Source organism: Shewanella nanhaiensis (genome assembly GCF_019457885.1).
GTDB lineage: Bacteria > Pseudomonadota > Gammaproteobacteria > Enterobacterales > Shewanellaceae > Shewanella > Shewanella nanhaiensis.
In genome coordinates this window covers 115,343-206,658 of record NZ_JAHZST010000009.1, presented here as the reverse complement: position 1 = coordinate 206,658, position 91,316 = coordinate 115,343, and the positions used below count along the sequence as shown (strand labels likewise).

At 43.0% G+C, this 91,316-nt stretch carries 79 protein-coding genes (1 of these 79 cut by a window edge); 42 read left to right on the top strand and 37 right to left on the bottom strand.

What is annotated here, in order from left to right; all coding sequences use genetic code 11:
* Positions 1-177: 177 nt before the first annotated feature.
* The 3 genes from K0625_RS14015 to bepA all read right to left on the bottom strand — a co-directional run bounded on the left by K0625_RS14015 (position 178) and on the right by bepA (position 2,572).
* Positions 178-549, bottom strand: coding sequence for a DUF2069 domain-containing protein (locus K0625_RS14015; RefSeq protein ID WP_220110257.1), 372 nt, complete (start codon positions 547-549; stop codon positions 178-180).
* A 13-nt stretch (positions 550-562) separates the two neighbouring features.
* Positions 563-913 (bottom strand): arsenate reductase (glutaredoxin), encoded by a 351-nt coding sequence (gene arsC / locus K0625_RS14010; RefSeq protein ID WP_012324795.1) that lies wholly within the window; start codon positions 911-913, stop codon positions 563-565.
* Between the two features lie 198 nt (positions 914-1,111).
* Positions 1,112-2,572, bottom strand: a complete 1,461-nt coding sequence (gene bepA / locus K0625_RS14005) for a beta-barrel assembly-enhancing protease (protein ID WP_220110256.1) — start codon at positions 2,570-2,572, stop codon at positions 1,112-1,114.
* Between the two features lie 240 nt (positions 2,573-2,812).
* Between bepA and K0625_RS14000 the strand changes: the two genes are divergently transcribed.
* On the top strand, positions 2,813-3,034 hold the full coding sequence (locus tag K0625_RS14000) for a sulfurtransferase TusA family protein (protein ID WP_012324797.1): 222 nt from the start codon (positions 2,813-2,815) through the stop codon (positions 3,032-3,034).
* 56 nt (positions 3,035-3,090) lie between these two features.
* Complete coding sequence (locus tag K0625_RS13995; protein ID WP_220110255.1) at positions 3,091-4,191, top strand: AI-2E family transporter; 1,101 nt, start codon at positions 3,091-3,093, stop codon at positions 4,189-4,191.
* A 76-nt stretch (positions 4,192-4,267) separates the two neighbouring features.
* On the opposite strand, the gene K0625_RS13990 is transcribed toward K0625_RS13995, so the two are convergent.
* Positions 4,268-5,161, bottom strand: coding sequence for a LysR family transcriptional regulator ArgP (locus K0625_RS13990; RefSeq protein WP_220110254.1), 894 nt, complete (start codon positions 5,159-5,161; stop codon positions 4,268-4,270).
* A gap of 138 nt (positions 5,162-5,299) precedes the next feature.
* Here K0625_RS13990 and K0625_RS13985 point away from each other — a divergent pair, with 138 nt between their 5' ends.
* Positions 5,300-5,911, top strand: a complete 612-nt coding sequence (locus tag K0625_RS13985) for a LysE/ArgO family amino acid transporter (RefSeq protein ID WP_012324800.1) — start codon at positions 5,300-5,302, stop codon at positions 5,909-5,911.
* 70 nt (positions 5,912-5,981) lie between these two features.
* Here K0625_RS13985 and bcp read toward each other — a convergent pair whose 3' ends face one another.
* Positions 5,982-6,455 carry a thioredoxin-dependent thiol peroxidase gene (gene bcp / locus K0625_RS13980; RefSeq protein ID WP_220110253.1) on the bottom strand — a complete coding sequence of 158 codons (474 nt, stop codon included), beginning with the start codon at positions 6,453-6,455 and terminating at the stop codon, positions 5,982-5,984.
* Between the two features lie 23 nt (positions 6,456-6,478).
* The gene (locus K0625_RS13975) at positions 6,479-7,018 is read right to left on the bottom strand and encodes a glycine cleavage system transcriptional repressor (RefSeq protein WP_012324802.1); all 540 of its coding nucleotides are present in this window, start codon (positions 7,016-7,018) and stop codon (positions 6,479-6,481) included.
* A 342-nt stretch (positions 7,019-7,360) separates the two neighbouring features.
* On the opposite strand from K0625_RS13975, the gene dapA reads away from it, so the two are divergent.
* The 4 genes from dapA to K0625_RS13955 all read left to right on the top strand — a co-directional run bounded on the left by dapA (position 7,361) and on the right by K0625_RS13955 (position 13,734).
* On the top strand, positions 7,361-8,245 hold the full coding sequence (dapA, locus tag K0625_RS13970) for a 4-hydroxy-tetrahydrodipicolinate synthase (protein WP_220110252.1): 885 nt from the start codon (positions 7,361-7,363) through the stop codon (positions 8,243-8,245).
* Positions 8,246-8,248: 3 nt separating this feature from the next.
* Complete coding sequence (gene bamC, locus K0625_RS13965; protein WP_220110251.1) at positions 8,249-9,364, top strand: NlpB/DapX family lipoprotein; 1,116 nt, start codon at positions 8,249-8,251, stop codon at positions 9,362-9,364.
* A gap of 195 nt (positions 9,365-9,559) precedes the next feature.
* Positions 9,560-10,645 carry an efflux RND transporter periplasmic adaptor subunit gene (locus K0625_RS13960; RefSeq protein WP_220110250.1) on the top strand — a complete coding sequence of 362 codons (1,086 nt, stop codon included), beginning with the start codon at positions 9,560-9,562 and terminating at the stop codon, positions 10,643-10,645.
* Positions 10,642-13,734 (top strand): efflux RND transporter permease subunit, encoded by a 3,093-nt coding sequence (locus K0625_RS13955; RefSeq protein WP_220110249.1) that lies wholly within the window; start codon positions 10,642-10,644, stop codon positions 13,732-13,734. The genes K0625_RS13960 and K0625_RS13955 overlap by 4 nt, the downstream gene beginning before the upstream one ends.
* A 107-nt stretch (positions 13,735-13,841) precedes the next feature.
* On the opposite strand, the gene K0625_RS13950 is transcribed toward K0625_RS13955, so the two are convergent.
* The 15 genes from K0625_RS13950 to K0625_RS13880 all read right to left on the bottom strand — a co-directional run bounded on the left by K0625_RS13950 (position 13,842) and on the right by K0625_RS13880 (position 26,556).
* Positions 13,842-13,997, bottom strand: coding sequence for a hypothetical protein (locus tag K0625_RS13950; protein WP_220110248.1), 156 nt, complete (start codon positions 13,995-13,997; stop codon positions 13,842-13,844).
* Between the two features lie 72 nt (positions 13,998-14,069).
* Positions 14,070-14,330, bottom strand: coding sequence for a DUF2897 family protein (locus tag K0625_RS13945; RefSeq protein ID WP_220110247.1), 261 nt, complete (start codon positions 14,328-14,330; stop codon positions 14,070-14,072).
* A 56-nt stretch (positions 14,331-14,386) separates the two neighbouring features.
* Complete coding sequence (gene kdsB / locus K0625_RS13940; protein WP_012324808.1) at positions 14,387-15,124, bottom strand: 8-amino-3,8-dideoxy-manno-octulosonate cytidylyltransferase KdsB; 738 nt, start codon at positions 15,122-15,124, stop codon at positions 14,387-14,389.
* Positions 15,125-15,204: 80 nt separating this feature from the next.
* A complete protein-coding gene (gene kdnB / locus K0625_RS13935) occupies positions 15,205-16,275 on the bottom strand; it encodes a 3-deoxy-alpha-D-manno-octulosonate 8-oxidase KdnB (protein ID WP_012324809.1) in 1,071 nt (356 codons plus the stop codon).
* Positions 16,276-16,359: 84 nt separating this feature from the next.
* On the bottom strand, positions 16,360-17,544 hold the full coding sequence (gene kdnA, locus K0625_RS13930) for an 8-amino-3,8-dideoxy-alpha-D-manno-octulosonate transaminase KdnA (protein ID WP_220110246.1): 1,185 nt from the start codon (positions 17,542-17,544) through the stop codon (positions 16,360-16,362).
* Positions 17,545-17,785: 241 nt separating this feature from the next.
* Positions 17,786-18,397, bottom strand: a complete 612-nt coding sequence (can, locus tag K0625_RS13925; protein ID WP_012324811.1) for a carbonate dehydratase — start codon at positions 18,395-18,397, stop codon at positions 17,786-17,788.
* Between the two features lie 161 nt (positions 18,398-18,558).
* Entirely contained in the window at positions 18,559-19,389 is an 831-nt protein-coding gene (locus K0625_RS13920; protein WP_220110269.1) for an alpha/beta fold hydrolase, read from the bottom strand.
* A gap of 29 nt (positions 19,390-19,418) precedes the next feature.
* Positions 19,419-20,111, bottom strand: a complete 693-nt coding sequence (locus K0625_RS13915) for a M15 family metallopeptidase (RefSeq protein ID WP_220110245.1) — start codon at positions 20,109-20,111, stop codon at positions 19,419-19,421.
* Positions 20,105-21,235, bottom strand: coding sequence for a succinyl-diaminopimelate desuccinylase (dapE, locus tag K0625_RS13910; RefSeq protein WP_220110244.1), 1,131 nt, complete (start codon positions 21,233-21,235; stop codon positions 20,105-20,107). Before dapE ends, K0625_RS13915 begins: the two co-directional genes overlap by 7 nt.
* Positions 21,232-21,576 (bottom strand): ArsC family reductase, encoded by a 345-nt coding sequence (locus K0625_RS13905; protein WP_220110243.1) that lies wholly within the window; start codon positions 21,574-21,576, stop codon positions 21,232-21,234. The genes dapE and K0625_RS13905 overlap by 4 nt, the downstream gene beginning before the upstream one ends.
* 193 nt (positions 21,577-21,769) lie before the next feature.
* Positions 21,770-22,279, bottom strand: a complete 510-nt coding sequence (gene crr / locus K0625_RS13900) for a PTS glucose transporter subunit IIA (protein ID WP_220110242.1) — start codon at positions 22,277-22,279, stop codon at positions 21,770-21,772.
* Positions 22,280-22,353: 74 nt separating this feature from the next.
* Positions 22,354-24,054 (bottom strand): phosphoenolpyruvate--protein phosphotransferase, encoded by a 1,701-nt coding sequence (gene ptsP, locus K0625_RS13895; RefSeq protein ID WP_220110241.1) that lies wholly within the window; start codon positions 24,052-24,054, stop codon positions 22,354-22,356.
* Positions 24,055-24,107: 53 nt separating this feature from the next.
* On the bottom strand, positions 24,108-24,365 hold the full coding sequence (locus tag K0625_RS13890) for an HPr family phosphocarrier protein (RefSeq protein WP_012324818.1): 258 nt from the start codon (positions 24,363-24,365) through the stop codon (positions 24,108-24,110).
* Positions 24,366-24,395: 30 nt separating this feature from the next.
* Entirely contained in the window at positions 24,396-24,782 is a 387-nt protein-coding gene (locus K0625_RS13885; RefSeq protein WP_064791468.1) for an ACT domain-containing protein, read from the bottom strand.
* A 136-nt stretch (positions 24,783-24,918) separates the two neighbouring features.
* Positions 24,919-26,556, bottom strand: coding sequence for a methyl-accepting chemotaxis protein (locus tag K0625_RS13880; RefSeq protein ID WP_220110240.1), 1,638 nt, complete (start codon positions 26,554-26,556; stop codon positions 24,919-24,921).
* Positions 26,557-26,901: 345 nt separating this feature from the next.
* On the opposite strand from K0625_RS13880, the gene K0625_RS13875 reads away from it, so the two are divergent.
* Together K0625_RS13875 and K0625_RS13870 are read left to right on the top strand one after the other, a co-directional pair.
* The gene (locus tag K0625_RS13875) at positions 26,902-27,606 is read left to right on the top strand and encodes a DUF3334 family protein (RefSeq protein WP_220110239.1); all 705 of its coding nucleotides are present in this window, start codon (positions 26,902-26,904) and stop codon (positions 27,604-27,606) included.
* A 133-nt stretch (positions 27,607-27,739) separates the two neighbouring features.
* A complete protein-coding gene (locus tag K0625_RS13870) occupies positions 27,740-28,762 on the top strand; it encodes a LacI family DNA-binding transcriptional regulator (protein WP_220110238.1) in 1,023 nt (340 codons plus the stop codon).
* Between the two features lie 20 nt (positions 28,763-28,782).
* On the opposite strand, the gene K0625_RS13865 is transcribed toward K0625_RS13870, so the two are convergent.
* Together K0625_RS13865 and fusA are read right to left on the bottom strand one after the other, a co-directional pair.
* Positions 28,783-29,400, bottom strand: coding sequence for a 3'-5' exonuclease (locus tag K0625_RS13865; RefSeq protein WP_220110237.1), 618 nt, complete (start codon positions 29,398-29,400; stop codon positions 28,783-28,785).
* 109 nt (positions 29,401-29,509) lie between these two features.
* Complete coding sequence (gene fusA / locus K0625_RS13860; RefSeq protein WP_220110236.1) at positions 29,510-31,594, bottom strand: elongation factor G; 2,085 nt, start codon at positions 31,592-31,594, stop codon at positions 29,510-29,512.
* Positions 31,595-31,959: 365 nt separating this feature from the next.
* Between fusA and K0625_RS13855 the strand changes: the two genes are divergently transcribed.
* Together K0625_RS13855 and K0625_RS13850 are read left to right on the top strand one after the other, a co-directional pair.
* Complete coding sequence (locus K0625_RS13855; protein WP_220110268.1) at positions 31,960-33,102, top strand: cupin domain-containing protein; 1,143 nt, start codon at positions 31,960-31,962, stop codon at positions 33,100-33,102.
* A gap of 98 nt (positions 33,103-33,200) precedes the next feature.
* Positions 33,201-33,569, top strand: coding sequence for a hypothetical protein (locus K0625_RS13850; RefSeq protein WP_012324826.1), 369 nt, complete (start codon positions 33,201-33,203; stop codon positions 33,567-33,569).
* 106 nt (positions 33,570-33,675) lie between these two features.
* Here the strand turns inward: K0625_RS13850 and K0625_RS13845 are convergent, their stop codons facing one another.
* Positions 33,676-36,207, bottom strand: coding sequence for a glycoside hydrolase family 15 protein (locus K0625_RS13845; protein ID WP_220110235.1), 2,532 nt, complete (start codon positions 36,205-36,207; stop codon positions 33,676-33,678).
* A gap of 78 nt (positions 36,208-36,285) precedes the next feature.
* On the bottom strand, positions 36,286-37,941 hold the full coding sequence (locus K0625_RS13840) for an MFS transporter (protein WP_220110234.1): 1,656 nt from the start codon (positions 37,939-37,941) through the stop codon (positions 36,286-36,288).
* Between the two features lie 318 nt (positions 37,942-38,259).
* Between K0625_RS13840 and K0625_RS13835 the strand changes: the two genes are divergently transcribed.
* Complete coding sequence (locus K0625_RS13835; RefSeq protein ID WP_232847095.1) at positions 38,260-38,598, top strand: hypothetical protein; 339 nt, start codon at positions 38,260-38,262, stop codon at positions 38,596-38,598.
* A gap of 11 nt (positions 38,599-38,609) precedes the next feature.
* Here K0625_RS13835 and K0625_RS13830 read toward each other — a convergent pair whose 3' ends face one another.
* Complete coding sequence (locus K0625_RS13830; protein ID WP_220110233.1) at positions 38,610-39,896, bottom strand: acetyl-CoA hydrolase/transferase family protein; 1,287 nt, start codon at positions 39,894-39,896, stop codon at positions 38,610-38,612.
* 256 nt (positions 39,897-40,152) lie between these two features.
* Between K0625_RS13830 and K0625_RS13825 the strand changes: the two genes are divergently transcribed.
* The 3 genes from K0625_RS13825 to K0625_RS13815 all read left to right on the top strand — a co-directional run bounded on the left by K0625_RS13825 (position 40,153) and on the right by K0625_RS13815 (position 42,986).
* Entirely contained in the window at positions 40,153-40,512 is a 360-nt protein-coding gene (locus K0625_RS13825; protein WP_220110232.1) for a RidA family protein, read from the top strand.
* Positions 40,513-40,668: 156 nt separating this feature from the next.
* A complete protein-coding gene (locus tag K0625_RS13820) occupies positions 40,669-41,475 on the top strand; it encodes a hypothetical protein (protein WP_232847094.1) in 807 nt (268 codons plus the stop codon).
* A 158-nt stretch (positions 41,476-41,633) separates the two neighbouring features.
* Positions 41,634-42,986, top strand: coding sequence for a DEAD/DEAH box helicase (locus K0625_RS13815; RefSeq protein WP_220110231.1), 1,353 nt, complete (start codon positions 41,634-41,636; stop codon positions 42,984-42,986).
* A gap of 91 nt (positions 42,987-43,077) precedes the next feature.
* Here K0625_RS13815 and K0625_RS13810 read toward each other — a convergent pair whose 3' ends face one another.
* The 4 genes from K0625_RS13810 to K0625_RS13795 all read right to left on the bottom strand — a co-directional run bounded on the left by K0625_RS13810 (position 43,078) and on the right by K0625_RS13795 (position 51,322).
* The gene (locus K0625_RS13810) at positions 43,078-45,048 is read right to left on the bottom strand and encodes an alpha-amylase family protein (RefSeq protein ID WP_220110230.1); all 1,971 of its coding nucleotides are present in this window, start codon (positions 45,046-45,048) and stop codon (positions 43,078-43,080) included.
* 13 nt (positions 45,049-45,061) lie between these two features.
* Positions 45,062-46,957 (bottom strand): glycoside hydrolase family 13 protein, encoded by a 1,896-nt coding sequence (locus K0625_RS13805; protein WP_220110229.1) that lies wholly within the window; start codon positions 46,955-46,957, stop codon positions 45,062-45,064.
* A 30-nt stretch (positions 46,958-46,987) separates the two neighbouring features.
* Positions 46,988-48,496, bottom strand: a complete 1,509-nt coding sequence (locus tag K0625_RS13800) for a tryptophan halogenase family protein (protein WP_220110228.1) — start codon at positions 48,494-48,496, stop codon at positions 46,988-46,990.
* 99 nt (positions 48,497-48,595) lie between these two features.
* Complete coding sequence (locus K0625_RS13795; protein WP_220110227.1) at positions 48,596-51,322, bottom strand: TonB-dependent receptor; 2,727 nt, start codon at positions 51,320-51,322, stop codon at positions 48,596-48,598.
* 485 nt (positions 51,323-51,807) lie between these two features.
* Here K0625_RS13795 and K0625_RS13790 point away from each other — a divergent pair, with 485 nt between their 5' ends.
* The 6 genes from K0625_RS13790 (at position 51,808) to K0625_RS13765 (ending at position 62,874) form a co-directional block, all read left to right on the top strand.
* Positions 51,808-53,457: an alpha-glucosidase gene (locus K0625_RS13790; RefSeq protein WP_220110226.1), complete on the top strand. Its 1,650-nt coding sequence runs from the start codon at positions 51,808-51,810 to the stop codon at positions 53,455-53,457.
* A 31-nt stretch (positions 53,458-53,488) separates the two neighbouring features.
* Entirely contained in the window at positions 53,489-54,766 is a 1,278-nt protein-coding gene (locus K0625_RS13785) for a sugar MFS transporter (protein ID WP_220110225.1), read from the top strand.
* Between the two features lie 161 nt (positions 54,767-54,927).
* A complete protein-coding gene (locus tag K0625_RS13780) occupies positions 54,928-56,142 on the top strand; it encodes an RsmB/NOP family class I SAM-dependent RNA methyltransferase (RefSeq protein WP_220110224.1) in 1,215 nt (404 codons plus the stop codon).
* 183 nt (positions 56,143-56,325) lie between these two features.
* Positions 56,326-58,554, top strand: coding sequence for a sensor domain-containing phosphodiesterase (locus K0625_RS13775; protein ID WP_220110223.1), 2,229 nt, complete (start codon positions 56,326-56,328; stop codon positions 58,552-58,554).
* Positions 58,555-58,645: 91 nt separating this feature from the next.
* Positions 58,646-59,389, top strand: a complete 744-nt coding sequence (locus K0625_RS13770; protein WP_220110222.1) for a cytochrome b/b6 domain-containing protein — start codon at positions 58,646-58,648, stop codon at positions 59,387-59,389.
* Between the two features lie 248 nt (positions 59,390-59,637).
* Positions 59,638-62,874: a DEAD/DEAH box helicase gene (locus K0625_RS13765; protein WP_438944505.1), complete on the top strand. Its 3,237-nt coding sequence runs from the start codon at positions 59,638-59,640 to the stop codon at positions 62,872-62,874.
* Between the two features lie 52 nt (positions 62,875-62,926).
* Here K0625_RS13765 and K0625_RS13760 read toward each other — a convergent pair whose 3' ends face one another.
* The 3 genes from K0625_RS13760 to K0625_RS13750 form a co-directional block, all read right to left on the bottom strand.
* On the bottom strand, positions 62,927-63,613 hold the full coding sequence (locus tag K0625_RS13760) for a flagellin (protein ID WP_220110220.1): 687 nt from the start codon (positions 63,611-63,613) through the stop codon (positions 62,927-62,929).
* A 146-nt stretch (positions 63,614-63,759) separates the two neighbouring features.
* Positions 63,760-64,179 carry a secondary thiamine-phosphate synthase enzyme YjbQ gene (locus K0625_RS13755; protein WP_220110219.1) on the bottom strand — a complete coding sequence of 140 codons (420 nt, stop codon included), beginning with the start codon at positions 64,177-64,179 and terminating at the stop codon, positions 63,760-63,762.
* On the bottom strand, positions 64,145-65,188 hold the full coding sequence (locus K0625_RS13750) for a GGDEF domain-containing protein (protein ID WP_220110218.1): 1,044 nt from the start codon (positions 65,186-65,188) through the stop codon (positions 64,145-64,147). The genes K0625_RS13755 and K0625_RS13750 overlap by 35 nt, the downstream gene beginning before the upstream one ends.
* A 326-nt stretch (positions 65,189-65,514) precedes the next feature.
* On the opposite strand from K0625_RS13750, the gene K0625_RS13745 reads away from it, so the two are divergent.
* The 3 genes from K0625_RS13745 to K0625_RS13735 all read left to right on the top strand — a co-directional run bounded on the left by K0625_RS13745 (position 65,515) and on the right by K0625_RS13735 (position 67,732).
* Entirely contained in the window at positions 65,515-66,030 is a 516-nt protein-coding gene (locus K0625_RS13745) for a TlpA disulfide reductase family protein (RefSeq protein ID WP_220110217.1), read from the top strand.
* Complete coding sequence (locus K0625_RS13740; protein ID WP_220110216.1) at positions 66,030-66,263, top strand: DUF4266 domain-containing protein; 234 nt, start codon at positions 66,030-66,032, stop codon at positions 66,261-66,263. The genes K0625_RS13745 and K0625_RS13740 overlap by 1 nt, the downstream gene beginning before the upstream one ends.
* Positions 66,264-66,337: 74 nt before the next feature.
* Positions 66,338-67,732 carry a DUF3570 domain-containing protein gene (locus tag K0625_RS13735; RefSeq protein ID WP_232847093.1) on the top strand — a complete coding sequence of 465 codons (1,395 nt, stop codon included), beginning with the start codon at positions 66,338-66,340 and terminating at the stop codon, positions 67,730-67,732.
* Positions 67,733-67,754: 22 nt separating this feature from the next.
* Here K0625_RS13735 and K0625_RS13730 read toward each other — a convergent pair whose 3' ends face one another.
* Positions 67,755-69,797, bottom strand: coding sequence for a sulfatase-like hydrolase/transferase (locus tag K0625_RS13730; protein ID WP_232847092.1), 2,043 nt, complete (start codon positions 69,795-69,797; stop codon positions 67,755-67,757).
* A gap of 613 nt (positions 69,798-70,410) precedes the next feature.
* Here K0625_RS13730 and K0625_RS13725 point away from each other — a divergent pair.
* The 16 genes from K0625_RS13725 (at position 70,411) to K0625_RS13650 (ending at position 85,686) form a co-directional block, all read left to right on the top strand.
* Positions 70,411-71,874 (top strand): L,D-transpeptidase family protein, encoded by a 1,464-nt coding sequence (locus K0625_RS13725; RefSeq protein WP_220110214.1) that lies wholly within the window; start codon positions 70,411-70,413, stop codon positions 71,872-71,874.
* Position 71,875: 1 nt separating this feature from the next.
* Entirely contained in the window at positions 71,876-72,328 is a 453-nt protein-coding gene (locus K0625_RS13720; protein WP_220110213.1) for a helix-turn-helix domain-containing protein, read from the top strand.
* Between the two features lie 541 nt (positions 72,329-72,869).
* Positions 72,870-73,067 (top strand): Flp family type IVb pilin, encoded by a 198-nt coding sequence (locus K0625_RS13715; RefSeq protein ID WP_220110212.1) that lies wholly within the window; start codon positions 72,870-72,872, stop codon positions 73,065-73,067.
* A gap of 51 nt (positions 73,068-73,118) precedes the next feature.
* Positions 73,119-73,694 (top strand): A24 family peptidase, encoded by a 576-nt coding sequence (locus tag K0625_RS13710; protein ID WP_220110211.1) that lies wholly within the window; start codon positions 73,119-73,121, stop codon positions 73,692-73,694.
* A 1-nt stretch (position 73,695) separates the two neighbouring features.
* Positions 73,696-75,009 (top strand): DUF8689 domain-containing protein, encoded by a 1,314-nt coding sequence (locus K0625_RS13705; RefSeq protein WP_220110210.1) that lies wholly within the window; start codon positions 73,696-73,698, stop codon positions 75,007-75,009.
* Positions 75,010-75,039: 30 nt separating this feature from the next.
* Positions 75,040-75,867, top strand: coding sequence for a Flp pilus assembly protein CpaB (gene cpaB, locus K0625_RS13700; protein ID WP_220110209.1), 828 nt, complete (start codon positions 75,040-75,042; stop codon positions 75,865-75,867).
* 48 nt (positions 75,868-75,915) lie between these two features.
* Positions 75,916-77,367 carry a type II and III secretion system protein family protein gene (locus K0625_RS13695; protein ID WP_220110208.1) on the top strand — a complete coding sequence of 484 codons (1,452 nt, stop codon included), beginning with the start codon at positions 75,916-75,918 and terminating at the stop codon, positions 77,365-77,367.
* 17 nt (positions 77,368-77,384) lie between these two features.
* Positions 77,385-77,669, top strand: coding sequence for a hypothetical protein (locus K0625_RS13690; RefSeq protein WP_220110207.1), 285 nt, complete (start codon positions 77,385-77,387; stop codon positions 77,667-77,669).
* A gap of 46 nt (positions 77,670-77,715) precedes the next feature.
* On the top strand, positions 77,716-79,011 hold the full coding sequence (locus K0625_RS13685; protein WP_220110206.1) for a TadE/TadG family type IV pilus assembly protein: 1,296 nt from the start codon (positions 77,716-77,718) through the stop codon (positions 79,009-79,011).
* A 9-nt stretch (positions 79,012-79,020) separates the two neighbouring features.
* A complete protein-coding gene (locus K0625_RS13680) occupies positions 79,021-79,521 on the top strand; it encodes a TadE family protein (protein WP_220110205.1) in 501 nt (166 codons plus the stop codon).
* Positions 79,518-79,976, top strand: a complete 459-nt coding sequence (locus K0625_RS13675) for a TadE/TadG family type IV pilus assembly protein (protein ID WP_220110204.1) — start codon at positions 79,518-79,520, stop codon at positions 79,974-79,976. The genes K0625_RS13680 and K0625_RS13675 overlap by 4 nt, the downstream gene beginning before the upstream one ends.
* A 66-nt stretch (positions 79,977-80,042) precedes the next feature.
* Complete coding sequence (locus K0625_RS13670) at positions 80,043-81,308, top strand: CpaE/TadZ family protein (protein ID WP_220110203.1); 1,266 nt, start codon at positions 80,043-80,045, stop codon at positions 81,306-81,308.
* 2 nt (positions 81,309-81,310) lie between these two features.
* Entirely contained in the window at positions 81,311-82,636 is a 1,326-nt protein-coding gene (locus K0625_RS13665) for a TadA family conjugal transfer-associated ATPase (protein WP_220110202.1), read from the top strand.
* 11 nt (positions 82,637-82,647) lie between these two features.
* Positions 82,648-83,625 (top strand): type II secretion system F family protein, encoded by a 978-nt coding sequence (locus K0625_RS13660; RefSeq protein WP_220110201.1) that lies wholly within the window; start codon positions 82,648-82,650, stop codon positions 83,623-83,625.
* Between the two features lie 2 nt (positions 83,626-83,627).
* Complete coding sequence (locus tag K0625_RS13655) at positions 83,628-84,596, top strand: type II secretion system F family protein (RefSeq protein ID WP_220110200.1); 969 nt, start codon at positions 83,628-83,630, stop codon at positions 84,594-84,596.
* Between the two features lie 73 nt (positions 84,597-84,669).
* Positions 84,670-85,686: a tetratricopeptide repeat protein gene (locus K0625_RS13650; RefSeq protein WP_220110199.1), complete on the top strand. Its 1,017-nt coding sequence runs from the start codon at positions 84,670-84,672 to the stop codon at positions 85,684-85,686.
* Positions 85,687-85,756: 70 nt separating this feature from the next.
* Here the strand turns inward: K0625_RS13650 and asnS are convergent, their stop codons facing one another.
* Positions 85,757-87,157 carry an asparagine--tRNA ligase gene (asnS, locus tag K0625_RS13645; protein ID WP_220110198.1) on the bottom strand — a complete coding sequence of 467 codons (1,401 nt, stop codon included), beginning with the start codon at positions 87,155-87,157 and terminating at the stop codon, positions 85,757-85,759.
* A gap of 264 nt (positions 87,158-87,421) precedes the next feature.
* Here asnS and K0625_RS13640 point away from each other — a divergent pair, with 264 nt between their 5' ends.
* Entirely contained in the window at positions 87,422-87,757 is a 336-nt protein-coding gene (locus K0625_RS13640; RefSeq protein WP_012324849.1) for a hypothetical protein, read from the top strand.
* 8 nt (positions 87,758-87,765) lie between these two features.
* On the opposite strand, the gene K0625_RS13635 is transcribed toward K0625_RS13640, so the two are convergent.
* Together K0625_RS13635 and pabB are read right to left on the bottom strand one after the other, a co-directional pair.
* Positions 87,766-88,335 carry a CoA pyrophosphatase gene (locus K0625_RS13635; protein ID WP_220110197.1) on the bottom strand — a complete coding sequence of 190 codons (570 nt, stop codon included), beginning with the start codon at positions 88,333-88,335 and terminating at the stop codon, positions 87,766-87,768.
* 35 nt (positions 88,336-88,370) lie between these two features.
* Complete coding sequence (gene pabB / locus K0625_RS13630) at positions 88,371-89,774, bottom strand: aminodeoxychorismate synthase component I (protein WP_220110196.1); 1,404 nt, start codon at positions 89,772-89,774, stop codon at positions 88,371-88,373.
* A gap of 271 nt (positions 89,775-90,045) precedes the next feature.
* Here pabB and K0625_RS13625 point away from each other — a divergent pair, with 271 nt between their 5' ends.
* Positions 90,046-91,316, top strand: partial view of a fumarate hydratase gene (locus K0625_RS13625; protein WP_220110195.1) — the 5' portion only. It continues 244 nt past the right edge of the window; 1,271 of the gene's 1,515 nt are visible here — the first part of the coding sequence; its start codon is at positions 90,046-90,048; its stop codon lies off the right edge, out of view.

The following is a 91,316-nucleotide window of genomic DNA, read 5'->3' as shown; positions in this document are numbered from 1 at the left end:
TCATGTTTTTTATCCTCTATGACTTCGCTAAAAGTTAGAGTTCAATTAACATGAGTAGATATTCAGGCAAAGCCTAATTGATGATAACCACCTACTGAAGTAGGTGGTTTAGGGCTGAAAATAAAAAGCGCCCAAGGGCGCTTTAAGTTTATCGCTTTAAACTCACGGTATAGCGCATTACTTTTTATTCTTCTTTAATCCTAAGCCTAATTCGCGGCCACGGAGTCTAGCGTAAAATGGAAACCCAATCAGTAAAGCGCCTAAAAGAAGTACTTCAACTAAAGCGAAAACAAAATACTCTTCAGTGACATAGAGCAAAGTTAGCCCATGAAGCATATAGAGGCAGATGATAAAACTACCCCATGCATAGGTATAGGGCTTTCCTTGAATAACGCCTTTAAGAGGAAGCAGGATAGGGATGACCCAAAGAAGAGCAAATGGGAGTGAATATTCCCCAGTCACACCTTTATTGACAAACCAGCCAGCTAAAAGAAGCACGAGCAGCAAGTAACCAGCCCGGCATAGCTTAAATAGCATATCAGTGCTCATGAAAGACCTTTACTTATAAGATAGAGAGTACATTTTCAGGAGGACGACCAATGGCTGCTTTGTTGTTAGCCAGTACAATAGGGCGCTCAAGTAACTTAGGTGTTTTGACGATTGCACGAATAAGCTGCTCTTCTGTGAGGTTTAACTCACCTAAACCTTGCTCTTTATACTCAGTCTCTTTGGTGCGCATGATCTCTCTAGCTGTTAGGTTCAACTTCTCGAGTAGCCCCTCTATTTCACTCTTAACTAATGGGCTTTTCAGGTATTCAACAACTTGAATGTCACACTTGTTCTCCTCAAGTAGCGCAAGGGTTTGACGGCTTTTTGAGCAGCGAGGATTGTGAATGATAGTAACTTGAGTCATCGTAATTAAGTCTTGTCTTTGAAATTTGACGATATCATACGTGAAAAGGTGAGCGAAGTCACAAGGATAGAGTGTAATTAATTAGCAAAAATATAGAATTATAAACTGTAAGCTATTCATTTCTATTGCTTAGATGAATAGTTTTCATCCCCTACTACACCTTAACTCTATCGCTGTAATGAAGTAGGGGATGCGCTGCTACTTTAGCTCATCTAATGCTTTTTCAGATTGCTTGAACTGTCTTATTCTTGCCTCGATACGGGCAAGTTGCAGCGGGTTGTCTTCAGTAAGGCGGTAAGCAAAGTTGAGTTGGTCAACCGCACCTTTGTAATCAGCGCCCAGAGCCATAGATTCTGCTTTCACAAAATGCTCCATCGCTTGGTTGCCTGTCTTTTTATATGCATCGCTGAGTAGGAAGAAGGGGAGCTGATTCTGTTTATCTAGAAATATCTGATCTTCTAATAATGGGATCGCTTTTTCTGCTTGATTGGACTCAATATAGGCATTGGCCAAGTTGATATTGATCACTTGAGATGTCGGCTTAAGGCGTTTTTGTGTCTCAAGCAGAGCGATTGCTTCGGAGTTTGCCTCCCTTTGCAGTAACAGATCTGTCTTAGTATCTAGATAGAAGAGGTTGTTTTTGTCCTCTTTTAGCAAATTATCGATAATGGTTTCTGACTCTTTAAAGCGTTCAGTCTTAAACAGAGCAAGTGCTTTACCGTACAGTGCGGCGTTTTTAAATGCATATGTCTTCTTCGCTAACTGAGTTTCAAAGAGTGACAGCGCCGCTTCATCACTGTAGCTAGAAAAGCGAACTTGTATTCTGGCTTTAGCAAGCTGGAAGTCGATATTATCGGGGACATATCGGTGAGGATATTGTGCGGCTCTGTTTCTTGCATCTGTGATTCGTGACTCGGGTAAAGGGTGAGTCAGCAACATCTGCGGCGGCTTTGAGGTAAAGCGGTAACGGGTGGCTAACTTTGCAAAAAAATCTGATGCGCCATTTGGGTCGAATCCAGCGTCAACCAAAATTTGCATGCCGATGCGGTCGGCTTCTTTTTCATGAAGACGGGTATAATTAATTTTTGCTTGAGTCGACAGCGCTTGTGTCGTTGCTAAGGCTGCCATTCCCGCTTGAGGCGCGGCGATGGTTAAGAGTATTGCCCCTAACATGCCGACCATGGTGGCGGTTGAACTCTTGTTTTGTGCTTCTAAAGAGCGAGCTAAATGGCGCTGAGTGACGTGAGTTATTTCGTGGCCGAGTACCGATGCAATCTGGCTTTCATTGTCGGCATTGAGAAATAAACCAGTATGGACACCAACGTGGCCACCGAAAAATGCAAAAGCATTGATCTCATCATTTCTTAGCAGGAAAAAGTAAAAAGGGGTTTTGACGCCAGTAGCATGGGCCACCAGTTTATTGCCCAACTCCGTAAGATATTGGCTCAGCACAGGATCATTTAACATGGGAGCCGATGAGCGGATCACCCGCATATAGGCATCACCAAAGACAGTCTCCTTCTCTAAGCTGAAGGTATTAACTGCTGCGGTGCCCAGATCTGGTAGATCGTTATTGGCAAAGCTGAGTGGGGCTGTAGCACAGAATATGAGTGACAATGCACCAGCTAAAAGCGATTTTGTCGATGTAAATTTACTCAAATTGATCCTTAATAAAGTACGTCACCATCAATAGACAATCTTATTCGCTTTTGGTTCGACGGCTAGGCTTTCGCTGTAGGTTATTGATTGTATACCCTAGTTCGAGATGCTAAAAGCCAAATTACAAAAAGATACTTTCACTTCATACCATTTTTTTAGACATCAAAATGGTGACAACATTGCGTGTGACCTTCTTGTCACTTAGGATAATAGTCAACGTTTGTTTATAGCAAGACTATTATGGATTTTATTGATTTAACGCCGTTTCGTTGCCCTTTGGCACTCGTGAAGGTCAAACTTGCGTTAAAAGCGTTACAAGAGGGTGAAGAGCTCTGTATCTCACTATCAGACACTGGTTCCAGACAAGATGTTCCCCGATTCTTAAAAAAAGTCGGCTATGACTTTTCAGAGCTTACAAATGATGAAGATATTTTAACACTTAAAATTCGACGCTTAGGTTAGTATTAATTCGATTTCATCAGACATTAAAAGAGAAAAAATAACTTCAGGAATAACGAATGTTAGCTTTATTGACAAATTGGTACAAAGAAAGATTTAGCGATCCGCAAGCTGTCACACTGGTTTTTATTTTATTGGGAATAGCACTGGCTATCTACTTCGCTGGTGGTTTATTAGCCCCGTTAATTGTTGCGCTTATATTGGCATTTTTATTGGAGTGGCCTGTTGCGCAGATGCTTAAGATTGGCATCAATCGAACCACTGCTGCCTCACTGGTTTTAGTGGTGTTTATAGGAGTGATGCTATTGATAACTCTTGGTTTGGTACCAAGTATTTGGAAGCAAGGGGTTGCGCTAATTACCGATCTACCCACCATGTTAGATAAGGGCCTGTTGACGGCTCAAACTTATGTTAATCAGTACCCACAATTTGTCAGTCCAGAACAGTTAGACAGCATGGTTGCTGAGTTAAAGAAGATGTTGGATACCCAACATCTACTCGATATCGGTAAACAGATATTAGGCTATTCCGCCTCACTGTTAGTCTTAATGGTGTATGCGATCCTTGTACCATTACTGGTTTTCTTCTTTTTGAAAGATAAAGATCAACTGATCAAGGGGAGTAAGCGTTTTATCCCCACTAACCGTGAGCTTGCACGTAAAGTATGGTTCGAGATGGATCAGCAGATCTTTAACTACATACGAGGCAAGGTAATTGAGATTGTGATCATTGGGGTTGTAAGCTATCTCTTTTTTGCAATCATGGATATGCGTTATGCAGCATTATTAGGCGTGCTAACTGGTTTCTCAGTTTTGATCCCTTATGTGGGAGCGACATTGGTGACCTTGCCCATCGCTTTAGTTGCTTTTTTTCAGTGGGGGATCAGTCCTGAATTTGGTTATCTAATGTTAGGTTACGGTATTATCCAAGCGCTCGATGGTAATCTTTTAGTGCCGCTACTGTTCTCTGATGCAGTAGATCTCCATCCTGTATTTATTATTGCTGCAGTGCTTATTTTTGGTGGATTATGGGGAGTGTGGGGGGTTTTCTTCGCCATCCCTTTAGCATCGCTAGTGAAAGCGGTGATCAATGCATGGCCGACACCAAACTCATTGAGTGATGAGGCGTCAGTTGATGAGCAGTCAGCAGAGAAAAGTTAGTCATTAACTGTTTTTAATCACTAATACCAATTGATATAGAATGGGGCGAAAGCCCCATTTTGCTATCTGTTTATCATTAACTATGACACAGTGATTGTTTGGCGGTTACGGCCAATGAACGATAGACGATGGTCGTTTGTTTGGCTTTAATATTCCAATGTTGCCAGTAGAGCGGCACACGTTTACGTTTGTCGGGGGTGATCTCGATTAATATGCCTTTCTCTATTAATGGCTCAGCTTGTAGATGACCCACTAAGCCATAGCCCATCCCCTGAATGATAGCCTCAAGAAAGCTCTCTGATGAGGGGATCTTATGTTCCCGCCAACTCCCTGTTTTCATCTTAAAATATTTTTTAAGGTATTTCTCATGGAGCTTGTCTTTGGTCGAGAAGACCACGGCTGGTGCCCTTTCTAGGGAGGTTGGAGTGACATTAATCGGAAAATATTGCTGGATAAATTCTGGAGTTGCGACGCATATGTACTCCATCTCTCCCAGATATTCGCTGCTGCATCCCGCAAGGGGCTCTTTGGTTGTGGTGACGCAGCCAACGGCTTCGCCATTTTTCAATAGGTTGTGAGTATAGGACTCATCATCGACAATCAGCTCTAAGAGCCATTGGTGACGTTTAAAAATCTCTGATAAGGCGGGAAGAAACCAGGTCGCTAAACTGTCTGCGTTAACGGCAATTTTGACTATGGTGGGGAGCTTAGGATCATCGGCATCCATCTCCACACTCAGTTCACTCTCAAGCAGTTGGACTTGAGAGTAATGTCGTAATAAGCGTTTTCCTGTCGGTGTAGCTTCTACGGGAGTACTGCGGATCACTAAGGCCTGACCGACACGCTCCTCTAATTGTTTAATTCTTTGTGATACAGCAGGTTGTGATATACACAGTATCTTAGATGCTCGCTCAAATCCCCCCTCGGAGATCACCACGGCAAGCGCGTGCAGATGCGCGTAATCGAGCATAAAACCATTCCTAATAAATAGATTGTCCAACTATAAGTATTACTTATACAGCATAAAAAACATTAGTTATATTTATTTTTTTGCGGAGGGTAAACTTAGTGTCAATTCATATTATTGTCGATGTAAAGGTTAAAGAAGATGCAAGCATTTATTCAAGGTGTGGGAATAGGGGGAAGCTTAATCATGGCTGTTGGCGCACAAAATGCGTTTGTGTTGAAGCAGGGGTTAAAACGCTCTCATTCACTGCCAATTGCTGGTTTATGCTCTTTAATCGACGCCTTGATGATCACGGCAGGTGTTGCTGGGTTAGGTCATTTGATTTTGGCTTTCCCACTTATTAAAGATATAGCCAGTATCGGTGGAGCCATATTTTTGTTGGTGTATGGAGCTAAAGCGCTGCAATCATCCTTTATCCCCCACAGCTTAGGTGATGAAACAAGCAAGGGGACTGACACATTGAAGGCGGCGGTATTAACCACCTTAGGGATCAGTCTACTCAACCCGCACCTCTATCTGGATACTGTGGTACTTCTGGGCAGTATCAGCGCACAGTTTGAGGGCAGCGATCGTCCTATGTTTGGTGCTGGGGCAGTACTGGCATCTTTCGTATGGTTCTTTAGCTTAAGTTTTGGAGCGAGGTATTTAAGCCCACTGTTTCAAAAGCCTAAAGCTTGGTGTTATCTGGACAGGTTTATCTGCGCGACCATGTGGACTATCGCTGGAGTGTTAATTTGGCCTTACCTGTTTTAGAGATAGAGTTTTGGAGATAAATATGCCCGCGATTGCGGGCATATTTTTTGGTTATAAACTGAGGTTTCTTTTATGAGTTCTCTTTGAGGTGGTTTAATACAACCTCATGATGATCTTTAGTCTTAAATTTATTAAATACATGGGCGACTTTACCATCTTGGCCGATGAGGAAGCTTAATCTGTGGATCCCATCGTAAATTTTACCCATAAATTTCTTCTCTCCCCAAACGCCAAATGCATCGGCGATGGCGTGATCTTCATCGCTGAGTAGGGAGAAGTTGAGTGATTGCTTATCTGAGAAGCGGGCGAGTTTGGCCACGGGATCTGGGCTAATGCCTAATACAGTAACCTTAAGCTCTGAGAGATCTTCACGGCTGTCTCTTAAGCCACAGGCTTGAACTGTACACCCTGGTGTAGAAGCTTTAGGGTAAAAATAGACCAGTACAGGTCCTTGAGCTAGGCAAGCTTCCAACGAGATTGATTCATCTTGCTGGTTTTTCAGTGTGAACATAGGGGCGAGTTCACCTGAGGTTAATGTTTTCATTTTCAGATCCTATCTAATTATTTTTATGCTGTTGTTAACTCACGCATACGCTCGATGGTGCAATCTAATGACATCTCTTGAGCGAGTTCATTTATGCTGATCTCCAATTTTTCTAACTCAACCTTTTCAGGCACATTGATGGTTAAAAACACCGCTTGAGTTGGATTGCCATTTTCATCCTCTTCGGCATGAGATCTTACTGCGGCAAGATCCAGTGAGCGTTCGGCAAGAAACTGAGTTATCTTTCTCATCGTGCCGCGTTGATCTTTACCGTTAAAGGTCACCTCAAGACGAGAGACATAATGTTGAGCCGTGTGCTTAGAGGTGCGTTTCATTACTGTCATTAGCTCAAGTTCAACACTCAAACCGGGCAGGGTAGACTCCATCTTAGTGATGGAGGCCCAAGAGCCTGAAAGCATCATGATTAAAGTGAACTCATTGCCAAATAAAGCCATTCGACTGTCGACAATATCGCAGTCACATTCACTTGCAAGTCTTGCAAATTTACTGACAATTCCTGGGCGGTCAGCTCCCATAGCAGTAACAACAAGATGGTTGGACATGAACTCTCCTTTTTAATCTAAACAATAAATCAAAACGTAAAAACACCCTGTACGTTTTTTCAGTGGCGTAATGCTACCACAAGTTACTTAATATGCGATCTTTGTCTTGTACCTATGTTATTGCAAAATGTTAGTTTCAATGTTGAGGCTGTTTAGCTTGTTACTGACGATATAAATCGCCTAAATAATGACGACTTGCCGATATTTGCTTGCTACAAATCTTATATCTGTAAGCGTGATAAATGAATAGTATTCATCAAGAAGAAGCCGAAACACTGAAATGCTTGTTTTTACTGCTTAGCATCAGTACCATAGCGAGTCCTGAATTCTGGGGAAAGTCACATGATAAACGGAAGCATCGTAGCCTTAATCACACCAATGAATAGTGATGGCTCAGTAGATTATAAAAGTCTTGAACAGTTAGTTGAATACCACGTTACTGAAGGTACAGATGCCATCGTAGCTGTAGGCACCACAGGTGAGTCTGCAACTCTGCCAATTCCAGAGCATATCGAAGTTGTGTCACAAACGGTTAAGTTCGCTGCGGGTCGATTACCTGTGATTGGTGGTAATGGCGGAAACGCTACCGCTGAAGCGATAGAGTTAACCAAAGCGCAATCTAAACTTGGTGTCGCAGCCATGTTAGGCGTTACCCCCTATTACAACAAACCGAGCCCTAAAGGGATCATCGCCCACTATAAAGCAGTGGCTGCGAGTACTGATGTCCCGCAAATTCTTTATAATGTTCCCGGACGTACCGCAGTGGATATGTTACCGGAAACCATTGCTGAACTCGTTGATGTACCAAATATTATAGGTGTCAAAGAGGCGACGGGTGACTTAAGCCGCGTGAAACGTTTGCGTGAGCTATGTGGTAATGATTTTCTGCTTTATAGTGGTGATGATGCCACGGCCAGAGAGTTTTTAACACTGGGTGGTGATGGTGTTATCTCAGTTGCCAATAATATCGTACCTAAGCAGTTTAAGGCGATGTGTGATGCAGCATCTTCTGGTAACTTAGAAGCCGCACTGGCTGCAGAAGACACCATTAAGGGACTATTTTCTGCACTATTTTGTGAAGCGAATCCGATCCCTGTTAAATGGGCCGCTCACCGTATGGGCTTGATAACTCACGGGGATATTCGTCTACCTTTAACGGAACTTTCTGATGAGTTCCATGGTCTGTTATTAGATGCAATGAAAAATGCCCGAATAGAGGTTAATTAATAGATGTTAAAGCAAGTGACTCCTTTAGTCTTGATCGCTGCAGTTACGGCTTGTAGCTCACCAGTGGATCGAAGACAAGCCAATGATGGCGACGAATACATTAATGCTGTTGTTGAACCTGCACTCATTATTCCTGATGGATTAAACACCCCCGTGTACAGTAAAGAGTATGAGATCCCCTCTATTGGCAACAAAAGTGATGTGAAATTAGTCGGTAAGATGTTGGATATTCGTCCTCCATTGCAAGTTTTACCTATGGCTGAAGGAACACATGTTGAAGAGGGCAGTGACAATATTAAGATTGTTGTCGAGTCTATTGATAATGATATTGATCTTAAAAAAGAGCTGTATGACGTTTTACAGTCTTATTTAGCGAGCCGCTCTATTGCTGTGCTAAGTGAAGATTACGATAATGGCCTGATAGAAACCGATTGGCTAGAAAGCAAAGAGGTGATCGATTCTAACCTGTGGGGGAGTGATGAAGTTTACTTGCTCCGTCAACGTTATCAATTTCATGTCGATGTTCGTCCCCATGGCCGCAGTGGTAATATCTCCATCGATCTAATTGATCATGAAGAGAGCTTTGATGGTGAGCAGCAAGATATTGTGCTAAGTGGCGAAGATAAGCGTCGCTACACGATAGATATGCTCAATAATGCGGTTGCTTATATGAGTGTTAAACGTGCTCAATCTATTAAAGCTAAGCGCATTAAAGAGAGTTTAGGTATTGATGTCGCTATAGTTAAAGGCTCTGAGCCAGATGTTGAAGTTGAAGAGTTTGCTCAATCATACTGGCTAGCTGATGCGCCGTTTAAACGAACGTGGGAACGTCTTCGTATTGTTTTACCTGAACTAGGCTTCGAAATTATTGATATGGATCGTGGTAAAGGCCTTTACTACGTCAATGTCAATGATGACTCTGGTTTCTGGAGCTCTCTGTGGAATGAGAAAGAGCTGCCTATTGATGAGGGATCTTATCGCTTAATTCTCAAAGAGAGTGGTGAGAATACTGAACTTTATCTGCACAGTGCAGATGATCAACCTTTAGATAATGCGGTTGTTGAAGCCGTGTATGAAGGTTTAGCAGAGTTGATGAAAGAGGACCGTAAGGTTCGATAATCTGTCATGAGTTCGATAATTAAAGGAGGCTTAGTGCCTCCTTTTTTTGTGCCTGAGATTTACCCTTAAATGTTAATTTTATGTGTAATTTGTAAGTAAGCGTAAAAGCCCTTGAAGCAATGTTTTTGCTAGGTAAACTGTATGACATAAAATATACGCCATTGATCTATAAACGATGTAATCGACGGAAAATTAATGAAAAAAATAATAATAACGTTAATCCTAATCTCCCTTGCCTTTCTGGCTTATCAAAAGCTATATCCAGCCAATGAAACCTTAGTGAAAAAGCCAAGACCCATCGCCAATGTGGTGGTTGCCAAGGCCGCAATTGAACCGATAAGGGATGAGGTTGAAGCGCTGGGTACCAGTAGAGCAAATGAATCAGTGACAGTGACGCCTAAGGTGACTGAGGTGGCGACTGAGATCTTTTTTGATGATGGTGATGTGGTTAAAAAGGGGCAACAGTTAGTCCAGCTTCAGGATAGAGAGCAGCTTGCACGTGTCACTGCTGCGAAAGTGCGTGTGAATGAACATATGCGCGAGCTAGATAGGATACGTTCTCTTGTGACCAACCAAACCATCGCTGAGTTAGAGCGAGACAGATTACAGACCTTAATTGATACCGCAAAAGCTGAGTTGGCTCAGGCAAGTTCAGCCCTAAATGACAGACGTATAGATGCACCTTTTGAGGGGCGCTTAGGTCTGCGCCAGATAAGTGTTGGTAGCTTACTTTCTCCAGGAACTGTGATCACAACATTGGATGATATCTCAGTGATTAAGCTAGATTTCTCTGTTCCTGAGCGTTTTTTACCTTCACTTGCAATCGGTAAAAATGTTGAAGCCACAGCCATGGCGTTTCCCGATGAACTGTTTAGCGGGAAAGTTATCTCTATCGATAGCCGTGTTAACCCAACCACACGAGCTGTGATTGTACGTGCAGAGCTTCCTAATCCTAAGCACAGACTACTGCCAGGTATGTTGATGAAGGTTAAATTGATTAAAGAGAGCAGAGATGCGCTCATTTTACCTGAGTCAGCCATTATTCCTATACAGGACAGACACTATGTTTATCTAGTCGATGGGGAAGACAAGGTTGTAAAGAGAGAGGTTCACCTTGGGCTACGTAAACGAGGCTGGGTGGAAATTCTTGATGGGATCGACTTAGGCGAACAGGTGGTGATCCGCGGGATATTGAAAGTAAGACCTGGCGATAAAGTGAAAGTCCAATTTAGCGAAAAATTTAGCTTTTTAGAAAATGCTAAGGCTGGGCCAACTGTATGATATTAACTGATCTATCGGTAAAGCGACCCGTATTTGCTTCGGTTATCAGCATACTGTTAATACTTTTTGGTCTGGTGGCATTTGAGAAACTGCCCTTGAGAGAGTACCCCAATATTGATCCGCCTGTGGTGTCGATTCAAACCAACTACCGAGGTGCGAGTGCTTCTGTGGTAGAAAGTCGGATCACTCAGCTGGTGGAGGATAGAATAAGTGGTGTAGAGGGGATCCGCCATATTAACTCCTCTAGCAGAGATGGCCGCTCTACAGTGACCTTAGAGTTTGACGTTGGCAGAGATATCGAAGCGGCGGCAAACGATGTGAGAGATAGGGTTTCTGGTTTGCTCAATAACTTACCTGAGGAGGCTGAGCCCCCAGAGGTACAAAAAGCCAATGGCGGCGATGAAGTGATCATGTGGCTAAATCTGGTATCCGATCAGATGACGACGTTGCAGTTGACCGATTACGCCAGACGATACCTGACCGATCGTCTGTCAGTGATCGACGGTGTGGCCAACATTCGTATCGGTGGCGGTAAGGTTTATGCCATGCGTGTCTGGATTGATAGACAAGCTTTGGCCGCTAGAAATTTAACCGTCGCAGATATTGAGAAGGTGCTGAGATCTGAAAATGTTGAGCTTCCAGCAGGCTCTGTCGAGTCCAAAGAGCGACACTTTACCGTGCGGGTTGAGCGTAGTTTTCGAAATCCTGATGATTTTGCCAACCTTGTACTCTCACAGGGGGAGGATGGTTACCTAATAAAGTTGGGTGATGTTGCTAAGGTGAGTGTTGGCGCTGAGGAGGAGAGGATCACCTTTAGAGGCAACCGTGAAGCCATGATAGGCTTAGGGATCACTAAGCAATCGACCGCCAATACCTTAGAGGTGGCAAGGGCTGCTAATGCTTTAGTCGATGTGATTAATCCTACCTTGCCTGCAGGTATGGAGATTAAACGCTCTTACGATAGCTCAGTGTTTATTGAAGCCTCGGTGAAGGAGGTGTACCAAACCCTGTTTATTGCGATGACTTTAGTGATCATCGTTATCTACCTTTTTCTCGGTAGTGTTCGTGCCATGTTGATCCCAGCCATCACAGTGCCTGTATCCTTGATGGCCACCTTTATTATTCTCTACCTCTTAGGTTATACGATTAACTTGCTGACCTTGTTAGCCATGATTTTAGCTATTGGTATGGTGGTGGATGATGCGATTGTGGTGCTGGAAAACATTCACAGGCGGATCGAGGAGGGAGACTCTCCACTAAAGGCGGCTTACCTCGGGGCCCGTGAAGTTGCCTTTGCCGTGGTGGCAACCACCTTAGTGTTAGTCGCTGTATTTATGCCGATTACTTTCCTTGAGGGAGATTTAGGAAAACTGTTTAAGGAGTTTGCGGTGGCCATGAGTGCTGCGGTGATCTTCTCGAGCATCGTAGCACTGACTCTGAGTCCAATGATGTGTTCAAAGCTTCTCAAACCAGCGGGAGAGGATCCTTGGTTGGTGAGGCAAGTCGATGCTGGAATGAACTTTGTGACCCAGCATTACAAGCGCATACTCACTAAAGCCATGGCTCATCCATACCTTATCGGCTCACTGGTGGTTGTTGCTTTGGCTTGCAGTGCGCTGCTAGTTAAAGAGGTACCGCAAGAGTTTGCACCAAAAGAGGATAGGGGCTCTATGTTCCTCATCGTCAATGGTCCACAGGGGGCTAGCTTTGAGTATATCGAGTCCTATATGGATGAGATTGAAACCCGCTTAATGCCTTTGGTGGAAGCGGGTGAGATCAAACGGCTATTAATTCGCGCACCAAGAGGGTTTGGTAGTGTGGCTAACTTCTCTAACGGTATGGCAATTATTGTACTGGAAGATTGGTCTGTGCGACGAAGTGCTAATGAGATCACCGGAGATATTCGCAGAAGATTAGGGGATCTTGCGGGGGTGAGAGCGTTTCCTGTCATGAGGCAGGCATTTGGTCGCGGCGTGGGTAAACCGGTACAGTTTGTACTTGGCGGGCCTAGCTATGAAGAGCTGGCCAAATGGCGTGATATTATTTTAGAAAAGGCAAAAGAAAACCCAAACCTAGTCGGACTCGATCATGATTATAAAGAGACGAAGCCGCAACTTAGAGTCATTATTGATAAAGACAGGGCGGCGGATCTTGGGGTGTCAATCTCGCATATCGGCCGAACGTTAGAGTCGATGTTGGGTTCAAGATTGGTGACCACGTTTATGCGTGATGGTGAAGAGTATGATGTGATTATTGAAGGAAACAGAGATAACCAAAATACAGCATCAGATCTGGAAAATATCTATGTTCGCTCCGATAGGAGTCAGGCGCTTATCCCGTTGACAAACTTAGTACATGTTGAGGAGTTTGCCGATGCGAGCCAGCTTAACCGGTACAACCGAATGCGTGCTATCACGTTAGAGGCGAATTTAGCTGATGGGTATAGTTTAGGGGAGGCACTGACTTACCTTAATGAGCTGACACAAACCTACCTTCCTGCTGAAGCGGTGATCAGCTATAAAGGACAATCTTTGGATTATCAGGAGTCGGGTAGTTCGATGTATTTTGTGTTTATACTCGCACTGGGCATCGTCTTCTTGGTGCTTGCTGCGCAGTTTGAAAGCTACGTGCATCCTATCGTTATCATGCTAACCGTGCCCTTGGCGACCTTAGGAGCGTTAGTTGGCCTCTGGTTGACGGGTCAAAGTCTGAATATCTACAGTCAGATAGGGATCATCATGCTGGTGGGCTTAGCGGCCAAAAATGGCATATTGATCGTGGAGTTTGCCAACCAGCTCAGAGATAAAGGGATTGAATTTGAACGTGCAATTATTCAAGCTTCATCTCAGCGCTTAAGACCGATTCTGATGACAGGGATCACAACCGCGGCTGGCGCAGTACCTTTGGTACTCGCTCAAGGCGCAGGTGCTGAGACGCGGTTTGTGATAGGGGTTGTTGTGCTATCAGGTATTGTGTTGGCGACCCTGTTTACCATCTTTATTATCCCAGTGGCTTACTCTATGTTTGCTAAGCATTCCGGTTCACCTGATGCAGTTGCACAGGCATTGGAGAGAGAGCTTAAGCAGTAGGAAGATGCTGAAATAAATAGCCCAAAAGAGATTCTTTTGGGCTATTTTATGACGAGAAATTATTGGTTATACCAATCGCTATAAAGATGTGATCGCTCAGCGAGAGTTTAGCGCTTCTGAGGCAAGGCAACGAGTGAGGAACATAGTTGTTCTACGTTTAAGCTCGTTAACGCCGCACCGGATGCGCTAAAACTCGCCTGTAAGGAGTATTTTTGGCTGCCTACTTCTGCGTTGAGCTCACAAGGGAATAACCATTCCGTCACTCATTCGCCTTGAATTAGCTTGCCAAAAAAACTCTGAGTAGATCACTTTCTTATACCGATTGGTATTACAGCCTACCAGAATCCATCTGAGTCCTTGTCATCATCCTTTTTTGAAGCTGTGTTTGACTGTTTTTTCTCTGGGTCTGTTTGCTTGTCTTGCTGGCTATCACTCGATTGTTTACCCTGAGCATCATCATGACTATTCGCACTTTTTTTATGGTCTTTACCAAACTGCGTCATCTTAAATTTTGCACTGTATTTGAGGACAGCAAGATTACTTGCGATTACCCCAACAACCAAAATAATGATGAGCCAAGTTTCTAAGTCTGTCATAGGCAGTCCTTAATTTTCAATAATCTCACCATACTTTAGGCCAACGTTCTTAAAGGTTAATCAACGGCTAAACGGGCTTCACAGATGCGGATATCTTCTGGTGTATCTACCTCCGGAGAGTCAAAAGCGCTGATAGCTACTTTTATCTTATGGCCATGCTCAAGGGCTCTGAGTTGCTCAAGCTTCTCTAGATCTTCTAGTCGGCCTAAAGGCAGTTTGGCAAAGGTAGAGATAAAGCTGCGCGTATAAGCATAGATACCTAAATGTTTATACACTGGGTAATCGTTAGTGTCACGGCCAAATGGAATGCGTGCACGTGAGAAATAGAGGGCATTAAAGTTATTATCAAACACCATCTTAACGTGTTTAGGATCGTCAAGTTCTGCTTTTTCTGTTATCTCAACCCCAAGGGTTGCCATGCTGAACTCACCAGGGTGACGCTCGAACAGTGTGATCACTTGTTCAATTGAGATTGGGTCGATCAATGGCTGATCACCCTGCAGGTTGACGATTAGATCGTCATCTTTCAAGCCTAATTGTGTGATGGCATCTTCAATTCTGTCGGTACCAGAAGCGGCTTGTGGATCTGTCATCACCACCTTTCCACCAAAGGCTTCAACAGCTTCTTTGATGCGATCATCATCGGTTGCAACATAAATTGCAGTTAAGCCCTTAGCCAAAGAAGCACGCTCATAGACGTGTTGTATCATTGGCTTACCGTTAATCGGCGCCAAAGGCTTGCCAGGAAAACGGCTTGAGCCATAGCGAGCTGGGATTAACAGAGTTACGTTCATTGGTTTATACCTATGCTTTACTAATCTAAAGTATTGATTAATAGATAAGGGCTCAAAGGAGCCCTTATCAAATTGTGTGACTAGATACGACGGAATAGCTTAGTTAGCATCTCGTCAGTCACTTTCTCTTCCCAACCTTCGCCGTAGACGTTATCCCAAAGTGGTCCCATGCTCTTAGTCACGGCAACCATCTTAGCGATAGTCTCATCTGGAAGATCTTTACAGATATTCTTCGGCAGTTTGATGTTGTGCTTATCCATCATTTGACGGAATTCGGCAACCCCTTCAGGGTAGAACTCTTCCAGTACGTCGAAAGCTAAACAGTTACCGATCCCGTGGTGGTAACCTAACACATAGCCTAAACCGTAAGAGACGGCGTGACATGCACCAACTTGGCTATAAGCGATACTCATCCCACCCATGTAAGATGCCATCATCAGCTTATCATCTTTCTCTGCGTGATCATCGATGAAGACTTCACGGCAAAGGTCCATCGACTTCTCTGCAAAGGCCTTGGCAAACTCATTTAAGTAGGTACCTTCGAGTGACTCAACGCAGTGGATATAACAATCCATACCTGTGTAGAACCACTGATCAGTTGGTACGCCAGCAATGAGCTCAGAATCCATGATGATCTGATCAAAAACAGTGTAATCAGAGTTAAGACCTAATTTACGCACTGGGCCACAAAGTACAGCTGTACGAGATGCTTCAGCACCAGTACCTGATACTGTTGGAATACCGATGTGATGAATGGCTGGGTTCTTAATCAGATCCCAACCTTGATACATAGCACTGCCACCTGGATTGGTTAGCATCAGCGATACAGCTTTAGCCAAGTCCAGTGTTGAACCGCCACCTAGACCAATAACACTGACGGGTTGCTTGCTATTAAATGCTTGTACTTGCTCTGTTAATGCATCAACTTGCTTAGTCGTTGGCTCATCATCGACGTTAACGTAAATCAGTAGATCATGGGCTTTGGCAGGCACACGCTCAGCAAGAGGTTTGCTTTGATGTACATCATCGACAAGAAATACCACAAAATCGTCGTCAGACTGACGCTCTTCTGCTAATACAGCATCAAGTTGAGCAAACGAACCGCGACCAAAGATCATTTTTGGAACGCATTTAAAATTTTTAAAACTCATTACAACACTCTCCGTTGAGATTTTTACTGTAAGAAGTGATGTCGCACGTTAAGAGTTTAAGGTGCGACATAAGTATCAGGTATATTAAGCGAAAGCACGCTTGATATTTTCAATACGCTGTGCGATCTCATCTTCTGTCCATGACAGCTTGATTAGCATAGAGATAGTACGGCTCATGATGGCATCAGATTTAGGCACTGAAACTTGAGTATAATCAGGACGATCTTCAATTAATGTGATCGGTAGGGCAGAGCATGACTTAAGTTCTTGAATATGCTTCCAGTTACTTAGGTAGTGCCAGTTGTTCACGTACCAGTAGAAGCAGCCATCTACGCCATTTTCTGCTAACTTTTTGTTGATCTCTATAGTGCGCTCTTCCGTTGGCATCATAAAGGTTAAGAAACCCGCTGAGTCGCCTTCAACATCCGGTAGTTCGCGGAAAGAGATATCGGCGATATCTGCAATGGCTGACTTGATGGTGTTCTTGTTTCTGCGTTGAATATCGATAATGGTATCGAGTTTACGTAGCTGAGCAAGGCCCATAGCCGAGTTCATTTCAGAGATACGGAAGTTTAAGCCCATGATAGGGTGGCCTTCTGCACCACGATCCTTGCCCACATGGTCGTGACCGTGGTCTGAGAACATGTGTGAATTTTTGTAGATGGTTTCGCTGTTGGTGATCACCGCGCCACCTTCACCACAGGTAATGGTTTTCACAGAATCAAATGAATAGCAGCCGACATCACCGATTGTGCCTAAGGCTTGACCTTTGTAAGTACCACCAATAGCCTGACAAGCATCTTCAAGTAGCACCAGATCATGTTTTTCACAGATGGCTTTAATCTCATCTAACTTGCCCATAGAACCACACATATGAACTAAGTTAACCGCTTTAGTGCGTGGTGTGATGGCAGCTTCAATACCCTCAGGAGACAAACATAGAGTTTCATCAATCTCGGCAAAAATAGGGACTGCGCCAGCCATAAATACGGCTTCAACAGATGCAACAAAGGTAAATGGCGGGACAATAACTTCATCACCAGCGCCAATGCCAGCAGCCGCAAGTGCCGTTTGAAGAGCCGCAGTACCGCTAGATAGCAGGTGAGCATGTTTTACGCCCATCTTTTCACAAAGTAGCTGCTCCATCTCACGTGTCTTCCAACGGTCATTGCGCATATGATCGAAGTTATAACGGAAAGTAAAACCGTTCTCCATTACATCTGCAACTTCTTGCTTCTCTTCAGGACCAAATAATTCAAAACCGGGCATGGAAATTTCCTTAGAATTCGCTGCGCTTAAAATGCGCTGAAATAGATCATAACTGAGGGATTATAACTGGGTTAGAAGGCAAACTGCGATGTTTATTAAGCAATATTTCGCTAAAAAAGAGAAAAAAAGCTGTATATAGGAGGATAGATATACATTAAAGCGATGGGGGAGGTGATTTTTGTTATGTGTAAGCCGTGCGCCTCAGTGTTATCTTTTGAGGCGCCCAGTGAAACTTGCCTTGTTACTTTTCTTTAAACTGTTCATTGTCGACAGTGACATCAAGATCCGATAATAATCCATTATCGATACCGTAGATCCAGCCATGTACCGAGACATTCTGGCCCCTAGCCCAAGCATCTTGAACGATATTGGTGCTACTGACATTACCAACTTGCTCAATCACGTTGAGTTCACAAAGTCTGTCGAACTTCTCTTCCCCTTCAAGTTTATCAAGCTCATCACTGTGTAGGCGGTGGATATCTCTTATATGACCTAACCAGTTGTCGATTAAGCCGAGACGCTCAGTGCCCATAGACGCTTTAACGCCACCGCAGCCATAGTGGCCCACTACCATGATATGTTTAACTTTAAGAACTTCTACGGCATATTGAAGCACAGATAAGCAGTTAAGATCTGTGTGGATGACCATGTTGGCAATATTACGGTGGACAAAAACTTCACCGGGCATCAGATCAATGATCTGATTTGAAGGCACACGGCTATCGGAGCAACCGATCCAGAGATACTCAGGGTTTTGTTGGGTGGCCAACTGCTCAAAAAAATGTGGTTTTTCCTGTACGATACGTTCAGCCCAACGGCGATTATTATCAAAGAGCGGTTTTAGTATTTTCATGGTTCTCAACAATATTTAGGGAATGTATCTCGTTCTTATGAACATGCATTCTAACAGCTAGCGTTTATTAATCTGGTCTATTCAGTCTTAATGACTATCTAATAGGTTCTTCTTTGCCGTTGCTTGATATAGTAACTAATAATATTCACTAATGATCAAGTCTAATTGTGCTGACTTAGGAAAGTACAGAGGTGTTGATTAACAAACTCTGCTTGTTCCAGAGTGGAGATATGGCCTGCTTGAGGGATATGTATAAACTCACTGCCCTTGATGGCATCATGCATCAAGTATCCTTCAAGTACGGGGCGAACGGTATCCTCGACACCTGTCATGATTAGGCAGGGGGCATTTAAAGATTCGATCTCCTCTAGCGTGTCTCGTCTGCCAAAGATGATTTTGCCTAAACGGCAGATGGTATCAATCTGCTCAGGTTTTATCTGTCTTAAGGACTCTTTAAAACCGTTAAAGAGCTCAGGGGTATTAACCTGCGCGTTACGAGCGAAAAACAGTGGTGCGATCTGCTCGACTAACACTTCGGGGACCGCTTGTGCTTCTTTAATGGCATCGAGCATAGTGTAATATTTGGCCCGTGCTACCTCTGGCTCAAAGCCGACGAAACACCCGAGCATTGCGAGTGACTTTACTCGCTCAGGTGCTTTTAGTGCAAGTTCCGCCCCCCACATGCCCCCAACGGATAAACCAAGGATAGAGAACTCTTGAATGTCGAGTTGATCCATCAGGTTTAACATATGGTCGGCGATATGTTGCAGTGAGCGACAGTTCTCAGGTAGAGAGTCTGAATCGCCGTGTCCCCAAAGATCAGGAACGATACAGCGATATTGTTGACTTAACGCTTCAATCTGAGGAGCCCACATCTGGGCATCCCAAAGGTAGCTGTGGCCAAGAAGTAGCACAGGGCCTGTACCAATATCAATATAACTTAAGGTTTTGTCGTCGATCGTTAATCTGTTTTTATAGGAGGTAAACTTCATATTGCCTACTGTCATCAATCTTATCTAAATTAAATATGGTTTGTTGCCGAAGGAGTTGGTGCCACTCTTTTTACATATTCATTAATAATATGGGGGAGTTTAGGGATTATGGCATCCTTTAGCTCAATATCGACATCGTTTAAAATGGCATTGATTCTATTGATATCAAAACCTTTGAGTAGCTCATTGGCTACGGGAAAGTAGCTTAAATGCCAAGGCTCTGGACTGACCCCGCTAAGGCCCGCTTGAAATGGAAAATAGAAGCCAAATTCATGACTGTGCTTTACCAGCCAATGGTGTAGAGGCGCACAAGGGCCTTTGTCTTCATACTCGCAGGAGACAAGCCGTAACTCACTGCTGGTGATAGCATTAGCGTCATAGAGATCAACATCTGTGCCCCAATGGTGTCTCGATGTGCCTGGTAGGGCAGACCATAGGAGTATCAAGTCTACTATCTCTTGTTGGCTTTTATTCGCAATCGAGACGGACTGAGAGTCAATATCGAGTAGCGTACGTTTCCCTTGGGCTTTTGCGTTCCAGATCTGCAGCTGCTTATTAAAATGTCTATGGCCCGAACAGACAGCAATATCGATGTCTTGGTGTTTTGCAGCTTCAGTCATGCTTGCCAAGGCTTGAGCCGTCTTTGACTCGAGTCTATGACCTTGATAGTCCACAAGGTGTTCACTATCAAGGCCGTAGAGGGCATCGGGAGAGATTAACAAAGTAGCTTTTCCAGGATCACTTCATAGCATTGGGTTAGCAGTTCAAGATCTGAAACCTTAACGCATTCGTTGACCTTATGTATGGTTGCGTTGACTGGACCTAGCTCAATCACATGGGCACCCGTTGGGGCAATAAAGCGTCCATCGGATGTGCCACCTGAGGTCTGTGGATCTGTATCAGAGCCTGTGACCTGTTTGATCGCTTCACGTGTTGCATCCAGTAGTGGGCCGTCGCCAGTTAAAAATGGCAGGCCGTTAAAGATCCAACTGATATCGTAATCTAATCCGTGGGCATCTAAGATATTAAGCACTCGCTGGATTAAGATCTCTGCGGTTACCTCTGTGGAGTAACGAAAATTAAACATCACCTCAAGGGCGCCGGGGATCACGTTCGATGCACCAGTACCGCCATTAATATTGGCAATTTGAAAACTGGTGGGTGGGAAAAACTCATTGCCATTATCCCATTTCATCCGTGCCAGTTCATCCAAAGCGGGCGCCGCTTTGTGGATTGGATTATCCGCAAGGTGAGGGTAGGCAACATGCCCTTGAATACCATTGATGGTTAGATTTCCAGTTAAGCTGCCTCGTCGACCATTCTTAACGATATCCCCCAACTTATGGGTCGAAGATGGCTCACCGACAAGAGACCAAGTTATCTTCTCATTGCGCGCTTCTAAGGTATCGATAACACGGGTAGTACCGTTAATGAATGGACCCTCTTCATCACTGGTGATGAGAAAAGCGATAGAGCCTTTATGATCGGGATGTTTCTCTACAAAACGCTCAGTTGCGACCACCATGGCGGCGAGTGAACCTTTCATGTCAGCAGCGCCGCGACCATGAAGGTAGCCATCGATGACCACAGGGTCAAAAGGGGGCGTGTGCCAACGATGAAGATCTCCGACCGGAACGACATCTGTGTGTCCAGCAAAACAAAAAAGTGGTCCCTCTTTGCCTCGGCGCGCCCACATATTGGTGGTATCTTCAAACACCATAGATTCTATCTCAAAGCCTTGGGCTGCTAATCTTTCAGCCATAAGCGTTTGGCACCCTTCATCGAGGGGGGTGACAGAGGGGCGAGAGATAAGATCCTGAGCTAAGGTTAAGACATCTTGGCTCATAGGTTGAACCACGCTTTATACTCAGCCTCTTTAAAGCCAACAAGGGCCTTACCATCAGTGGCTAAAACGGGTCTTTTAATCAGTGTTGGGTGCGTTAACATCAGCTCAATGGCTTTAGCTTGGTCAATGTCTGACTTCTCTTCGTCGCTAAGGTTTCTAAAGCTTGTGCTGCGTTTGTTAAATAGCGGTTCCCAACCTAAGGTTTCTACCCAAGATTCGAGTTGCTCCTTGGTGAGTCCATCGACACGAAAATCATGAAAAGGGATATTCAGACCATTAGCTTCTGTCCATTTTCGCGCCTTTTTGACTGTGTCACAATTTTTTATTCCGAAAAGAGTCAAGATGGTTTCTCCGTTGATGTTGTTATTGACTGCGACTTGTTATTCTGATTGGTATTTATCCAATTAGTCGATTTTTATGGGGCATTGTGTCATTGCCCTTGGTTTCTCTCAAGATAAGTTGGCGATTAAGGATGAATAATATTCAGGAGAGAGTCTGTAAGGGCTGACAGTTTATAAAATATGCTGGAGCGGGTTAAAGATCGACGGTAAAAATCACATCTTTGCCCGCCTCAACATGACCGTGAGACTTATTTAGCGATCTCACATCCTCCATGTTGGCCAGTACTACAGGAGTCAGCAGGCTCTCTGCATGCTCTTTAAGGTAGCTGAGATCAAACTCGAGAATAGGATCACCTTTTTTGACCACTTGACCCTCTTCGGCAAGTCGATTAAAACCATTGCCTCTAAGCTCTACTGTGCCGACACCAAAGTGAACAAAGAGCTCTAACCCTTGGTGAGATTCGATACTAAATGCATGGTTAGTTTCAAATATTTTTCCGATAGTGCCATCTATTGGAGCGAAAATCTGACTACCTTTCGGATTAATCGCGATGCCGTCTCCGACTATTTTTTCGGCAAATACGACATCAGGTACCTTTTCAATCGCTAAGATCTCACCTGACACTGGGGCATAAATTTCAATGCCACCAACGGGATTGGTTTGTCCTGACATTAAACGTCTTATTCGGCTTAAAAATCCCATTTATCATCCCCTAGTAAACATATATTTTTCATTTTTATGATGTCACTCTTGCGTAGCATACTGAATTATTTGACTTAGGAACAGTGTGATACGTAATGATTTAACGCTTCTATACGTTGTAATTTGAGTGCTTCTACCCCCCATCTTTGATAAGTCGATAGATCGTGTTTAGAAAGTGCTGCTTTAAGCTCAAGTAGTGAGTTAACGTTGACGCTTAGTTCAGCAATTCCCATCCCGATTAATATGGGGGCAACATTAGGGTTACTGGCTAACTCTCCACATACAGATACTGGGATATTGTGTTTTTTAGATTCATCTAAGGTCATTTTGATTAATGTTAAAATCGCAGGTGACAGAGAGGGAAAAAGCTTAGTTAAGCGTGGATTTGTTCTGTCGGCCGCCATTGCATATTGAGTGAGATCATTCGTGCCGATACTGACAAACTGTAATCTTGGGAGCATAGAGGCAAGGTTCATCACCGCTGCTGGGGTCTCAACCACGATGCCGTAGCTAAGCTCACCAAAACCGCGCTCTTCATTGTCTAGCTCTTGTTGACACTCGCTTATGAGGTTAAAGAGTTGATCTAACTCTTCAACCTGATTGATCATGGGAAACATTAACCTGATGCTGCCATGGTTTGCTGCACGTAGTACCGCCTTCAACTGTGTTTTTAGCAGGTGTGGGTGCTGCAGAAAGTAACGAGTGCCGCGTACGCCTAAGGCTGGGTTATCCTCACTGGGTAAAGATAAGCAGGGAAGTTCTTTATCGGCGCCGATATCTAAGGTTCTTATGGTCAGGGTTTTACCATTAAGTAACTGAACTGCATCGCAATAGAGGCCATACTGCACATCTTCAGTTGGCATAGTGCTGACATTCATTAACATAAACTCGGTACGAAATAGCCCGACACCATCGGCGCCAACTTCACTTAGATGAGTGAAATCACTCAAACTACCCACGTTCGCCATCAGTTGGATCTGTTGATTATCTAGGGTCTGGGCTGGCAGCTTTTTAAATTTTTGCAGTTTCTGCTTATGGGCTAGATCATCGGCTTTTAGTTTCTTTAACGCTTTAAGCTCGGACTCTATGGGACTTATATGTAACTGGCCAGATAGGGCATCGAGAGCCAGTGCTTGATTGTTCTGTATGACATTGTCAAACTCACAACTAAGGAGAGCTGGGATCCCTGCGCTTCGCGCTAGAATAGCCGTATGACTGGTGAGTCCACCTGTTTTGAGCACGATACCGACAATGTTTTCTAGGGGAAGGAGCGCAAATTCAGCTGGAGTCAGGTCATTGGCTAATAAAATAGTGGGTTTAGTTAAGTTTTCAAGATCATGACTGATAGAGCCATGAATCGCACTGATTAACCGGTTACTCAGGCAGTGAACATCTTGGGCGCGATTCGCTAGGTACGGATCCTCCATCGCTTTTAGTAAGTTAACTTGCTGAGCAAACACACGCTCAACAGCGACACAGGCTGCAAACTGTTGCGCTTCAATGGTGTTAAGAAGTTGCTTGATGAGCTCCTCATCTTCAAGGAACATGATATCGGCTTCGATTAAGAGGTAATGTTCACTATCTGGCTCAAGCTTACCTAAGCCAACATTAAGATGTTGTACTAGCTGGTGTATGGCATCTTTAAGTTTGGCTTGTTCGGAAGGTATCTCATCAATCGGAAGCAGACGATAGTCTAGATCATTATCATGCTGCTTAAGTATTCTGGCATGGCCAAAGGCTATTCCTGATGAAACCACTATCCCCGGAGTAGACATACTTGCTTCCTATCGGTTGAATACTTAAACAATGTAATAAAAATTAGATGGTATTAGCTTAACGTGATTAAGAGCTCTGATACTTTTTCCACGGCTTGCTCAGCTTGTGGACCTTCAGCAAACACTTTCACGGTTATACCATGGTACAGGCCTAAGGTTTGTAATTTAAACAGACTTTTGGCGCTGGCTTGTTTACCGTTACATTCAACTAAGACATCACAATCATAGGTCTTTGCTTCTTTTACCAGCAGCGCAGCAGGGCGAGTGTGAATGCCATGTTTCGCTGTGATAGTGACAGATTTTTCATACATAAAATAAACTCAATTGGGAGTATGGCGCAATCAATATTCGGTGATCTGAAATTGCTTCTTTTTCAGTGCACTGACAGCTTCATTAAGCTTGTCTTTTTTCACGAGAATATAATCAGTGTCGAAGGTTGAGATCGCAAAGATGCTGATACCTGCTCCAGCTAATGCGCCTGACACACTCGATAGGATACCAGTCATTGAGAATCCAAGGGGACCGACAACTTCTAAGCAGCGCCAGTTGCTCTCCTCTTCGAGACTTTCAAGCTTGAGCTCTGCTGGGACCACAACAGAGAGTTCATCTTTGGTCTTACCAACAAAAAACATCTCTTGAGTAAATACGGCAGGGGGGATCTTAGCATCAGGGCTAAAGCTGTGGATGCTATAAAGTTGAGAATGAACGGCAAGAGTCATTCTTGACATGGTTATAATTTACCTAATGTAGTTTTAAATTCATATTCCAGCATATTAACATAAATCCTATCACTAAAAAGGGAGCAATTAGCCCCCTTAGTTTATACCAAAACTCAGTGTAATGAATGAGTTTTCTCCATAATGGCTAAACTTTAAATTGAGCTAAAGTCTTGGCTGTGTCCTCACTTAGATCTTGTAAAGAGATAGCCGCAGACTTATTGCTCTCATTGGCCTTAACGCTGACCTCTGTTAGCTCTGTAATACTACAAACATTTCGATTTATCTCCTCTGTGACCAATGATTGCTCCTCAGTGGCACTGGCAAGTTGGGTGTTCATATCACTGATATGGGCAATTAAATCTAAAATGTCATCGAGTGAGTTACCCACCTCTTTTGTTTGGTTTTGAAGTTGTATAGATCTGCTCTGTGTATCTGAGTTACTGGTCATTACCGAGGCGACACCCGATTGGATATCTGAGATGATTTTTTGGATCTCATTAGTCGACTCCTGTGTTCGAGTGGCTAATGCACGGACCTCATCGGCAACCACGGCAAAACCGCGTCCATGGGTGCCAGCTCTTGCCGCTTCAATTGCAGCATTAAGTGCGAGCAGGTTAGTTTGCTCTGCAATACCGCGTATGACATCTAAAATACTGCCAATCTGATCAGATGATTGTCCAAGATTGTGGGTGATAGTTTCAGAATTTTTGAGTTCATCGACTAATTTTTCTGTATGGATTAACGTTTGATCCATCATCGATTTACTCTGTTGAGCCTGGGTTTGCACTCCATTGGCTGCATCGGCTGCTTGCTGAGTATTGTTTGCCATCTCATGAGTTGTAGACAGCATCTCATTGATGGCTGTTGCTACGCTGCTTGTCTCTTGATGCAAGTGATCTACGCAGGCATTTGATTCCTCAACAGCGGTGAGGAGTCGGTTGGCGTCTTGATTTAAACTGTTACCTAATGGTTTGAGGTGGCCGACCATAAGGTTAATTTTTTCCACAAAGAGGTTAAAAGCGATGGCCAGATCGACCACTTCATCTTTGCCTATTGTGGGTAAGCGTTTAGTGAGATCACCTTCACCTTTGGCAATATCTTCCATAGCTGCAATTGCTTCTTTCAGTGGAACGCTGATGGAGTGGTTAAGTATGAGGAAGAAAGCAAAGATGGGCGCCGATATCAGTACCATGATAACGAGGTAATTAAGTACAACCTCATAGGTTGCTTCATCAATATCGCTCATGTAGGAGCCAGTCACTAAGGTCCAGTCCCATGCTGGATAGTATCTTGCTTCTACTAATTTTTCCTCAATTGCTCTGGTCTGAGGGTTAACAATGGAAAACCTCTGTTTTGATACCGTCGCTGTTTTCGCTTCGCCAACCATGTCTGCAAGGGAGATCTGGCTGTTTTGAGAATGGATTTTATTAGCCTGTTGGCCAATGAGGTTAGGGGAGATGCCATGGGAGATGATACTGCTGTTTTCATCGATAAGGATAAAGTAACCATCTTCACCGAAGCCAATTTCATTAACGAGTTGAGCAGCTTCAGCCTTTGCATCTTTAAGTGTTATCTTTCCCTGTGATACCTGCTTTCGGTGAGCGTCAATAATACTCATAACTGTGACTAGCTGGGCGTCATTTTGAACCCATTTTTGCTTTATCAAATTATTACGTTGCTCATTGATGGAAAAGCTGGCGAAACAGAGCGTACCGATTGCAGCAAGAACAAGCATTAAGATCAATCGTTGAAGTATGGTGAAGCGACGTAATAAAGCTATCATAGGTCTCCCAGAAGATAAGGGTGAAAATGAGTCTAAATATACGCTGACAAGGAAGCTAATTGAATGATTTTACGCTGTTTTAGCAAGTCTATGAGTAAAAGCTAGATCTACCTCACTCTATGTAGAATTAATCGCAATATTTACTAAAGTTTTGTTCTATGTTGCTAGGTATTCAACTTGAGGTGTTAGCTTGTGATTATTTTGGTTGTTAATTTAATGTATTTTCAACACCTTACGTGATCTTTATGTTTTTTTGTTATAATAATGGTTGAAAATACTGCTTTCGCTTTGATTTATTTCACTATTACGCGCAGAATTAACTATTATCTCTTTTCGGTTTTGACCATGAATAAAACATCTAAAATAGTTAAGTCAGACGATATTTTATTGAAATTGTGCGGATCAGTGGCCAATGTCTTATCCCAAACCACCGACAGTCAGGTTTCCCATGCAGCCATGGTGCAGAGTATTACTCGCACCTGCTTGAAGCCGGATTTGGGCTGTTTTTCAATCTTTGATGGTGGTTTCTCTGGTTTAGTTGTGATCAACTTTTCAGCAGATGCTGCACTTGAGGTGTACCGCGGTTACATGACCCATATGGGCATGCCTGAAACTGAATTTGCGATCTCTCATACCTCAGATGAGGTTGGTGATGTGATGGGTGAGCTGATGAACCAAATTTTGGGGGACTTTATCAGTAAGGTCAGTAAGCAGCTGCAGACCTCAATTAATCAAAGCCAACCAAAAATGTTAACCATTAACAAGCAATTGACCATCTCTGTCGATACTAACCTTGATGATGCCGTCGCGCGTAGAGTGTCATTTCGAACGCAGAATAATCATATCTTCTACCTTGAATTTGCAATGGATAAAACTGAATTTATTCAACTTGATGAGTTTGATGAAGAGGGAGAGTTCGACCCTGATGATCTACTTGCTGAGCATAGTAATAAAGAGGAGAAAGAGCCTGTATCTCCTTGGGCTAAAGCGGCGAGTAAGGAGAGTGCGACGGATGAAGCCGACGATCTCCTCAATGAGCTTGGGATTTAATTTAGTTGGTAATATGATTAACGCTTAATGCTTGATTAACGACGCCTTGTGCGTCGTTTTTTTATGGGAAGAACTGGCATTAAGCATGAGTTATGGCATTATCTAATGATAACAATAATTACAGGGTGGCTGTATGGCATCTAAAGCTACATCGATAGATATCGCCTATCGTGCTGGGGTTTCTCAATCTACTGTTTCCAGAGCATTAAGAAATAGCCCTTTAGTCAATTTAGAGACACGACAGAAGATCCATGAGATAGCCAAAGAGCTCAACTACAAGGTGGATAAAAACGCCAGTAATTTGAGAACACAAAATAGCCTGACTCTTGCCCTGCTTTTATGTGAAGACCCAACCAATGATGATTCACTGATTAATCCTTTTTTTCTCTCCATGTTGGGATCGATCACCCGAGCAACAGCCCAGCAAGGTTATGATCTATTAGTTTCTTTTCAGCAGTTAAGTAGTGATTGGCATGGGGATTATGAGGACAGTAATAAGGCCGATGGCATCATTTTATTGGGTTATGGGGATTACCTTGATTACGAAAGTAAACTAGAGAAACTGCTCTTACAAAATACTCACTTTGTGATCTGGGGGGCTGAGCATAACAATAATGCTGTGTTATCTATCGGCTGTGACAATGTCCAAGGTGGCATGATAGCCACAGAGCACCTAATAGAGCAGGGGCGAAAAGAGTTTGCCTTTTTAGGTGGGGCATCGAGCCACTGTCCTGAGTTCCGTGATCGTTATTTAGGCCACAGTAAAGCGATTAAACAAGCAGGGTTACCTCACAGTAAGAAGCGGCAATTTAGTGCGATCAGCACCGAAGAGTCGGGCTTTGATGCGACCAAACAGCTGCTTGTTTCAGGGCAAAGCTTCGATGCTATCTTTGCAGCGAGTGACCTTATCGCTATCGGGGCGATTCGCGCCTTGAATGAGCGGGGTTTACGGGTGCCTGAGGATATTGCTGTTGTGGGCTATGATGATATTCCAGTGGCGAGTTTTGCCAATCCACCTCTGACAACCGTTAAGCAAAATACCCAACTAGCGGGTGAGATTTTGGTTGAGAGTTTGCTTAAGCTAATTAAGGGGGAGGAGGTTAGTGGGCAGTTGATCCCAACATCTCTGGTTATCAGAGGCTCCTCATCCATCTAATTGGCGGCAATCTTTAGATATTATTGTGTACTTAAAAAAGCATTCACACTTGATTTAGGTTTTCTTGCTATCTTTTGCATCAGCTTAAAGCTAGGAGTGGTCATAGAGTAGCGAGCTTGAATATCTTCAATCATTGTCAGCCAAAGTTTTGCCGTCATCTCTGAGTCGGCTAATGCGCGGTGAAATACACCATCGTTTTCAATCTGCCGAAATGCGACTAATCCACCGAGTTTATGATTTGGTGCTTCTTGATAGATGCGTCTAGCAATTAACATTGAGCAGGCAAATTCCCCCGTGTAGTGACGGTTTATTAAGCTGAGTTCAGCATCGAGAAAACGTTGATCGAATGATGCATTGTGGGCGACAAGATTACTGCCATGAATAAAATCAGCGAAACGATCCATCACGACTTCACATGGCGCAGCGGTGCTTAGCATCTGATTGGTTATCCCTGTGTAACTTTCAATAAAGCTGGAGATCCGAAATCCTGGATTCATTAACGCTTGAAACGTATCGACAACCACGCCATCTTCTAATTTTACAGCACCAATTTCAATGGCACGATCTCCTTGATTAGGGGAGAGACCCGTAGTTTCGAAATCGAGCACAATAACGGAGTTAGATGCTGGGTTTAGCATATTTTGACCTTAGTTCATTCACTATATGTTTGACAGAGTTGGGTGGATTTAAGACAAAAAAGCCCGCGAGGTAAGTCGCGGGCTTTTTAAGGAAACTTAAAAAGTAATATTACTTCTTAGCGTTTCTCTCTTTAACTTCAGCGATAACTTTCTCAGAAACACTGTTTGGACATGGTGAGTAGTGAGCAAATTCCATAGAGAATTGACCACGACCAGATGTCATAGTACGTAGTGAACCGATGTAACCGAACATTTCTGATAACGGTACGTCAGCTTTAATACGAACACCTGTAACACCAGCGTTCTGATCTTTGATCATACCGCGACGACGGTTAAGGTCACCAATTACGTCACCAACGTTGTCTTCTGGGCTGAATACGTCAACGTTCATGATTGGCTCAAGAAGTTGTGCACCGGCTTTTGGCATTGATTGACGGAAAGCACCTTTAGCAGCGATTTCGAACGCGATAGCTGACGAGTCAACTGCGTGGAAAGCACCATCCATAAGCTCAAGCTCAACGTCAAGTACTGGGAATCCAGCAACAGTACCTGTGTTCATCATGCTTGCGAAGCCTTTCTCAACTGCTGGCCAGAACTCCTTAGGAACGTTACCACCAACAACAGAAGATTTGAAAGTGAAGCCTGAGTTTTGCTCACCTGGACGGATAACATAGTCGATCTTACCGAACTGACCAGAACCACCAGACTGCTTCTTGTGTGTGTAGCTATCTTCAGTTACCTGAGTGATAGTTTCACGGTAAGCAACTTGTGGCTCACCAACAATTAGGTCAACGCCGTAAGTACGCTTAAGGATATCTACCTTAATGTCTAGGTGAAGTTCGCCCATACCTTTAAGGATAGTTTCACCTGAATCTTCGTCAGTCTCAACGCGGAATGATGGATCTTCTGCGATCATCTTACCGATAGCGATACCCATCTTCTCGCTGCCGCCTTTATCTTTTGGCGCTACTGCGATAGAGATTACTGGCTCAGGGAATACCATTGCTTCAAGAGTACAAGGGTGCTTAACATCACATAGAGTGTGACCAGTTTGCACGTTCTTCATACCAACGATAGCGATGATGTCACCAGCTTGTGCGTAATCAAGTTCGTTACGCTCATCAGCTTGCATCTCAACCATACGACCAACACGCTCAGTTTTACCTGTGAACGAGTTAAGGATGGTGTCACCTTTGTTGATCTTACCTGAGTAGATACGTACGAAGGTAAGTGCACCAAAACGGTCATCCATGATTTTGAATGCTAGTGCTTTTAATGGCTCGTCGATAGAAACTAGAGCGAATTCGCCAGTTTCGTTACCTTCTTCATCAGTAAGAGGCTGTGGATCAACTTCAACTGGATCTGGTAGGTAATCAACAACAGCGTCAAGAAGAAGCTGCATACCTTTGTTCTTGAAAGCAGAACCACAGTAAGTTGGGAAGAAGGTCATGTCACGAGTACCAGCACGGATACAACGCTTAATGTCTTCCATAGATGGCTCTTCGCCTTCCATGTAAGATTCCATTAGATCGTCGTCCATTTCAACTGCAGACTCGATTAGCATTTCACGGTATTCTTCAACTTGGTCAACCATGTCAGCTGGGATATCTTCGATCTTGTAATTTTCAGCTTCACCAGTGTCATCCCAAACCCATGCTTTACGAGTAAGTAGGTCAACAACACCTGTAAATTCGTCTTCGATACCGATAGGAAGAACCATAACTAGTGGGTTAGCCGCTAGTACATCTTGTGTTTGCTTAACAACACGTAGGAAGTCAGCACCCATACGGTCTAACTTGTTTACGAAGATGATACGAGCAACTTCTGATTCGTTCGCATAGCGCCAGTTAGTTTCTGACTGTGGCTCAACACCGCCACTACCACAGAATACACCGATGCCGCCATCAAGAACTTTAAGAGAACGGTATACTTCAACTGTGAAGTCAACGTGGCCTGGGGTGTCGATAACGTTAAAACGGTGGTCTTTCCAGAAGCAACTTACAGCAGCAGACTGAATGGTAATACCACGCTCAGCTTCCTGTTCCATGAAGTCAGTTGTAGATTCACCATCATGAACTTCACCTATCTTATGGATCTTACCGGTTAGCTTAAGAATACGCTCTGTTGTGGTGGTCTTACCCGCGTCAACGTGAGCAAAGATACCAATGTTTCTGTACTTTGATAAATCAGTCATTTTTCTACTCTATTGGAGTTACGTTCTAAAATTCGGGGGGAAGTATATCAATACTTTTGAAATTGTTTTATAGATTTTTATTAAAATCCTGCATTTTCGGTTAAATAACCGAAGGGAAAGTCTATATTCTGTTTCGTTAAATGTTCTGTAACCCTTGCTATTTCTAGTTTTCAGGCTAATCAGATAGAAAGCACCAGTGTTCTTTTCTACTTATATCATTTTTCCCAAATGTGACTTCACAACAGTACTATTTCTTCTTTCATCGACTCTTATAGGGAGCTGCATCACTTTTTTATGATCTCATCGAGCGTTTTAGCATTGGTTTGTTGCTAGCATCGCCGAAATTTTTTATCGGTAGAACCATGATGCAACTTGAACTCGGTGAGTTAACCCCTGAACAATTCTTGAAAGAGTATTGGCAAAAAAAACCGTTAGTTATCCGAAAAGGTTTCTCTAACTTCAGAGACTTACTCTCACCCGAAGAGATGGCTGGTTTAGCTTGTGATGAGATGGTTGAGTCTCGCCGTATCTACAAAGAGCAGGGGGAGTGGCAAGCTGAATTTGGCCCATTCGATAGCTATGAGCATCTTGGAGAGTCAGATTGGACCTTGGTGGTTCAAGCGTTGAACAACTGGGTTCCTGATGCTGAACAATTGATCCAGTGCTTTGATTTCATTCCTCGCTGGCGTTTTGATGATGTAATGGTGAGCTATGCGACACCTGGCGGAGGCGTAGGGCCGCATATTGATCTCTATGATGTGTTTATTTGTCAAGGGTCTGGTCGTCGTCGATGGCGTGTGGGTGATAGAGGGGATCATAGAGAGTTTGCCGCTCACCCAGCTCTGCTTCATACAGAAGCATTTGAGCCTATTATTGATGTTGAATTGCTACCTGGGGATATCTTGTATCTACCGCCTGGCTACCCTCATGATGGGGTGACGCTTGAAGAGTCAATGAGCTTCTCTGTTGGTTATCGTACTGCTTCGGCAAAAGATATGGTAAGTGCACTGGCTGACCATCTTATTGATAATGAACTGGGTTGTGAACAGATTGAAGATCCAGACAGAACAATCAGTTTGCAAAGTGGACGCGTGGATGAAAGCGACTTAGCAAGAATTAAGGCGCAGCTGTTGGCCAAATTAGATGATAGGTTACTAAGTGAGTTCTCGGGGCGATACCTTACCGCGTCTAAGTGTGAGTTAGATCTGCCTGAGCAGAGTTTAGGCTTTCATGCAACAGATATTCTGGAGATGTTAAAGGCGCAGACACTTATACGCCTCGGCGGCTTGCGGGTGCTTTACTTCGATGCTTCTGTTAAACAAGGTCTGTTTTACATTAATGGTGAGGAGTATCAGTTATCATCAGCGCTCAGCGACGCTATTCCAATTTTATGTGATCAGCAGCAATTGAGTTATACATGTATAGCTCCTTGGCTAGATAACCGTGAGTTTATCGAGCAACTGACTCTGTGGGTCAACGCGGGTTTCTGGTATTTTGAAGAGGATTAATACTCTTTTAACGGATTGATTAAATGGAGCCTTATGGCTCCATTTTTGTTACTCTCGAGCGAAAATATAATGTAAGCGATTAAATTAGGAGCATTATCGTGGCGATTGAACATAGCGAGTTGATGGCAGAATTAGCCTCTTTAGATTGTCGTACGAACTTTACCATTAAGAAGATCACCGAATATATGCTGCCTAAGCTCAAAGAGCCTATCTATCTTCATGGGGCAGATAAAGATTGCCAGCTGGTGATTAGACCCGCCTATGAGGTGTTTCTTGCAGATCTTGCTGAACTTGAGGGAGTCACATACAAAGAGGGATATTTTCATAACAATGAGATGACACGTTTTCCTAAGCGCGTTCAGAAGAGTTTAAACGGTATTCACTATGGACTTGGGTTTAAATTTACTGATCGTGAGGCTGTAAAACGCTTTATTCATCGCCTTATCACTATCATCAATGGTGGTTAACATTTTTGTGTTGATTTGATTGGTTGTTCAAAGAGAGAAGCCAGTCGATTGACTGGCTTCTGGTTCGTGACTTTCCTATCGATTACACTGTCGATAATGACTCTGATTATTCATTTAATGCTTTTGAGACAAGCTCATAGTGATCCCATACCTGTTTATCTGTCATCGAGCGAACTAACTTGATGTACTCAGCATGTGTCCACGCCAATGGGGTGGCTGAGTTTGTTCCCTGCCCAAGTTGATATTGGTATCGAGTGGCATGACCTACGCCATCCCAAGCTTGCTCTGGTAGCATCAATCCATCATTTGCGAATGCTTCCATTCCCTGAACATAGGTATTAATCAGCTCACTTTGTTTCTCTTTCGTTAACTGACCTGATTGGATAGCTTTGGCTAGCTCATAATGCCCTCGTTCACCAGTAAAGAATGGCCAAACTCGACCACGTTGCCCTAGGCTATTACTGCCTTTTTCGGCATAGTTGTCTCCAGTTTGAGTATCCTCACCATAACCGTCATTACCGTAACGTCTAAAGCCTGGAAATTGGGTGCCATCTTTAGCAGTAAAGAGATATTTAACTCTGAGCTGATCTTCTAGTTGAGTGTTATCGATTAATGCAAGCGTTTGTTCAATCACAGGATCTTGTGCTGGACGAACACCGTAACGAACGAGTTCTAAGAAACCACCGTCGAGCACGAGTCGCTGATCTAGCCCCGGGCGCCCATTATTATCACCCAGTCGATCATCTGTGTTGGGGGTGCCATTTGGAGCAAGTCTAAGGTAGTAAGGGGCGGGGGCTTGTTCGCCAGTCAAGGGCACTGGTGAGGTAGCACTGAGCAAACCATTATCTGTGATAAGGAGCTTGCTGAGCTCGCTATTCATGGTTTTCGCTGTGATTAAGTAACGCTCTGCACCTTGGCTATCGTCTGCTACTTTAGCTATTTCACTGGCCGCAATTAAGCCAGAGATCACAGCAGCAGAGGTTGAGGGGGAGTAACCAAGCTGCTCCTCCCAACGTTCCTGTTGTGTTTTGAGCGGCGTGATCTCTGAGTGGTTCCAGCCTAAATTAACCTCGCCACCAGTGACTAAAAACTCAGCCGCTGGTTTTAGCATCTGGGTGTACCAATGAGTGATGTCACTGTCAGTAAGTACATCTGCTTGCCACAATTTCCAAGCTAGCATGATGGGCATAGCAGTTTGATCCAGCTGAACGGCGACCCACTCTATTTCACCGTCAACGTGGGTTTTTTGTAAAAACCAACCTGGAGTGCCACTAAAACCGGGGGTGTCTTTGGTGGCTTGTACTTTTTTTAGATATTCAAAGGCAACTTTAGCGGTTTGTGTATCGCCCATGGCCAGAAATGCCATGGCGCACTGATAGAAATCTCTGGGCCAGACGGCTTTATAACCTGTGCTGGCTTTTGTTGCTGGTATCGTGTCTCCCCAAGGGTTGGACAGAGAAGCGATAAGGGCGCCAGGATGAGTTTTATCCTCTTGAGCCTTGAGAACAAGCGCGCTGGCATACAGCAATTTGCCATTGTCTGTGGTATTGGCAGACATTTGTGAAAGCTCAGTTAGGGAAGCTAGATAATCTTGCCAACCTAGGGCGTCTCCCTTTCCATTGTATGCATCGAGTACAGTATTATAACCGTCTGCTAATGTTGCATCAGCATTGGCTAGACTCTCTGTTTTACTTCGACCAAAGCCAAGGGCAAGATTGAAATCAAGACTGTTGTCCAGTGTATCTGTGCTTCTTTGTGGTGTTGGAAGTTGAGCTGTCAATGCCACATTGCCTAAGGTTTGAGAGGACAGCTTCTCACTATTTACCTCTTCGCTAGTAGAGGTAAACTGCCAATCCATCTTGCCGTCTTTAAGGTCGGTGAGCCCATCTGATCTGCCAACAAATCCAGCGCTGGCTTTGGTGAAAACAAGATCCGATCTTAAGGTCAACACACTAGATTGACTCGCCCCCGTGTATGCTTGAAGTTTTTGTTTATTTGGCTCATTTATCACTTTGGCAATGTCATTGGCACCACTATTGTCGATGTGAGGATTGAGATATAGATAGGGAGTAATGCCATCTTCAAAAGCGGTAAAAATGACCCGCATCATTAAACTGTCACGGTTAGGATCGGTAAAAATATGTTTCTCTATTTGATATTTACCTTCAATATCTCTATTGACTATTTTATAGGCCAAAGAGAGAGGACGTCCCATTTTGTCTTTATGCAGATAATCTATTGTACTGGTGGTGTTATCTTTTTCTGTATCGACAAAACCTTCGCCTGTGATGATGAACTGCATCTCTTTAAGCTGGGCATTGTGGATCAACCCATACATGGTTTCTGTTAACACACCTTGTGCAATGGAAAACCAGACTCGGCTATTAGGGCTCTTTCCAAGTTCCTCTTCATCGTAAGCTTGGTAAGAGGTGCCTATGCCCGTTTTACCCGCAAAAGCCCAAGTCGGCTCGTTACCAGGGGCTCCGGTTGCTATGTTACTGGCAATTGGCTTAGCAGGTTCAATAACTGACTCGGTTTGCGTTGATGATGGTGAACATGCTGATAGGAGACCAGTTACAGCTATGGTGAGTATCGTTTTGCTGAATTGGACTGGTAAGTTGTGCTGTCTGAAAATCATCTTGTTGAAACTCCAATTGTTCTTATTTTAGGTCGGTACTGGATTTTGATTGATAGAGTATGAGCTTTTGCTTAGCCGTTATTTAACCGTTATCTCAGTGGCAGGTGTTTTGACAAACAAGACACTCACTCCTGCGATCATCATTAAACTGCCAGCAATAATGAGGGCGAAAATAGGTTGCCCCTCAAATACGAGATTAAGAATAACGCCGAGTACGCTGGCTGCGAGCAGTTGAGGTATCACAATAAAGAAGTTAAAAATGCCCATATATACTCCCATTTTTCCTGCTGGAAGCATATTTGACAGCAGAGCATAGGGGATTGAGAGTATGGATGCCCATGCTATTCCGACGCCAATCATAGGCAGCCAAAGCAAGTTTGGATCTTTGATAAAATAGAAGCTTATCAGGCCAAAGCCACCACAAAAAAGGTTGAGCATATGGGCTTTTTTTAAGCCTAACGCAATCACTAGAAAAGGGATTAAGATGGCGGCTAATGCTGAGAAACCATTATAGGAAGCAAATAAAATACCTACCCAATCAGCGCCGTCATTATAGGCTTTTGAGAGTACATCTTGAGTGTCATAATGATAATCAGTGACGGCTGCTGTGGTGTAGATCCACATGGAAAATAGAGCAAACCAAGAGAAGAATTGAACAAGAGCCAGCTGGTGCATCGCTTTTGGCATGTTGAATAGATCATCTACCAGACTAAATACCATACCTAGTTGAGCACGTGTCTGCTTCTTGTCTTGTTGATTATTTAATTGGTTGTTCTGCTGGCTAAGTCGTTTTAGCTTTACGGCGCAGTAGAGCTGAAGTGGACCAAAAGAGAATACTCCTAAGCTTAAAATCAGCAGTTGTTTATCAAGCGCTTGTATCCAAATAATCAGGGTGAGGATAAGTCCTGTTGCGGTCCATATTATGGATGCAAAGCGATAGTGCTGCTCGGTACGTGTATGAGGTTTATCTGTTTTGAGACTTTCACTACTGTATTGCTCAAATGCCTTAAGCTCCTCTGGAGAGTACTCCTTTGTTGAGATAACCGTCCATAGCACCGCAATAAACAATACGGCCCCGCCAAAATAGAAGGCATAGCGGACTGAGTCTGCAATCTCGCCAGCAGGCGCAGTGTTGGGCACATCAAAGAGATTAGTCAGTATATAGGGGAGTGCAGAGGCAATGACTGCGCCGACACCGATAAAGAAACTCTGCATGGCAAAGCCTAAAGTACGCTGACGGTTAGGCAGATTATCTCCAACAAAGGCTCTGAAGGGCTCCATGGCAATATTGATAGAGGCATCCATGATCCACAGCATACCTGCTGCAATCCACAGAGTGGGGGAGTGCGGCATGATGACGATGGCAAGAGTAGTTAATACGGCTCCAATAAGGAAATAGGGTCGACGTCTACCTAGCTTTCCCCAAGTATTGTCACTCATGTAGCCGATAATTGGCTGAACTAATAGGCCTGTTAGTGGCGCCGCGATCCACAAAATAGGGATCTCGTCGATCGACGCACCTAATGTTTGAAAAATGCGGCTCACATTGGCGTTTTGAAGGGCAAAGCCAAATTGGATCCCAAGGAAACCAAAGCACATATTGAAGATTTGCCAGAAACTAAGTTCAGGTTTTTGCCTATTAGCTAGGTTACTTCCGTTAGATTGCAGAGTCTTTATCTGCTCATGTTGCTCTGACTGTTGAGCCGTATTGGCAAGGCTTGAGTTTTCTGACATCCATTTTTTCTCTTATAGTTTTTATGCTAAATAGGGTCATGTTTATCTAAATTAGGAGAAATAGAGCCGGCTCTTTAAAGTTAAGCTTATCTAACTGATGAGCACTCTCCTAAATACACTCGTCACCTAAACTTATTGGCAATCTAAATGTGTTTGCTGCATTAGCACTCTATATTTTTAAGCAAACAATGAAGTGTCATTTATTTAACCTTGGCCTTGATATTGATACAACTTGTTGCATACGTATTCATGATTTTCCGTTAACCCCTAGGTATCACTGTGATAACCTTGCATAAGGGGTAACCTTAGGGAGAGGCTTTGAAAAATAACAGTTTATTGCTTTTGCTGCCCTTGATTATGTTGTCGGCATGTAACTTGGCTAATCATGGCACATTCACCACGCAGACATTTAAGAGCAGTGATGAACCACTAGTCCATTTAGGTCTGGTTTCGGGGGAGAGTTGCCAAACATCCGTGTTGTATTTTATTCCTTATGAAAATTCAGCATCAACCCATTTTGCTATTGATGATGCAAAGGGGAAGATAGAGGGAACGGTTATTTTGACCGACATTGCAATTGACGATGAGTATAGATTTGAGCTTGGTTATTCGGTGCAATGTATTAAGGTTACTGCGACGGCATATGGTGTGAAATAAATACATAGCTTCTAAACATCTAATTTCCACAGCTCCTTAGTGTCTATGTAAAGCTGTTCTCTGAATTTTGGGTGTGCAATCTCAATCAAGGCCTTCGCTCTTTCAAGTAAAGAGCGCCCACGAAGGTTAGCAATACCAAATTCAGTGACAATGTAGTGCACATGCGCTCTTGTTGTCACAACCCCTGCACCTGGTGAAAGGAGTGTGGTGATCCTAGATACTTTACCGTCTTCAGCTGTGCTGGGCAGCGCAATAACTGAGCGGCCACCTTCAGATAAACCCGCACCACGTATAAAGTCCATTTGTCCACCGACTCCTGAATAGATCTTAGTACCAAGAGAGTCCGCACAAACCTGTCCTGAAATATCAATTTGAAGTGCTGAGTTAATTGCCATGACATTGGGGTTTTTACGTATGACCGCGGTATCGTTTACCTGTTCTATATCCATGAAGATAACAGCAGGGTTATCATCGACAAAATCATATAGAGCTTGGGTTCCTAAGGCAAAACCTGTGACAATTTTCCCTGGGTAAATTTTTTTCTTACTATTATTAATGACTCCTTTTTTTACCAGCTCCAATACCCCATCTGAGAAGAGTTCGGTATGCACTCCTAAGTTTTTATGGCTGCCTAAACATGCCAGTACAGCATCAGGAATTGCACCGATCCCCATCTGTAAACAATCTCCATCCCTGACTAGCTTGGCAACGTTCTTTCCAATTGTCATGCTGATCTCATCACTTGTTGCAAAAGAGTGTAGAGGTAGAGGAGAGCTTGATTCAAAGACTGCAGAGAACTGCTCGTAATGAATAAATCCATCACCATGGGTTCGGGGCATTAAGGGGTTGATGTGAGCGATAATCTTTTTGGCGACCTGACAAGCGGCTAAACTGGCTTCAACTGAGATCCCCAGTGAGCAGAGCCCATGTTTGTCGGGGGGAGATACTTGTATCAAGGCTGTATCAATTTTCTGTTCGCCAGAGCGAAATAGCTTGGGCACTTCTGAGAGAAAGATGGGGACATAATCAGCATCTCCATGTTGAAGTTGCTGACGAGTGGGCGAACCTCCAAAGTAACATCTATGCCTAAGGTGGCCTTTAAGGTTACTGTTACTGAGTGATTCAGCGCCCTCGGTATGCAGTTGTAGCAGGGATAACCCCTGACGGTTTAGTGCATGCTTAGCTAAAGCATCAAGTAAAACCTTAGGTGTTGCTCCCATTGAGTGAGTCCAGAGTGTTTCATTATTTTGGATCAATGAAACGGCTTCGAGTGCACTGTTACAAACTATAGGAGCCATAAAAAATACCGTTAGATTAAGTTGTTAGCATTGTACGGTAAGATTAGGATTGGTAAAAATATATTGGTAATTCAACTTTGAACTAAGTGTAAAGTTTGTGTGCTTGAATATCGTGAAATGATATCTGAGTATGCTGGCATAGCTAAAAACCTTGGCTTAATTCACAGAAATGGTAAATCTTGCCAGCTTCGCAGATCTTTCGCTTTTCACATTCAGGAATGCTTGTATTATCCCCTTTTATTTTTGAGATAGATAAATGGATATTCAACGTTTAAACCCAACCCCACGTTGGTCAGATGCCACAGTATTTAATAACATGGCGCACTTTGTTGAGATTGCCAACGATACAAGTGCGAATATTAGAGAGCAGGTTAAACAGATATTTGCTCAAGCTGAATTGACCCTATCCCAAGTCAATAGTCATAAGTCGCGTATTTTATCGGCTACTATTTATGTCACTGACTTTTCTCATATGCAGCAGCTTAATGAGGAGTGGGAGGCTTGGTTCCCCCAAGGTTGTGCACCGAGTAGGGCTTGCGTAAAAGTTGAGTTGGCGGATCCAAGTTACTTGGTTGAAATTAGTTTTGTCGCAGCAGTAATCACTGCACAAGACTAAGTTAACCTGAACTTAAGCTGACAAAAAGTAAAAAAACGGTTGGTTTTGCGTTTAATCTACTGCACTGCTACTCACTTTTGTTTACGACTCTGTAATACTGCTACATCATTTAGCGAAGGAAACTGCTCATGATATTTGCAGTACTCAGAAGGAAGAATGATGAAAGTGTTAAAATTCGTGGCGCTTAGTTTGAGCATTGTATTTGCTAGTGTGATCTTAGCGGGAGTATACCGTTTTAATTTGACTGATGACGATATCTATATCGAGATGTCTGATGGTACTGTTTTACCTTATGATGAGGCGGTAATACTTGAAAACAAAGCCAAGAATGAGGAGAAAAGTGCAGCATTAAGGGAGGGGATATTTACAGCTGATACCCCAGAGTCTTCTCTTGTGATGCGTAAACTGTTTAGCCTTCAAACTACTACCCCGTTTAATATCATGCTACCAGATTCTAATAGCCTTGTTGCTTTGACGCATTTTCTTGATGGTGATGAACATGAAAATCAAGATAATAGTGAGCTTGCCGCTGGGAGTTACCAGCATGGGGAGGTAAGGGGGAGTGTGTTACTTGATTATTATAAAATCACACCATTAAACTTCCCTGAAGAGTCGACAGCCACTAGCGCGAAACATTTCGATAATGACAAAGCGCTTTTTACCTTTGTCGCTCCATTTGCCGTCACAACACAGGGCTCAGGTGTGTTCTGGTATCTAGGTCTGTTTAATATCGATTATCAAACCAATAAACTCTCACATCTTGATAGTGAGTTTGTTGGTGATAGAGTTGAGATAAAACATATTGAGCCATCGGAGCCTTTCGATTCACCCTACAGCATCACAGTCACTTACAATGAAAGGGCACCTTTACAAGCGATGAGCGATAAACCTTCGATGAGAAAAATGGTGGAGTTGAGGGTGTCAAAGGGCGAGATTATTAATTTGTCAGCGATTAGCGGTTGATTGGAGTTATTATGCCAACAAAAGGGGGCTGGCTCACCTTCGTGGTTAGACAAAGAATCCCTGTTTGCTGTTATAATCCGCCTGCTTAACTTTTTAGCACTTCTGTTTTTGCTTCCAGCCAGACAGTGTGATTATTTTAATTTTACCTGAGATCTCCCATGCCATTTTCCAAACTTGGATTAAGTGAACCTATTTTAAATGCCGTAACTGAATTGGGTTATACCACACCGACGCCCATTCAGGCTGAGGCGATCCCGCTAGCCCTTAAAGGTAAAAATCTCATTGCTGCGGCACAAACTGGTAGCGGGAAAACGGCTTCTTTTGTGTTACCTATTCTTGAACTGTTATCTGGTGGTGAGACTCAACGTAAGAAGCGCGCTCGCGCTCTGATTTTGACGCCAACACGAGAGTTGGCAGTTCAAGTGTGTAAGAGTATTGGGCTTTATGGTAAACATCTAAATCTTAATGCTATTGCCATCTATGGTGGTGTCGATTATGCGCCACAGAAACAGGCGTTAATTGATGGTGTCGATATTGTTGTGGCAACACCAGGACGCTTGCGAGATCTCTATACCCAACGTGCAATTCATTTCGATGAAACAACACTGCTCGTGCTTGATGAAGCCGATAGAATGTTGGATATGGGGTTTATCGAAGATATTACTAAGATTATCGATACACTGCCTGAGCAGAGGCAGAACTTGTTATTTTCGGCAACACTCTCCAGACAGGTGAGGGAGCTTGCTAAAGAGACAGTTTCTGATGCCATTCAACTCTCATTTAATAAAGAGAGTGAGGGTAAGCCAAATATCGAGCAGTGGATCACCACTGTCGATAAAGATAAGAAATCTGCGCTGCTCAGTCATTTGATAAATGATCAAAATTGGCCACAGGCACTGATCTTCATTGAGACTAAACATGGTGCAGCAAAATTAGTGAGTCAGCTTGAAAAGCGTGGCATCGAAGCTGAGTGTATTCATAGTGGTCGTACACAGGCTATTCGTGAGCAGATCTTGGCAGATTTTAAATCTGGCAAGATAAAGTATCTGATCTCCACTGGGATCTCTGCTCGTGGTATCGACATCGACGAGTTACCTTTGGTAATTAACTACGATTTACCTTTTCCTGCTGATGAGTATGTTCATCGAATTGGCCGTACGGGCCGTGCAGGCTCATCTGGTGAAGCGATCTCTTTGGTTTCAAAAGATGACTTTAAAAATCTGTGCATGATTGAGAGCCGGTTAGATCATCTGCTTGAGCGTCGAGTTATAGAGGGGTTTTCACCTAGAAAAGAGGTGCCCGTTTCGGTATTAAATTATGTGCCTAAATCACAACGTGACGAAGATGGAAAGCGGATTAAATCTGAGAAAAGCGCTAAACCAGGCGTTGTAAGATCAAAATCGAAAAGTAGCATTAAACCATCGAACCGTTCAGGAAATGGAAAAAGTACTGAAGCTGCAGAAAGTAACACTCAAGCAGGTTTTAATCCTTGGACAGACAGTAAGAGATAATACCTTGTACCTATAGGTATAAAGTTAATAGGTATAAAACTAATTAAAATAGCGAAGGCTCAGGTTGTCATTACCTGAGCCTTCTACGTTTCTAGTGGCCACTTCTGTCTTGGTTAGCCTTGTGTTGTATCGATAACACTTTTGAGCCAAATGGCTTGAGTCTCAGAGCGATCTCAGCTTTATTGCCTTTGATAGCCAGCTGTTCACTGGCTATAGGGTTACCTTCACTGAGTAGATCGCTTAATTGATAACTAGCTTGTGTTAAATTCCATTGCTCAGTGAGATGCGCTGGAATGACAAGTGCAATATCTTGGGGCTTGTCTGAGAAGTTAACGATAATAAGTAGCTGCTGAGATTGGTTGTAACGGGTAAAGGCAAATAGGGCATTATTCTTGGTAGTCATTGGGGCGTATTCCCCCAAAAGTGCTGGAGCACTATGACTTAAATTTAATAGCCGAGCATAAAAATCACGTAGATTTAGCTCATCATCTGTAGATTGTCCACCATCAAACTTTCCACCGTTCATGTAGCCTTGGTGTGCGGGAACGCCGATGTAATCAAAAATACTGGTACGTGTTGGAGCGCCAAATCCTGCACTTTCACTGCCATCTTCACCGAGTTCCTGTCCGAAGTAGATAAGTGTTGGTGAGCGACTAATCGTGGTTGAGACTACCATGGCGGGCAAGGCTTTAATGGGATCATCTGCAAAATCAGGACTGGCGATACGCTGCTCGTCGTGGTTCTCTAAAAAATGCAGCATGTGACTGTCGATATCCGCCACATTTAACCTATCTATCTCGATGGCTGAGGTTGTTTCTTCGCCATGAATAATTGCTTTTAAGGTGTCATAGAGTCCCACTTTGTCATAGAGGTGATCCATCTTGCCAAGATGAATATAATCACGATAAAGGTTTGGGTCGTAAACCTCTGCGAGCAGGAATGCATCAGGATTAATCTGTTTAATGTTACTGTTTAGGTAACTCCAAAATGCGACAGGTACCATCTCAGCCATATCATAGCGAAAGCCATCAACGCCTAGACTAAGCCAAAATTCAGTGATCTGTTTGAACTTGATCCAAGAGTTGGGGATCTGTTGGTTATCTACCCCTTGCCAGAAGGTGAAATGGGCTCTGGTATCTTGCAGGGCAAGATGATCTGGTAGAGTGGGGAAGTCGTGGCTACCATCAGGTTTTATGCCGTAATTTATCTTCACCGTTTCATACCAGTCATGGCCATTGGGCTTTGCCAAGCGGGAGCCGTTGCCGGTCCATTTGGCGGGAAACTCATTAAATTTCCCGTCGCTTAGTGGATGAAAATCACCCCCTAATGGTGTTTGAATATCGGCATCTGATACGCTAAATGGTGTATTAACGACATAATAGAAGTTGTTGTTTCTGGCGTACTCAAGCTGGGTATTATCATTTTGCCCAAAATCTGTGACGCCATCAGGCTTTGAAATGGAGTGATAGTTTCTTGCCACATGGTTTGGCACGATATCGATGATCACCTTCATCCCATGCTCGTGGGTTCTTGCAATGAGCGCTGAAAACTCATCTAGTCTGTTGGCGGGATCGATAGCAAGGTCTGGGTTGACGTTATAGTAATCTTTTACTGCGTAAGGCGAGCCTGCGCGTCCTTTGACTACATCAGGATCGTCCATACTTATCCCCAACTCACTGTAGTCATTAACTAAGGCGTGATGGGGAACTCCCGTATACCAAATGTGAGTGACGCCTAAGGATTTTATGCTCTGTAGGGCGGCACTATCAAAGTCTGCAAACTTACCAACACCGTTTTCCTCAAGTGTTCCCCAAGGCTTATTGGTGGTGTTTTTATTGCCAAATAAGCGGGTGAAAACTTGATAAACAACTGGCTTATTAACAGCCTGTTTATTAACAAAAGAGTCATGGGCCTGCTTGGGCACTGTCAGAGTTGTCGTCAGTGGCACGCCAGCAAAAGAGATGTGAGGCATTGCAAACAGTGAAAGTGCTAACACAATTGCAGGCAACTTTATCGCGTTTAGTGTTGATGTTTGACTCTCTTTTCTTGATATTAATTCCACACTTTGGCCCCGATTAATCTGTGAGTGATAGTAACAGAACGCCGCGCGCAGGGACTGAGATGCTGGCCCCCTCTGCAGAGCTAATCGCTATCTTGGTATCTGTCAGTACTTCAGTTGCTCTGCTAAATCCATCTAACTGGGCTTTAAATCGTTTGCTTGTCAGTTGCACTGGTTTGTCATTTTTGTTCATGATAACCATCAGAGTTTCATCGTTAAGGGAGCGGAAATAGACATAAATCCCGTCGATTGGCACGTAATGTTTAAGTGAACCTTTATGGATCGCCGCAGAGTTTTTTCGAAAGTTCAGTAGGGTTTTAACAAACCCTTGAGCGTCGCGTTGTTTCTCTGTTAGCCCTTTACCTGTTAATGCATTGATTTTGTCTGTTGGCCAACCACCAGGAAAGTCACTACGGACTTCACCATCATGACGTCCCTCTTTGGGACTGGTCATTAACACCTCTGTGCCATAAAAGAGTTGAGGTATGCGGTTAGAGGTGAGTATGTAGGTCATGGCCATCTTAAAGAGGTTAAGATCTTCATTCATTAAGCTATAGAGTCGATTGGTATCATGGTTGCCCTCAAAAAGAACTAAATTGCTTGGGTTGGCATAAATCACATCATTAGCCATCATCTCGTAAAGAGAGATAAAGCCTCTGTCCCAACTTTCGGCTTGTGTCAGCGCTTTAAGCATCACTTCATAGAGAGGGAAGTCCATTAAGCTGGGAAGATAAGATATGTAGCCGTCTTGATTAACTTTACCCGCTTGCCAGTAGGAGACAGTAATGGGGTTTGAAGTCCACTCTTCGCCAACAATATTAAAATTAGGGTATTCAGTCATGATCGCCTTAGACCAATCACTTAAAAAGGCTTTATCGGCATAGGAGTAGGTGTCTTCACGTATACCGCTTAAGTTGGCATATTCAACCCACCAAATACTGTTCTGGATAAGGTAAGTGGCAAGTAACGGGTCGGTTTGATTGAGATCTGGCATGGTATCGACAAACCAGCCATCGACAAACTCGCTATGGTCTTCGCTTACTGCGTAGGGGTCTTGCACTGTGGTTCGTCTATGACTGGTATAACTTATTGGCTGCTTATCTTGGTTTGTATGGATACCGTTTATCCAGGTTGAACTGGGGAGATCTTGCATCCACCAATGGTTTGAACCGATATGGTTGACGATAATATCTTGAATGATCCCTATGCCTTTGTCATTAGCCTTTCTGACCAGCTCTTTGTATGTTTCATTACTGCCAAACCTAGGGTCGATGCGGTAGTGATCTGTGGTTGAGTAACCGTGATAGGAGTATTTTTGCTGATTATTTTCAAGCAGTGGATTGATCCACAGTTGTGTGACACCTAGTTTTTCCAAATAATCTAAACTGTTCTCAATGCCTTGAATATCACCGCCGTGGCGGCCATCTTTATCATTTCGATCTATCTGTTCAAGCATCTCTATTTGATTGTCATTACTAAAATCGCCATTGACGAATCTGTCGGGAGTGATCAGGTAGATCGCATCCTTATTGCTAAAGCCCTGACGCTGGGCAGAACCTTCGGCTCGCTCATGTAATGAGTAGTTAATTGTGTATTTTATCTCCTGTTCATCTAAGAGGTTTAACACTAATGTTTGGGCCTTTGCGTCAGCTAAGTTCAGGGTAATAAAAAGATAATTTGGATTGTTAGTGCGCTTTGTCTCCAATATTGTGATGTCATCTCCCTTAATATCTACCTTTAACGAGCCAATCTTGTCTCCATTGAGCATCAACTGCAATTTGGGGTTGTGCATGCCTGCCCACCATGAAATAGGCTCAACTTTTAGGGGAGAGTGAAGTGATAGGGCATCTGCACCGGGGGTTAAAAGCAAGGAGGCGGTAAAAAATATGCCAAATGTCAGCTTGTTAAGCATTTAATGATCCTTTTTAGCAAGATAGAGAAGTTACTTTAAGCCGCAATATTGAGTCAGGTAACTGTCGTGGCTCATTAGCTTTGAGCTTGTCGTGTCGAAGATTTTATGTAGATCATTCAGAAACTGAATATTCTGAGTTGTATTGATGTTTTTTGTCAGTGTTGAGTAGGCATTAGGCGTAAACCTTTGCCCTAGCATCACCTGTACCCAAGCGTTTTCGGTAAACAGTTCATCTTGATATCGAGAGACAACACCAGAGGCTTTGAATAGGTCAAGTTTCTGTTGCAGTGAGTTTGGAATTGCCATTTCGCGGCAGTATAGCCAGAAAGGCGCCTGTTTTTGACCACTTAACCGATAATGCAAAATGATAAAATCACGGATCTGTTCAAACTCCTGCTTAGATTGTTGGTTGTATTGGTCAATGTTTGCTTGTTCCATCTCTTGGCTTGGAAAGAGTTTGAGTAGTCTGACAATACCGGACTGGACTAAGTGTAGGCTGGTGGACTCTAATGGCTCTACAAAACCACTAGCAAGCCCAAGTGAAACACAGTTTTTTAGCCACTGATGTTTACGTCTTCCTGTGACAAAATTAATTTTTTGAGGCTGGGAGAGTGGTTTGCTATCTAACTGTTTAAGCAATAGCTTTTCGGCTTGCTCATCACTGATAAATTGGCTGCTGTAGACAATTCCGTTCCCTGTTCTGCTCTGCAGAGGAATGCGCCATTGCCAGCCAGCTTCATTTGCAGTTGAGCGGGTATAGGGACTGATAGGCTTTTTTGCCTCACTTGCGACAGCAAGGGCTGAGTCGCAGGGGAGCCAGTGACGCCAATCTTCATAGCCGCTATTGAGTGCTTGCTCTATAAGTAAGCCTTTAAACCCAGAGCAGTCAATAAACAGATCGCCTTCGATAGTCTGTCCGCTCGCTAAGGTGACAGAGTCAATGGCGCCATTGCTTGAGTTGAGGTTTGTGTTGATCACAAGGCCTTCAATCGAGTCTACACCCGCTTGTTTACTGTAACTTTTGAGGTACTGAGCATAGAGTGAAGCATCAAAATGATAGGCGTAAGTGAGCCCTGATAAACCGATTCCAGCGATAGTGTCTAAAGGCTGGAAGTTGTTTTTTTTAGCGCTAAGGTAGTTAAGTGAGTATTTGCCTAACTGCTCTGATATTTGATGCTCGCTTTTTAGGTAGTGATTAAGGTAATAGTGATGAAAAGGGGTAAGTGCGAGATCTTTGCCTAACGGTCCGAAGGCATGCATGTAGCTGTCGCCCTCTTTGGCCCAGTTATCGAACTCTATTCCGAGTTTGTAAGTCCCATTTGTTGCTTTGAGAAATTCATGTTCATCGATGCCCAATGCTTGGTTGAACATCTTTAGGGGAGGGATACTCGCTTCACCAACACCAACCGTTCCTATCTTATCGGATTCAATTTGAGTGATTGTGAGCTGCTTCCCTAAAAACCTCACCAACATGGCCGCAGCCATCCAGCCTGCAGTTCCTCCTCCGACAATCACTATCTTTTTTATGGGTGAGTGCATCACAGCTCCTTAATGATCCCTCTGTGACTAACTGTTCATGCTCACGGATAAAAAGAGACACTTGAGCTTGAACGGCTAGCCACAGAGGTTTAGGGGAGATTAGAACTTGTAATTAAGGCCTAACATATAGTTACGACCATAGTTCTGGAAATCTCGCACTTCACGCTTGTCATCACCAAAATAGGAGGTGAAAGGTTCATTGGTTAAGTTATTCACCTGCAATTGAACCGACAGCCCATAAAGCGCATCGATGCCACTTTCAGAGAAGTCATAGCCAATTTGAGCATCTACGACAGTCTCAGCTTTAATATTCACGTTTTCACGTTGCAAACTGATCTTCGTTACCTCTCCAAGGAAATCTGAGCGGTAGCGAGAGCTGATGCGGGCTTCAAAGCCGCGGGTTTCATAATAAACCGTTGCATTAAAGGTTTTCTCAGACAAACCCGGTAGGGTGGTTGGTTCACTGTCCGGTGTTTCCTTCACTTCGCTGTCGGTATAGCTGCCGCTTAAGATAGTACCAAAGCCTTCAAGTGCATTGGCAAACATCCCAAAATCAATAGAGAGTGATGCCTCAATCCCTTGCACGTATCCACCTTCGCCGTTTTGAGGTTGAGTCACATTACCGATAGGGTTGCCTGGTTGATCTGGGAATATCTCACCAAAATTAAAGTTTGAGTGCTGATCATAGACAAAGTTTTCAAGATCTTTGTAGAACAGAGCTAAGGCAAAGTAGCCTTGATCGCTAAAATAGTTCTCATAGCTGATATCATACTGGCGCGCTAACCAAGGTTTGAGGTAAGGATTACCAGCACCGCCAGTCCAGTTGACGCCATCGGTTGGTGATGCATTATAGCTAAAGTTGACGTTAGCATTCATCTTGTCCATACGTGCACGGGTTAAGGTTCTGGCTGCTGCAACACGAAGGACCTGATCTTCCGCCACTTCGAAACTTAAGTTCATGCTAGGTAACCATTCAGTATAGGTATCACCAGCAGCATTTGGTGTTTTTACCACCTCTCCGCTGTCAACTGTGGCGATCGTTCCCTCTGAACTTTGATCAGTGTGCACCGATTGCAAACCGACATTACCAACAACAGGTAGACCAAACAACTCTGTCTCAAGATTCGCCATCACAAAAAGGGTCGTGACCTCCTCTGAGACATCCCAAGAGTTGGTTGCACGGCTGAGATCAACTGTGTCTGCATTGGTTTCTATGTAGTTGCCGTCATTATAGAAGGCCAATGAGTCATAACTTAGCATGTCACCCATGCCGAAAAACTCGAGGGAGGTGGGTGCAAGCAGATACTGATCAGGTACGCGTATCATATCTGGGTACTGTTTTAAGGTTAGGTAGAAGCCGTTGTCACGCTTGCTCTTATCGCGATCGGTACGGTTAACGCCAAATTCGATACTGCTGACAAAGCCATCATCGAAGATATACTCAGCGCTTAATCGTAGGGATTTTAGTTCATCCTCTATCTCTGGCTTGTTAATAAAGCCATCTTGGCTATCAGGACCGATAGGGTTTCCCCAGCTAAATGGTCCACCTAGTTTGATAAGATCTGGGTTTGAGTAATCCAAATTGTGGGCAAAGTTGTAGCTGCCTTCGCCATTATAAGCAAAGCCTAAGGTGTCGGTGACACCATTACCATTTCCGCGACCTGTTCCGCTGTAGCTCTCCATGCCAATGTCGGTTCTGTTTGCACGTGACATAGAGACATCGGCTGTGACACTCCAGTTTTCACTGATGGTAAATTGATTATTCCAGCCAATGGATAATGAGTCGGCATCTCGAATATTAATATCGTTTCGAACAATAACAGCGGCATCATTAATGGTGCCATTTGTCACGAGTCCATCGCTATTCTCTATGGCTGTTATGCCAGCATTTCCCCATCCAGCGCCCCATTGTCCAGGGATCTCAATGCCACGAAGACGCTGCTCATCATTGAATTTTGTGTAGTAGATATCGAGTACTGAGTGAAAAGTATCATTGGGTTGATATTCAAATACGGCTAAGACACCATCACGCTCAAGCTCACTTGAACGCACAAAAGGCTTTGCCCCGCCCAATACTTTTGGGTTGTCTGGGTTATAGTCAAGCTCAGGGTAACCCCAAGCTTGCCAGCGTTCCTCCTGGTTAGGTGATTGCATGCGTGCATAGCCTAAGGCGATTCCAAAGGTGTCATCGGCAAATTGATCCACATAGGAGATGCTACCGCGGTAGCCTTTGTCGGTGGAGTCACTGTTGAGTGCACCGAGATCATTTTGCTCCCCGCGCAGAGAAACGGCGATGGTCTGCTCACCATGGATTAGTGGACTGATGGTTTGCATATCAACTGTGCCACCAATAGCCTGAGCCATGACAGAGGCATCGGGTGTTTTATAAACAACCACGCGATTTAATAACTCTGAAGGGTATTGATCGAACTCTACACCACGGTTGTCATTAACTGAGGCCTGTTCACGTCCGTTCAAGGTTGCGGTTGTGAAGTCTGGGCCGAGTCCACGAATTGAGATCACATTGGCACGACCATCAAGTCGCTGAGCGGCAACACCTGGAAGTCTAGCTAATGATTCGGCAATACTGACATCTGGCAGCTTGCCTATATCTTCAGCTGATATCGCTTCAACAATGGATGAGGATGACATCTTTAGTGATTGTGACTCTTTGAGACTGCGTCTGATCCCCGTCACTTCAATCACTTCGATCGCTTCTTCTGCATTTTGGTCTGTTTGCGAAAGTGGTTCTGCTGCGTAGGCTTGCGTACTGGCACCTGCGGCCACTAAGGCTAAAGTCAGTAGGCTAGGTTTAAATTGAATCATCCATCTATCCCCTTATTTCACTCGATTACTTATCTTATTTTTATTGTGGGCAGTCACGGCAATACACAGGTTTTAATGAGTCGTTGTGAATTAGAGCTGCTTGATTGTTGCATCTGTTTTTGGTTTGTTGCATTTCAGTGACGATACTACTCTCGGGATAATGGGGACGACAATATTATGCATACGTATTCAAAAGATATGCAAGAGATGTTATGGGTGTTTTTTGCCCATATTTAGCCCAATTAAAGTTAAATCAAAAAAGATATTTGTCTTTGTTTTTAAATGGTTTTACTGCTTCGTCTTACTAGCCTTGTTTAGCTTGGTAGTTATGCATACGTATGCAGAGATATTGAACCCTATTTCCCAGATCACGTATGCTCAACTCATTCGAACAAGCACTTTCGTGTTTTACAGAATAATAACAAGGGTGCAACTGGCTAGAGTTTTTGTGCTCAAGTTGGTTATCAATTTTTTTAGGGGCGGCAATGACTCAGGTTTCGACTCAGCTTTCTTGGTGGCGCGGTGCGGTGATCTATCAGATCTACCCACGTAGTCTGCTTGATACCAACGGAGACGGTATTGGTGATCTACAGGGTATAATTCAAAAACTTGATTATATCGCCAGCCTGAATGTGGATGCTATTTGGATCTCTCCATTTTTTAAGTCACCAATGAAAGATTTTGGTTATGACATCAGTGACTATCGTGATGTAGACCCCATGTTCGGCACGATGAATGATTTCGATAAACTGATTGATAAGGCGCATGCGTTAGGTATTAAGGTGGTGATCGATCAAGTGTTAAGTCATACATCAGATCAACATCAGTGGTTTATCGATAGTCGTGAAAGCAAGTCGAACGCGAAAAGTGATTGGTATGTATGGGCTGAGCCAAAAGAGGATGGGACGGCGCCCAATAACTGGTTGGCTATTTTTGGTGGTTGTGCTTGGGAGTGGGAACCTAGGCGCCAGCAGTATTACCTGCATAACTTTTTAACGAGTCAGCCTGATCTTAATTTCCATCATCCCGAGGTAAGACAAGCGGTTCTCGATAATGTTGAATTTTGGCTTAAAAAGGGAGTCGATGGTTTTCGGTTAGATGCGATCACTTTTTGTTATCACGATGAACAGCTCAGAGACAATCCGCCTAAGACAAAAAATAAGCGCCAAGGCCGAGGTTTTAGTGAGGACAACCCTTATGCATACCAATATCACTACTTCAACAATACCCGCCCACAAACCTTAGGGTTTATTGAGGAGCTAAGGGCATTAGTGGATAGATATCCAGGCGCTATGACCTTAGGTGAAGTCTCCTCAGAAGATTCGCTCTCTACGATGGCTCAATACACCCAAGGTGAGGGGCGATTGCATATGGCCTATAGCTTTGAGCTACTGACCGAAGATTTTAGTGCTGCCTACATAAGACAAACCGTCGAAGCATTAGAGGCTAGCATTGGCGATGGATGGCCCTGTTGGGCCATTGGAAATCATGATGTGCAGCGTGTGGCAACACGCTGGGGACGAAACTGTAGCGACCCCAATTTGGTGAAGATGTTAACTGCCATGCTCTGTTCTCTACGTGGCAGTGTCTGCACTTATCAGGGAGAGGAGCTGGGGCTAACCGAGGCTTCGATTGATTTTGAGCAGTTACAAGACCCTTTTGGTATCGCTTTTTGGCCCAAGTTTAAGGGGAGGGATGGATGCCGCACTCCACTACCTTGGACCGATAGCGATAAGGGGGCAGGTTTCAGTGATGGAGGGCCTTGGCTTCCTGTCGCTAAAGAGCATTTGTCAGCATCAGTAGCGATACAGGAGTCTAATGAGGATTCAGTACTCAATGCATATCGACAGTTTCTGCTGTGGCGACGTGAACATACGCCACTTATTCAAGGTGAGATCAAATTTATTGATGCACCTGAGTCCATTCTCGCTTTTATTCGTGAAGCTGACGGTATTCGCTATTTTATCTGTTTCAACCTTAGCGATAAGCGCACTGAATATAGGTTTAGCCTGAGTGGTGAAGTCGAGGCGGAGAAACTTGAGGTTCTGAGTGGCCATGGGTTATTGACTGGCCGATTGCTAGAAGATGGTCTTCTGTTGCCCGCTTACTCAAGCTTCTATGGCGTATTAACGTGAAATAAATTGATAATAAAATTGGAAGATAATAATGGCCTCACTCTATAACAACAACACGCAACTTGATGACTCTAGTGCCAATAAAGCAGGTACAGAAGGGAGTTATCGATTTGCTTTGGTGTCTCTAACGTCCCTGTTTTTTATGTGGGGCTTTATTACCTGCTTAAACGATATCCTTATTCCTCATCTTAAGGCCGTCTTCTCCCTTAATTATACCCAAGCGATGTTAATCCAGTTTTGTTTCTTTGGTGCTTATTTTTTAGTGTCTATTCCAGCGGGCCGATTAGTTAACAAACTTGGCTATCAGAAGGGGATTGTCACTGGGTTGATTATTGCAAGTTTAGGTTGCGCCCTGTTTTACCCCGCTGCAGAGTTTGAAACCTATGGCTTATTCCTTGGCGCACTATTTGTGTTAGCTTCAGGTATTACAATACTGCAGGTGGCAGCTAACCCTTACGTCAATGCGTTAGGTAGCAGTGAGACGGCATCTAGCCGTTTAAATTTAACCCAAGCGTTTAATGCATTGGGGACGACAGTGGCTCCTTATTTCGGCGCTGTGCTCATTTTATCGGTAGCCACAGAAGCCTCATCGGCTTTAGCTCACTCAGCTGAGGCTGAGGTGGTTAAACTGCCTTATCTTTTATTATCCGCCATGTTGGCCATGTTAGCTTTGGTGTTTGCCAAGCTAAAACTACCTGTTATTCGATCACACATAGATTCAAATAACAGTGAAACAGTCACGTATAAAGGGAGAACAGGTGCACTGCAATCAACACATTTGGTATTAGGCGCCGTGGGCATTTTTGTCTATGTAGGCGCAGAAGTGTCGATTGGCAGCTTTTTGGTTAACTTTCTAGGTGAATCTCACATTGGGGGATTAAAAGAGGCTGAAGCTGCCCAGCTTATTACTTATTATTGGGGCGGGGCTATGGTAGGGCGCTTTATCGGCTCTGCGGTTATGCAAAAAGTCGCAGCGGGAAAGGTATTAGCCTTTAATGCGGCGATGGCCGCTATTTTGGTTGCAGTTGCCATGCTCAGTAGCGGTAGTCTTGCAATGTGGGCAATCTTAGCTGTGGGTTTATTTAACTCAATTATGTTTCCCACCATCTTCAGCCTAGCACTGCGAGATTTAGGACCACATACATCACAAGGTTCTGGAATTCTCTGCTTGGCTATCGTCGGTGGCGCAATTTTGCCGCTACTGCAGGGGATAACGGCCGATGCTATCGGGATCCAGCAGGCTTTTTTCCTACCTATCCTCTGTTATGCTTTCATCCTATTTTATGGTGTTAAAGGTTCTCGTATTTAGCCGTTGCCGATTGGTATTAGCGGCCAGTTGGCCGCTTTTGAATTTGTCAGAGCAAGTCCTGAATATATAATCGTGCTTTGGAGGAGAGATATCTTGCGTATTGCAGGCTTAACTCTTATTATCCTCACGTTTTCTCTTATGCATCTACAACAGGCAATATCATGCTTAACTCTCCGCTTTCCCCTAGCTCAACAGAATTAGTTATCAGTATTTTAGATATGGTGTTATCTGAAGGTAAACCTTTAGATAGAGCTTATTCTGTTCACTTCTCCGGTCTTCAACTTATACCGTCGGAGCAGGCTCGTATTACTAAGGTAGTCGGAGATATTTTACGTCGTTTGAACCTGTATTGTTTTCTATCTGACGTGAAGCCTGAGGAGATCTCACGCTTGGGATCGCGTTTGATGAATGCTTGGCACCTGTTTCATGAGCTTGAATTACCAAAACTGCAGTACTCTTTGCCTCTTGCTGAAGCTGAATATTTTGCCCGCCTTGAAGAAGCTAAGCTGCAACCAGCGCTCTGGGATGGTTGTCCTGAATGGTTAGATACCATGGGACAAGCTCAGTTAGGAGATGCATGGGCTAAAGAGCGTGCAGCATTGAATGCTCAGCCTAAGCGTTTTATTCGTACCAATATCTTAAAATGTACTCGTGAAGAGCTTGCAAAGAAATTGCGAAATGAACAGGTGCAAACAGTCGAGGTCGATGGTGTCGATACTGCCTTAGAAGTGGTGTCTGATTCTGCACTATTTCGTACAGAGAGCTTCAAAAAAGGTTGGTTTGAGCAGCAAGATGCTGGATCTCAACTGGTGGCGGCAGCTGTTGATGCCAAACCTGGCATGCGCGTGATTGATGCATGTGCCGGTGCCGGTGGAAAAACCCTTTCAATTGCAGCTCAGATGAAAGGGAAAGGTCGTTTGCTGGCGATGGATGTTGAGCAGTGGAAACTCGACAACCTTAAACAGCGTGCTCGTCGTGCAAATGCCAGTAATGTTGAAACTCGTATTATCGCCAGCAGCAAAACGATAAAACGTTTGAAGTTGAGCGCTGATAGATTGCTGCTTGATGTTCCTTGCTCAGGACTTGGGGTGCTTAAGCGTAACCCTGATGCTAAATGGCGCGATACGCCAGATCGTCTGCCTGTTTTGGTTGAACTGCAAAAGCATATTTTACAAAGTTATAGCCGTATGGTGAAAGTGGGCGGGATATTAATCTACGCGACCTGCTCAATTATGCCAGAGGAAAACCGCGACCAAGTCGATGCGTTTTTGGCTGAAAATGAGCACTTTACGTTCTTAGAAGATGAAACCATTAGTGTTGCTGACTCAGGTTTTGATGGTTTCTATATGGCTAGATTAGAGCGGATTGCCGAATAGTTGTTTAATCCATATTAATTTAGTTAATTATGAAAAACGAGGCTGATAGCCTCGTTTTTTTTGCAAGTAATAAGTAAGTTACATTTGTACGGCTTGGTGGGCAATTGTAAGTAATTGTGTTTGAATTGAGGTTGCATTTAGGTAGAATCAAAATAGAACTATATCTTGTAGATGCGGAGAAAAATGAATAAAAAGCGCGACTACATAATTCCAGACCTACCCAGTCTGACCAATACCAGTATGAGTGTTAGGCGTTATGGCTCTATTCTAGCAATGTTGCTTGATGCGTCGCCTTTAAATGAAGTTTTGGACTCACTAGTCTTACTGATTGAGGAGGAGAAACTTGGAACGATAGGTTCCATTTTGCTACTTAGTGATGACGGACAGCGTTTGTTAACCGGTGCAGCTCCCAACCTACCCGATAGTTATAATGAAGCTATTCATGGTATTGAGATCGGTGAGGGGGTGGGATCTTGTGGAACCTCAGCTTTTCGCGGTGAGCGGGTTATTGTTGAAGATATCAGCACTCACCCCTATTGGGAGCCTTTCAAGGCGCTCCCATTAGCGGCAGGATTACGAGCATGTTGGTCTGAACCCATTAAAAATAGCGAAAACAGGGTACTTGGTACTTTTGCTATGTACTATGACACAGAAAAGTCTCCTACAGAGATGGATCTCGTGCTGATCAGTGAAGCTGCGCGTCTTGCAAGCTTGGCGATTGAGCGTAGCAGAGCATTGCAGTTTCAACGTCTGACAGCCAATATATTTAATCATCTACCCATGGCGATGGCGATAACCAATCAGTTGGGTTCAATACTCGATGCTAATCCAGCTTTTTACCAGACACTAAACACCTCCCCAGAGAGATATCACCTATTTGAGCCTAAGGTCTTTTTTAAATCCTCGGGACATAAGCTTACCTCCATGTTAGCCCAGTTAAAACTGAAAGAGAGTTGGCAGGGTGAACTGCTTGGATGCAGAGCGAGTGGTGAGTATTTTCACCTTGATCTAACAGTCAGTGTGTTTAAAGAGAATGGATCTGATGAACGCCTTTATTCATGGCTTTTTAGTGATATAAGTGAACGGAAGAAGGCGAGTGAGATTATTGATTTTCAAGCTAATTATGATTCGTTAACTCACTTGGCGAATCGTAACCATCTGTTTAAAGCCATGAGTGCTGAAATAGAGTCAGATAGACTCAATCCAGGCTTTGGCTTTATGTTGATGGATCTGGATAATTTTAAGCAAGTTAATGATACTTTAGGACATGATAAAGGAGATCAACTCCTGCAAGCTGTGTGTAAACGTATCCAAGCCTGTATTAAAGAGAGTGCGCTACTGGCAAGGTTGGGCGGTGATGAGTTTGCACTCTTGTTGCCTGATATGGTTAAGGAGAGCGAGTTACAGCTACTAGCCAATGAGATTAATGAAGCTGTGTCGATTCCTTATCTCCTAGGAGGAGATAAACAGGTTTTAACCAGTATTAGTATAGGTATTGCTCGTTTTCCTGAAGATGCGATGAGCTTGGAGCAAGTACTAAACTGCGCTGATCAAGCCATGTATATCTCAAAAGATGAGGGCAGGAACTGTTTTCATTTTTTTACTGAACAGATGCAACAAAATGCTGAATATACGGCAAAAATGCATACATCACTAAAGTTAGCACTAGAATCGAGCGTATTTGAGCTATATTTTCAGCCTATTATCTGCCTTGATACTCATAAAATTGTGCGTGCAGAGGTGTTATTAAGGTGGCAGGATGAAGGGCAGTTTATACCCACGGATGAGTTTATTGCACTGGCTGAAAGCAGTGGTTTAATCGTAGATATTGGACATTGGGTTCGTCAGGAAGCGATGTCATTTCTAATTGAGCTTCAAAATATAGCCCCGGATATTGGCTTATCGATTAATGTATCAATGTATGAATTTTGGTCGCACTCCCTACAAGATAATCTAGTTAATTCGATTCAGCATATTGCCAAAGAGTTGACCTGTGATGTTTTCCCTTTTGAGATGGTCACCATAGAGATCACAGAATCTCTTTTAATGAAGCAGCATACCCACCTCATCGATTCTCTTAATACGCTAAGAGAGATGGGGATAAAAATTGCAGTGGATGATTTTGGTACCGGTTATTCATCTTTATCTTATTTAAGTCATTTTCCAATTGATCAGATCAAAATAGATAAGAGCTTTATTCAAGACTCAGGTATATCAAAAAAACAACAAGCGTTAGTTGAAGCCATTACGACACTTAGCCATGCATTGGAGCTGCATGTGATTGCCGAAGGCGTTGAAACCAAAGAGGAGCTAGAGTTTGTTAAGAATGCTGGGATAGAGGCGGTTCAAGGCTACTATTTTTATCGACCTATGACTAAATCGTCGCTGCTTGAATTACTCAGTAAACGTTAAACCATGTTTTATGAATCATGTTTAACAGTAAAAAAGAGAGAAAAGCGTAATATCTAACCATTAAATTACTTCTGTATGCGGGGGGAGCAAAATGAAGTTAACTAATGAGCAAGGTGAAGAGCTAAAAACTTATCGGGTCTGGGATAGACCAAGCCGAATATTTCATTGGGTTAATCTAATTCTGGTTGTTAGCTTGATATTCGTTGGCTTGTTGATGCTGTTTCGTAAAGATTTAGGTATTAATGCACTGGAAGCCAAAATTAAGTTAAAAGAGCTGCATGTGGTCATAGGTTATCTTTTTGCTGGTAACCTTATCTTTAGGATCCTGTGGGGTTTTATTGGTAGCCGCTTTGCCCGGTTTAGTCACAATATACCTAGCCTTAAAGCAATCAAGGAGTATAAGTCAGCATTAGGTCGTGGAGAAAACCCACAATATATCGGGCACAATCCTATGGGAAAATTAGCTGTCATGGTTATTATGCTGATGTTAGTCGCGCTTCTTGGAACAGGGCTATTTCGAGCAGGGACTGATATCTACTATCCCCCATTTGGGAGTACTATTACTGAGTATATCGCACAGGATGGCGTGGATGCGGCCAGTATTAAACCTTATGATGAAACCGGTGTAGACAAAACTAAGTTAGATGAGATTAAGCCATATAAAAGTATTGCGGGTAAGATCCACCTTTATGGAGCCTATTTTCTTATTCTGTTAATTTTAGTTCATGTTATTGCTGTGATATACGCCGAGAGAAAGCATCAAGCGGGGATTATCTCTGCTATGTTCTCAGGTAAAAAGCGGATCGTTGGAAAAGCTAAAGACAGTGAAACTTAACTTCGTTTGAGTGGGGTATAATACCTTGTAATGCATGCACTAAATTTGTACTTATTTATATGTGATTGTTCTTAAAATAAGCCATCGGTTAGCTGTTTGACCTACTTGATTATTTTTTGATTTATAACTGGGTTAAAAGAACTGATGTCATGGTGCAAGAGTGCTATAGTTCTCGCTTTGGGTTTAATTCTTTTGTCGCTCTAGGGCAACATAAGATAGGTAAACAACGAGAACGAAAGGCAAACTCATTGGTCAAGCTAGAAGCGTATTTTAGTCAAGCAACAATCTTTAATGGCATGCAGCTTCTGTTAGCTGAGCAGTTAGTTCATTTTGATCACTCCTCATGGCTGTTATCCGGTGAATTTAAATCTGAAAATAAACATGATGAGCTAGAAGATGGCCAGAATATCGAGTTGATTGATACCCAGCTCGACTGGACTGCTGGCCCGATAGTTGGATCTGAACATAGTCGCTGCTCATGCGTGCAGCAAGCTCCCTGTGAACATCTCGCGGCATTAGCCATTGACTATATCGCTAAACAAGATGCGATAACGCCTTACCCAAGCGAGAAAAAGCGTGCTGATACTGCGATTCGCTTGCTTAAAACTGAGTTTAATCAGCGTTTCGATCCCTATCCTAATATGGCCCGTCATCGTATTGTTTACCTGCTCTCCTTAAGCGATGAGGGCGCTTTACACCTTACCGCCCATAAAGGTTATATCAGTAAGAAAGGCAGATATTCTATCAAACGGGATATGGGCTTTGCGTTTTCGACTAAATCTGCACAACCTAAATATATCACTCAAGCCGATCTTTACCTGTTGGCAGAACTTAAAGCCTTGTCATTAACCTTGGATGAACAGCAAAAAGCTGCTCAACAGGAGGCGATTTCACTTGATATTCAAGCGCTAAATTCACTGACCTTCATCAAAACATTATGTGCGACTCAGCGCTGCTTTTGGAAAGATTGTGAGCAGGTTCCTTTTACTATTGAGACTCAATATCCGTACGACTTTTTTGATCCCGATTCCTTCATCAAAATTGATGAGCGAGCCTACTTAGATCTGGCAAGCATGAGCTTAGTTTTGCTCCCTACAACTGAGGAGCTAGATAAACCGGTACTTAATAGTGATATTGACTGGTCACCTAGCTTAACGATTCGTCGACATAAAATTGAGTTTTTGTGGTCTGAGCAGGCTGAGTTCGCATTAGAGGTGGCAAATTTCTCATTAGTTCATGGAGAGCAGAGTATCAGCTTGGATGAGATATTTGCTTGCGCCTACGATGCCCCTGAGGTGATGAAGCAAACGGCTGAGCTTAATGTGCAACTGGCTGACTTTCCTCTATTAACTTCAGGTTTTGAATCTCCTGTATGGGATATGTTTCCCACTGGTACCCGGATGTTGCCCCCACTGTTAAGTGAGCAGATGATCTTACTTCGCCGATTATACCTTGCGGGGTGGCAGATAGATTATGGGCTTAAAAATTGCTTTGAATTGATCCATGCAGAGCGTTGGTATGGGGATGTACAGAGTAAGGGAGATGATAAAAGTTGGTTTGACTTAGAGATAGGGGTCGAGGTTAACGGTGAGAAAGTGAATCTGTTGCCCTATTTAGTTAAAGCTATTCGTCAGGGGGGAGTTGAAGAGCTTGATAGTCAATCTCTATTCTTGATGGATCTCGATAGTGGAGAGCGCCTTGCATTACCTTCAGCAAGGATTAAAAAAATCTTAACCGTATTGGTTGAGCTATATGATAAAAAACCGCTATCTCTTGATGATACGGTAAGCTTGCCATTGCACCAGCTAACTAGAATTGCTGAATTATCTTTAATTAAAGTGGGTGGTGAATTTGAATGGTTAGGCAGCGATTCACTCAGAAAAAAAGCGGAAAAGATCTATGCCTACCTAGACAAGAGTGGCACTAAAGCTCATTTTACTAAGCCGCCTAAAGGGCTTAATGCTCAGCTGAGAGGGTATCAGCAAGAGGGGGTTAATTGGCTACAGTTTCTGATGAAACAAGGTTTTTCCGGTATCTTAGCCGATGATATGGGGCTAGGAAAAACAATCCAAACTTTGGCCTGTATACTCATAGAGAAAGAGTCTGGTCGACTAACTAAGCCCTGTTTTATCGTTGCGCCAACCAGTTTACTCGCGAACTGGCTGCATGAAGCTCAGACCTTTGTACCTGATTTATCCGTGCTTTTATGGTCAGGAACTAAGCGACATAAAAATGCTGAGCAGATAGAGCAAGCCGATGTTGTGATCACTAGTTACGGCACACTTCAGCAAGATGCACTATTTTGGGCCGATACGCATTTTCATCTTGTGGTACTGGATGAGGCGCAGAATATTAAAAATGCCCGCAGTCGCATCGCTAGGGTCGTTGGCAGTTTGTCATCGTCCCATAAATTGTGTTTAACAGGCACTCCCCTTGAAAACCATTTAGGCGAGCTATGGTCTCAGTTTAATTTTTTGATGCCGGGTTTTTTGGGCAGCTCAGCTCAGTTTAATCGTTTATACCAGACACCAATTGAAAAGGAGGAGGATGAAGAGGTTCGTGGCGCTTTAGTACGGAGGATCAATCCATTCCTATTAAGAAGGATGAAAGCGGATGTTGCGAAAGAACTCCCTGAAAAGACTGTTATTAATGAATATATTAGCTTGACTCAGGTACAGGGGGATCTGTATGAAACGATCCGTTTAACCATGTCTGAGGAGCTAAGAAAGGCCGTTTCACTCTCAGGAATGAAGCGTAACCGTCTAGCGATCAGTAATGCTTTACTGAAGTTACGCCAGGTATGCTGTCATCCTGATCTGCTTAAGATAACCCATGTTGAAGACAGAACCGATGAAGAGGGGCAAAGCGCAGAACATATAGTGGCTAATCATTCGATGAATGTAAGGCAGAAGCTGGTCGCTAAGATGGAGAATCAATCGCCTAATAGCGCTGGTGTGACACATTCTGGTAAGTTAAATTGGCTTGCGGATAAACTTCCAAGCATGCTTGAAGATGGAAGGCGTATACTTATTTTCTCCTCCTTTACCAGTATGTTAACTTTAATCTCCGAGCTACTTGAAAGTTTAGCCATTCCCCATGTTGAACTTACAGGTAAAAGCCGAGATAGGGCGAGTTTAGTTAATCGTTTTCAAAATTGTGAGGTCCCTGTTTTCCTTATTAGCTTAAAAGCAGGGGGAGCTGGATTGAATCTGACTGCCGCCGATGTGGTTATTCATACCGACCCTTGGTGGAACCCTGCTGCTGAGCAGCAAGCAAGCGATAGAGCTTACCGAATTGGCCAGAATAAATCTGTATTTGTGTATAAACTTATCTGTAAAGATACGGTTGAGGAGCGCATTCAGAGATTGCAGGAGAGCAAGTATAATCTGGCCCAAAGTATCTATGACAGTGAAACCCAGCATTTGACAGAGATGACAGGGGATGATTGGCTTGAACTGTTAAAGCCTTTAGCTATTGATGAGTAGTGGGCTTGATGTTGGTTGGTATGCATGAGTTTTCGCGGCTTTCTATTTTAAATTAAACGAATTTATTGAGGAGTAGTCCTTTACGCTCCTCTTCATCCCTCTTTAATATTACTGCGATTTTCAATTGAAGTTCGGTTCTGAGAAGATCTGATGCCGATTGTGCATAATCAGTATCCTGAATTCTTGAGCGAGCAGCTTGGTTATTGGTGCTGCTTATCTGATAATTATTAATCTGACTATCTAGTCCACGGCTTTGCGCACCAGCGGTGCTGGCGTTAGCATCGACTGTTGCACTGGCACTTTCAATATCACTTTGTGCAGCACTTGGGTTACTTGCATCTAAAGAGGGGATAAAGTTGCTCTGTCCCAATACTCGCTCAGCAATAACATTAATCTCTTCGGTAAGCTGGTCAAGTTCAGCTTGAATCGCTTGCTTATCATTAACTGGATTGCCAGCTTGTATGGTTAGTTCTCTAGCGCGTAATAGGTTATCTGTAATTGAGGCGTATTGGCCAGCTTGGGTATTGATGATGCTTTGCTGATCTCTGGCATTGTTTGTTCGAATATCTGCGGCATTGATGCTTGAGGTTAGTCTATTTGCTATTTGTGAACCTGCAGGATCGTCTGCAGCTCGGTTTATCTTAAGGCCTGTTGAAAGCTTTTCCTGCAGTTTCTGTCGCTCCTCCTGTAGACGCTCAAGGTTACTCAGACTGCTTGATTGTGTGGTAGGCAGTTTCATTTTTGCCTCCGAATACCGCTATCGATACTTAATTATTTCGCGGTATCACACAAAAAACAACCGCTCCAACTCCTCTGTTTAGTGTAAATAGGAGCAAGAAAGAAAAGGTTAGAGCGGATAGATCTAAGCCGAAAGTGATAGATAGGCTATTCACCCTGTATCGTGGCTATGAGGTGACGGGAGCTTGCTCTATCTCTTGCTTCACACAGGTAGATACCTTGCCAGGTACCCAAATTTAACGTGCCGTTGGTGATAGGAATGGTAAGTGATGCACCTAACAGGCTAGATTTGAGGTGAGCTGGCATATCATCCGAGCCTTCGTAGGTGTGGGTGTAGTAAGTTTCATTCTCTGGGGCGAGTCGATTGAAATAGCGCTCAAAATCCACTCTAACACTAGGATCTGCATTCTCATTAAGGGTTAGGGCTGCAGAAGTGTGCTGAATAAAAATGTGTAAAACTCCTATTCGTAATGAGGCTATCTCTTCGATAGCATTTAAGATTTCATCAGTAATGAGGTGAAAACCTCGTGGTTTACTGGTTAGGTTGAACTCTTTTTGTATCCACATAATCTTTCTTATTTGAGTAATGAGTAGGCTTAAGCTCTTGTGCTAGGATATATCGATCTCTGCCATCTGATTTTGCCTGATAAAGGGCTTTATCACAATCGGCAAGCCACTGATCTATGTTGGTAGCAGGGAGGGAATTAACCCCTATACTGCAAGTTATATTTCCCTGTATTTGTGAGATCTTCAAGGCTGATATTCTCTCAATTAAAACCTGAGCAATTATTGAGGCCTGATCCATATCTAATCCAGCCAGTACGATAAGGAACTCTTCGCCGCCATATCGAATCACCTCAGCATCATCTGGTGTGTGTGTTTTTAAGATTTGAGCTGTTATACGTAAGACTTCATCGCCAATGAGGTGACCAAATTTATCATTAACTTTTTTAAAGTGATCGAGATCGAGTAGCAGTATGGATGATTGAGTGCCGTTTAATGCGTACTCTTGAAGTAGGAGGGTCAATGTTTTTATTAGGCGTTTACGGTTGTAAACACCCGTTAGTTCATCAGTGTTAGCAAAATAAAGTAGTGCTTGCTTCTGCTTATTCACGACATGAGAGAAGATGGCACCAAATATTAAACAATCCAATATGGCTATCGAGTAACGGATCACTACATGGCTCTCTTCGATATTCAGTGCTAACAGTAAACTAACAAGGCTATAGATAAAGGATAAAAGCAGTGCGGTTTTAAGATTAAAGAGAAAAAATATCACAAAAATCGTTGGGAAAAGGTATAGCAGCCCTTTGTAGCCTAGGGTAAAGCAGCTATAACTGATAGCAATACAGATAATGATAAGTGTGAGCTGTTTCTGAATTAAATTAGCTCTGTTGTTCCACTCTAAGTACATAGAGATTGCTAAAGGTACGATAGACAGAGTCAAAATGCCTGCTAGTGCATAATCATTAATAATGATGCGATAGAGTACATAGGTGGCTATCGTGACTAATCCTGCAAATTGAAGTAGCAAGGAGGATTTTTTTGGTATTTTATTTAGCTTTGTGAGATCCAATCTACTACCGCCTCTTATGTCCTTTATAAAGTATGACACTGTTTTTACGGCTATGAAATCTAAAAGTAAGATTAGGGAAATATGGATTTAAGCTAAGTTTAAAATGAGTTGATGATAACGATTCTTTATTTCGCCATATTTCGTGCTAGTTATTACCATCAATAATAGCATTGAATGACAATATTGCTTTTTGATTCTAATCAAATGAACTGGCTTAGTTTTAGTTATCATTTTTACTCGTAGGTTTTTCTTGAGTACAGCGCTGTCACTTATCAGTTTCTCAGTGTATAAAAGAGTCATCATTAGTTATTAATAAGTCAGCTAACATGGTAAATAGACTAAGTTATCATTACGGTAAGCTCGTATCGATTATTTTCGTTGTAGCAATATCTCTGTTACCAATGAATATGGTTTGGGCTGAGCCAAGGCTGGATATTGAAGTGAAGGGAGGGGATGGCCAATCTTATTCCCTTTCTGAATTGCGTGGGCAGGTGGTTTATATTGATTTCTGGGCATCTTGGTGCGGGCCCTGTCGCAAATCTTTTCCCTGGATGGATGAGATGCATAATAAATATGCAGATAAAGGCTTGAAAATTGTCGCGGTCAACCTCGACTTTGATAGTACGCTTGCCGCTAAGTTTTTACAGCAGCTTCCTGCACAATTTACCATCGCTTATGATGTAGAGCATAAGGTCGCTAAAGAGTTTGAAATCCTTGGTATGCCATCGAGTTATCTTTTTAATCGAAAGGGGGAGCTTGTGAGTACCCATGTCGGATTTTATGCGGAAAATTTAATGGAATATGAAACTGAAATTGTTAAATTGCTAAATGAGAGCAAATAATGGTTATTCGTGGAAAGTGGAGACAGGGTAAGTTGTTGTGTTTAGTTATTACGCTTTGCAGTGGTTGTTCCACATTAGGTGTTCAGCCATGGGAGCGGGATCAGTTCGCTCGAGAAGATATGGCGCTCGATAATCAAAAGTTAGATCTTATGTTGGACGATCATATCTATTTCAGTAAAGAGGGGACGAGTGGTGGCCGCTCACAAGGTGGTGGAGGCTGTGGGTGCAACTAACAGCGATAAGAAAAAAGCGCCGCTCAATACAAAAGAGCTCTACACAAAATTGCTCAATACAAGAGAGTTCAACATTGGAACTTACCTCTGTTACATCAGATAATCATCAGTTTAAGCGGTACAGGAATATCAATAAAAGCCTGACTATAGCGAGTTTAGCGCTATTTTCTACACCTGCTATGGCTACAGAGATAGATGAGACAGTTCAAGATATAGGGGATGCTGATAAAACCAGTATCAGTCTACCCGCTATAGTGAGCGGGAAAAAACTTGAGGTGACAAAAATAGAAACTGCGCTGCTCTATTATCAAGAACAGGATAGGGTGACCGCGGCGGAAGGGATTTTTAATCTTCAAGCTAGCTATGGGGATAAGAGTGAACTTGAGGGAAAACTCCTCCTAGATACCTTAACTGGGGCATCTCCCAATGGCGCTGCTCCTCAACAGCAACAACAAACCTTTACACGACCCTCTGGTAATGGGGTTTATCATGCCAAAAATGGCGAAACACCTTTGGATGATACCTTTAAAGATACTCGACTACAGCTAAATGGTAACTGGACTGAAACCCTCTCTAATACCGATAAGGTCAATTTGGGCTTTCACCTATCTCGTGAATATGACTATACCTCCCTTGGGGTGAATAGTGGCGCCGAACGGTCATTCAACAGGGGAAATAGCGCTGTGAATTTTGCGTTAGGCTATTACTACGACATCATAGATCCTGTTGGGGGAAGGCCCACTTCTTGGGCTCCGATGTTATTTAGAGATGATTTCTCATCTCAGTCAGAATTTAAGCAAGCTTTTGACAAAACAAGGGATCTATCGAGCTCCATTAAGCATACTTTTGATTTAAGTGCTGGGTTTACGCAACTTCTGAATCGATACTGGCTAGTACAAGGTAACTATAGTTTTTCCTATCTCGATGGGTATATGACCGATCCCTACAAAATAATTAGCCAAGTTGATGAGCGAGGTATGGCTCAGGGCTACCTCTATGAGAATAGGCCAGATACACGATATAAACAGAGTGTATTCTTGTTAACCAAAGGTGCACTAGAAACTGGAGTCGTTGATCTCTCCTATCGATACAGTGCTGATGACTGGGGTATAGATTCCCATACGGTTGAAACGCACTATCGTTATCAGTTTACTGACTCACTCTATGGTCAGATCCATCTACGCTACTATCGACAATCAGCGGCCGATTTTTATCATGCATTCTTGCCTGAACTGGGTGAATTACCAGAATACGGCAGTGCAGATAGCAGGTTAGGGAAATTAACAGCGTATACATTTGGTATTAAATTCGGTCATAAACTCCAAGGGGGAACAAAGTTTTCTTATCGGTTAGAACTTTATCAGCATAGGCCACAGGACAATGGAGATGAGCGAGTGGGGCAGTTAGCACATTTAGGCTTATATGAGCAGGTAAATGCCGTTATTGCTCAGCTTGGTTTCGCATTTTAAACGCTCGTTAAGATAGGGCCGCTTATGGACTGGATAGCATTGAACTTACCTCTCTCACTTGTCGGCTAGTGTCCTTGCATGCATTGTGTTTATCGAATTGATAATCATCTCTATAGTGTGCACATAACCAAGCAAGCATTTTTTGCCAGGGGGCATCTCCGTGGTAGGAGGAGATTGGTTGCCAGCTTTTTTGTAAGGTATTAACTAAAACTAGGCTGTCATAATCAGGCAACATGGCCAATTGCCACTTCTGATAATAAACAGAACGTTGTTTTTGGCTAACTAAGCTGGGGTATCTTTCTGCTTGTAATACCGCTCTGCCGTTTTCTCTGACTTCATAATCCGAAGCGGTTTCGGAAAGCACTTTTCTATCATCAATAAAGCTAGTGTTTATGGCGTTAACAGGTAGTGAAGACTCTACAAAAATGTTTCTTTCAAAGATATTACTGTCTTTTGACTGCGTGGACTTAGGCAGTATTATCCCATCAAACTGTTTATCACTCTTATTTAATGAAAGGTTGAGTTCATCAAAGAGGCTAGGGGCGATATCGATTAATGAAAAGGTGCCGGATATTTTTTTCCCTTCCTGAACAGTTTTTCCATCACTAAATCGTCGATATGCCATGAGTACATCAGACTGCTCCTGAGTCAGTACATTGTTTCCATGCCCCCAAGAATTAACACTTAACTTGCTTTGTTTATCTGACAGACTGCTTAGCGCGATTAACTTGTCTCTATCTAACATAAAGCCTTCACCATGATCTGAGATCAGATAGATGATGGCATTATTCAGATAACCGCGATCTGAGAGTAACTCAATGAAATGATTAAATTGTTTATCTACTTTTTCGAGCATCCCTTGGTACATAAAATGGTTATAGTTTCCTTTCCAGTTTACCTGTTTTGGGTCGATAAACTCTTTAGAGGTAAAGGGCCAGTGTAGCTGACAAAAGTGCACGGACAGGAAATTAGCCCTTGTGGTCGATAAACTACTGACTACTTTTTCATTAAATAGGTAGGGATCGTATGCTTTTCCATATGCACGATTTAATGATAGGTAGGGAAATAAGAGTTGTGAGAATGGTGTGTTGACGAACAGGTTTATCAGTGGGAAATCAGCAATATTTGCAATAATTGCATCAGCAGCACCGATCTTGGGGCCAATAATATTCTCGAAACCATACTCATGATCAATTTGATTAAAGCGTCTTTCATCCATTGCATAGCTTGTTTTGTAATTTTGCTGCTTGAGCTCTCTGACTAAGGGCAGTGCTTTGTGAACTAACTCCGGAGGGGTAAGGTTAAATCTTGCCCCGTGGTTAACGGGATACTGGCCCGTTAACAAGCTCATCCAAGCCACATAGGTGCGCCCCTGAGGAGTATAGGTTTTATCGTACGTGATTGATTGGGCAATGAAGCTATTTAGATGTGGTGTCAGTGTATTTTTTTTATCTCGCAATGCTAGATGATCAGGCCTAAGACCATCTATTCCGATAATAAAAATATTAGGTTTAGAGGTCGCTGTTTGGTGGAGGGGAAGAATGCGATGAAGGTTGAAAAAAAGCACTAGTGCGATACAGGTAAGTGTTAACGTTAGTAATACTTTTCTGTTCAATGAGCTGAGCACTCCCCAGATAAATTGAAATGAGAGCAGGAGGGATAAGCTGAATAAACCCATGGGGCTTGCAAGCGGTGTGTCTCGCATAAAACCTAGCAATGATGTGGGGTATAAGTAGGCATTGGCTGATAATACTAAGGCAATGTGAGCAAACATAATGATCAACCAGATCTGTGTACGTATATTATCCTTGTCAATTATCTGAAACCATGGTGAGCATGACACAGTAATGATAAGCGACCAAAGTAGATGCAGGAATATGGTTAAGAGAAAAAAGTAAGCTAGATCCAGTAAAAAACCTAAGCTTAAGATATCGTCAGTGCGGATATGAAGCATTGCCTCAGCGATCGATATTGGAGTGTAAAATTGCAGTGATTGCTTCAATATGTATAGAGCTATTAAGGAGAGTAACATAAGGGTGACAGTGCGCAGGAATGTTCGCCCCATCGTTATTTCCATTGCGTTATTAGTTAAAGCACGTCCCATTGCTGTTCCTAATGTTTACCCCATGTTGATGGATAAGAAGGGTGATATCACTTAAGCCCATCTTGGTTCTGCATTGCTGGTATCTTGTTAGTAGTTATTTTAAAGTATTGATTATGTTCTACTATATTGAATCCATTCGTAGAGGCTGGCCAATCACCCAAAATTAAATAGCGTTCAGCAAGTGAGTCTCCTGAGGGGGTTCCTGAGTTGATAGATAGTCGTATTTGATAAACTTTCCACGCGGGCGTGATCATACTGGCAAGTAATAACACTATTATGCTGATTAGAATGAATTGAGCCCCAAAAACCTTGATGTTATCCATTGATCTTCCGATAAAAACTGAACTCTCGATAAATTTATTTTTGCAATTGAAGTATAGACGCGCAAAAAAGTCTTGCTGTATTTTTTGCACAGTTTTTGACTGTTTTCAGCTATTTAAGTTTGTTTCAATGGATGTTATGTACTACACATTAAAGTGATATTTAGTTTCTTTGAAAATGAGTCTGATCTGTTGGACTGCTGAGGAGCGATACTTTCATGACAATTATTGGTCTCTAAGTAGGGAAGTTCTCTATGAGGTGTATTCAAGCATTATTCATCTGTGTTTTTTGTATATGTGGTTCGATAAGTTTTGTTTGTGAGGCTGATACGGGAAGTGATGAAGCTGAGATTGGACTTTTGCATTTTTATGAAAAAGTGATAGATAAGCCAATCTGGTTTAATGGTAAAGAGTTGAACACAAGTGGTGTATCAGCAATGCAGCTGTTAAGCGACTTAGGCATTGAGCTTGTTGATATAGAAGATAAGTATGTCGGTTTAGCTAAGCAGATCAGCTTAAAAGAGCTAAAAATTACCTATGCTATCTTGTCAGTGCTCTCACGAAGAGCTGAGTCAATGGGTAACAATGTACAATTTACTAAAATGGCATTTATTAAGGTGATTAATCGAGGAGAAGTTAACAATTATATCAATGAGATACTCCCACCTTATGCTGATGTTGTCCGGTTGCGACATATGATCCGTGAGTATCAAGAAAAGCTCACTATATTCTGGCCGAACTTAGCAGAGGTAGATATTAGGTTGGGACAAAGTTCAGTGCAGATAAAAAAACTGAGATCAATGTTAACTTTTTTAGGCGATCTTGATGTGAAAAAGCAGATCCGGTATCGAGACTCAATTTTTGACCCTAATGCGATAGAAGCAGTTAAGTATTTTCAGCAACGCCATGGTATTGAGGCTAGTGGCATTGTCGACTCCAAAACTTTAGCTGCAATAAACATCTCTCCCAGAAAGAGGCTGAGCCAGATGCAAGATAACTTGTGGCGTTTGGCTCTACTTCCGAAGCAAGTACCTGATAAATATATTTGGATAAATATTCCTGACTATAGCCTAATGTTGTTTGATAAAGGGAGTGAGGCGCTGAATATGCGGGTAATCGTCGGAAAACCAATGAGCCCAACTCCGAGGTTAAATACGACATTGACTCAAATTACCGTTAACCCAAGTTGGACTCCACCTCATAGCATTGTCAAAAATGAATTGCTCCCGCTGCATGCTCACCAACCTGGTTACTTAAATCATCAGGGTTTTGCGCTGCACAAGACTAATCCTCGAAGTTCAGATCAGAAGACCTTGAGCATTGATGGTGAAAGTAACTTAACTGTACTGCTTAAAGATTATCGTTTGGTACAGCAACCCGGAAAAGCCAATGCATTGGGAAAGTTGAGGTTTTCTATCAATAACCAGCAATCAATTTTCCTGCACGATACGCCAGATAAATCTTTATTCGCGCTTACAGATAGAGCGTTGAGCCATGGCTGTATTCGCTTGTCTGCACCTGTATTGCTTTCCAGTAAACTACTTGATAATGAGGCGGTGGCACTAAAGTTTGAACAGGCTTTAGATAACAGAGATACACGCCATTTTCCTGTGATGAATTCGGTTCCTACATTAATAACTTACCAGACAGCTTGGGTAGATAAATGGGGAGTGCTTCAGATAAGACCCGATATTTATCAAATGGATAGAGAGATTTAAGATGGCGGATAATATTTGTGAACCTGAAGATTTAATGAAATTAGTTCGTAAAGAGACGAACGCGAGAATGAGGCTAAAGTTATTGGCTTTATTACACTTTCAAGAGGGTAAGTCCCGTTATCAAATAGCTGATTATTTAAAAGTTAGCCGAACCAGTGTTAATAAATGGATCACAAGCTATTTATCTTCAGGGCTGGAGGGATTAAAAGATAAAAAACACACAGGCAGGCCTTCAGCATTGAATGAAGAGCAGATGCTAGAGTTGTCTCAGTTTATTAAACGTAGAATCGCAACTCGGAGCACAAAACCACTTCATGGTTGTGATGTCCAACAGTTTATCGCTGAAAAGTTTGGCGTTAATTACGAGATCTCCAATATTTACCGAATTCTTGAGCGATTAGGTTATGCCTGGGTGACCCATGCCGATAACCAGAAGTATGTTGATCATATATAAGCTTTTCCCAACGCTTGCTATCAAATTACAAACCAGTAATAAATATATTCAGCTTTACTATATAGGTTTTTTCTAACACTTGCTTTCTACAAGTTAAAATTCAGCAGCATATTGAAATATTCTCTAAAAATGAAATATGACACTTATGTGCCGCTGATTAATAGAGTGATCTGATTTAGCTTATAATTAAAAGCACGGATGAACTCTTCTCCATCACTAACACATACTGCATTGTACCGACGTGATTTCCATCTATATGTTTTTATTCTAAATTAACCTATTTCCTTGACCGTTATCTCCTGTTGAATTTCTCACTTTTATAAGCTTTTATGTCGCTTTCATACTCTGTGGTCGCTAAGTATGTTAATGGCTAGTCGTGTTATTTCTTCAGTATCCTAGAAGGTAACTGTCTTTGCTATTTTTAATGTTAGAGATAGAGTCCAACTCTGTATGTGCTGGGCTCTACTTATGTTTTAAATGGTTAATAGTGATCACTATCTAGGGCGGTGTTCATAACTTAGCTAAGTAGAGGAGAGGAATTATGAATATAAAGCAAGCGTTGAATGATTTTATTGAAGATGAAAGCGGTTTAACCGCTGTAGAGTACGCGATAGCAGGTGGTTTAGTTGTGGGGGGAATGATAGCGGCATTTAATCAGTTAGGAGAAAACGCGACAGGTCAACTGGACTGTCTGGCATCGGCTGTGAATGGTTCTAGCGCTAACTGTGCGGGTTCCTAGGGCATATATCTCTAAGAGGTTAATTTCATAGGCAATAAACTTGAGGTCATTATGGCTGAAAACCAATTAACCGTTCAGTTGTTACTCTCAGGCCTCTTCTTTATTGCGGCTATTGGTATTGATCTATATAAAGAAAAAATCCCCAACATCCTGTCCTTGTTGGCGATTTTTAGTGGTTTTGCCATTAACTCATTCTATGCACAACTTGCTGGCTTATTAATGGCTTTTTTAGGCCTTGCCCTCGCATTTGTTGTTCTGTTTCCTACCTTTCTTATCCGTGTTTTAGGCGCAGGTGATATCAAGTTAATGATGGGAATTGGTACCTTGATGGGGCCTGAACTGCTATTTTCCAGCCTACTTTACGGCATCGTTGCTGGGGTTGGCACGACAGTATTGCTTACCCTATGGAAAACCGGCGTGCATGGCATCAAAAAAACCATTATTCGATATTGGCAATGTTTCTATTTGAGAAGCTATTTCAAACCTGATCCCGATGAAGCTGCTGGGCAAAAAGTTCCCTATGCACCTGCATTAGCCTTAGGTTGGCTCTGTGCCTGTGCTTTAGATCAAAACGTTATCAATCTTTACCAGCTCTGGCATCAACATCTCTTAATGGGAGTGACTTAGTATGCTCAGGTTAAGCACTGCGGATAAGGTCAAAGAGCTACCAACAAATCATCTATCCTGTATTGAGATCGCACCTAGGCCTAAGAGTATTGAAGATACGGGTGTGCAGGAAACGCTGCTATTGGATTTAATGCTAAAGCATCTTTTCGCTGGAGGGGTGGTTACTAAGGCTGATCTTGTGACCCATATGGGGATCTCTGGTGGCATTATTCAACAGCTTTTGGATTCAGCTAAACAGCTTGCATGGGTTGAGAACAGGCAGTCGAGCCCTGATGGACAGATGCGCTATGCGTTGAGCCAAAACGGTGAAGAGTCAGCAAAGCAAGCGTTGGCAAGAAGTGGGTATCGAGGCCTAGTTCCTATTCCACTGGCGCAATATTCTGCAGTATGCCAGAAGCAGTCAAGTAGAAGAAACTCTATTACATTTGAGATGTTGCAAAATGGCCTGTCCTCTTTAGTACTACCTAATGACCTATTGCATAAGATTGGACCTGCACTTAATTCAAGTAGGCCAGTACTAATTTATGGTCCCCCTGGGACGGGGAAGAGTTATTTATGCCGTAATCTAAACCTCTCTTTAGGTGATTCTGTGTTGATCCCTTATGCCATTTCAATTGGAAATGAGATCATTCAAGTTTTTGATCCTCAGCTTCATTACCGTGTTGAAGCTTCAAATAACGGGGGAGCATTGGATCTATTGAATGGCCATGATCCTCGATGGATAGAGTGTAAACGCCCTTTACGAGTGACTGGTGGAGAGCTAACTGCTGATATGCTTGAAGTTCAGTTTGATACTCATAGCAGGACCTATATGGCTCCGATACAACTGAAGGCTAATAATGGCATCTTGTTACTAGATGATCTTGGTCGTCAGCGCATTACAGCAAAAGAACTTTTTAACCGTTGGATTATTCCAATGGAGGAGAGGCGGGATTTTCTAGCACTTCAATCTGGCGAACATTTTGAGATCCCATTTGAGCTAATATTGCTTTTTTCAACTAATCTAAATCCTAATGAGCTAGTTGATGATGCCTTTTTACGTCGACTCGGATACAAGATCCATTTTGATGCACTAGATGAACCTTTATATCGAAAAATATGGTTCCAAGTGTGCGCAGAGAAAGGGCTCTCATGCAGTGAAGAGATGTTTAGACATCTAATAAATGATTATCATCTGTTGTTTGAAAAGCCTTTAATTCCCTGTTACCCAAGAGATCTACTAGGAATAATGTCTGATCAAATGAGTTTTATGCAGCTTAAACCCGAAGTAACGAAGGCTTTAATTGCTGAAGCTTGGTCTATCTATTTCGTATAGCTCAACTCCATAGCGACTAAGGAGCATCACGTGAACAATAGAACCATATTATTTATTTTATTGTCACTCATTTTTGGTGTGGCAGCGGTATTTTTGGCCCAGAGTTGGCTAGAAAGCAATACTGAACCAACAACGACAGTAGCCTCTTCAAATGTCATTACTGTTGCTACGTTAGTGCCCCTAGGTACCATCATTGAGAAGAAACACCTTAAGCTTACTCCTCTTCCAGATTCAATTATTCCTAAAACTGCCATTAAAACTTTTGAGGAAGCTGAAGGAATGGTCGTTAATCAGAACCTATATCCTGGAGAGGTGTTGCGCAGCGAGAGGATAACAATAAAAGGGGCAGGAAGTACCTTGGCAAGCTTAATCTCGCCTCAAATGCGGGCGGTTACAATTAGGGTCAACGATGTGGTTGGTGTTGCTGGTTTTTTGTTACCAGGTAATCGAGTTGATGTGCTGAATTTATTTAAAAAAAGCGGAAGGCTACAGACGGATGTGGTACTGGCCAATGTTAAAATACTAGCAATAGATCAACGGGCATCGAATGATGAAAATAAACCCAAATTGGTTAGAGCTGTCACACTCGAGTTGAATCTAGATCAAGCAGAAATTCTTATGATTGCAAAAGGAAGAGGGCAGTTACAGTTGGCATTAAGAAACCCGAATGATGAGGTCGCGGTAGAATTAGCTTTAATCAATAAACCCGCCAGTGAAACGAGTCGTCATCAAGAGTCAATCACACCAAAATCTGTAGAAAATGTGAATCAAAACGAGAACAAAGTCATTGTACAGAGCAGATCTAAAGTATACCTGCTGAAGGGAACTCAAGAGCAAGAAATTAAAGTGAGCAATTAACCTAGTTTGCTAAACAAGAGTAACTCAAGTCATTTTAAGGAGTGAACCATGCCACCAATATTAACCCAAGCGGTTAGGATTGCATGCTGTTTATTAGCTTTGTGTTCAACCATTATTCTCCAGAGCGCTAATGCAGGTGGACCTACAGGCGTGTCTAGAGACGTCACCCTTATTCCCATTTTTAAATCGAGAGTGTTAGACCTAGGCAGATCAATTCATAGAGTATCAGTTGGAAACCCCAACATCGGGGATATCAAGTTACTTCCTAATAATGAACTGTATATTCTAGGTAAGAAGCTAGGTAGCACAAATATCATGATTTGGGATGCGGATGAGCACTTAGTGGATGTGATTGATATTGAGGTTACTCATGATCTTAATGGGTTAAAGTTACGATTACATGAGTTCTTACCTGGCGAGAAGCTCGGTGTACAAACCTCTCAAGGTCAGCTATTGATCAGTGGACAGGCTTCTAACCTTCATAAAATGAATACGGCAGTTGAACTTGCCCAAGCCTATGCCGATGCAGCCTCTGTCAATAAAGTTAACAGCTCTGTGCTTAATATGATGACTGTTGGCGGAGATCATCAAGTGATGCTTGAGGTTGTTATCGCTGAAGTTCAAAGGGAAGTTGCTCGTCAGTTTGATTCTAAGTTTTTTATTTTTAATCAAGGTGACAAGGGATTCTTAGGTGCGGCTGGTGGGACAGGCTTTGATCTTGATCCTTCAGCAGCAATTAATAATAGAGGTTTTTTTGCACAATACTTAAATGATAACCTGCTGATGAACTTCGCATTGGATGTCGCTAAGCAAAATGGTTTGGCTAAAGTCTTAGCTGAGCCCAATGTCACTGCAATGAGTGGGCAGGTCGCTGAATTTTTATCGGGTGGAGAGTTCCCCATTCCTGTGCCTGGGACAAATGGATCAACAACTATTCAGTATCGAGATTTTGGTGTTGGCGTCAAGTTTGTTCCATCTGTTCTTGATTCTGGCCAGATAAACCTGAATTTGAATGTCATGGTAAGTGAAGTCAGTAATGCCAACTCTGTGACACTGACTGGTGGTGGAACGTCGACCTCTTTAATTGTCCCGTCAATAGTAAAAAGAACCACATCTACCACGGTTGAACTTGCTGATGGACAGACTATTGCCATTAGTGGTCTGATTAGCGATACCTTAAGAGAGAATATCGATAAACTGCCCGGGTTAGGTGATATCCCTATTTTAGGCCAGCTGTTTACTAGCAAAAGCTTTAAAAGCGGCCAAAGTGAACTTGTTATTCTTGTGACTCCTAGGCTAGTTAGGCCATTTAATAGAGAGCGGATCTCACTTCCTACCGATGACTTTGTCCCCCCATCAGATCTGGAGTTTTACCTCTTAGGTAAGATGTCGCATAAAAAGAGTAAAGAGAATACAGGGGAGGATCCCTATGAGGTTATCGAATCAGATCCCCAAGCAGGTAACACTGGAACTCAACAAAAGTACGGGCATTCGCTTTAATAGTCAGAGGTCATGCTATGAAAAATAATGGGTTGTCGTTTATGGGCTTTGTTAATGTGAGTCTCATTACTTCACTTTTCTTGTTATCTTCTTGTGCACAAGTTAATGACTTTCCAATAGGAGAGAGTTATCAGCAGGTAAAGGCTATGCAGGTCTTAGATCCTGATGCGCCAGAGCGAAATGAGGGGGTTGTTGGAGTATTAAATGGAAAGTACGGTGAAAAAGTGATGAAAACTTATAGAGAAAGTAGCGTAGAGCCAAGCAAAGCAAGTGGAACTATGTCAATGAAGGTTGGCAAGTAGTCTTTCGGCCCTTAGTTGGTTACCGCTAACGCTAATAGGATAGTAAATGTGTCTTTCCATTGATAAAGGCTCTAGAAAATATTTATCACTAGGTAGGCAGACTGGTGCCATCCTCGTGATGTTCACTATTGGCTTGTTCTCATTACTGGTTGTTGCAGCACTTGCCTTAGATGGAGGACATTTGTTGCTTAATAAAGGTCGTTTGCAAAATGCTGTTGATGCATCGGCTCTATATGCGGCAAAAGTAGTGCAAGATGGTGGAACTCTCTATGAGGCCCGAGAGGCTGCCACATCGATATTATTTCAAAATCTAGATTTTAATGAAAACAGTGAACTCAGTGTTGGGATTGATCAAACCTCCCCCGATTTTAATCAGGCTCAAATAACCTCAAATATCTTTATTGAATTTTCACAGTGGCCAGATCCCTTTAACCCTATTTTAGATGAGGGAAGTGAATATGTGCGCGTTAGAGTGGAGTCCGTAAGTTTGAATAACTTTTTAGCCCAGATAGTTAATTTTAATAAACAAGTAAGAGCATCTGCCGTCGCTGGCAAAAGCACTGATATTGCTTGCATGAATAAAGTTGTGCCTATGATGGTTTGTGCTGTCAATGATGATTCTACGGATAATTTTGGCTTAGTTCCTGAATCACTTTATGTCATGAAAGTTGGCGCTAATCAAGGTAGTTCGATTGGACCTGGGAATTTTCAGTTACTACGACTTTATGACGGTTCAGGTGCTTCTGACATTCGAAGAGCACTTGCTGGTGAGTTTAATCACGGAGAGTGTGTTGGACCTGGTGATGATGTTGTGACTGAACCTGGTGGAAGTGTTGGCCCCGTTGTTCAAGGACTAAATACTCGCTTTGGGCAGTATAGTGGTGGTGGAGTGAGCTTGGATGAGTTTCCCCGTGATTTTAATAGCTGTGAAGGGGATAGGGTTGAAGTTGATAGCGATGGCAACATTATTCCATTTAGTAACCCGAGTAAATCAGAGTATACGTATGATGAGTATATCAATGGAGAGGATGGGGCATCTTCTCATTGCAATATTGGGGATGTTACAACAGATGATTTAATCGCCGCAACGGGACGTCGTGAGCTCCCTGTGGTGATAGGGCTTTGTGATGGTTTAACTAATGGTTCAAATACCATTACAGCATTAGGAACAGGATGTTTTTTCCTTTCTCAAACCGTTAGTCAGCAAGGCAATATTGCTCATGTTATTGGCGAGTTTGTTACTAGCTGCGTCAATACTGGGACAGCCTCGCTAGACCCTAGCTTTGTCAGCAATAGTTCAACTATTGTCCTCTATCGAGATCCAGATAGTCCGGATTCATAGGAGTGAATAATGTCTTATTCTTATCAAAAAGGGGTTGCTGCAATTGAGTTTACTATTTTGTTGCCAGTATTATTACTGCTTGTGTTTATTACCGCTGAGTTAGGTCGTGCCCTTTATCAATATGGTCAGTTAACTCGAATGGTTAGAGATGCTGGTCGCTATTTATCAATCACTGTGATGCGTAATACCACAGGTGTGTTACCGGAAAGTATTGCTAATGGTTGCGATACCAATGCAGAACCATCATGTGACGATATCTGTAACGACTGCATCGAAGAGATGAGAGAGCTTTTGAGCTACGGTGAGCTTGATGGCTCTGTGCCTCTGCTAAGGGGGATTGATGAGAGCAATGTTATCGTATCTGGTGATTCAGGAACAAAGACGGTGACGATTTCAGTTGATTATGATTGGCAGCCTTTATTTGGTGAACGTGTATCTGGTTTTGGTTTAGGTAGTTCAAGTGACTTAAGTTTTAACTTTAACGTTAGTTACACCCTGAGGGCATTGTGAAACGTCAACATGGGGTCTACGCGGTTGAGTTTGCGATAGTCGCAGGGCTATTTTTAGTCCTACTTTTTGCGGTTATTGAGATTGGTCGCATGATGTATACATTTAGTGTGTTAAATGAGGCCTCTAGAAGAGCTGCAAGGCTTGCTGTCGTCTGTCAAACAGATGATACAGACATAAAAAATATGGCACTTTTTTATGGAGAGAACTTGCTCCCTAACTTTACCGAGTCAAATTTAGCGATAAGTTACCTAGATAAATCAGGAGATGCCGCTTCTGGTGTCGACATTGTGTTCGTTAAAGCTGAAATCATCAATTATCAACATGAGTTTTTAGTGCCGGGGCTTTATAGGTTGATAAACTCGCCTACTTTTGCAACCTACCTGCCGAGAGAAAGTTTAGGCGTCTATCATGTGGACGAAGATGACTCTGGTTCGGGTTACATCGACTGTATTTAAATGATCTTCTGTTCAAATCCTTACTATAGTAATTAAAAGGAGTTTTATCTTTAGAAGGTTAAGGTAATGGATAAGTCGCTGGAGCTACTAGTGTCGAATGAGAATGAAACAGAGACTAGAAAACTTGTAGGTGCTGTTGAGCAAAAAGCCAACAGCATTTTGCCTTACCCAGTTCATGCATTACTGATTAATAGCCAGCGTATTAATATCTCCCATATTGAAGTTCGACTAGATAACTGCCTTAACCTGTCATGGGATAGCATCAATTCCCTTAACCCCTTTACGGCAAACACAAATCGTGCAAGACCCTATAATTTGGTTTTGTTGATCTTACCCAATGATGAGCAGCAGGCTGTTGATGCATTAAAGTTAGCTGCAACCTACGAAGTGGACATTGTGATTTTGGGTGAGAACACTCCTCAGAGTGTCTTACGTTTAGCATTTCAACAGGGAGTCAGTGACTTTATACCTACTGAAGAGGATGGCGATGTTCTTATTCAATCCCTAGAAAAAATCGCGGTAAAACTTGCAAGTGATGCACATTTAGCACCAGTACTTGCAGTGATTAATGGTAAAGGAGGATCGGGAGCAAGTTTTATCTCCACCAGCATTGCTGTCATTGCTTCAGAACGAGATGAGGGAGAGGTTTCTTTACTCGATACCGACATGTTACAGGGCACATTAGCTCATATGTTAGGTCTAGAGCCAACCTATTTTATTACCGACGCTATCCAAGAGCTAGATTCCTTAGATGAAGTGGCCCTAAAAGGGGCAATGACTAATGCAGGTCACCTACACCTTTTAGCTGCAAAACCCTTTGCCATGCTTAACTCTCCAGCAAATATTGAATTGAGAAATACTAATGAACTGCTTTTAAAGTGTCGTCAGTTTTATGATCAAGTGGTGATAGATCTCTCTAGAGGCCCTGAAAGATGGAATGCCGACATATTGACCAATGCAGATGTTTTAATTGTTTTGCAGCAAGATGTAATGAGCATTCGCGAAAGCAAGGCGATAGTCAATCAGTTGATCCATTTCATGGGGATTAATAGAGAAAAGATACATCTGGTGGTTAATCGTTACCAGAAAACAAGTTCAGGGATTAACCTAAAAGATATTAAAGAGACCACAGGCATCAGTTCTGTTTTTGTTATTGCTAATGATTTTAAATTGGCGAGTCAATGTATAGATCTTGGTACACCCATTACTCAGGTAGCCAAACGTGAACAGGTTTTATTGGATCTAAACAAGTTAACTGAACATTTTTTTCCTAAGTTAAAAGAGACGAAAAGCCAGCCTAAAGGGTTTTGGAATCGAATATTGGGTAAATAATTATGTCTTTTATTGAGCAAGATGAACGTGATGAGTTTAAACCTTTGTCGGTTGAAGAGTTACACCTTAAAGAGGAGCTTTATAATAAGCTACTTAATGTTATGGATCTCTCTCTTATCGAGACCGTTTCAAAAGAGGCTGCAAAGATCCAAATAAATGAAATTTGCGAGAAACTTATCAATGATCTTCACCTGCCGGTCAGTCTCTCCTCTAGACAAAAGCTTATTAAATTGATCAATGATGAGGTACTAGGTTTAGGCCCGCTTGAGATCTTGCTGGCAGATCCAAGTATTTCAGATATTTTAATTAACTCCTATGATCGAGTATATGTAGAGAGGCGGGGCAAGCTGGAGCCTGTGGCTATAAAGTTCCATAGTAATGCACACCTGCTTAATATCATTGACCGTATTGTCTCTACAGTTGGCCGCAGAGTCGATGAATCATCTCCTATGGTTGATGCAAGGCTTGAAGATGGTTCTCGAGTCAACGCCATTATCCCACCACTTGCATTAGACGGACCCGCATTATCAATACGGCGCTTTACAGTCGATAAGCTCAATGCTGAACAGTTAATTAATTACGGCTCAATGACTGCCGAGATGAATGAGTTATTGAAGGGCGCAGTAAGAGGGAAGTTGAATGTTCTGGTTTCTGGGGGCACAGGTAGTGGAAAAACAACCTTGCTAAACATGTTATCTGGCTACATTCCCACTAATGAAAGGATAGTGACGATTGAGGATTCGGCTGAGCTCCAGTTACAACAACCTCATACAGTAAGGTTAGAGACCCGCCCTGCCAATATCGAGGGTAAAGGTGAGATAAGCCAGAGAGAGCTAGTGAAAAATTGTTTACGTATGCGACCCGACAGAATCGTTATTGGTGAGGTTCGGGGAGGTGAAGCGCTGGATATGCTAACGGCGATGAATACGGGACATGAAGGTTCCTTAGCGACGCTACATGCCAATAGCCCGAGAGATGCACTTGGACGGCTTGAGTATATGGTGTGTATGGCGGGTTTTGATATGCCAGTGAGTAACATAAGAACTCAAATTGCATCAGCAGTCGATATGGTTGTGCAGTTAGAACGGCTTGAAGATGGTGGGCGTAGGGTAACCAGTATTCAGGAAATAAATGGCATGGAGGGCGAGATTATCACTATGTCTGAGTTGTTCCGATTTGTTCGTGAGGGTAAGCAGGAAAGTGGGGAGATTAAAGGCAAGTTTGAATCAACAGGGGTTATCCCTGGCTTTCATAACAAGCTTAAGCAACATGGGGTAGACCTGCCTTTTGAACTGTTCAACTCAGGTGATCCGTTTGCTGATTTCTAAGAGAGCGTATTATGTTTTCAAATGAGTTGATATTTCTTGGCTTAATCTTTATCGCCGTGATTTTACTTTCCCAAGCACTATTTATGCCTGTATACAGCCCACAGCGTGCTAATACGTCACTGGTTCGCAAGAGGTTAAAAAAGTTAGCGGAGGAGGCCGATGATAGAGCGCTTGAAACCTCGTTATTAAGGGAGAATAAACTAAAAAAAATATCAAAAATTGGCCGCGCCTTAGAGAAGGTAGAGTTTATCGATAATTTAAGTTATCGATTGGAGCTGGCTGATTATAGGATGATGGGTCATCACTTTTTTTTATTGTCACTACTCTCTGCGATCATTACAGGTATGGCTACTTGGTATTTTGCCAATGAACCTATTATCACGGCTATCGTCTGTGTAGCGACAATTATAATGTATCACTTTAAATTGACCCGAGACACAAACAAAAGGATGGATCTGATAGAGGCAAGTTTTCCTGACGCGCTTGATGTTATTCGCCGAGCTTTGCAAGCGGGATACTCCTTTTCAGATGCCATTAAACTCTCGACAGAGGAGATGGAGGGCCCAATAGCCAAAGAGTTCCGCTTAATGTTTGCAAACCTTAACTATTCAAAAGATGTAAAGCGAGCGTTGCTTGGTTTTATCGAGCGGGTTCCAAGTGTGTCTGCAATGGCATTTGCCAGCGCTGTGATGGTTCAAAAAGAAACGGGTGGGAACTTAGCCGAGAATATTGAGAGTTTGTCACGTGTGATTAGAGAGAGGTTTACTTTTAGGCGCAGAGTAAAAACTTTATCAGCGGAAGGACGTTTATCTGCTTGGATTCTTATCTTACTACCTTTTGTATTATTTGCCGTTATCTATATCCAAACTCCCTCCTATGTGTCTGAACTAACGGGGACAGAAGGGGGACAAAAGTTACTGATGTGGGGGGCCATCGGCATGACAATTGGTGGCTGGTGGATAAGTAAATTAATTAAAATAGATGTGTGATTATGGACTATTTAATTAGCTTATTAGGTTCTCTATTTGATGATCCTAGGCATGTGCGGTGGACCCTTTATGTGGTAGCTGCAATCGCTGGGGTTACGTTTGCTATCTCAGTTGCGTACTTTATTAGCGGTATTTATTCACCATTAAGAAAAAGATTAAAACACATCAATAAGGAGGATGAGCCGCTCAACAAAGCTCAAGCGGATGTCAATTCGACGATTGAACATGGCATTGGTCAAGTTGCCAAAAAATCTCCCATTAACCTTTCCAATGACGAAACACGCCGACTATTGATCCATGCTGGGCTGCACTCTGAAAATGCATTAGCTATTTTCAGCTCTGTCAAACTGATTTTATTTTTGATTGCGGGTTTTCTCTCTATCCTTGTGTTGAGTATGTTTCCTGAAATGTCAGGAGTGGTGAGTGCGTATGTTGTACTGCTCTTAATTGGTGGCGCTTACCTTTTACCCTCTATTGTACTGCAGTGGCTAGCAAATCGACGTATGAGGCTATTGAGAACAGGTTTTCCTGATGCGTTAGATCTATTAGTAGTTTGTTGTGAGGCTGGGCTTGGTCTGCTTGCAGCCTTACAGCGGGTAGCTAAAGAGTTAGCGATAAGTCATCCCTGCCTCGCGAGTGAATTGGATTTAGTGTGCAGTAAAGTAAGGGCTGGCTTAACGGTAAAAGTGGCATTAAGTGAGTTTGTCGATAGAACTGGATTAGAAGATATTAAGGGGCTGAACTCAGCTATTTCTCAAAGTATTAGGCTAGGAACCGGAATTGCCGCCACTTTGAGAGTGTTTTCTGATGAATATAGAAATAAACGTTTGCAGGAAGCTGAAGAGCAAGCTGCAAAGCTTGCAGTTAAAATGATATTTCCAATGATGTGCTGTATTTGGCCATCTTTTTTTATTGTGGCTGTTGGCCCTGCCGTGTTGAAAGTCATGAAGGTGTGGGGACAAGCATTCTAGGGAAGTTACTATCAATGTTATGGGTCTTGAGTGAAAGAGTGACATCAATAAGAGTGAAAAGGGGATAGAGATTATGATTAAGGTGGTGAAAAAAGGTGGTGATATAAAGTTGCGCTTCTTTTCTATTTTTTTGTCACTGTTCTTAGGCGCTTGTGTTTCAACTTCAAAGGAACCTGTAGAAGTTAATCAAACCCCATCATCTCGATTTGATCTCTATGATAGTCAAAATACTCTTCCTATTACGGTAGATAGTGCGCCAAAAACTGCAGAGGAGGCGGTTGAAAGAGCAAAAGGTGAGGAAAGGTTAGGTCATTTGGATCAAGCACTTTATCTTTATGTTCAAGCATTAGATTTTAACTCTGAAAATGCCATTGTTTTATATCATATTGCTAGGATCCATAGCATAAAAGGAAACGTACAACTTGCTTATCAAACATATAGTGAAGCGTTAGCGATTGATCCTTTGATGATGATGGCTCACGCAGGCCTTGGTTTAATCAATATGGAAAGGCGGCAACATGCTGATGCTACTAAAAATTTACATATGGCGGTGGGACTAGATCAAGCGCGATTGGCCCAATTAAAAACAACCGAGTTAAAGGAGGAGTTTTATCAACTGGACAGTGATTCTCCGCTTAGGATCTATAACGCCTTAGCTATTTTATATGATCTGGACAATAGTCATGAGCAGGCCAGAAGTTATTATGAACTGGCGAGATTAAAAGCGCCCAACTCAGCCTTAATAACGACAAATTTAGGTTACTCATACTATTTAAGCGGTGATATCTCAATGGCTGAGCACTATTTAAAACAGGCTGTTAAAGAGGATCCTAGCTTTAACCGGGGCTGGAGCAATTTAGGTCTGGTTTATGTGAAAAAAGGTCAATATTTGAGAGCATTATCAACATTGGAGCATATTATGTCTCCTGCTGATGCATTAAATGACTTGGGGTATTTTTTAATGCTTGAAGGTCAGTATGAGCAAGCGATTGCATTTTTTAAACAAGCGATTGATCGCTCACCAAGCTATTTTGATCAGGCTCAGAAAAACCTTAAAAGAGCCTCAATGGAGTTTGAACATCGAAAATAATGGGTGCTTGGTTTATAACAGATAAAAAAACGCCCATATACATATAGGGCGTTTTTTATTTTCAATTGCGTTAGAAGCTTGCTGATTTTGGTGCGCGAGGGAAGGGGATCACATCGCGAATGTTGGAAACACCAGTCACATAAGATACCAAGCGCTCAAAACCTAGACCGAATCCTGAGTGTGGTACTGTGCCGTAGCGGCGCATATCTCTGTACCACCAGTAATCCTCTTTGCTAAGGTTCATCTCCTCGAGACGAGCATCAAGAACCTCTAAACGCTCCTCACGTTGGGCACCACCGATAATTTCACCGATGCCTGGAGCAAGTACGTCCATTGCTGCAACGGTTTTACCATCTTTATTGAGTCGCATATAGAAGGCTTTAATGTCTTTCGGGTAGTTTTTAACCACGACAGGCGCTTTAAAGTGCTCTTCAGCAAGGTAGCGCTCATGCTCAGATTGTAGATCTATACCCCACTCAACATCGTATTCAAACTTTTTGCCGCAGTTCTTTAAGATCTCAACCGCGTCAGTGTAGTCGACTTGAGCAAAATCACTGTTAACAAATGACTCTAAACGTTCGATAACTGTTTTATCAACGCGTTGTGCGAAAAACTCAAGATCATCGCGACGCTCTTCAAGCACAGCTTTAAAACAGAATTTAAGCATCTGCTCAGCAAGGCCTGCTACATCGTCAAGATCTGCGAATGCGACTTCAGGCTCAACCATCCAGAATTCAGCTAAGTGACGACTAGTATTAGAGTTTTCAGCACGGAAAGTGGGACCGAAGGTATAAACCTTAGACAGTGCACTCGCATAAGTCTCAGCGTTAAGCTGGCCTGATACGGTTAAGAAAGACTCTTTACCGAAGAAGTCTTCACTGTAATCGACTTTCCCTTCATCAGTGCGTGGCAGGTTTTCCATATCAAGTGTTGAAACGCGGAACATCTCACCAGCACCTTCACAGTCTGATGCAGTGATGAGGGGCGTAGATACCCAGATAAAGCCCTCTTCATTGTAAAAGCGGTGAATAGCCTGGGATAAGCTGTTTCGTACACGGGCAACAGCACCAATAATATTGGTGCGAGGGCGCAAGTGAGCCAGCTCTCTTAGATGTTCAATGGAGTGACGTTTAGCAGCCATTGGGTAAGTATCAGGGTCTTCAACCCAACCAGCGACTTCAACCTGAGTGACTTGAAGCTCAAAAGCTTGGCCTTTACCTGGAGAGTCAACAACTTCACCCGTCATAACCACCGAGCAACCAGCTGTTAGCTTTAAGATTTCGTCATTATAATTAGCTAAGCTATTTGGCACTACACCCTGAATAGGGTCAAAGCAGGAACCATCATAAACGGTAAGAAAAGAGATCCCTGCTTTGGAATCTCGACGGGATCTTACCCAACCGCGAACAGTAACTTGCGAACCGATCGCAAAATCACCTTTAAATACAGAAGCGACAGATGTAATGCTCATTGTTGCTTAGTTCTCCAACGAAACGTTATATAAAAAAATCGGACGTTCATATTACCTTGCTGACGGCTTTTCTCAAGTGTAAATAGGGATATTCGTAGCTTGTTGGAAAAATAATGATAGAAAAGTTTATATATCAGCCCAAATAGAGGAGTTAAGCGATTAAAACTCCGGGCTCTAGCAGAAAAAAATGCAATAAGTTGCTGAAAGATGCGGCTCAATATCATATTGTTATACTTTATATAAGGCCGTTACTAAGGAGGCTGTATGAAAAAAGTTAAGATATTTCAACTCCTATTGTCATTTTTATCAGTTTGTGGCTGGTCTTTGGCTGTTTACGCACTGATTGTGTTTGATAAAGCGAGGCCTGATAGGGCGGTTGGATATTACTTGAGTAAAGGATCTTCAGTTCGACTAGGTTGGGATCAGACTCATACTATTGAACTCGAGTATGTTATCTGGACCTGTGCTGCGATAAGTTTTATCAGCTTAGCCTTTAATTACTACTTTGCTCACCACAGTAAGATGGGATACTGGTTTAATATTCCACTGCTGTTGACCGCTTCGTTGGCAGCGGGTCTTTATGTGCGTTTTGTGGTGTAGAGGTTAAATCATTGGGTGAGCTGCTGGCATAGCTGCTCAATGATGGCAGCTGTAGCCCCCCAGATCATATGGTGTTTGTACTGAATAAAGTGCACTGTGTATTGCGCACCATGCCTGCGGTAGAGGTAATGTTTGCGGTTACGTTTATCGAGTAGGAAGCTAAGTGGAATAGTAAACAGGTAGTCAACCTCTCCGGGATCCAACTCTGGTACAAAACTCTGTTTAACAATCCCAAATACTGGTGTGATCTCAAAGCCTGTAAAGGTTTTATACTTAGGGTGTTGTCCTAAGATGTCAACATTTGAGATCTTTAAAGCGATCTCCTCCTCAGCTTCCCTTAATGCCGTTGCGATGTCATTGCTATCTGACTTTTCTACTTTACCTCCTGGAAAGCTTATCTGACCTGGGTGACTGCGCAGATGCATAGGCCGGCGAGTTAAAATAAGGTGTGTGTCGTTATCTACTTGAGTAAATGCGATTAACACTGCTGCTTGACGAAGTTCACTTGATATTGGGGGACTGATAAGATCCGTTAAAGTTTGGAAGTTATACCTCACTCTTAACTCTGCTAAATTCAAATCATCCCCTCTTTATTGTGCTAATCAAATACTGCTTACATCTTCTCCAGAATCGGCAGTATTCTACTCACCTTGTCATAGGTTTCTTGATACTCTTCATCTGCCACAGAGTCGGCAACTATGCCACCACCGGCCCAGCAATAGATCCGATTTGATTGGGCTACCAAGGTTCTAATGGTGATACTGGTATCCATTTGGCCATCTTGGCTTATATAACCGATAGAACCACAGTATAGGCTACGCCTTGAAGGTTCAAGCTCCTCAATGATCTCCATGGCTCGAATTTTAGGGGCTCCTGTGATTGAGCCACCTGGGAAAGTTGCTTTAAGCAGATCACTTGCCTGATATTGAGGTGCTAACTTTGCTGTGACTGTGCTCACAAGGTGATGTACAGCGGGAAAGCTTTCAATACTAAACAGGTGGGGAACATTCACAGAACCTGCTTGTGCCACCTTACCGATATCATTGCGCAGTAGATCGACAATCATCAGATTTTCCGCTCGATCTTTTGTTGCCAGTGAAAGCGCCATGGCTGACTCACTGTCCTGTACAGGATTACTGAATCTTGGACGCGTTCCCTTAATCGGTTTGGTTTGTATATCTCTATCCACTAACTGCACAAAGCGCTCCGGTGAAATAGACAAGATACTGGCGTTCTCTAGCCTGATAAATGCAGAGAAGGGGGCCTTGTTGGTTTTCCTTAGCTCAATATATGCCTGCCATTCATCACCTTGATAATCGGCTTCGAATCTATGGGTCAAGTTTATCTGATAGCAATCACCGCTATGCAGGTAACGCTGCACCTGAGCAAACTTCTCTGTGTATTGCTCTTGGCTGATCTGGTTTTGCCAACCACTGGTGAGAGTAAATGTTTGATTCTTTTTGTTGTTATTTTTGTTCAGTAGAGATTCAAGCTTAACTAATTGCTTTTGTAGCGCGTCCTTTCCTTGGTAATGAACTAATAGCCAGCAAGCCGATTGATAGTCATAGATAAGCGCCCACATATAGAGGCCTATATTGAGCTCCGCCAAATCGATATCTCGTTGAGCAATATTTGGCAGCTTTTCAATCTGTCTGCCCAGATCGTAACTAAAACTACCTAGGGCGCCGCCAGAGAATGGCAGCTGGCTTGTTAAAGGAGTGGGAAAATAATCATTGAGGCTTTGCTTAATAACCTTGAAGGGATCAATTGTGAAAGTATCGACTCGGCTGACTCGATTGCCCTCATAATGGCTAACTTTACTTAACCCTGACTCAGTAACGATTGTCGCCACTGGCTCACACACTATGATGTCGTGTTTAGCGTCTGCGTGAGGGGCGTTAGCAGAGTCTAATAGCATGGCCCAAGGTTGATCTGAAAAATGTGAAAACAGTGCTGTAGAAGTATGATCCCAAGTCAACTTGCGAACTGCAAGTTGATGCGACGCCGAACAACTCATCAAAAAACCTTAATAAAAATGGGAAGATCCCTTTGAAATACCTAGGTAGGGTACCATAACCATAGGCTAGAATTAAAAAAACTATCTACAAGCTGGTGTGTGATGTTTCCCTAAGAGTCTGAGGAAGGTATCATGGGCCAATAAATTATAAGAAGTATGTAAGCCAATGAAACTATTGGAATGCACCCTAATATACCCGAACTGCCTTTATTTGCAGAATCCTGAATTTTGAGGTGGTTTGGGTATAGATCCGATAAAAAAGGAAGAGTCTGTGAGTAAAGAAGTCATCATTAAGCAAGCCGATCTTATTGAGAGCGTTGCCGATTCCCTACAATATATCTCATATTACCACCCCAAAGATTTCGTTGACGCTATGTCTGAGGCTTATGAGCGTGAAGAGAGCGCAGCGGCTAAAGATGCAATTGCACAGATCTTGATCAACTCACGTATGTCGGCTGAGGGGAAACGTCCTTTATGCCAAGATACCGGGATTGTGACCTGTTTCGTTAAAGTAGGAATGGGCGTTAAGTGGGACAAGACGGATATGACCGTTCAACAGATGGTCGATGAGGGTGTCAGGCAAGCTTACAACAACCCTGATAATCCACTTCGTGCATCGATCGTTGCCGATCCGGCTGGCGGCCGCAAAAACACCAAAGATAATACGCCATCGGTTGTCCATATCGATATGGTACCTGGCGATCATGTTGAAGTTGCCATTGCCGCTAAAGGTGGTGGTTCAGAAAATAAGTCTAAGATGGCAATGTTAAACCCATCGGATGATGTGGCTGCTTGGGTTGAGAAAACGTTACCCACAATGGGGGCTGGCTGGTGCCCACCGGGAATGCTAGGCATAGGTATTGGTGGTACCGCTGAAAAAGCCGCTGTGATGGCAAAAGAGTCTCTAATGGATCCTGTCGATATCCATGAGCTTCAAGCTAAAGGTGCAGAAACCACAGAAGAGAAGATGCGTTTAGATATCTTTGAGCGCTCTAATAAACTCGGTATTGGCGCGCAGGGCTTAGGTGGATTAACCACTGTGCTTGATATTAAAATTAAAACGGCGCCGACTCATGCGGCATCTAAACCTGTGGTGATGATCCCCAACTGCGCTGCTACGCGTCATGTGCATTTTCACCTTGACGGAAGTGGCCCTGCTGTATTGACGCCGCCATCACTGGAAGATTGGCCTGTGATCACCCGAGAAGCGGGAGAAAACACGCGCCGTGTTGATCTAAACAGTGTCACTCAAGCTGAGATCGAGCAGTGGAAGAGCGGTGATACACTGCTATTAAATGGCAAGATGCTCACCGGCCGAGATGCGGCTCACAAGCGTATTCAAAGTCTGATTGAGTCAGGTGAAGGCTTGCCAGAAGGGGTAGACTTTAAAGGTAAGTTTATCTATTACGTTGGCCCTGTTGATCCTGTTGGCAGTGAAGTTGTAGGACCTGCTGGCCCAACAACGGCGACTCGTATGGATAAGTTTACCGATCTGATGCTAGAGAAGACTGGATTGATGGGCATGATAGGTAAAGCTGAGCG

Coding starts and splice junctions, on each gene's coding strand:
- K0625_RS14015 (WP_220110257.1), bottom strand. CDS start 549: ATGAGCACTGATATGCTATTTAAGCTATGCCGGGCTGGTTACTTGCTG.
- arsC (WP_012324795.1), bottom strand. CDS start 913: ATGACTCAAGTTACTATCATTCACAATCCTCGCTGCTCAAAAAGCCGT.
- K0625_RS14000 (WP_012324797.1), top strand. CDS start 2,813: ATGGATTTTATTGATTTAACGCCGTTTCGTTGCCCTTTGGCACTCGTG.
- K0625_RS13995 (WP_220110255.1), top strand. CDS start 3,091: ATGTTAGCTTTATTGACAAATTGGTACAAAGAAAGATTTAGCGATCCG.
- K0625_RS13990 (WP_220110254.1), bottom strand. CDS start 5,161: ATGCTCGATTACGCGCATCTGCACGCGCTTGCCGTGGTGATCTCCGAG.
- K0625_RS13985 (WP_012324800.1), top strand. CDS start 5,300: ATGCAAGCATTTATTCAAGGTGTGGGAATAGGGGGAAGCTTAATCATG.
- bcp (WP_220110253.1), bottom strand. CDS start 6,455: ATGAAAACATTAACCTCAGGTGAACTCGCCCCTATGTTCACACTGAAA.
- K0625_RS13975 (WP_012324802.1), bottom strand. CDS start 7,018: ATGTCCAACCATCTTGTTGTTACTGCTATGGGAGCTGACCGCCCAGGA.
- dapA (WP_220110252.1), top strand. CDS start 7,361: ATGATAAACGGAAGCATCGTAGCCTTAATCACACCAATGAATAGTGAT.
- bamC (WP_220110251.1), top strand. CDS start 8,249: ATGTTAAAGCAAGTGACTCCTTTAGTCTTGATCGCTGCAGTTACGGCT.
- K0625_RS13960 (WP_220110250.1), top strand. CDS start 9,560: ATGAAAAAAATAATAATAACGTTAATCCTAATCTCCCTTGCCTTTCTG.
- K0625_RS13955 (WP_220110249.1), top strand. CDS start 10,642: ATGATATTAACTGATCTATCGGTAAAGCGACCCGTATTTGCTTCGGTT.
- K0625_RS13945 (WP_220110247.1), bottom strand. CDS start 14,330: ATGACAGACTTAGAAACTTGGCTCATCATTATTTTGGTTGTTGGGGTA.
- kdsB (WP_012324808.1), bottom strand. CDS start 15,124: ATGAACGTAACTCTGTTAATCCCAGCTCGCTATGGCTCAAGCCGTTTT.
- kdnB (WP_012324809.1), bottom strand. CDS start 16,275: ATGAGTTTTAAAAATTTTAAATGCGTTCCAAAAATGATCTTTGGTCGC.
- kdnA (WP_220110246.1), bottom strand. CDS start 17,544: ATGCCCGGTTTTGAATTATTTGGTCCTGAAGAGAAGCAAGAAGTTGCA.
- can (WP_012324811.1), bottom strand. CDS start 18,397: ATGAAAATACTAAAACCGCTCTTTGATAATAATCGCCGTTGGGCTGAA.
- K0625_RS13920 (WP_220110269.1), bottom strand. CDS start 19,389: ATGAAGTTTACCTCCTATAAAAACAGATTAACGATCGACGACAAAACC.
- dapE (WP_220110244.1), bottom strand. CDS start 21,235: ATGAGCCAAGATGTCTTAACCTTAGCTCAGGATCTTATCTCTCGCCCC.
- crr (WP_220110242.1), bottom strand. CDS start 22,279: ATGGGATTTTTAAGCCGAATAAGACGTTTAATGTCAGGACAAACCAAT.
- ptsP (WP_220110241.1), bottom strand. CDS start 24,054: ATGTCTACTCCGGGGATAGTGGTTTCATCAGGAATAGCCTTTGGCCAT.
- K0625_RS13890 (WP_012324818.1), bottom strand. CDS start 24,365: ATGTATGAAAAATCTGTCACTATCACAGCGAAACATGGCATTCACACT.
- K0625_RS13885 (WP_064791468.1), bottom strand. CDS start 24,782: ATGTCAAGAATGACTCTTGCCGTTCATTCTCAACTTTATAGCATCCAC.
- K0625_RS13880 (WP_220110240.1), bottom strand. CDS start 26,556: ATGATAGCTTTATTACGTCGCTTCACCATACTTCAACGATTGATCTTA.
- K0625_RS13875 (WP_220110239.1), top strand. CDS start 26,902: ATGAATAAAACATCTAAAATAGTTAAGTCAGACGATATTTTATTGAAA.
- K0625_RS13870 (WP_220110238.1), top strand. CDS start 27,740: ATGGCATCTAAAGCTACATCGATAGATATCGCCTATCGTGCTGGGGTT.
- K0625_RS13865 (WP_220110237.1), bottom strand. CDS start 29,400: ATGCTAAACCCAGCATCTAACTCCGTTATTGTGCTCGATTTCGAAACT.
- fusA (WP_220110236.1), bottom strand. CDS start 31,594: ATGACTGATTTATCAAAGTACAGAAACATTGGTATCTTTGCTCACGTT.
- K0625_RS13855 (WP_220110268.1), top strand. CDS start 31,960: ATGCAACTTGAACTCGGTGAGTTAACCCCTGAACAATTCTTGAAAGAG.
- K0625_RS13845 (WP_220110235.1), bottom strand. CDS start 36,207: ATGATTTTCAGACAGCACAACTTACCAGTCCAATTCAGCAAAACGATA.
- K0625_RS13840 (WP_220110234.1), bottom strand. CDS start 37,941: ATGTCAGAAAACTCAAGCCTTGCCAATACGGCTCAACAGTCAGAGCAA.
- K0625_RS13830 (WP_220110233.1), bottom strand. CDS start 39,896: ATGGCTCCTATAGTTTGTAACAGTGCACTCGAAGCCGTTTCATTGATC.
- K0625_RS13825 (WP_220110232.1), top strand. CDS start 40,153: ATGGATATTCAACGTTTAAACCCAACCCCACGTTGGTCAGATGCCACA.
- K0625_RS13820 (WP_232847094.1), top strand. CDS start 40,669: ATGATGAAAGTGTTAAAATTCGTGGCGCTTAGTTTGAGCATTGTATTT.
- K0625_RS13815 (WP_220110231.1), top strand. CDS start 41,634: ATGCCATTTTCCAAACTTGGATTAAGTGAACCTATTTTAAATGCCGTA.
- K0625_RS13805 (WP_220110229.1), bottom strand. CDS start 46,957: ATGCTTAACAAGCTGACATTTGGCATATTTTTTACCGCCTCCTTGCTT.
- K0625_RS13800 (WP_220110228.1), bottom strand. CDS start 48,496: ATGCACTCACCCATAAAAAAGATAGTGATTGTCGGAGGAGGAACTGCA.
- K0625_RS13795 (WP_220110227.1), bottom strand. CDS start 51,322: ATGATTCAATTTAAACCTAGCCTACTGACTTTAGCCTTAGTGGCCGCA.
- K0625_RS13790 (WP_220110226.1), top strand. CDS start 51,808: ATGACTCAGGTTTCGACTCAGCTTTCTTGGTGGCGCGGTGCGGTGATC.
- K0625_RS13785 (WP_220110225.1), top strand. CDS start 53,489: ATGGCCTCACTCTATAACAACAACACGCAACTTGATGACTCTAGTGCC.
- K0625_RS13780 (WP_220110224.1), top strand. CDS start 54,928: ATGCTTAACTCTCCGCTTTCCCCTAGCTCAACAGAATTAGTTATCAGT.
- K0625_RS13775 (WP_220110223.1), top strand. CDS start 56,326: ATGAATAAAAAGCGCGACTACATAATTCCAGACCTACCCAGTCTGACC.
- K0625_RS13770 (WP_220110222.1), top strand. CDS start 58,646: ATGAAGTTAACTAATGAGCAAGGTGAAGAGCTAAAAACTTATCGGGTC.
- K0625_RS13760 (WP_220110220.1), bottom strand. CDS start 63,613: ATGAAACTGCCTACCACACAATCAAGCAGTCTGAGTAACCTTGAGCGT.
- K0625_RS13755 (WP_220110219.1), bottom strand. CDS start 64,179: ATGTGGATACAAAAAGAGTTCAACCTAACCAGTAAACCACGAGGTTTT.
- K0625_RS13745 (WP_220110217.1), top strand. CDS start 65,515: ATGGTAAATAGACTAAGTTATCATTACGGTAAGCTCGTATCGATTATT.
- K0625_RS13740 (WP_220110216.1), top strand. CDS start 66,030: ATGGTTATTCGTGGAAAGTGGAGACAGGGTAAGTTGTTGTGTTTAGTT.
- K0625_RS13730 (WP_232847092.1), bottom strand. CDS start 69,797: ATGGGGCGAACATTCCTGCGCACTGTCACCCTTATGTTACTCTCCTTA.
- K0625_RS13725 (WP_220110214.1), top strand. CDS start 70,411: ATGAGGTGTATTCAAGCATTATTCATCTGTGTTTTTTGTATATGTGGT.
- K0625_RS13720 (WP_220110213.1), top strand. CDS start 71,876: ATGGCGGATAATATTTGTGAACCTGAAGATTTAATGAAATTAGTTCGT.
- K0625_RS13715 (WP_220110212.1), top strand. CDS start 72,870: ATGAATATAAAGCAAGCGTTGAATGATTTTATTGAAGATGAAAGCGGT.
- K0625_RS13710 (WP_220110211.1), top strand. CDS start 73,119: ATGGCTGAAAACCAATTAACCGTTCAGTTGTTACTCTCAGGCCTCTTC.
- K0625_RS13705 (WP_220110210.1), top strand. CDS start 73,696: ATGCTCAGGTTAAGCACTGCGGATAAGGTCAAAGAGCTACCAACAAAT.
- K0625_RS13695 (WP_220110208.1), top strand. CDS start 75,916: ATGCCACCAATATTAACCCAAGCGGTTAGGATTGCATGCTGTTTATTA.
- K0625_RS13690 (WP_220110207.1), top strand. CDS start 77,385: ATGAAAAATAATGGGTTGTCGTTTATGGGCTTTGTTAATGTGAGTCTC.
- K0625_RS13685 (WP_220110206.1), top strand. CDS start 77,716: ATGTGTCTTTCCATTGATAAAGGCTCTAGAAAATATTTATCACTAGGT.
- K0625_RS13680 (WP_220110205.1), top strand. CDS start 79,021: ATGTCTTATTCTTATCAAAAAGGGGTTGCTGCAATTGAGTTTACTATT.
- K0625_RS13670 (WP_220110203.1), top strand. CDS start 80,043: ATGGATAAGTCGCTGGAGCTACTAGTGTCGAATGAGAATGAAACAGAG.
- K0625_RS13665 (WP_220110202.1), top strand. CDS start 81,311: ATGTCTTTTATTGAGCAAGATGAACGTGATGAGTTTAAACCTTTGTCG.
- K0625_RS13660 (WP_220110201.1), top strand. CDS start 82,648: ATGTTTTCAAATGAGTTGATATTTCTTGGCTTAATCTTTATCGCCGTG.
- K0625_RS13655 (WP_220110200.1), top strand. CDS start 83,628: ATGGACTATTTAATTAGCTTATTAGGTTCTCTATTTGATGATCCTAGG.
- K0625_RS13650 (WP_220110199.1), top strand. CDS start 84,670: ATGATTAAGGTGGTGAAAAAAGGTGGTGATATAAAGTTGCGCTTCTTT.
- asnS (WP_220110198.1), bottom strand. CDS start 87,157: ATGAGCATTACATCTGTCGCTTCTGTATTTAAAGGTGATTTTGCGATC.
- K0625_RS13640 (WP_012324849.1), top strand. CDS start 87,422: ATGAAAAAAGTTAAGATATTTCAACTCCTATTGTCATTTTTATCAGTT.
- pabB (WP_220110196.1), bottom strand. CDS start 89,774: ATGAGTTGTTCGGCGTCGCATCAACTTGCAGTTCGCAAGTTGACTTGG.